At 62.3% G+C, this 114,119-nt stretch carries 103 protein-coding genes, 1 tRNA gene, 3 pseudogenes and 1 riboswitch (1 of these 108 running past the window's edge); of the genes and pseudogenes, 55 read left to right on the forward strand and 52 right to left on the reverse strand.

Features of this window, described 5'->3' with window-relative positions; genetic code table 11:
* A partial coding sequence (locus OEZ71_RS17900) for an alpha/beta fold hydrolase (RefSeq protein WP_263741448.1) occupies nt 1-273 on the forward strand: 273 nt, incomplete at its 5' end.
* A gap of 91 nt (nt 274-364) precedes the next feature.
* Here OEZ71_RS17900 and OEZ71_RS17905 read toward each other — a convergent pair.
* Nucleotides 365-541 (reverse strand): hypothetical protein, encoded by a 177-nt coding sequence (locus tag OEZ71_RS17905; RefSeq protein WP_263741449.1) that lies wholly within the window; start codon nt 539-541, stop codon nt 365-367.
* Nucleotides 542-597: 56 nt separating this feature from the next.
* Between OEZ71_RS17905 and OEZ71_RS20305 the strand changes: the two are divergent.
* Nucleotides 598-1,320: pseudogene (locus OEZ71_RS20305) on the forward strand (IS110 family RNA-guided transposase); the annotation flags it as partial.
* A gap of 630 nt (nt 1,321-1,950) precedes the next feature.
* Here the strand turns inward: OEZ71_RS20305 and OEZ71_RS17920 are convergent.
* From OEZ71_RS17920 to OEZ71_RS17940, 5 genes are all read right to left on the reverse strand, one after another.
* Entirely contained in the window at nt 1,951-3,465 is a 1,515-nt protein-coding gene (locus OEZ71_RS17920; protein ID WP_263741452.1) for a sugar ABC transporter ATP-binding protein, read from the reverse strand.
* Nucleotides 3,462-4,463: an ABC transporter permease gene (locus tag OEZ71_RS17925; RefSeq protein WP_263741453.1), complete on the reverse strand. Its 1,002-nt coding sequence runs from the start codon at nt 4,461-4,463 to the stop codon at nt 3,462-3,464. The genes OEZ71_RS17920 and OEZ71_RS17925 overlap by 4 nt, the downstream gene beginning before the upstream one ends.
* A gap of 11 nt (nt 4,464-4,474) precedes the next feature.
* The gene (locus tag OEZ71_RS17930) at nt 4,475-5,449 is read right to left on the reverse strand and encodes an ABC transporter permease (protein WP_263741454.1); all 975 of its coding nucleotides are present in this window, start codon (nt 5,447-5,449) and stop codon (nt 4,475-4,477) included.
* A 79-nt stretch (nt 5,450-5,528) separates the two neighbouring features.
* Complete coding sequence (locus OEZ71_RS17935; protein WP_263741455.1) at nt 5,529-6,326, reverse strand: SDR family NAD(P)-dependent oxidoreductase; 798 nt, start codon at nt 6,324-6,326, stop codon at nt 5,529-5,531.
* Nucleotides 6,327-6,406: 80 nt separating this feature from the next.
* Nucleotides 6,407-7,357 (reverse strand): sugar ABC transporter substrate-binding protein, encoded by a 951-nt coding sequence (locus OEZ71_RS17940; protein ID WP_263741456.1) that lies wholly within the window; start codon nt 7,355-7,357, stop codon nt 6,407-6,409.
* Between the two features lie 331 nt (nt 7,358-7,688).
* Here OEZ71_RS17940 and OEZ71_RS17945 point away from each other — a divergent pair, with 331 nt between their 5' ends.
* The 8 genes from OEZ71_RS17945 (at nt 7,689) to OEZ71_RS17980 (ending at nt 17,286) form a co-directional block, all read left to right on the forward strand.
* Nucleotides 7,689-9,410 carry an extracellular solute-binding protein gene (locus tag OEZ71_RS17945; RefSeq protein ID WP_263741457.1) on the forward strand — a complete coding sequence of 574 codons (1,722 nt, stop codon included), beginning with the start codon at nt 7,689-7,691 and terminating at the stop codon, nt 9,408-9,410.
* A gap of 13 nt (nt 9,411-9,423) precedes the next feature.
* Nucleotides 9,424-10,233, forward strand: coding sequence for an SDR family NAD(P)-dependent oxidoreductase (locus OEZ71_RS17950; RefSeq protein WP_263741458.1), 810 nt, complete (start codon nt 9,424-9,426; stop codon nt 10,231-10,233).
* A 63-nt stretch (nt 10,234-10,296) separates the two neighbouring features.
* Nucleotides 10,297-11,595 (forward strand): M24 family metallopeptidase, encoded by a 1,299-nt coding sequence (locus OEZ71_RS17955; protein ID WP_263741459.1) that lies wholly within the window; start codon nt 10,297-10,299, stop codon nt 11,593-11,595.
* Nucleotides 11,596-11,651: 56 nt separating this feature from the next.
* Nucleotides 11,652-12,653, forward strand: a complete 1,002-nt coding sequence (locus OEZ71_RS17960; RefSeq protein ID WP_263741460.1) for a thiamine pyrophosphate-dependent dehydrogenase E1 component subunit alpha — start codon at nt 11,652-11,654, stop codon at nt 12,651-12,653.
* Between the two features lie 12 nt (nt 12,654-12,665).
* Nucleotides 12,666-13,661: an alpha-ketoacid dehydrogenase subunit beta gene (locus tag OEZ71_RS17965; protein WP_263741461.1), complete on the forward strand. Its 996-nt coding sequence runs from the start codon at nt 12,666-12,668 to the stop codon at nt 13,659-13,661.
* Nucleotides 13,651-14,952: a biotin/lipoyl-containing protein gene (locus OEZ71_RS17970; RefSeq protein ID WP_263741462.1), complete on the forward strand. Its 1,302-nt coding sequence runs from the start codon at nt 13,651-13,653 to the stop codon at nt 14,950-14,952. The genes OEZ71_RS17965 and OEZ71_RS17970 overlap by 11 nt, the downstream gene beginning before the upstream one ends.
* A gap of 15 nt (nt 14,953-14,967) precedes the next feature.
* On the forward strand, nt 14,968-16,398 hold the full coding sequence (locus OEZ71_RS17975; protein ID WP_263741463.1) for an NAD-dependent succinate-semialdehyde dehydrogenase: 1,431 nt from the start codon (nt 14,968-14,970) through the stop codon (nt 16,396-16,398).
* Nucleotides 16,399-16,407: 9 nt separating this feature from the next.
* Nucleotides 16,408-17,286 carry a 2-oxo acid dehydrogenase subunit E2 gene (locus OEZ71_RS17980; protein WP_263741464.1) on the forward strand — a complete coding sequence of 293 codons (879 nt, stop codon included), beginning with the start codon at nt 16,408-16,410 and terminating at the stop codon, nt 17,284-17,286.
* Nucleotides 17,287-17,880: 594 nt separating this feature from the next.
* On the opposite strand, the gene OEZ71_RS17985 is transcribed toward OEZ71_RS17980, so the two are convergent.
* Genes OEZ71_RS17985 through OEZ71_RS17995 form a run of 3 tightly spaced genes read right to left on the reverse strand, consistent with a single transcriptional unit; the run spans nt 17,881 to nt 19,905 of the window.
* Complete coding sequence (locus OEZ71_RS17985) at nt 17,881-18,558, reverse strand: amidohydrolase family protein (RefSeq protein ID WP_263741465.1); 678 nt, start codon at nt 18,556-18,558, stop codon at nt 17,881-17,883.
* Nucleotides 18,559-18,605: 47 nt separating this feature from the next.
* Nucleotides 18,606-19,640 carry a fatty acid desaturase gene (locus tag OEZ71_RS17990; protein WP_263741826.1) on the reverse strand — a complete coding sequence of 345 codons (1,035 nt, stop codon included), beginning with the start codon at nt 19,638-19,640 and terminating at the stop codon, nt 18,606-18,608.
* Nucleotides 19,641-19,698: 58 nt separating this feature from the next.
* Nucleotides 19,699-19,905, reverse strand: coding sequence for a cold-shock protein (locus tag OEZ71_RS17995; protein WP_263741466.1), 207 nt, complete (start codon nt 19,903-19,905; stop codon nt 19,699-19,701).
* A gap of 456 nt (nt 19,906-20,361) precedes the next feature.
* Here OEZ71_RS17995 and OEZ71_RS18000 point away from each other — a divergent pair, with 456 nt between their 5' ends.
* From OEZ71_RS18000 to OEZ71_RS18040, 9 genes are all read left to right on the forward strand, one after another.
* Complete coding sequence (locus OEZ71_RS18000) at nt 20,362-21,567, forward strand: DEAD/DEAH box helicase (protein ID WP_263741827.1); 1,206 nt, start codon at nt 20,362-20,364, stop codon at nt 21,565-21,567.
* A gap of 116 nt (nt 21,568-21,683) precedes the next feature.
* Nucleotides 21,684-22,478, forward strand: a complete 795-nt coding sequence (locus OEZ71_RS18005) for a hypothetical protein (RefSeq protein WP_263741467.1) — start codon at nt 21,684-21,686, stop codon at nt 22,476-22,478.
* A 34-nt stretch (nt 22,479-22,512) separates the two neighbouring features.
* The gene (locus OEZ71_RS18010) at nt 22,513-23,355 is read left to right on the forward strand and encodes a transglutaminase-like domain-containing protein (protein ID WP_412175659.1); all 843 of its coding nucleotides are present in this window, start codon (nt 22,513-22,515) and stop codon (nt 23,353-23,355) included.
* 118 nt (nt 23,356-23,473) lie between these two features.
* On the forward strand, nt 23,474-23,965 hold the full coding sequence (locus OEZ71_RS18015) for a hypothetical protein (RefSeq protein ID WP_263741469.1): 492 nt from the start codon (nt 23,474-23,476) through the stop codon (nt 23,963-23,965).
* 208 nt (nt 23,966-24,173) lie between these two features.
* On the forward strand, nt 24,174-24,515 hold the full coding sequence (locus tag OEZ71_RS20280; protein WP_412175653.1) for a hypothetical protein: 342 nt from the start codon (nt 24,174-24,176) through the stop codon (nt 24,513-24,515).
* 212 nt (nt 24,516-24,727) lie between these two features.
* Nucleotides 24,728-25,045 (forward strand): DUF3489 domain-containing protein, encoded by a 318-nt coding sequence (locus OEZ71_RS18025; RefSeq protein WP_263741470.1) that lies wholly within the window; start codon nt 24,728-24,730, stop codon nt 25,043-25,045.
* Complete coding sequence (locus OEZ71_RS18030) at nt 25,035-25,445, forward strand: DUF2924 domain-containing protein (protein WP_263741471.1); 411 nt, start codon at nt 25,035-25,037, stop codon at nt 25,443-25,445. Before OEZ71_RS18025 ends, OEZ71_RS18030 begins: the two co-directional genes overlap by 11 nt.
* Entirely contained in the window at nt 25,442-27,079 is a 1,638-nt protein-coding gene (locus tag OEZ71_RS18035) for a recombinase family protein (RefSeq protein WP_263741472.1), read from the forward strand. The genes OEZ71_RS18030 and OEZ71_RS18035 overlap by 4 nt, the downstream gene beginning before the upstream one ends.
* Nucleotides 27,080-27,673: 594 nt before the next feature.
* Nucleotides 27,674-29,025, forward strand: a protein-coding gene (locus tag OEZ71_RS18040) for an IS3 family transposase (protein ID WP_263741473.1) whose coding sequence is annotated in 2 segments (ribosomal slippage) — nt 27,674-28,010 and nt 28,010-29,025 — 1,353 coding nt in all. Because the reading frame shifts where the segments join, the coding sequence is not laid out codon by codon here.
* A gap of 35 nt (nt 29,026-29,060) precedes the next feature.
* On the opposite strand, the gene OEZ71_RS18045 is transcribed toward OEZ71_RS18040, so the two are convergent.
* The 4 genes from OEZ71_RS18045 to bla form a co-directional block, all read right to left on the reverse strand.
* Complete coding sequence (locus OEZ71_RS18045; RefSeq protein ID WP_263741474.1) at nt 29,061-29,606, reverse strand: hypothetical protein; 546 nt, start codon at nt 29,604-29,606, stop codon at nt 29,061-29,063.
* A gap of 396 nt (nt 29,607-30,002) precedes the next feature.
* Nucleotides 30,003-31,679: an amidohydrolase family protein gene (locus OEZ71_RS18050; RefSeq protein WP_263741475.1), complete on the reverse strand. Its 1,677-nt coding sequence runs from the start codon at nt 31,677-31,679 to the stop codon at nt 30,003-30,005.
* A gap of 187 nt (nt 31,680-31,866) precedes the next feature.
* Nucleotides 31,867-33,342: a serine hydrolase domain-containing protein gene (locus OEZ71_RS18055; protein WP_263741476.1), complete on the reverse strand. Its 1,476-nt coding sequence runs from the start codon at nt 33,340-33,342 to the stop codon at nt 31,867-31,869.
* A gap of 142 nt (nt 33,343-33,484) precedes the next feature.
* Nucleotides 33,485-34,519, reverse strand: coding sequence for a class A beta-lactamase (gene bla, locus OEZ71_RS18060; protein WP_263741477.1), 1,035 nt, complete (start codon nt 34,517-34,519; stop codon nt 33,485-33,487).
* A gap of 239 nt (nt 34,520-34,758) precedes the next feature.
* Here bla and OEZ71_RS18065 point away from each other — a divergent pair, with 239 nt between their 5' ends.
* The 3 genes and pseudogenes from OEZ71_RS18065 to OEZ71_RS18075 all read left to right on the forward strand — a co-directional run bounded on the left by OEZ71_RS18065 (nt 34,759) and on the right by OEZ71_RS18075 (nt 37,194).
* Nucleotides 34,759-35,778 (forward strand): AraC family transcriptional regulator, encoded by a 1,020-nt coding sequence (locus tag OEZ71_RS18065; protein ID WP_263741478.1) that lies wholly within the window; start codon nt 34,759-34,761, stop codon nt 35,776-35,778.
* Between the two features lie 71 nt (nt 35,779-35,849).
* Nucleotides 35,850-35,988 (forward strand): annotated as a pseudogene (locus tag OEZ71_RS18070) (IS3 family transposase); the annotation flags it as partial.
* 168 nt (nt 35,989-36,156) lie between these two features.
* Nucleotides 36,157-37,194: an alpha/beta hydrolase gene (locus OEZ71_RS18075; RefSeq protein ID WP_263741479.1), complete on the forward strand. Its 1,038-nt coding sequence runs from the start codon at nt 36,157-36,159 to the stop codon at nt 37,192-37,194.
* Between the two features lie 161 nt (nt 37,195-37,355).
* On the opposite strand, the gene OEZ71_RS18080 is transcribed toward OEZ71_RS18075, so the two are convergent.
* The 3 genes and pseudogenes from OEZ71_RS18080 to OEZ71_RS18090 form a co-directional block, all read right to left on the reverse strand.
* Nucleotides 37,356-37,832 (reverse strand): hypothetical protein, encoded by a 477-nt coding sequence (locus OEZ71_RS18080; protein WP_263741480.1) that lies wholly within the window; start codon nt 37,830-37,832, stop codon nt 37,356-37,358.
* Between the two features lie 515 nt (nt 37,833-38,347).
* A pseudogene (locus OEZ71_RS18085) lies at nt 38,348-38,917 on the reverse strand (alpha/beta hydrolase); the annotation flags it as partial.
* A 12-nt stretch (nt 38,918-38,929) separates the two neighbouring features.
* Complete coding sequence (locus OEZ71_RS18090) at nt 38,930-39,370, reverse strand: hypothetical protein (protein ID WP_263741481.1); 441 nt, start codon at nt 39,368-39,370, stop codon at nt 38,930-38,932.
* A 263-nt stretch (nt 39,371-39,633) separates the two neighbouring features.
* Here OEZ71_RS18090 and OEZ71_RS18095 point away from each other — a divergent pair, with 263 nt between their 5' ends.
* Nucleotides 39,634-41,310 carry an alpha/beta hydrolase gene (locus tag OEZ71_RS18095; RefSeq protein ID WP_263741482.1) on the forward strand — a complete coding sequence of 559 codons (1,677 nt, stop codon included), beginning with the start codon at nt 39,634-39,636 and terminating at the stop codon, nt 41,308-41,310.
* Between the two features lie 59 nt (nt 41,311-41,369).
* Here OEZ71_RS18095 and OEZ71_RS18100 read toward each other — a convergent pair whose 3' ends face one another.
* Together OEZ71_RS18100 and OEZ71_RS20285 are read right to left on the reverse strand one after the other, a co-directional pair.
* Entirely contained in the window at nt 41,370-41,747 is a 378-nt protein-coding gene (locus tag OEZ71_RS18100) for an META domain-containing protein (protein ID WP_263741483.1), read from the reverse strand.
* 46 nt (nt 41,748-41,793) lie between these two features.
* Nucleotides 41,794-42,303 carry a YbaY family lipoprotein gene (locus tag OEZ71_RS20285; RefSeq protein WP_412175660.1) on the reverse strand — a complete coding sequence of 170 codons (510 nt, stop codon included), beginning with the start codon at nt 42,301-42,303 and terminating at the stop codon, nt 41,794-41,796.
* An 843-nt stretch (nt 42,304-43,146) separates the two neighbouring features.
* On the opposite strand from OEZ71_RS20285, the gene OEZ71_RS18105 reads away from it, so the two are divergent.
* From OEZ71_RS18105 to OEZ71_RS18115, 3 genes are read left to right on the forward strand one after another with little or no spacing between them, the layout of a single operon-like run.
* Nucleotides 43,147-43,473, forward strand: coding sequence for a DUF3489 domain-containing protein (locus OEZ71_RS18105; protein WP_263741484.1), 327 nt, complete (start codon nt 43,147-43,149; stop codon nt 43,471-43,473).
* The gene (locus tag OEZ71_RS18110) at nt 43,463-43,873 is read left to right on the forward strand and encodes a DUF2924 domain-containing protein (RefSeq protein ID WP_263741485.1); all 411 of its coding nucleotides are present in this window, start codon (nt 43,463-43,465) and stop codon (nt 43,871-43,873) included. The genes OEZ71_RS18105 and OEZ71_RS18110 overlap by 11 nt, the downstream gene beginning before the upstream one ends.
* A complete protein-coding gene (locus OEZ71_RS18115; RefSeq protein ID WP_263741486.1) occupies nt 43,870-45,510 on the forward strand; it encodes a recombinase family protein in 1,641 nt (546 codons plus the stop codon). The genes OEZ71_RS18110 and OEZ71_RS18115 overlap by 4 nt, the downstream gene beginning before the upstream one ends.
* 172 nt (nt 45,511-45,682) lie before the next feature.
* Here OEZ71_RS18115 and OEZ71_RS18120 read toward each other — a convergent pair.
* Nucleotides 45,683-45,757: transfer RNA gene (locus OEZ71_RS18120), tRNA-Gln, on the reverse strand.
* Between the two features lie 97 nt (nt 45,758-45,854).
* On the opposite strand from OEZ71_RS18120, the gene OEZ71_RS18125 reads away from it, so the two are divergent.
* Nucleotides 45,855-47,030, forward strand: a complete 1,176-nt coding sequence (locus OEZ71_RS18125; RefSeq protein WP_263741487.1) for a BaiN/RdsA family NAD(P)/FAD-dependent oxidoreductase — start codon at nt 45,855-45,857, stop codon at nt 47,028-47,030.
* A gap of 17 nt (nt 47,031-47,047) precedes the next feature.
* On the opposite strand, the gene kdsA is transcribed toward OEZ71_RS18125, so the two are convergent.
* The 6 genes from kdsA to OEZ71_RS18155 form a co-directional block, all read right to left on the reverse strand.
* Nucleotides 47,048-47,881, reverse strand: coding sequence for a 3-deoxy-8-phosphooctulonate synthase (gene kdsA, locus OEZ71_RS18130; RefSeq protein WP_263741828.1), 834 nt, complete (start codon nt 47,879-47,881; stop codon nt 47,048-47,050).
* Between the two features lie 19 nt (nt 47,882-47,900).
* Nucleotides 47,901-49,463: a capsule biosynthesis protein gene (locus OEZ71_RS18135; protein ID WP_263741488.1), complete on the reverse strand. Its 1,563-nt coding sequence runs from the start codon at nt 49,461-49,463 to the stop codon at nt 47,901-47,903.
* Nucleotides 49,456-50,106 (reverse strand): ABC transporter ATP-binding protein, encoded by a 651-nt coding sequence (locus OEZ71_RS18140; RefSeq protein ID WP_263741489.1) that lies wholly within the window; start codon nt 50,104-50,106, stop codon nt 49,456-49,458. The genes OEZ71_RS18135 and OEZ71_RS18140 overlap by 8 nt, the downstream gene beginning before the upstream one ends.
* 130 nt (nt 50,107-50,236) lie before the next feature.
* Nucleotides 50,237-51,490 carry a Na+/H+ antiporter NhaA gene (locus OEZ71_RS18145; RefSeq protein ID WP_263741490.1) on the reverse strand — a complete coding sequence of 418 codons (1,254 nt, stop codon included), beginning with the start codon at nt 51,488-51,490 and terminating at the stop codon, nt 50,237-50,239.
* Nucleotides 51,491-51,569: 79 nt separating this feature from the next.
* Nucleotides 51,570-52,610 carry a permease gene (locus OEZ71_RS18150; RefSeq protein ID WP_263741491.1) on the reverse strand — a complete coding sequence of 347 codons (1,041 nt, stop codon included), beginning with the start codon at nt 52,608-52,610 and terminating at the stop codon, nt 51,570-51,572.
* On the reverse strand, nt 52,603-52,941 hold the full coding sequence (locus OEZ71_RS18155; protein WP_263741492.1) for an ArsR/SmtB family transcription factor: 339 nt from the start codon (nt 52,939-52,941) through the stop codon (nt 52,603-52,605). Before OEZ71_RS18155 ends, OEZ71_RS18150 begins: the two co-directional genes overlap by 8 nt.
* A 110-nt stretch (nt 52,942-53,051) precedes the next feature.
* On the opposite strand from OEZ71_RS18155, the gene OEZ71_RS18160 reads away from it, so the two are divergent.
* Both OEZ71_RS18160 and OEZ71_RS18165 read left to right on the forward strand, forming a co-directional pair.
* Nucleotides 53,052-53,648, forward strand: a complete 597-nt coding sequence (locus OEZ71_RS18160) for a uracil-DNA glycosylase family protein (RefSeq protein ID WP_263741493.1) — start codon at nt 53,052-53,054, stop codon at nt 53,646-53,648.
* Nucleotides 53,649-53,652: 4 nt separating this feature from the next.
* Nucleotides 53,653-54,435, forward strand: coding sequence for an SseB family protein (locus OEZ71_RS18165; RefSeq protein ID WP_263741494.1), 783 nt, complete (start codon nt 53,653-53,655; stop codon nt 54,433-54,435).
* 15 nt (nt 54,436-54,450) lie between these two features.
* Here the strand turns inward: OEZ71_RS18165 and OEZ71_RS18170 are convergent, their stop codons facing one another.
* The 8 genes from OEZ71_RS18170 to OEZ71_RS18205 all read right to left on the reverse strand — a co-directional run bounded on the left by OEZ71_RS18170 (nt 54,451) and on the right by OEZ71_RS18205 (nt 64,490).
* Entirely contained in the window at nt 54,451-55,389 is a 939-nt protein-coding gene (locus tag OEZ71_RS18170) for a 2-hydroxyacid dehydrogenase (protein WP_263741495.1), read from the reverse strand.
* A 1-nt stretch (nt 55,390) separates the two neighbouring features.
* Nucleotides 55,391-56,530, reverse strand: a complete 1,140-nt coding sequence (gene rodA / locus OEZ71_RS18175; protein WP_263741496.1) for a rod shape-determining protein RodA — start codon at nt 56,528-56,530, stop codon at nt 55,391-55,393.
* Entirely contained in the window at nt 56,527-58,467 is a 1,941-nt protein-coding gene (gene mrdA / locus OEZ71_RS18180) for a penicillin-binding protein 2 (protein WP_263741497.1), read from the reverse strand. Before mrdA ends, rodA begins: the two co-directional genes overlap by 4 nt.
* Complete coding sequence (locus OEZ71_RS18185; RefSeq protein WP_263741498.1) at nt 58,464-59,003, reverse strand: rod shape-determining protein MreD; 540 nt, start codon at nt 59,001-59,003, stop codon at nt 58,464-58,466. Before OEZ71_RS18185 ends, mrdA begins: the two co-directional genes overlap by 4 nt.
* The gene (gene mreC, locus OEZ71_RS18190) at nt 58,996-59,913 is read right to left on the reverse strand and encodes a rod shape-determining protein MreC (protein ID WP_263741499.1); all 918 of its coding nucleotides are present in this window, start codon (nt 59,911-59,913) and stop codon (nt 58,996-58,998) included. Before mreC ends, OEZ71_RS18185 begins: the two co-directional genes overlap by 8 nt.
* A gap of 34 nt (nt 59,914-59,947) precedes the next feature.
* Nucleotides 59,948-60,985 carry a rod shape-determining protein gene (locus OEZ71_RS18195; RefSeq protein ID WP_263741500.1) on the reverse strand — a complete coding sequence of 346 codons (1,038 nt, stop codon included), beginning with the start codon at nt 60,983-60,985 and terminating at the stop codon, nt 59,948-59,950.
* A gap of 179 nt (nt 60,986-61,164) precedes the next feature.
* Nucleotides 61,165-62,724, reverse strand: a complete 1,560-nt coding sequence (locus tag OEZ71_RS18200; RefSeq protein WP_263741501.1) for a 2-isopropylmalate synthase — start codon at nt 62,722-62,724, stop codon at nt 61,165-61,167.
* A gap of 323 nt (nt 62,725-63,047) precedes the next feature.
* Nucleotides 63,048-64,490, reverse strand: coding sequence for an MORN repeat-containing protein (locus tag OEZ71_RS18205; RefSeq protein WP_263741502.1), 1,443 nt, complete (start codon nt 64,488-64,490; stop codon nt 63,048-63,050).
* Between the two features lie 250 nt (nt 64,491-64,740).
* Here OEZ71_RS18205 and OEZ71_RS18210 point away from each other — a divergent pair, with 250 nt between their 5' ends.
* The 3 genes from OEZ71_RS18210 to OEZ71_RS18220 all read left to right on the forward strand — a co-directional run bounded on the left by OEZ71_RS18210 (nt 64,741) and on the right by OEZ71_RS18220 (nt 67,897).
* Nucleotides 64,741-66,399 (forward strand): NAD+ synthase, encoded by a 1,659-nt coding sequence (locus OEZ71_RS18210; RefSeq protein WP_263741503.1) that lies wholly within the window; start codon nt 64,741-64,743, stop codon nt 66,397-66,399.
* Between the two features lie 48 nt (nt 66,400-66,447).
* Complete coding sequence (locus OEZ71_RS18215; protein WP_263741504.1) at nt 66,448-66,879, forward strand: DUF1801 domain-containing protein; 432 nt, start codon at nt 66,448-66,450, stop codon at nt 66,877-66,879.
* Nucleotides 66,880-66,949: 70 nt separating this feature from the next.
* Nucleotides 66,950-67,897 (forward strand): SH3 domain-containing protein, encoded by a 948-nt coding sequence (locus OEZ71_RS18220; protein WP_263741505.1) that lies wholly within the window; start codon nt 66,950-66,952, stop codon nt 67,895-67,897.
* A 78-nt stretch (nt 67,898-67,975) separates the two neighbouring features.
* On the opposite strand, the gene OEZ71_RS18225 is transcribed toward OEZ71_RS18220, so the two are convergent.
* The 6 genes from OEZ71_RS18225 to OEZ71_RS18250 form a co-directional block, all read right to left on the reverse strand.
* Complete coding sequence (locus OEZ71_RS18225; protein WP_263741506.1) at nt 67,976-68,920, reverse strand: 1-phosphofructokinase family hexose kinase; 945 nt, start codon at nt 68,918-68,920, stop codon at nt 67,976-67,978.
* A gap of 68 nt (nt 68,921-68,988) precedes the next feature.
* A complete protein-coding gene (locus OEZ71_RS18230; protein ID WP_263741507.1) occupies nt 68,989-69,912 on the reverse strand; it encodes an MBL fold metallo-hydrolase in 924 nt (307 codons plus the stop codon).
* 103 nt (nt 69,913-70,015) lie between these two features.
* Entirely contained in the window at nt 70,016-71,347 is a 1,332-nt protein-coding gene (locus OEZ71_RS18235) for a serine hydrolase domain-containing protein (protein WP_263741508.1), read from the reverse strand.
* Entirely contained in the window at nt 71,328-72,818 is a 1,491-nt protein-coding gene (locus OEZ71_RS18240; RefSeq protein ID WP_263741509.1) for an alginate export family protein, read from the reverse strand. Before OEZ71_RS18240 ends, OEZ71_RS18235 begins: the two co-directional genes overlap by 20 nt.
* Nucleotides 72,784-73,131: a hypothetical protein gene (locus OEZ71_RS18245; RefSeq protein ID WP_263741510.1), complete on the reverse strand. Its 348-nt coding sequence runs from the start codon at nt 73,129-73,131 to the stop codon at nt 72,784-72,786. Before OEZ71_RS18245 ends, OEZ71_RS18240 begins: the two co-directional genes overlap by 35 nt.
* A gap of 168 nt (nt 73,132-73,299) precedes the next feature.
* Nucleotides 73,300-73,707: a metallopeptidase family protein gene (locus OEZ71_RS18250; RefSeq protein WP_263741511.1), complete on the reverse strand. Its 408-nt coding sequence runs from the start codon at nt 73,705-73,707 to the stop codon at nt 73,300-73,302.
* Nucleotides 73,708-73,783: 76 nt separating this feature from the next.
* Here OEZ71_RS18250 and gltX point away from each other — a divergent pair, with 76 nt between their 5' ends.
* Nucleotides 73,784-75,106 carry a glutamate--tRNA ligase gene (gene gltX / locus OEZ71_RS18255; RefSeq protein WP_263741512.1) on the forward strand — a complete coding sequence of 441 codons (1,323 nt, stop codon included), beginning with the start codon at nt 73,784-73,786 and terminating at the stop codon, nt 75,104-75,106.
* A gap of 80 nt (nt 75,107-75,186) precedes the next feature.
* Here the strand turns inward: gltX and pepT are convergent, their stop codons facing one another.
* The gene (gene pepT, locus OEZ71_RS18260) at nt 75,187-76,428 is read right to left on the reverse strand and encodes a peptidase T (protein WP_263741513.1); all 1,242 of its coding nucleotides are present in this window, start codon (nt 76,426-76,428) and stop codon (nt 75,187-75,189) included.
* Nucleotides 76,429-76,442: 14 nt separating this feature from the next.
* Nucleotides 76,443-77,012: a gamma-glutamylcyclotransferase family protein gene (locus OEZ71_RS18265; protein WP_263741514.1), complete on the reverse strand. Its 570-nt coding sequence runs from the start codon at nt 77,010-77,012 to the stop codon at nt 76,443-76,445.
* 126 nt (nt 77,013-77,138) lie between these two features.
* Nucleotides 77,139-77,239, forward strand: a riboswitch (glycine riboswitch).
* A gap of 143 nt (nt 77,240-77,382) precedes the next feature.
* On the opposite strand from OEZ71_RS18265, the gene gcvT reads away from it, so the two are divergent.
* From gcvT to gcvP, 3 genes are read left to right on the forward strand one after another with little or no spacing between them, the layout of a single operon-like run.
* Nucleotides 77,383-78,510, forward strand: a complete 1,128-nt coding sequence (gene gcvT / locus OEZ71_RS18270) for a glycine cleavage system aminomethyltransferase GcvT (RefSeq protein WP_263741515.1) — start codon at nt 77,383-77,385, stop codon at nt 78,508-78,510.
* 19 nt (nt 78,511-78,529) lie between these two features.
* Nucleotides 78,530-78,889 carry a glycine cleavage system protein GcvH gene (gene gcvH, locus OEZ71_RS18275; protein ID WP_263741516.1) on the forward strand — a complete coding sequence of 120 codons (360 nt, stop codon included), beginning with the start codon at nt 78,530-78,532 and terminating at the stop codon, nt 78,887-78,889.
* 11 nt (nt 78,890-78,900) lie between these two features.
* Entirely contained in the window at nt 78,901-81,750 is a 2,850-nt protein-coding gene (gene gcvP / locus OEZ71_RS18280; protein WP_263741517.1) for an aminomethyl-transferring glycine dehydrogenase, read from the forward strand.
* Between the two features lie 45 nt (nt 81,751-81,795).
* On the opposite strand, the gene OEZ71_RS18285 is transcribed toward gcvP, so the two are convergent.
* Complete coding sequence (locus OEZ71_RS18285) at nt 81,796-82,809, reverse strand: LacI family DNA-binding transcriptional regulator (RefSeq protein ID WP_263741518.1); 1,014 nt, start codon at nt 82,807-82,809, stop codon at nt 81,796-81,798.
* Nucleotides 82,810-82,899: 90 nt separating this feature from the next.
* On the opposite strand from OEZ71_RS18285, the gene OEZ71_RS18290 reads away from it, so the two are divergent.
* On the forward strand, nt 82,900-84,087 hold the full coding sequence (locus tag OEZ71_RS18290; RefSeq protein ID WP_263741519.1) for a phytanoyl-CoA dioxygenase family protein: 1,188 nt from the start codon (nt 82,900-82,902) through the stop codon (nt 84,085-84,087).
* Nucleotides 84,088-84,160: 73 nt separating this feature from the next.
* Here OEZ71_RS18290 and OEZ71_RS18295 read toward each other — a convergent pair whose 3' ends face one another.
* Both OEZ71_RS18295 and OEZ71_RS18300 read right to left on the reverse strand, forming a co-directional pair.
* Nucleotides 84,161-85,153 (reverse strand): NAD(P)H-dependent flavin oxidoreductase, encoded by a 993-nt coding sequence (locus tag OEZ71_RS18295; protein ID WP_263741520.1) that lies wholly within the window; start codon nt 85,151-85,153, stop codon nt 84,161-84,163.
* A 334-nt stretch (nt 85,154-85,487) separates the two neighbouring features.
* Nucleotides 85,488-85,949, reverse strand: coding sequence for a hypothetical protein (locus OEZ71_RS18300; protein WP_263741521.1), 462 nt, complete (start codon nt 85,947-85,949; stop codon nt 85,488-85,490).
* Nucleotides 85,950-86,011: 62 nt separating this feature from the next.
* Between OEZ71_RS18300 and OEZ71_RS18305 the strand changes: the two genes are divergently transcribed.
* Nucleotides 86,012-87,598, forward strand: coding sequence for a winged helix-turn-helix domain-containing protein (locus tag OEZ71_RS18305; RefSeq protein ID WP_263741522.1), 1,587 nt, complete (start codon nt 86,012-86,014; stop codon nt 87,596-87,598).
* Nucleotides 87,599-87,678: 80 nt separating this feature from the next.
* Here OEZ71_RS18305 and OEZ71_RS18310 read toward each other — a convergent pair whose 3' ends face one another.
* The 3 genes from OEZ71_RS18310 to iolC are packed head-to-tail and all read right to left on the reverse strand — an operon-like array spanning nt 87,679 to nt 90,341.
* Nucleotides 87,679-88,518 carry a class II fructose-bisphosphate aldolase gene (locus tag OEZ71_RS18310; RefSeq protein ID WP_263741523.1) on the reverse strand — a complete coding sequence of 280 codons (840 nt, stop codon included), beginning with the start codon at nt 88,516-88,518 and terminating at the stop codon, nt 87,679-87,681.
* Nucleotides 88,515-89,357 carry a 5-deoxy-glucuronate isomerase gene (locus tag OEZ71_RS18315; RefSeq protein WP_263741524.1) on the reverse strand — a complete coding sequence of 281 codons (843 nt, stop codon included), beginning with the start codon at nt 89,355-89,357 and terminating at the stop codon, nt 88,515-88,517. Before OEZ71_RS18315 ends, OEZ71_RS18310 begins: the two co-directional genes overlap by 4 nt.
* A 9-nt stretch (nt 89,358-89,366) precedes the next feature.
* Nucleotides 89,367-90,341: a 5-dehydro-2-deoxygluconokinase gene (iolC, locus tag OEZ71_RS18320; RefSeq protein WP_263741525.1), complete on the reverse strand. Its 975-nt coding sequence runs from the start codon at nt 90,339-90,341 to the stop codon at nt 89,367-89,369.
* A gap of 98 nt (nt 90,342-90,439) precedes the next feature.
* Here iolC and OEZ71_RS18325 point away from each other — a divergent pair, with 98 nt between their 5' ends.
* The 3 genes from OEZ71_RS18325 to OEZ71_RS18335 are packed head-to-tail and all read left to right on the forward strand — an operon-like array spanning nt 90,440 to nt 93,609.
* Nucleotides 90,440-91,540: a Gfo/Idh/MocA family protein gene (locus OEZ71_RS18325; RefSeq protein ID WP_263741526.1), complete on the forward strand. Its 1,101-nt coding sequence runs from the start codon at nt 90,440-90,442 to the stop codon at nt 91,538-91,540.
* Between the two features lie 8 nt (nt 91,541-91,548).
* On the forward strand, nt 91,549-92,439 hold the full coding sequence (locus OEZ71_RS18330; protein WP_263741527.1) for a sugar phosphate isomerase/epimerase family protein: 891 nt from the start codon (nt 91,549-91,551) through the stop codon (nt 92,437-92,439).
* Nucleotides 92,440-92,451: 12 nt separating this feature from the next.
* Complete coding sequence (locus OEZ71_RS18335; protein ID WP_263741528.1) at nt 92,452-93,609, forward strand: Gfo/Idh/MocA family protein; 1,158 nt, start codon at nt 92,452-92,454, stop codon at nt 93,607-93,609.
* Between the two features lie 88 nt (nt 93,610-93,697).
* On the opposite strand, the gene OEZ71_RS18340 is transcribed toward OEZ71_RS18335, so the two are convergent.
* Entirely contained in the window at nt 93,698-94,705 is a 1,008-nt protein-coding gene (locus OEZ71_RS18340) for a LacI family DNA-binding transcriptional regulator (RefSeq protein WP_263741529.1), read from the reverse strand.
* A gap of 259 nt (nt 94,706-94,964) precedes the next feature.
* Here OEZ71_RS18340 and OEZ71_RS18345 point away from each other — a divergent pair, with 259 nt between their 5' ends.
* The 5 genes from OEZ71_RS18345 (at nt 94,965) to OEZ71_RS18365 (ending at nt 99,820) form a co-directional block, all read left to right on the forward strand.
* Nucleotides 94,965-96,026 carry a Hint domain-containing protein gene (locus OEZ71_RS18345; RefSeq protein WP_263741530.1) on the forward strand — a complete coding sequence of 354 codons (1,062 nt, stop codon included), beginning with the start codon at nt 94,965-94,967 and terminating at the stop codon, nt 96,024-96,026.
* Nucleotides 96,027-96,265: 239 nt separating this feature from the next.
* Entirely contained in the window at nt 96,266-96,886 is a 621-nt protein-coding gene (rpsD, locus tag OEZ71_RS18350; RefSeq protein ID WP_263741531.1) for a 30S ribosomal protein S4, read from the forward strand.
* A 131-nt stretch (nt 96,887-97,017) separates the two neighbouring features.
* Nucleotides 97,018-98,103, forward strand: a complete 1,086-nt coding sequence (hisC, locus tag OEZ71_RS18355; protein ID WP_263741532.1) for a histidinol-phosphate transaminase — start codon at nt 97,018-97,020, stop codon at nt 98,101-98,103.
* The gene (locus tag OEZ71_RS18360; protein WP_263741533.1) at nt 98,103-99,023 is read left to right on the forward strand and encodes a prephenate/arogenate dehydrogenase family protein; all 921 of its coding nucleotides are present in this window, start codon (nt 98,103-98,105) and stop codon (nt 99,021-99,023) included. Before hisC ends, OEZ71_RS18360 begins: the two co-directional genes overlap by 1 nt.
* The gene (locus tag OEZ71_RS18365) at nt 99,020-99,820 is read left to right on the forward strand and encodes an extensin-like domain-containing protein (RefSeq protein WP_263741534.1); all 801 of its coding nucleotides are present in this window, start codon (nt 99,020-99,022) and stop codon (nt 99,818-99,820) included. The genes OEZ71_RS18360 and OEZ71_RS18365 overlap by 4 nt, the downstream gene beginning before the upstream one ends.
* Before the next feature lie 96 nt (nt 99,821-99,916).
* Here the strand turns inward: OEZ71_RS18365 and OEZ71_RS18370 are convergent, their stop codons facing one another.
* Nucleotides 99,917-100,324 carry a hypothetical protein gene (locus OEZ71_RS18370; RefSeq protein WP_263741535.1) on the reverse strand — a complete coding sequence of 136 codons (408 nt, stop codon included), beginning with the start codon at nt 100,322-100,324 and terminating at the stop codon, nt 99,917-99,919.
* 202 nt (nt 100,325-100,526) lie between these two features.
* Nucleotides 100,527-101,516, reverse strand: coding sequence for a DUF2125 domain-containing protein (locus OEZ71_RS18375; RefSeq protein ID WP_263741536.1), 990 nt, complete (start codon nt 101,514-101,516; stop codon nt 100,527-100,529).
* 77 nt (nt 101,517-101,593) lie between these two features.
* Here OEZ71_RS18375 and OEZ71_RS18380 point away from each other — a divergent pair, with 77 nt between their 5' ends.
* The 4 genes from OEZ71_RS18380 to OEZ71_RS18395 all read left to right on the forward strand — a co-directional run bounded on the left by OEZ71_RS18380 (nt 101,594) and on the right by OEZ71_RS18395 (nt 105,535).
* Entirely contained in the window at nt 101,594-102,124 is a 531-nt protein-coding gene (locus tag OEZ71_RS18380) for a gamma-glutamylcyclotransferase (RefSeq protein ID WP_263741829.1), read from the forward strand.
* A gap of 79 nt (nt 102,125-102,203) precedes the next feature.
* Complete coding sequence (locus tag OEZ71_RS18385; protein ID WP_263741537.1) at nt 102,204-103,403, forward strand: biopolymer transporter ExbB; 1,200 nt, start codon at nt 102,204-102,206, stop codon at nt 103,401-103,403.
* A 3-nt stretch (nt 103,404-103,406) separates the two neighbouring features.
* A complete protein-coding gene (locus tag OEZ71_RS18390; RefSeq protein WP_263741538.1) occupies nt 103,407-105,032 on the forward strand; it encodes a peptidoglycan -binding protein in 1,626 nt (541 codons plus the stop codon).
* Between the two features lie 116 nt (nt 105,033-105,148).
* Entirely contained in the window at nt 105,149-105,535 is a 387-nt protein-coding gene (locus OEZ71_RS18395) for a RidA family protein (protein ID WP_263741539.1), read from the forward strand.
* 75 nt (nt 105,536-105,610) lie between these two features.
* Here OEZ71_RS18395 and clpA read toward each other — a convergent pair whose 3' ends face one another.
* Nucleotides 105,611-107,929: an ATP-dependent Clp protease ATP-binding subunit ClpA gene (gene clpA, locus OEZ71_RS18400; protein WP_263741540.1), complete on the reverse strand. Its 2,319-nt coding sequence runs from the start codon at nt 107,927-107,929 to the stop codon at nt 105,611-105,613.
* A 204-nt stretch (nt 107,930-108,133) separates the two neighbouring features.
* Entirely contained in the window at nt 108,134-108,901 is a 768-nt protein-coding gene (gloB, locus tag OEZ71_RS18405; RefSeq protein WP_263741541.1) for a hydroxyacylglutathione hydrolase, read from the reverse strand.
* Nucleotides 108,902-108,964: 63 nt separating this feature from the next.
* On the opposite strand from gloB, the gene OEZ71_RS18410 reads away from it, so the two are divergent.
* The 5 genes from OEZ71_RS18410 to atpD form a co-directional block, all read left to right on the forward strand.
* On the forward strand, nt 108,965-109,711 hold the full coding sequence (locus OEZ71_RS18410; protein WP_263741542.1) for a class I SAM-dependent methyltransferase: 747 nt from the start codon (nt 108,965-108,967) through the stop codon (nt 109,709-109,711).
* 274 nt (nt 109,712-109,985) lie between these two features.
* Entirely contained in the window at nt 109,986-110,546 is a 561-nt protein-coding gene (locus OEZ71_RS18415) for a F0F1 ATP synthase subunit delta (RefSeq protein WP_263741543.1), read from the forward strand.
* Nucleotides 110,546-112,084 carry a F0F1 ATP synthase subunit alpha gene (gene atpA / locus OEZ71_RS18420; protein WP_263741544.1) on the forward strand — a complete coding sequence of 513 codons (1,539 nt, stop codon included), beginning with the start codon at nt 110,546-110,548 and terminating at the stop codon, nt 112,082-112,084. The genes OEZ71_RS18415 and atpA overlap by 1 nt, the downstream gene beginning before the upstream one ends.
* 21 nt (nt 112,085-112,105) lie before the next feature.
* Complete coding sequence (locus tag OEZ71_RS18425) at nt 112,106-112,981, forward strand: F0F1 ATP synthase subunit gamma (RefSeq protein WP_263741545.1); 876 nt, start codon at nt 112,106-112,108, stop codon at nt 112,979-112,981.
* Between the two features lie 18 nt (nt 112,982-112,999).
* Nucleotides 113,000-114,119: the 5' portion of a F0F1 ATP synthase subunit beta gene (gene atpD / locus OEZ71_RS18430; protein ID WP_263741546.1), read on the forward strand. The gene runs 323 nt beyond the window's last position; 1,120 of the gene's 1,443 nt are visible here — the first part of the coding sequence; it begins with the start codon at nt 113,000-113,002; its stop codon lies beyond the right edge, outside the window.

Below are 114,119 nucleotides of genomic sequence, written 5' to 3' on the forward strand. Positions count from 1 at the left end.
GCTTTGGAAAGCTGGCGCCCTGAAAACTACGCTTTCAGTTTCAACCCGGACGAGGTCGGCGCACCATTCTCTGCCCCATCGCTGATACTCGGGGGCAAGCAAGATACTATTGCTGGATATCGTGACGCGTGGATGTCTGTTGAGCGTTTTCCCAGAGCGACGTTCGCCGTGCTCGATGGCTGTGGACACTTCATCGCTCCAGCCAAAAGAGATTTATTCCGATCGCTGATCATCGACTGGCTGGACCGCATGGAGCTTGACAGCGTCGAGTAGCGTCCGCTCCGGGCTCAAAGCCGACCTTGGAAAAAAGAGAAAGCGAAACCTCCCCGGCGAAGACCACGAAGGTCCCCGCCGAGGAAAAGTGTCATAGCCTGCCCGTGAGCAGGTAGTCGGCCAGCACCTGCCGGTAGTGGGTCGCATCCCTAAAACCCTGCACTTGAGCCGCTTGGTCTTCTGCCTGCTTCCGGCTCATGCCAGCTTCGTACTGCAAGATGGCCGCGCGCTCTTCGAAGGCGTCGATATCGGGAACCGGTGTGGCCATCAGAGCCCCTCCGGCACCGGGATCGCGTCTACGATTGCCCGTTTCTGCTCGTCGGAGATACCCGTCCGACCATGCGCTTTGTCGCGATTAAGACGGTTGAGCAACAAGCCTTGCTGTCCCTTCATCGTGCTCGCGATCTCTTGGTCAGGCAACGGACGCAGCTCGTCAACGGCCTTCGAGGACTGGTCGCCGAGTTCGGTATTTGCATTCCAAGAGGCCTGGCTCGTGTGATTGGTTTTGCTGAAGACATCACCCTCGGCGAAGTTCTCGACCTACCTGATATTGCCAACGAGGTGATCCGCAACCTGTCTGAACAGCTCATGGCCCTCCACAATAGAATCCGTTGGTATGAAGAGCGTTTGAAGTAGGTCGCCAAGGAAGACGAACGGGTGCGGTTGTTGCGAACCATCCCTGGCGTTGGGGCGGTAACAGCCTCTGCCATCATCGCCAGCATTGGAGACGGGCACCAGTTCAGAAATGGCCGGGAGTTTGCTGCTTGGCTTGGCTTGACGCCTGCGAACAAATCCAGCGGTGGAAAAGAGAAGCTGGGACGGATCACCAAGATGGGCGATCAATACTTAAGATCATTGCTTGTCGTCGGGATGACATCGCTGGTCAGGCAAACCCGATCACATCCGGAGCGCGCCAGCAAATGGCTGACGTCACTACTCGAACGCAAACCTGCCCGCCTGGCTACAGTCGCTATGGCGAACAAGACAGCTCGGATCGTCTGGGCCGTTCTAACCCGAAACGCACCCTACAACCCACATATGGCCTGAGGAGAAAGAACCACGAGTTAGCAAGACCTGCGAAATGATGGTGCATCAGTCAGCCGCCAAAACCAGGACACCCCGTCGAAGGTCCCGGGCGTTACAGCCCGCAAAGCCGTAAAGGACTTGGTTTGCGGAACCCATCAGGGCCAGCGGTCAAAACCGCGCAAACAGGCCGGACACACGACTGCTTCTGACAAATGCACGAAATCAACTCAAAAAGGGCTTGCTATGCAGGAGCCATCCACACACGACTTTCGCCGCAGGCGCGATATGATTAGGCGCCGTCGACGAAACCGGACATTCACACGAGTACCTCGCACTTCCGCCTCCGAACCGACGAGTTGGCGGCAAAGCGAAACTTCGCCGCAGTTGCGAAGGCTCCACTAGGCGCTGGCAAAAGCGGACGTCCAACGGCCCACCTGTTTTCGCTTGCGAGTCCAACATGGCGGGCAGAATGTGGCTTTCTCCGCAGGTGCAAAGTCGCCGTGAGGGATTTCGAAAGCCGAAAGCGGGCGTTCCGAAAACGGCGGGGTTCAGTCTTTTTGCCATCGCAGCAGGAAAACGCCCTTCAGTCGCCGATCGCTTAGACTGGCGAACCTTCTCCTGAAGACCGGGGTGGCAAGTCCTGCACTTGTATCAAGCGGCCCTATCGGAACCGCCTATTCCCGATATGGCTTGGATCAGGTTGTCCTCAGTCACCTCTTCTGCGGTAAAGGTCCGTGTGATCTGACCGGAATACATGGCGATGATGCGATCACTGACATGCAGCACCTCAGGCATTTCAGACGAGATGACGATCACCGCGTAGCCTTGCGCTGCGAGGTCGCGGATCAGGTTGTGGATCTCGGACTTGGAGCCTACGTCGATGCCGCGGGTCGGTTCGTCCACGATCAATACGTTGGGGTGCATCGACAGCCATTTGCCGATGACGATCTTCTGCTGATTGCCGCCCGAGAGGTTGCCCACGATCTGTTTCCAACCCGGTGTACGGATGTCGAGCTTGTCGCGATACTGGTCGAAGATGGCGATTTCCGAACCTTCGGCGACGAAGGGACCGGCCTTGAGGTCATCGACCTGGGGCAGGGTCATGTTGTCCCGGCAGTTCATGCCCAACACCAGCCCCTGGCCCTTGCGATCCTCCGGCACCAGCGAAATGCCTTTTGCGATCGCGTCGGCGGGCGAATGGATGCGAACCTCCTCGCCGTTTAAGAGGATTGTCCCGGCACTCGGGTCTCTCAGGCCGAACAGAGTTTCGGCGATCTCGGTCCGTCCGGCACCGACCAGCCCGTAGAAGCCGACAACCTCACCGCTGCGGACCTCAAAACTAACATCCCGGAAGAGCTCGCCGCAGGAGAGATCGCGCACTTCGAGTGCCACCCGGCCCAGTTCGTGGTGTCTGACATTGCGCGACAGGTCGAGCTTGCGCCCGATCATCAGCTGAGTGACCTCTTCTTCGTTGGTCTCGGCGGTCTTGAGCGTGCCACGGTACTGGCCGTCACGCAGCACGCTGATCCGGTCGGTGATCTTGAAGATCTCTTCCATCCGATGGGAGATATAGATGATCCCGACGCCCGCCTTTTGTAGATCGGCAATTACGTCGAACAGCACCACCTTTTCGGCATCTGTGAGCGAGGCGGTGGGTTCGTCGAAGATCACCGCCTTTGAATCGACGGTGAGGGCGCGGGCGATCTCAACCATCTGCTGGTTGGCGATGGACAAATCGCCGACACGCGTCTTGGCGTCAAAACCGACCTTCAGCCTGGCGAGGATCTCGTTGGTCTGTGCCTCCAGCTTCGTCCAGTCAACTAAACCGAAGCGCTTGCGTGGCAATTCGCCCAGATAGATGTTCTCCGCCACGGACAATTCCTCGGCGAGGCTGAGTTCCTGGTGGATGAAGACGATCCCCTTGGCCTTGGCTTCGAGAGGCGAGGTCATTACGGCGGGCATCTTGTTGACGATGATCCGCCCATCATCGGGCTGATAGATACCACCGAGAACCTTCATGAGGGTGGACTTGCCAGCGCCGTTTTCGCCCATGAGAGCGTGGACTTCGCCAGGCAGGACGCTGAATGACACGCCGTCAAGCGCACGAACGCCAGGGAAGGTCTTGACGATGCCTTCGAGGCGCAGGGCAGGGATCTGTTCCGTCATATCTTCAACTCCTCCTTGCCCTTGATGTTCAGTTGCCGGTCGAGGAACAGAACCGCGATCAGGATCAGGCCAATCACGAGGTTTACCGTCTCTGTATCCGCGCCGATATGGGCCAGACCCTTGCGCAGAAGTTGGATTGCCAGGACGCCGCCGAACGTAGACAGGATTGACCCTGCGCCGCCGGTCAACTTTGTGCCGCCGAGGACTACCGCAGTGATAACCCAAAGCTCATAAAGTGAGCCGTCATTCGGGTTGACGGAGCCCGACTCCGAATAAAACACGACCGCCGACAGCGCCGCCAGAAAGCCGATGATCATAAAATTGATCATCATGTGCGGTCCAACCCGGATACCGGCATTGACCGCCGCTTCACGGTTATCACCGATGGCATAGGCGTTACGGCCATGTACCGTGCGGTTCATCAGGAACGAGATCGCCGCCGTGACCACGAGCAGGAACCATGTCGCGGTGTGCAATCCAAGGAACTGCGCCTCGGCGAAATCCACGAGCGTCCAGTTGAGGTGGCTCGTCGGTTGTTCGCCGTTATACATGAAGACCAGACCGCGATAGCCGAGCATAGAGCCCAGCGTCACGATGAAGGCGTCGACCCCCGTCTTCCAGACGATGAGTCCGTTCAGTGCCCCCAGCACGACCCCGGTCAGGAGTGCGAGCGCCCAGGAGACAGGGATCACCCAATCCCCGAGACTGCCGAAGATCGGCCAGGTCAGGCTGTCGAGCAGGACGATTGCGCTGATCGCGTAAGTGGCACCGACCGAAAGGTCGATGTTGCCGTTGATCATTATGATCGTCATACCCATGGCGATGATGCCGATCGGAGCGGACTGCTTGAATAGAAGCAGCATGTTGTCGACATCCATGAAGGCCTTGTCACTCAGCGACAGGAACTCTCCCGCCACGGTGAAAAAGATCAGTTCAAGCAGGATGAAGCCCCAGATGGCACCACGCTTGAGGAAGGAGCTGAGCGTTCCCGGTTGCATGTCTTTCCTCCCTACGCGATCGGGGACCAGAGCTTGCCGCGCTTGGCTGCGATATCGAGCCACACAGCAAGGATTATTATGATCCAAGTCACCACATACTGGACATAGAATTGCAGGCCGACGAGCAGAAGGCCGTTCTGGATGAAGCCGAGGATAAGGACCCCAATCACCGTCTTGAAGATCGTCCCCGATCCGCCAAGCAGCGAGGCGCCTCCAAGGATGACCGCCGCGAGGACCTCAAGTTCAAGCCCTTGGCCCACGGTGTTCTGCGAGCCGAGACTGCGGCTGGCCTGAATAAGCCCGGCGGTCGCGACGCAGAAGGCCGAGATCAGGTAACAGGAGAATACGACCCGCGCCCGGCGGATGCCCGAAAAGGTCGCCGCTGTGCCGTTGCCGCCCACGGCGTAGACCTTGCGTCCGAAGGGGGTCTTGGACAACATCATGCCGAGGATCGCTGCCAAGAGCGCGAACAGCAGGATCGGCACCGGAATGCCGACGATATTGCCTTGGCCGAAAACCCCGAACCAGGTGTTGGCCTTGTCGGCGATGTCCATGTTCTGGCCGCCGGAGTACGTCAGCGTGAGGCCGTGGATCGCCGAAAGCATGCCCAGGGTCACGATCAGCGAATTGAGCTTTAGGTAGCCGACCAGAAAGCCAATGAACGCGCCGAGGCAGAGCGTCATGGCGAACATTGCCGGGATGGCCAGTGTCGGACCGATCTTGTCATGCAGGTCGAGCACCACAATGGTGGAAAATGACATCATCGAGCCCACCGAGAGGTCGAGATTGCCGCTGATCACCACGAAGGTCACGCCAAGCGCCATCACGCCGAGAATGGCAGAGGAGCGGATAACGCCCATGACGTTATCTGGATCGAGAAAGCGCTGGTTCGCCAGCGTGAAGCCGATCATGAACAGAGCGAAGGCCACCAATATTCCCTGACGGGCCAGAAAGCCTCCGATCCGTTGTTTCGTTGAGCCTGACATCCGATCCTCCCGCCGCTCTTGTGAGCGCCCTTCCGTGATTGCGTCTTGCGCCATCGGTTCCCCTCGGCCTGTCACCGCGTCACACCAACGTCATGCCTCCGTCGATCATGACGATCTGGCCGGTCATGTAGTCGCTGTCCTTCGATGCCAGGAACGTCGTTGTCCCGGTGATATCCGCCGGTGTGGCAACGCGTCCTTTGAGAATCTCGGCCGAAAACTCCTCCATTGCCTGACCCGGCCTCTGGGCGGCGCCGATTTCCATGAGATCGCGGTCGACCTCTTCCCACATTTCGGTCGCCACGACGCCGGGTGCGAAGCCCGTCACCGTAATATCATGCTTCGCGAGGTCCCGCGCGCCGGATTGCGTCAGTGATACGACGCCCCATTTGCTGGCGCAGTAGGGTGCCACGTTGTCGAAACCCTGGCGGCTGGCGACCGAGGCGGTGTTGACGATCTTGCCCGGGGTTTTCTGCCGGATGAACTGCTTGGCCGCCTCTTGCATGCCGATCAGGCAACCAAGGCCATTGATCCGCATGATGAAGTTCCAATTCTCCTCGGTCACGTCGAGGAAGTTCATCGGCTTGTTCACGCCGGCGTTGTTGAACTTCACGTCTAGCTTGCCGAACGCGGCCACCGTCTTGTCGATCATGGCGCGCACCTGGTCGCGGTTGGCCACATCGACGGCGGCCCAGATCACCTTGCCCCCGGCCTTGGCCGCACGTTCGGCATTGGCGGCAGCGACCTGCTCGACCAAAGGTCCGTTTATATCAGCGAAGCAGACATCAGCCCCCTCGTCCAGAAGTGCCTCGCCGATGGCGCGGCCAATGCCCCGCGCCGCGCCGGTCACGATGCAGGAACGGTCCGAAACACGGCCCATTTACGCCTCCCGGGTAATCTAAGTGATCTGGTCGGAGCCGGGCGCGGCGGTATTCCGCGCCCGGTTGCAAGCCTCGGGTCTCAGAAGACCGGCTTGGTGAAGTCGCCCATGTTGTCTTGGGTGATCTTCGGCGTGTCGAAGTAGTTCAGGAACGGCACGTCCTTGCCGTCTAGCACGTCGATCGCGGTCTGCAGCGCGGCCTCGGCGTCGTCCACCGGAGACTGGTAGATCGAACCCCAGTATTCGCCGCGTTCCATGGCCTCGTAGCCGACCGCAAAGTTCGTCGCGCCCACAAAGATGATGCCTTCGCGGCCAGCCGCTTTGGCGGCGTTGAGCGCGCCGACGCCCATGTTGTCGTCGCCGGCATAGACTCCGTCGATGTCGTCATACTTCACGAGAAAGGCTTCCATCACCTTTTGCGACTTTTCGCGGTTCCAGTCGCCCGGTTGCGTTTCCATCAGCGTGACGTTCGGACAAACTTCGGGCAGACGGTCCTCGAAGCCCTTGGCGCGCTCAATGGCGGTTGTGTAGCCCGGCTGGCCCGAAATCTGCACGATCTGGGCCTCATCCTGGATACCCATTTCCGTGAACTTCTCGCACATGATCTCAGCCGAGCGGGCGCCCTGGGTGATGTTGTCCGGACCCGAGAACGAGGCCACGAAATCGAACCCCTGTTCGGCGATGTTCGAGTTAGTGACGATAACCGGGATACCAGCCTGCTGCGCCTTGCGCACGGCCGGGATGACGGCTTCGCCATTGGTCGGCCAGATGATGATGGCATCGACTTCCTGCTGGATCAGGTCTTCCATCTGGGCGATCTGGCGAGCGACATCACCGCCGGCGTCAAGAACCACGGTTTCCACATTGGCATTGGCTTCGGCAGCCGCAATGAACGCTTTCTCGTACGTGGTCTGGTAGCTGTCGACGCCCACGTTGTTCTGTGTAATGCCGATCTTGTAGGTTTCGGCGGTCGCGGCACCGGACAGAGCAGCAGTGGCTACTGTCACGGCGAGAGCGGTACGAAGTTTCATCAGGGTCTCCTCCCGGACTGTCTTTATCAAAATCTAATCCCCTCCTCCGATCGGGGAATCATCATCCGGAGTGCCGGACGACTGTGGCGACCTTGAGCGTTTTGCTCAGCTCAAAATGCAGCTAAAATATTCATTTTGGATAAAAAGAAATCCATATTGGATTTTTTTGCGATATTGTCGACCTTTCAATCTGAACATTCTCAAGGGGAGCGAAGTGATGGGAAATCCGGATTCGTTCAATGTGAATAATCCTGCGGCGAGGCGGCCGCGCAAGGACAGGAAGGCGCAGGCCCCGGACATGAATGCCATGGATTCACATACGGAAAACCGGATGCGGTCCCGCCTGGCAGTTGGCGAGATGCTGCACATCCTGTCCTATCTAGAGGAATGCAGCAACGAGCTCGACGACGCAATCGAGCTGAACGCGCCGAGCCCGGTGTTCCGGATGGCCTTGCATGTCATCAAGGGGCATTTCGAGGCAAAGGCCGTGACGCCGACCTCGTTGATCGCTGCTAGCAACGTGCCCTATGCGACCGCCAACCGGCGGCTGAAGGAGATGATCGACGCGGGACTGATCGACCAGCGCCCCCGTACGAAGTCGGGCAAGAGCTTTTCAATGCATCCCAGCGAGAAGCTGCTGGCGCAATGGACACGGATATCGGACCGGGTGCGCCGTCTGACCGAGACCTATTTTGACACCCAGCACGGCAGGGGAGACGTTCGCGACTATTACTTTGGCGGTTCATATATGGCGGCGCAGTCAATTCCGCCGATCCAGGTCCTTCCAGAGCCGCTGAAAGTTGCCGGCGGCATCCGTGTGCTGGTGCATGGCGATCCGACCTTCATGGTCATGGAAAACCTCAAGCGTCAGTTCGAGCAGGTCGTCGGCACCCAGATCCACCAGCGCGCGTTTTCCATCGACCGGTTGCGCGAAGAGGGGCTGCGCAATGCCGAACGCAACGCAAGCCGCTACGACATCATCGCGCTTGACCTGCCCTGGGTCGGCGAATTCGCCGACAAGGGTATCCTCATGCCGCTCGACGAGATCATGGATGTCGAGCGGCTTGATCCTGCGGATTTTCACACGGCCGGCTGGAAGGCGGCGCATTGGGGCGGGCGGCCCTATGGCGTGCCGGCCCAGACCACGCCGGAACTGCTGTTCTATCGCAAGGATCTGTTTGCCGGGGCCGGGTTGGAGCCGCCCACGACGACGGATCAGTTGCTTGATGCCGCCCGTCGGATGCACGAACCACAACGGGGCAGGTACGGTATCGCCTGGAATGCGGCGCGGGGTACGGCGCTCGGGCATACCTTTCTGATGGCGCTCGCGGATTTCGGCCAGCCCGTTTTCGACCTTGGCGAAGTTGCCGGCGGCTTCGACACCGACCGCCTTCACGAACGTGGCTACCGGGTCACGATTGACACGGAGAAGGGGAAGCAGGCAGCGGAATTCCTGATGGAACTGCTGAGTTATTCGCCGCCCGACATCCTGTCGATGTCCTGGTACGAGCGCGTGCGGCCCTATGCGGCAGGCAAGATCGCCATGGCCTATGGTTACACGCTTTTGGCGCCCTATTTCGAACTCGACCCCACCTCGCCCGCCAGCGGTCAGACCGGCTATCTGCCGCACCCGCACGGGCCGGGCGCACGCAACGTGGCGCCGGTCGGTGGCTACGTGATGGGCATTCCCGCGAACCTCGCGCCCGAACGGATACCGGCGGCGGTGGAGGCCCTGCGCGTCTTCACCAGCGCCGAGGCGCAAAAGCTGTATGTCCAGAACGGCAGCCGCACCAACCCGCGCTATTCCGTCGCCGCCGACGCCGAGGTGCGTCGCGCCTCGCCGATCTTCGAGGCGGTCGACGCCATGTCCTGGCGCGACGAACTGCAGTTCTGGCCGCGCCCGCCGGTGCCGGAAATCACTGGCATAATCCAGATCTGCGGCGAAGAATTCCACGAAATGCTGCGCGGGATCGTGACACCGAGAGAGGCCTTGCGCCGCGCCCAGCAACGCGCCGAGGCGCTGATTGAAAACAACCGGGACGAAAAGACCTGAGGAGGAGAGACCCATGGACCCCAACCGCCTGAAAGGCAAGAACATCCTGATAACCGGGGCCGCCCGCGGCATGGGCGCGGCGAATGCCGAAAGCTTTGCCGCGCAGGGTGGAAATGTCTGCATCGGAGATCTCGATATCGACGAGGCGCGCAAGGTGGCCGACCGCATCAACGCGGCGGGCAACGGCAAGGCGATTGCGGTCAAGATGGACGTGACCAAGCGCGAGGACAACGCGGCGGCAGTGGCCGCCACTGTCGAGGCTTTCGGCTCGATCAATGTAGGCCTTTTCAATGCCGGCCTGAACAAGCCCCGGTTCTTCATGGATATCGATGAAGACAACTGGGACATGATCATGAACGTCAACACCAAGGCGATGTGGCTCGGCATGCAAGAGACAGCCCGTCAGATGATCGCGCAGGGACCGATGGCGGATCACCCCTACAAGATCATAAATGTCGGCTCGATCGCCTCGCGCAAGCCGCTGGTGGACGTCACCGTCTATTGCACGTCGAAATACGGCTGTCTCGCGCTGACCCATTGCGGCGCGGTGGCGCTGGCTGAACACAACATCACCGTGAACGGCTATGCGCCGGGCGTGGTGGTCACGCCGCTCTGGGAGCAGCTCGACAAGGATCTTGTCGATATCGGCTTCAAGCAGAAGGAAGGTCAGGCCTACGAGGACATCGTCCGCGATGCGCTGCAGATCAAGCGTGTGTCCTATCCCGACGACATCGTCGGCACCGCGTCATTCCTCGCCAGTGACGACAGCGACTACATGACCGGACAGATGATCCACATCGATGGCGGCTGGTGCATCCAGTAACGCACTGAACCCCACAGTTTCACCCTTTCACCGGGCCGCTATCGCGACCCGAAGGAGACACTCATGTCACGCGCACTGTTACCGAACCTGCTTACCCCCCAAGACCTCGAACCGAACTGGGAGTGGCGCGACCGCCTTCCTGCCTGGGGTCACACTTCTGTCGATTTCGAACGCCGGATCGACCATGACCGCCTGCGCCGCTACCGTCTTGCCCGGACGCGTCAGGCCCTGAAGAACTCCAATGCGGGCACGCTGCTTCTCTTCGACGTGAACAACATCCGTTATGTCAGCGCCACGAAGATTGGCGAATGGGAACGGGACAAGATGTGCCGGTTCTGCCTGCTGACCGGCGATGACAGCCCCTACGTTTGGGATTTCGGCTCTGCCGCGAAGCACCACAAGCGCTATTCCGACTGGCTGGAACCGGATCACTGCCTCGCTGGCGTCGTCGGGATGCGCGGCACCATCCCACCCGAATTCGGCCTGATGAAGAAATATGCCCACCAGATCGCGCAGTTGATCAAAGAGGCGGGCATGGCCGATATGCCGGTGGGCGTGGACTATGCCGAGACCGCGATGTTCCACGCGCTTCAGGAAGAAGGCCTGCACGTCGTCGATGGCCAGCAGATCATGCTGGCGGCGCGCGAGATCAAGAACTGGGACGAGATCCAGTTGCTGACCCAGGCGGCCAGCATGGTCGATGGTGTCTATCACATGATCTATGAAGAGCTGAAGCCGGGCATCCGCGAAAACGATATCGTCGCGCTGTCGAACAAGATGCTCTACGAGATGGGCTCGGACGACGTTGAGGCGATCAACGCCATTTCGGGCGAACGCTGCAACCCGCATCCGCACAACTTCACGGATCGATATTTCCGCCCCGGCGATCAGGCGTTCTTCGACATTCTTCAGTCTTACCAGGGCTACCGCACCTGTTACTACAGGACGTTCAACATCGGCCGCGCGACGCCTGCGCAGAACGATGCCTATGTGAAGGCACGCGAATGGATCGACGCGTCGATCCAGGCGATCAAGCCGGGTGTGACCACCGACAACGTCGCCAAGCTCTGGCCGAAGGCGGAGGAGTTCGGCTTTCCGAACGAGGATGCGGCCTTTGGCCTGCAATTCGGTCATGGCCTGGGCCTGGCGTTGCATGAGCGTCCGATCATCAGCCGCGCGGTCAGCCTCGACCATCCGATGGAGATCCAGACGGGCATGGTATTCGCGCTTGAGACCTACTGCCCTGCGGCAGATGGCTATTCGGCGGCGCGGATCGAGGAAGAGGTCGTGGTGACCGAGACGGGCTGCGAGGTGATCTCGCTCTTCCCGGCCGAGGAACTGCCGATCGCCAACCGCTACTAACCTACCTGAAACTGCCCGGTCCGTCGGGACCGGGCTCTTTTCGACGAGAGCCAGACATGAGCGCCGCCAAGAAGAAGTCCAATACCGAAGATTACCTGCGCATGTACCGCCAGATGGTCCGCATCCGCACGTTCGAGGACAACGCGAACCAGCTTTACCTCTCGGCCAAGATGCCGGGCCTTACCCATATGTATTCCGGCGAGGAGGCGGTGGCCGTCGGTATCTGCGAAGCGCTGAAGGTGACGGACAAGATCACCTCGACCCATCGCGGCCACGGCCATTGCGTGGCCAAGGGTGCGGAGTTCAAGGAAATGTTCTGCGAACTTCTGGGCAAGGAAGAGGGCTATTGCCGCGGCAAGGGCGGATCGATGCATATCGCCGATCAGTCGAACGGCAATCTAGGGGCCAATGCGATCGTCGGCGGTTCCATGGGGATCGCGACCGGCGCGGCCTTCACCGCAAAGCTGCTCGGCACCGGCGATGTCACGGTCTGCTTCTTCGGGGACGGCGCCACCGCGCAGGGGCTGATGTACGAGGTCATGAACATGGCCGCGCTCTGGAAGCTGCCGGTCATCTATGCCTGCGAGAACAATGGCTATTCCGAATATACCAAGACTGAGGAAATCGCAGCCGGTTCGATCACCGCGCGCGCCGAGGCCTTCGGGATCGAAGCCCATCAGGTGGACGGGCAGGACGTTCTGGCGGTGAACACGCTTGCGCAGAAACTCGTCGATCGCTGCCGCAAGGGCGAGGGGCCGTTCTTCGTCGAACTGATGACCTACCGCTATCACGGGCACCATGTCGGCGACATCAACCGCGAATACTACCGCTCCAAGGAAGAGGAGCAGGACTGGAAGCAGAACCGCGACCCGATCGTCCGGTTCCGGTCCTGGCTGGTGAGCGAAGGCATCGCCAACGAGGAAGAGATCGAGGCGATGAACGCCGCGATCAAGGATGACGCGGCCGCCGCCGTCGAATACGCGCTGAACGCGAAATACCCGGATGTCTCGGAAGTGGACATGCACGTTTTCACCGACGTCGAACACGCCCTGGCCTGAGGAGAAACCGCAATGCGAAATATTACCCTGTCCCAGGCCGTGAACGAAGCACTGGCCGAGGAAATGCGCCGCGACGAGCGGGTTTTCATCATCGGCGAGGATGTGGCGGAAGCAGGCACACCCTTCAAGGTGCTCTCAGGTCTGGTCGAGGAGTTCGGCACCTCGCGCGTGGTCGACACGCCGATTGCCGAGCCGGGATTCATGGGCATCGCCGTAGGGGCCGCGATGACCGGCAGCCGCCCGGTTGTCGACTTGATGTTCGGCGATTTCATCTATCTGATCATGGATCAGCTCTGCAATCAGGCGGCCAAGACCCATTACATGTCGGGCGGCAAGCTCAACGTGCCTTTGGTTCTGCGCACGAACCTCGGCGCCACCCGCCGTTCAGCCGCGCAGCACTCGCAGTCGCTGCATGCCCTTGTCGCGCATATTCCGGGGCTGAAGGTGGCGCTGCCCTCGTCGGCCTACGAGGCCAAGGGGCTGATGAAAACCGCGATCCGCGACAACAACCCGGTCGTCATTTTCGAAGACAAGCTGATGTACAACGACAAGGCCCCGGTGCCGGAGGAGGAATACCTGATCCCCTTCGGCAAGGCCAACGTGAAGCGCAGCGGCAGCGACATCACCCTCATCGGCACCTCGTCGATGGTTCAGGTCTGCGAAAAGGCCGCCGAAATACTGGCTTCCGAAGGGATCGACGCCGAAGTGATTGACCCGCGCACCATCGTTCCGCTGGACGAGGAGGCATTGCTGAAGTCTGCGAAAAAGACGTCCCGCGTGATCGTGGTCGATGAAGGCCACCAGAGCTTCGGCATTACCGGCGAGATCGCCAGCCGGATCAATGAAAAGGCCTTCTATCACCTCGACGCGCCGGTCCTGCGCATGGGGGCGATGGATGTGCCGGTGCCGTTCAGCCCGGCGCTGGAGGATATCACCGTGCCGACGCCGGAAGGCGTGGCCGAGAGTGCGCGCAGGCTGGTGGCGGGGGAGATGATCCATGCCGCATGAGGTGATCATGCCAGCCCTTGGCATGGCGCAGGATACCGGGCTGATTGTCGCGTGGCATAAAAGCCCGGGCGATGCGGTTGCCGCCGATGATGTGCTGTTCGAGGTGGAGACCGACAAGGCCACCATGGAGGTGCCCGCCGGCGCCGACGGGTTCGTCACCCAGATCCGTGCCCAAGCCGGCAGCGAGGTTCCGGTAGGGGACGTGATTGCGCTGATCGGCGAAAGCCGCGAGGCGGTGCCTGCGGACGAAAAACCCGCCGACGACGCCACGCCCGCGGCAGCCGATCTGCCTGCGGGGAACAACGTCATCCTGCCCGCGCTGGGCATGGCGCAGGACACTGGGCTGATCGTCGCCTGGCACAAGGCGCCGGGCGACGCGGTCGCTGCGGGCGACATCCTCTTCGAGGTGGAGACCGACAAGTCGACGATGGAGGTCGAGGCCGGATTTGACGGCTTCGTCGCGGCCTTGCTGGCGGAAGCAGGCGAAGAGGCCCCGGTGGGCGAAACCATCGCCGTGATTACCGCCACAAAACCCGAAAAACCGGTAAAGGCAAGCCGCGCCGGTGCGCCGGCGGTGGCGCCGGCATCCGCTCCGCAGGCCTCTGCGCCCGCCGCCAAACCGTCTGCACCCAAGCTGGCGAAAGCCGCGACATCCGCCCCTAAAGCGGCTGCGCCTGCTGCTGCGGGCGGCCGGATCCTTGCCTCGCCAAAAGCCCGGCGCATCGCGCTGCAACAGGGGCTGGACCTGAACCGGCTGGCCGAGGCCGGGCATCCGCAGCCCTATCATGTCGCCGATCTTGAGGCGCTGAAATCGCTGCCTGAAAAGGCGCCGCAAATTGCGCAGGCGGCGTCGCGACGGTTGACGGCGGATCTTCCGTCGGAGGGCTTTGCGGAATTCGCGGCTTGGGCGGCGGAAGCTGGTGGCCTGAAGGATGCGGTCGCGCTTCTGGCCGGTTTTGCCGGGGCGAGCCTTGGCCGCGATGCGATTGTCGTGGTCGAGAGCCTTGGCGTGACGCGGGCTTTTTCCGTCCCTATGGGAACCTTCGGAAACATCGCGCCGGCTGATCCTGCCAGCGCACCCGATTTGATCCTGCGCGATCTTCGGATGAGCCGGATCAACACCGTCACCCTTGGGGCCGAAGGCGCGCCTTCGCTGACGCTGACGCAGGCAGGCGAGGGACTTGCCATCACGCTGGAATGCGCCAGCCATCACCTGACCGCCACAGAGGCCGTGTCCCTTCTGTCCAATTTCGCAGGCCGGATGGAGCAACCGCTCCGCCACCTGCTCTAAGCCATGGAGCACATCATGGAATTCACTGATCTCTACATCAACGGCAAATGGGTGCCGGGTGCCGCCAAGGAAAGGTTCGACGTCATCAATCCTGCCACCGAAGAGGTGCTTGCCTCTGTCGCGTCGGCCGACATCGCCGATGCCGATGCTGCACTCGACGCAGCCGAGGCCGCGATGAAGGACTGGGCCGCTCGCACGCCCCGCACGCGTTCGGAGGTGCTGCGCAAGGCATGGGAACTGATGACGGCGCGGCTTGAGGATTTCGCCCGGCTGATCACGCTGGAAAACGGCAAGGCGCGGGCCGACGCCATGGGTGAGGCGGCTTATGCCGCCGAATTCTTCCGCTGGTTCGCCGAGGAAGCGGTGCGCGCGGACGGGATAATCACCCATGCGCCGGCCTCCGGCGCCCGCATCGTGGTGCAGCACAAGCCCGCCGGATTGGCCGTGCTGGTCACGCCCTGGAACTATCCCGCCGCCATGGGCACGCGCAAGATCGCCCCGGCGCTGGCCGCAGGCTGTGCGGTAATCATCAAACCCGCCTCGGAAACCCCGCTGACCATGCTGGCGCTGATGCCGCTGCTGGAAGAGGCCGGCGTGCCGCCCGGCCTTGTGAACGTGCTGCCGTCGCGCAAGACCGGGGCGCTGGTCGATCACATGCTGCACGATCCGCGCGTGCGGGTGGTCAGCTTCACCGGCTCTACCGGCGTCGGCCGCAAGCTTTTGAAATCCGCCGCCGATCAGGTCGTCAAACCGGCGATGGAACTCGGTGGCAACGCGCCCTGTATCGTGCTGGAAGATGCCGACATGGACACCGCCATCGAAGGCACGATGCTGGCCAAGATGCGCAATCTGGGCGAGGCCTGCACCGCCGCCAACCGCATCTATGTACATGAAACCATCGCGGGCGAATTCACGAAACGGCTGAGAGAACGCATGACCGCGCTCAAGGTGGGCGATGGCACCGATCCCTCGGTTGATGTCGGCCCGCTCGTGAATGCCGACACGCGCGACAAGGTGGCCGCCTTCGTAGCGGACGCGGTCGCGAAGGGGGCGAGGATCGAATGCGGCGGCGTCAAGCCCAACGGTCCGGGTTACTTCTATCCGCCGACTGTTCTGTCGAACGTGCCTGAGACAGCGGACTGCGTGCATGACGAAATCTTCGGCCCGGTCGCGGCTATCCAGACCTTCACCGATCAGGAGGACGTGATCTGCCGCGCCAACGACACGGAATACGGCCTTGTCGCCTATGTCTTCTCGGAAAACTTCAAACGCGCGATGCAGGTCTGCGAGCGGCTTGAATACGGCATGGTCGGGCTCAACCGGGGGCTGGTCTCCGACCCGGCGGCGCCATTCGGCGGCGTGAAGCAATCTGGTCTGGGCCGCGAGGGCGGGCACGAGGGTATGCTGGAATTCATGGAAACCCAGTATATCTCGGCCAGTTGGTAGGGGGTGGATATGACGGATGTAGTTGCAGCTCCCTCAGTCCGGGCGCTGGCACGGGAAAAGGGCGTAGACATGGAGAAGCTGGCCCGGGATACCGGACGCACCACCATAGCGCGGGAGGACCTCGACGGCGCCACGCCTGCTGCCACCAAGGCTGGCGACACCTCGTACTGGGATGTGGACCATTCAGCCTTCGGGCCGGTGACCGAGGAACCGTTGAGCCGCTTCGCACAGGTGGCCGCGGCCAATCTTTCGGCCGCCAACGCGCTGATCCCTCAGGTGACCCATCACGACCGGGCGGATATTTCAAAAATCGAGGCGTTCCGCACGGAGTTGAAAGACGAGACCCGGGCGAGGGGCGTCAAGCTCACCGCCCTGGCCTTTTACGTCAAGGCGCTGGCCAAAGCTTTGCGCGATTTTCCGCGGTTCAACGCTTCGCTGAGCCTGAATGGCAAGACCTTGATCCTTAAGGACTATGTCCATATCGGCATCGCAGTGGATACGACCCACGGGCTGATGGTGCCCGTGATCCGAGATGCCGATCGCAAGGGGCTCTGGCAAATTGCCACGGAAATCGCTGACCTCGCGAGGCGGGCTCAGGAGCGCAAGGTCAGTCCGGACGAGATGGGCGGCGCCTCCATGACCATCTCGTCGCTGGGCGGTATCGGCGGCACCGCCTTCACCCCGATCGTCAACCCTCCGGAAGTGGCGATCCTCGGCATTACGCGGACCGAGATAGCGACGTTCTGGGACGGCGACACGCCGCGCCCGGTGCCGATGCTGCCGCTTGATCTGAGCTATGACCACCGGGTTGTTAACGGCGCCGATGCAGCACGGTTCATGTCCTATCTGGCTGGCCTCTTGACGGACCCGCGCCGGATCATGATCTGAAGGAAAGGGTTGCGCCCTTGAGGCATACCCAGCTCATCGTGCAGGCGCAGTTCCCTACGGCTATTTCGTTGAATTCCGCGCCACAGAGCGGTGGCGCAGAGAGCCAGTGGTCTGTTTCCGGGCCATATTGGCAATCAAATGTCTGAGCACGGGCTAAACCGCAACATTGTCCCGCAATTTGTTCGACCATCGTCAGAACTCGCAAGGATTACGAACGGCGACTATGCGGGCTGCTATCGCAGAAGGCGCGTAGGAAATTCAGTGACCGCTATGGGCCGTCTCGTGGATCAGGGGGCTGAGCCGATCAGTGCTCTTCTGCACCGCAGCAGGTCTGGACTCAGCTCAACCCGCAAAAAGACGACGCATTCTCTGCGGGACTGGTTTGAGCATTCCCAAGCGATCAATCGGCGTTCAAGCTCCGTAGTCATGGAATTCTCCACTACACCTAGAAACTGACCACATACCCCACCAAAGGAGCTCGACTTAGTCAGGAAAGGTAATGTCGAGTCATGTATTTTCCGCTGCTAAGTCTTTTGGAGTTCAGTACTGAACGTCATGCGGCGGCGCGGTCTCGGCCCGACAACGTCGATGAGATCAGAACATCCGCTTGATTGCTTCGTTCACTTCCGTATGCAGTATCCTGTTTCCAGGATCCTCCTCTTTTTGCCGAGCACCACGGAATCCAAGAAACGAGGCCCCTTCGAGGTCAAACTCCGACACGCCCGCAGCCGTCGCCACGGAGAGGTAGTTGGCGATCAATAGCCCTGCCGCTGCGAACGATCGATTGGCTGACGCCGGTGACTTGTAGCCGGCCGCATCTGCCAACTGCATGTCTGTCAGCCCCTCATGTCCGGCACGCGATAATGCCAGCAGCATCGCGCGTTGCGGGTGCGACAAAGCGACTTGGCCGATTGCCTCGACATATTCTTTGGTGCTCGGAACGACCGAGCCTGTTTGCGCGTCGATTCTGCGGTCTTCGATCCTACGGGTTTCCCGTGCGTTGATGACATTGCGCAGAGCAGCGATAGCGGCCTCCTCGCTTGCGCCTTTTGCTTCTGCGATCAGGCCGCGAGCGTTTGTCGGTGGCTTCGGAAAGGCGCGGGCGACGTATTCCCCCGCGAGGCGGCCGGACTTGATCTGGTACCTGCCGTGCTCGCCCGTGAGGACAGTGGACGGCGTGTCTTGCGGTCCGTCCTTGGTTTTCCTTTTCGGCTTGTCCTTGAAGGTTTCACGACGCGTAGTTGTTCGACCTGCTGTACCGAAAAGTGCCATGTGGGTCCCCTTCTGGAGTATGTATGACAAGGTATTGCCTGCCGGGATCATCCCGGCAAATGGCGTGCCTCCGCGAATGAAACGAGCCGCCGTCCGGTTTCGTCCCAGAGTGCGAGGCGAGCGCAGCCAATGCTGTCGCGGAGTGTAATGCAACGTGCACTGGCGAGTTCGGGATAGTCGCTAAGTACTTCGGGCAGGCGGTAAAACGGAATCCGGCTTGCCAGATGATGGACATGGTGCACGCCGATGTTCGCCGTGAACCACTTCAGTACGGGCGGCAGGACATAGTGGGAGGACCCATGAAATGCCGCTTCCTGCACCGACCAGTCGGCCTCGCTATACCAGGCAGTATCCTCGAACTGATGCTGAACGAAAAACAGCCACATCCCGATGGAGGCGGCAAGCAACATCATCGGTAGGTAGACAAACAGCAGGACCGGCACACCGCCCAGCATGTAGAGCATCGCTAGCATGGCGAGGATCGCGGCATCGGTGCCAAGCGCGCTTGCCCAATATCGCCAGCCGGATCGGACGAGCCCCGCGGGGATCCGGTTCCGCAGAAAGAAACTGTAGAACGGAATGATCCCGAAAAGCATTATTGGGTGCCGCACAAATCTGTAAAGCACCCGTCCATGCAGCGGCTTCGCACGGTACTCAGCAACGGTCAGTGTCGGGATATCTCCGGTACCGCGGCGGGCGAGATTACCTGTCGTGGCGTGATGGATGGCATGGGTCCGCCGCCACACTTCATATGGTGTCAATGTCAACAGGCCGATCAGCCGGCCGGTCCAATCGTTCCAGTGCCTTGCTCCAAAGAAGGCACCGTGACCGCAGTCATGCTGAATCATAAAGAGACGGAGAACAAAGGCTGCGTTCGCCAGCGACAACGCGACCGAAACCCAAAGGCTGATCGATAGGGACGCCCAAGACAGTGAAAAAATCGCCGCGAATGGGATGATCGTTATGGCGAGTTCTTTGCGACTTCGCGCGGGAACTGGACTTCGGTATTTTGCAAGTTTCCGTACCAATGCAATGGGCGAATCGAGTTCGGTGACCGGATCGATTTCCGCGGAATGAGACATTGGCTCTCGTGGCGTGATGTGGGCCAGGCGCCCGTCGAGGCGCCCGGCGGAAAGTGAATCAAGCGAGCGCGAGATTGGTCGCGCTTTCGCGGCCGTCACGGCCGGATTCGACATCGAAGGTCACCTTCTGAGCATCCGAAAGGCCGGTCAGGCCGGCGCGTTCGACCGCGGAGATGTGGACGAAGACGTCCTTACCGCCCGTATCGGTTTCGATGAAGCCGAAGCCTTTTTGGGTATTGAAAAACTTCACGGTGCCATTGGCCATATCCGTGGTCTCCTGTTCAGGTGCTGCCCACAGGACGCGGCAGCCCGGCAAAGTCAGACTGAGAGATCAACTGAAGCCGGATGAACGGAAGCAGAAGGTCGCAGAGAAAAACGATCACTCGATACACATGCGCCTTCCGAGCGCAACATACAAGGGTTGCCTTGCCACGTCTCGAAATTCGTCCTTTGGCTGCAGTTGCTGACGGCGTGTCATTGACAAGTGGCCGACGGATCCCCATTTCAAGGTAGCGTTATCGATCTGCCGCGTGAGCAGGCGGGTTCACTTCCGCCCACGGTCGTGACGCACCGTTTTCCCACATCACGAAGGGGGGACGCCGCCCAAGGCGGCTCCGGTCACAATGCGGTGCCGGAGTGTTCGCCCCGGGTGCACCCCGACCGACCGTGCGCAATTGCGTTCGTCGGTTACGCCGGACGCAAGATCCGGTCAAGGATTGACATGATTTTCAAGGAACTCGGGCTCAATGCCCGCCTAGTCTCGCGGCTCGATGCCCTGGGGCTCACTCAACCGACGCCTATTCAGGAACAGGCGATCCCACAGGCGTTGCAAGGCCGCGACATTCTCGGGATCGCGCAGACCGGAACCGGCAAGACCGCCGCCTTTTGCATCCCACTGATCGTGGACCTGTCGAAGCGGCAGGACCGGCCCGCGCCGCGTTCAGCCCGCGGCCTGGTGCTGGCACCGACCCGGGAACTCGCAGGCCAGATCGTTCAGACCCTTCAGGGGTTGACAACCGATCTCCGCATCACGCTCGTCGTCGGCGGCAAGTCGATCAACACGCAATCCGAGAGGCTCGCCCGCGGCACGGACATCCTCGTAGCGACACCGGGTCGGCTGATCGATCTGATGGATCGCCGGGCCATCGGTCTGGGCCAGACACGGTTCCTCGTTCTCGACGAGGCCGATCAGATGCTCGACATCGGCTTCATTCATGCGTTGCGACGCATCGCGTCGATGCTCGGCACCGACCGCCAGACCATGATGTTCTCGGCCACGATGCCGAAGGCGATGGCAGACCTGTCCCGCCAGTATCTGGACAAGCCTATCCGCGTCGAGGTGTCGCCTCCGGGCAAGGTCGCGGATAAGGTCACCCATTCAGTGCATTTCGTAGCGAAGGACCAGAAGCAGGATCTGCTGATCGAACTTCTGGGCGGGCATCGGGACGAGCGGGCGTTGGTGTTCTCGCGGACAAAGCATGGTGCGGAGCGGCTGATGAAGCACTTGGATCGCGCCGGATTCGCGGCCACGTCGATCCACGGCAACAAGAGCCAGGGACAACGGGACCGGGCCATCGCCGCGTTCAAGGCGGGATCGGTGCGCGTGCTCGTGGCGACGGATGTCGCGGCCCGCGGGATCGACATCCCCGGCGTCGGCCATGTCTACAACTACGACCTGCCGAACGTGCCCGAGAACTACGTGCACCGGATCGGACGGACGGCCCGGGCCGGCCAAAGCGGCCGCGCGATTGCGTTCTGCGCCGCCGAGGAAGTCACCGAACTCAAGGCGATTGAAAAGGTGCTCGGCACCCGCGTCGAGATCGCCGGCGGCCGTCCCTGGGATGCTATGACCTGCGCGACGAAATCGCAGAAAAATAGATGCACGCATCGGCGTTCGACGGAACGTTCTGATCGAATGGCTGCGTGACTTAAGGTCATTCCTCCCAAACCCACAGCACCGAAACCGCGCTGAACCGGCAGCTGGCTGCGACCCGGACAAGCTTTCACAGCGAGGCGGCGCTTTCTCCGCAGGCGGATCACGAGATGAACAACATTCCCGAACGGAAGCGGCCTAGCCTGAGTAGGACGTTGATCGCAGCGGCTGGTATGATTGCGTTTCTGGCGTTTCCCGTCCTTGCGCAAGACCGCACCGAGCCGGTGCCGGAAAACGCAGAAGCAAGTAGTTACGGCGGTGGCTGGACCTGCGTTCTCGGATACCGTGTCGACGGTGCAGAGTGTGTGGCCATTGGGATCCCCTCAAACGCCTATGCAACTGGGAGATCATACGGGCAGGGCTGGGCGTGTCGGCGCGGTTACGAAGAAGTAGAAGGAACGTCTTGCAAAGCGATCCCGGTACCCGAAAATGCATTCCTTCGATCCTCCGGCTACGACTGGCAGTGCGACCGCGGATACCGGCAGGATCGCGAGACCTGTGTTCCCATCGTCCTGCCAGAAAACGCCTATCTAAGCGACGACACCTCAGGTTCCGGATGGACCTGTGAGCGCGGTTTCACGGCCAGTTCCAGCACCTGTGTGGCGATTGCGGTTCCCGATAACGGTTATCTCACCAATGCGGACTACGGCGACGAATGGGCCTGCGAGCGGGGCTTCTTCGAAATCGAAGGCCGCTGTGATCCCGTGGCACTTCCATCGAACGCCTTTCTGGACCCGGCTTCCTATGGGCCGGGTTGGCGCTGCGAGCGAGGATTTGAGCAAACGGACAACTCGTGCGTCCCGATAGACCTTCCGTCGAACGCGCATCTCGATCGGTCCGGAAACCGCTGGAGCTGCGATCGCAGCTTTCAACTCGCGGATGGGGAGTGCGTTCTTGGACGATAGAGCGCCACGATCGGACCACGACGACACGCCCGGCATCCGGATGCGGATCGGGTGCCGCCTGAAGTACCGGCTTACACAACCAACGCCACTCATCGCCATGCTGAACGTGCACTACTCGCGCTTCGGCGATCTGGAGCGCGCCGACTATCTCGTCACCGCCCCCAGCGTGCCGCTGGAAAGCTATCGCGACGGGTTTGGAAACTGGTGCACACGGATGATAGCGCCATCCGGCGACTTCACGTTGTCTACCGATGGGATATTCCGCGATTGCGGATTGCCCGATCCGATCGCGCCCGACGCCACGCAGCAGGCCGTGCAAGATCTGCCCTTCGAGACACTGGTCTACCTTCTTGGCAGTCGCTACTGCGACACGGATCTTCTGTCCAAAGAGGCGTGGCGCCTCTTCGAGAGCACGCCGCCAGGCTGGGCGCGCGTGCAGGCGATCTGCGATTTCGTACATTCCGCAGTCTCGTTCGACTACATGCAGGCCAGCGCAACGCGCACGGCGTCTGAAACACTGGCCGGACGGCACGGGGTCTACCGAGACTTTGCCCATCTCGCGATCGCCTTCTGCCGCTGCATGAACATTCCCGCCCGCTACTGCACCGGCTTTCTGAGCGAATTCGGCGAACCCGTGCCTCACGCGCCCGACGATTTCGCAGCCTGGATGGAGGTCTATCTCGACGGCCGCTGGTGGATCTTCGATCCGCGAAACAACTCAAGACGCATGGGACGTATCCTGATCGCTCGCGGCCGGGATGCAGCCGATGTGCCGCCAACCCAGACTTTCGGGCCGAGCACCCTGACGCAATTCGACGTCTGGACCTGGGACGCAAGACACGACCCAGCCGAGGCGTCGCTTGGTTCACGCAATTAGTCGGTAACGTCCCATTGCAGGACGGATGTGTTCGTTCGTCGTCGGTCCGCAGGGCCGATCGCCCTGCCGGTATTCCTTTCATGGCATCCCAAGTCACCAATTATCCTGGAGAACCGAAATGACCACTTCGATCAAGACAACTGCCGTGTTTATGCGACCGTTCCGACTTCAGAGCTTCAACGAGACCCTCCCGCCCGGCGAATATGAAATCGAGACCCAGCTGCTGGAGCCTGTGGACTGGATCGAACCGGGCACATGGACGTCGTCCGTGCTCGTCCGGCTGCATCCGCGTGCCTCGCATCCCGGGCTCAGCCGCACACTCACCGTGCCACTCGCCGAGCTGGAGCATGCGGTCGCCAGGGACAAGCTCACCGGGAAGGCTCTGACCGATTTCTTCCTCGAAGAGATGCTGGCCGACCCGATGATCCGTCTCGTCATGCAGGCGGACGGTGTGGGCGAAAAGGACCTGCGCGATCTCTATTCGCCCCAGTCGAACCTAAAGCAGACAGTGCAAAACGACCCTTCCAAGACGGACGGACCCACTCGTGGGTTGGATACAAGTGATAAGGGGCCACGATCCGGAAGTGCGCGCCCGGGCATCGGAGAATGACACCGGTGTCGGGCAAGTCGTTTCCGTCTCACCTTCACTCCTTGACGGTTCAGATGAGCCAGAAAACTTCTGTTATGCAAATCCCCTAATCAGGTCCACAAGTGCTGTTGTCGGACAGTGCCGGTTCTGCATCGCGAGAATCTCCCTGTCGTTGCGAAAGGATCGTGGCGTTGTGCTAGTTCGATCAACTTCCCAAAACTTTCAGAAAATGCTCTATGCTGGGCTGATCGAAAGCAGTCCGTGCGCCGATTTCCCACTTATTGTCCCGCCCGCCGGGGAGGCGCCATTGAGCATGATCCAAGACAGCCCATTAACCCGGAAGCTTTCCGCCTTTGTCGCCCTTTCGGAGCCAGAGCTTGCGGTGCTGGAACGTCTGCACCAAAGGCGCAGGTCTTTCGTCGCGGGGCGCGACCTCGTGCATCAGGGGCAATCCGATAAACCGTTTTTATCGCGCACGGACAAGCTGCACGAATGCTTCTTTTTAAGCAGTCCAGATGGCCAAGCACACGATCCGAGCCTTAGCTGGTCTAAAATGCTGCATCGCGCATGAATGTCCGGTCAGGGGACGCCGGAATAGCAGAACTTCGGCGCTTCGAATGGCGGCTGTGGGCCGTTCTTGTCGAATTGACTGGACTTCGCGCGGCGCCAGAGCGGTAGTGACACCAGGCCCGATCGAAAGGGTCACAGCTCCGCCCGGGTGCCCCCGGGCTCATGTCAGTAGCAGGGGCTGGGTGCTCCTGTGACCTAGGACAGGAGATGACCATGACCACCGATATCACCAATGCCAAGCCCCGGCGGCGTAAGGCGCCCGCAAAACGTGCAACCAAGAAAGATCAGCTGACCAGGATACTCCGCAGCGCTACGGGCGCCGATGTCGCTGCGATCCGCGCGAAGCTTGGCTGGCAGGCCCACACGGTGCGGGCGGCGCTGACCGGCTTGCGCAAGGCGGGCCACGAGCTAGTCGCGGAGAAGCCGGGGCAGGGGAAGCCAACCCGCTACCGGATCGTCGGAACGCCAGCCGCCACGGTGTCACCGGACCCCGCAGCCACGGATGCCCGCGAGACCACCGATGCCCGGTAAGGCCGATCCGGATCGCTCGGGTCTCCAGCAGGACTGGGAGGAGGCTTTCGGGTCTCCTCCGCCCGCCTATGCTTCGGTCGCCTTCCTGCGTAAGGCGCTCGCCTATGAGGCGCAGGTGAAACGTCATGGCGGACTGCCTGCCGCCACCCGGCGCGCGCTCAGCCAGATTGCGTCGGGCAAGCCGGTCGAAGAGGCGGCGCGGAGACGGTTGCGGCCCGGCGCGCATCTGGTGCGGGACTGGAACGGGCGGAGCTACCAGGTCGAGGTGCAGGAGAAAGGCTTCCGGCTTGATGGCAGGACCTGGCCCTCGCTCTCGGCCATCGCGCGGCACATCACCGGCACTAGCTGGTCGGGACCGCGCTTCTTCGGACTCAATGATCGAACCGGAGGCAAGGGATGAAGAAGATCCGCTGCGCCATCTATACGCGGAAGAGCTCTGAAGAGGGACTCGAGCAGGAGTTCAACTCGCTCCATGCCCAGCGGGAAGCCTGTGCTTCCTACATCGCCAGTCAGAAAGCCGAGGGCTGGGCATTGCTGCCGACGCAGTACGATGATGGCGGGATCTCGGGCGGCACGCTGGAGCGCGCGGCGATGCAGCAGCTCTTGGCCGATGTCGATGCCGGCCTTGTTGACCAGATCGTGGTCTACAAGATCGATCGGTTAACCAGGTCGCTCGCCGACTTCGCGAAGATCGTCGAGCGGCTGGATGCAGCGGGGGCCTCCTTCGTCTCGGTGACGCAGAGTTTCAACACCGCAACCAGCATGGGGCGGCTCACGCTCAACATGCTCCTCAGCTTCGCCCAGTTCGAGCGCGAAGTGACGGCCGAGCGGATCCGCGACAAGATCGCGGCTTCGAAGCGCAAGGGGCTCTGGATGGGCGGCTATGTGCCTCTGGGTTACGACGCGGATGGACGGACGCTGCGGATCAACGAGACCGAGGCGAAGACGGTCAGGACGCTTTACAATCTCTATCGCGACTACGGTACGGTTCGTGACGTCAAGGAGGCGGCAGCGGTGCATGGCCTTCGGTCGAAACGCAGGACCGTTGCGGATGGTCGCATGCGGGGCGGGATACCTTTGGATCGCGGTCACATCCATCACATCCTGACGAACCCGCTCTATGCCGGGAGGATCCGCCACAAGGGGCAGGTTCATGAGGGTCAGCACCCGTCGATTATCGCTCCGGATATCTGGGAAAGAGTGCAGGAACAACTGACCGCCGAGGCCAGAAAGCCCCGCGCCCGGAAGGCATCGTCCACCCGCTCGCTACTCTGCGGCAAGATCTATGATGAAACCGGCGACCGGCTCACGCCCTCGCATTCGAGGACCCGGGCCGGTGCACGGTTACGCTATTACATCTCGCACCGTTTGGCGGCGCGCAGCGGCGAGGCGGGTGTCTCCGGATGGCGGCTGCCAGCGGAAGAACTGGAGGCTCGGGTTGAGGCGGTCGTTCGCGGGATGTTGTCTGACGTCACGCTGGCCGGACGCTTGATGACCGCGCCGGGCGCGGATGAGATCGCGCGGCTGCGGTCCGGGTTGGAAGGTCTGGCCGATGCGGGGAGAGCCGATCTTCTGAACCTGGTCGGGCGCGTCGACATTGCGCCAGGGCACTTGATGCTCGAACTCGATGCAGCTGCGCTCGCCGGGCATCTGGCGCTGGACGTGGACCGACTGGATGCAGATGCACTCGCGAAGTCCGTGCCGTTCCAGCTGCGCAAGCGGGGAGTGGAGACAAAGCTGGTGCTGGCCGATGCCCCCGCCGGGCGCGATGACCTCCTGATCCACAACATCGCCCGTGCGCATCACTGGTTCAGTGAGATAGTGGCGGGACGCAGCTTCGACGCGATCGCCACGGCCGAAGGCATCTCGAAGCGCCGCATCCAGCAGATGATCGATCTCGCCTTCCTTGCCCCGGACATCATCCGCGATGTCCTCGACGGCAAGCAGCCGCACGGATTTACGTCCGATTGGTGCCTGCGGCACCCGCTCCCGTCGGACTGGTCAGAACAACGAACGCTGCTCGCTTCGCCCTGATCGCCCCCTCTTACACCTCGCATCGCGAAAAGGCCGGACGCAGACTTTGGCTGATTTGCTCGCTCACACTCGGCGCCCTGGCGGTCTGCGAAAGCGACCGCGCCGCGCAAGCCGCGGAGAACGCGCGACTATTAGAGGTGCACCTCGCACCGTCTCGATGTCAGGAAGTGGGTGGCTGTGCTGGCAGTCCCGGGCTAGCTGGTCTCTGCCTTCGAAATCCCTGTTTACAGGGAATTAACAGGGAAATCGGCGCGCTTTGGGGTCTTTGGGGCAAATTCCGCGTTGATTAATGGCGTCTTTTCAATAGTTTGGCAGCGATTTCCCTGCGCGTGACAACAGGGAATTCGAAATCCCTGATCAGGGAAGTTCGCAGGCAAAAACAGGAAACGGATCAGGCGGAACAGGGATCACTCGTCGCCGGTTGGGCTACGTTACGTTACCTGAGACCATTCCGGGCACAGAATTAGTTGACCGATCGCATGTTCATGATATGTTCTAACGTGATCGATTGTCTGACGTCAGCGCCAATGGGACAGTTTAGGGTGATTTGATAAGAGAGGGTTTCTGGCACATCGTAACCACCAAGGAGTGGAGATGAGACAGAAACCCGGAACCAAGCAGAGCCACGGCGAGAAAGTCGTCAAGGACATCCGTCGAGCGACCCGCAAACAGTATTCGGCCGAAGAGAAGATCAGGATCGTGCTGGACGGCCTGAAGGGCGAGGACAGCATTGCCGAGCTGTGTCGCCGCGAGGGTATTGCCCAGAGCCTGTATTACAGCTGGTCCAAGGATTTCCTCGAGGCCGGCAAGAAGCGTCTGGCGGGCGATACGGCCCGCGCGGCGACATCTACCGAAGTTAAGGATCTGCGCCGTGAGGCCCGCGATCTGAAGGAAGTCGTTGCCGAGCAGGCACTGGAGCTGCGGCTGCTCAAAAAAAGCATGATCGCGGATGGGGAAGACGACGAATGAGGTATCCCGCATCCGAGAAGCTTGAGGTCATCCGCTTGGTCGAAGGATCTCATCTGCCTACCAAGCGCACGCTGGACAAGCTCGGCATCCCCAGAACGACCTTCTACCGCTGGTATGATCGGTATCTGTCGGGCGGCCCCGAAGCCTTGGAAGATCGCAGCCCCAGGCCGTCGCGGGTCTGGAATCGTATCCCGGAACCTGTTCGCGAGAAGGTCAAGGACCTGGCCCTGCAGGAAAGTGAGCTGTCACCGCGCGAGCTGGCCGTGCGCTTCACCGACACAGAAAAGTATTTTGTGTCAGAAGCCTCCGTGTATCGTATCCTCAAATCCTACGACCTGATCACCAGCCCGGCCTACGTGGTTCTGTCAGCGGCTGACGAGTTCCGGGACAAGACCACACGGCCGAACCAGCTTTGGCAGACCGACTTCACATACCTGAAGGTCATCGGTTGGGGCTGGTTCTATCTCTCGACGATCCTCGACGACTACAGCCGCTACATCATTGCATGGAAGCTCTGCACGACGATGAGGGCTGGCGACGTGACCGACACGCTGGACCTGGCACTGCAGGCTTCAGGCTGCGATCAGGCGACGGTCCTGCACAAGCCGCGGCTGCTCTCGGACAACGGCGCCAGTTACATCTCGGGCGAACTGGCCGACTGGCTGGAAGACCGGCAGATGGGTCATGTCCGCGGTGCCCCGTATCACCCGCAGACCCAGGGCAAGATCGAACGATGGCACCAGACCCTGAAGAACCGCATCCTGCTGGAAAACTACTACCTGCCTGGCGATCTCAGCCAACAGATCGACGCCTTCGTCGAAAACTACAACCACCGACGCTATCACGAGAGCCTGCAGAACCTCACACCGGCCGACGTCTACTTCGGACGCGGTCAGACCATCCTGCAAAAACGAGAAAGGATCAAACGGAAGACCATCGAAACCCGGCGCTTGCTTCACCGCAAACCCGCCGCATAATCAAACCAACCAGATGCGCCAGACCCTCTCCTAGATCAGGCCGCTAACTGGCCCAAAAACTCTGACGACGGACACTGCTTGCACGTATCACGCGCCGAAATACCAGCTTCCGGCGAATAAAAGTCGGTAGAAACCACGGGAACGGTCTGCCTGAGTGCCTCCGCCATGCGGCAGCCAGTGCCGACATACGCCTCCTCCAACGACGCGCGGAGCAGTTTCTTGCTGTCTGCTGTCGGCGCCGAGAGACGAACGAAAAGCAGGTCGTTGTTTTCCTCATCGTGGATCGTGTCTATGCGTTGCCCGATACGATCAAGATCGGTCACGATCGCTGCATCCGCCTCTCGGATCACATGCACGTGGCGATCACGTTTATCCAACCCAAGGAGGGTAAGGATCTCGGTCTTCCTCGCTTCTGGGAAGCCTGCTTCCTCTGATAGAATGACATAGACGGGCATAAGGTCGGACGCACTGAAAATGGCGCGGTATCCGACCAAGACAATCAAAAGAACCGTCAGGATCACCAGACTCGGTCGGGTGAGGCCGCTCCACATTTCAAAGCCCTGTTTGGCGCAGAAGCGCAAATGTCCGATGTGGTTTAGTCAAACCCGATCCAACGGTTGAGAAAAGCTACCCGATCAGCATATTCGGATGCTACAGGCACTACAACGAAGACAGAGCCCGGGAATGAAACCGGGCGCAGCAATGCCGGGACGCGGCAGCAAGGGATCGAGCCGCCGATCTTCGCACTGCAGCAGACGAATACGCTCCGGGCTGTGCCTGGCCTGAGAGGCCGGCCCTGAGCCGACCTTGAGCCAATCTGCGACGAAGGTCCGGAGGGAGCCCTTCTCAGACATTGGGGTCAGGCGCAGCATTCGTCCTGCATGACGGCAACAAGACACTTGCCGCGTTTTGACCGAAGGTCCGCCCTGCGACTGGCCGGGCCTCCGATCAGCAAGAGCGCTACGCCCTCTGCAGCGTCACTGGCAGCACGGGATGACGCGCGGGTCGTAGACCGGTTGCGAGTTCGGCACGCCACCCCCGAAATCCTGCGGAACGGTGTAGAAGGCCTGTGTCCATGCATGGACGTCCAGTGGTTCGAACAAGCTTTCCTGCGGCTCGTTGCGGATCGGCTGGCCTGGGTTCACGCCGCGCAGCACCTCGCCGCCATCGACCACCACCACGCCGTTGACGATCACGAAGGGGATGCCGGAGGACGGCAGATTGCCCTGCGCGTAGGTGGCGTTGTCGGTCACTGTCTCCGGGTCGAAAATCGTGATGTCGGCGATCATGCCCTCCTGCATCCGCCCGCGCTCCTGCATCGCTTTCAGCCCCGTAAGACCGAGCGGGCGCGCCGAGTTCCAGCTGAGCTGGGCGACGCTCTGCATCAGGGGGATGCCGTTCTCGCGCCCCATGCGCAACGTCCGCGCGCAGCTGCCGGCCCCGCGTGGGTGACTGTTGGGCAGATCCTCGAAGGGCGTATCCCATGTGATGCTGTCGTCGAGGATCGGCATCCCGTCTGACGCGATCGCCACGTCAGGCAGCCGCAGCCAGTCGACAATGGCGTTCTCAGGCATCTTGTAGGCCAGCACCAGCCGCGCGGGCTCGCGCGCCATCATCTCCGTGCGGCTCTCCTGCGTGTACCATTCCCCGGTCAGCGCATCCTGGATGGTCTCCTCGTACTTGTAGCCGAGCTGATCTACCCAGATCTCCGGTTCGAGGAAGACGGCGTTCAGCGCCGTCGAGCCCGCCGCGTAGGGGTAAAGCTCGCCCCACATGTTGTGGCCTTGCGCGCGCATCCGCACCAGCAGCTCGTGCACGAGGTTGTACCCGGGGTTGTTAAAGTGACAGGCGATGGCGGGCGCGCCGAGCGCGGCGGCGTTCGCAAGCATCTCTTGGATACCGTTCGCTTCGCTCGTGTCCGTGCCGGGCGTGTAGCGGAAGTGGAAGGCGCAGGGTCTTCCATAAGCTGCGGCGATGCGCTGGATCTCGAAGACCTCGCGTGCCGATGCGCCGTCGCGCATGTAGCCGAGCGTCGAGCCGATGCCGACTGCGCCCGCGGCGAGGCCCGTATCGAGCACGCGCAGGATCTCGTTGCCCTTGTCGAGGTCCGGGCGGGTATGGGACCAGCCAGACTTGTCCGAGCCGCGATGGTTCATGGCCTCAGGCGCATCGATCGTCGTGATGCCGTCGAGCACCAAGGTACGCGCGAATTCGTGGCAGCTGGCGCAGCCGTAGTTGATCTGGTTGGTCCCGGTGCGCTCTGCGTACCAGTCATCCACCAGCGTTCCGAGCGTCCCGATCTCGAGGTCCATAACCGTCGTTCGCCCGTCGAGCAGTGCGAGCTTGTTGCCCATGGGCCGGGGCCAGTGAAAATGCGTGTCGATGAAGCCGGGCGCGACGACATGGCCGCTGGCGTCGATCTGGCGGCCGCCCTCGAGCGGTTCGACTGTGATAGCGGCTATCCGACCCGCGCGCACGCCGACATTTGCGACCTGGTCAAACCCGGTCTCGGGGTCCATCACCCGCCCGCCAATGATCACGAGGTCGAATGGCTCCCTCGTCTGCGCCAAGGCTCTACCCGCGGACCCAATGGCGGCCGCACCCGCGACAACACCAAGGTTGAACTCCCTGCGGGAGATCTCGTTCTCGCTCATGTTGTTCTCTCCTCTCCATTTCGGTTGGGCGATGCCGACGGCGACGGCACGCGCCGCAGTCAGGTTCTTTGGGTTTGGTTCCTGCATTGAGCGTCTCATGTCGTCGATGCAGGGCGTTCGGTGGAGAGTTCGATCTGCGCTGTGCAGGATCGCCTCTCCACCTGATCCGTGGCTCTTGTCGCCCCGGTTATTGGAAGACAGTACCGGAGAGGTCGAAGTCGTCGACCGCCCCGTCGCCCCGAATGAAGATCCGGTGGTTGAATCGCACGTAGTTGAGTTCGCCAGACGGATCTTCGAGCAATTCGCCAAGGGCTCCCTCGTTCGGGCCTTCGGTGATGATAAAATAGCCATCAGCCGTATTGGCCACATTGGCCGGCGCGGGATCCGATCCGCTGGTCAATGCGGAGAACTGCACAAACACATATTTGTCGCCCTCTTTGCGGATCTCGATGTTTTGGGAATTCCCCTTGAAGACGCCGACGAAGGGATCGAGCACAGCCGGATCAACGCCCGCTGCGACCGGAGAGTCGGCCTCGATGCCCGTGAAGGCTTTGACCATTGAGTTCGCAATTTTTTTATAGGCCTCGGCTCCGCGATCGCTGTGGACCAAAACCACCACGGCAAAGTCGCGATCCGGGATCAGCTGCAGAAAAGACCGCGTGCCGGGCCAGTTCCCCCCGTGGCTGGGGCTGGTGACCCCGTCGTAGTCATGGACGAACCATGTCAGCCCGGTAAAGTCGCCGGCCTCAGCCTCGACTGCCGGAGCGTGGGCATAGTCCAGTGCTTCTTCGGACAGCAGCTGGTTCCCGGCGGCGTCCTTGCCGTCCAGCTGAAAGCGGGCGTATTTCAGCATGTCGCTAACCGTAGACCGGAGCGCGCCGGAGGCTGCGGACTCTCTGATCAACGGAATGTAGTACGGCTTGAGATCATTGATGTTGCCTTCGCCGTAGATCGGCGGATGACCCCATGCGTAGTTTTCAGCCGGCGGAGTGGGGTCGTAGTTAAAGGATGACGAATCCATGCCGAGAGGAGTCAACAGGTTCTCTTCGATCAGGTTCTCGATCGGCTTTCCGCCGGCATGCGACACCACATGGGTCGCGAAGGTGATGCTGGTGTTGTTGTACATCCAGGTTTGATCGAACGGATAGAGCTGCTCGACGTAAGCCGCCTGGAGCATGACCTTCTCGCTGATCGACCCGCCCGGAGGAACACGAAGGAACCCATGGTCGCCATACCAACCAGCGCGATGGTGGAACAGGTCAACGACCCGCGCTTTCGACGTTGCGTCGGGATCCGCGACCCTCCACCACGGTAGGAGGTCGACGACACGCGCGTTCAAATCCAGCTCGCCCCGTTCGGACAGCTGCAGGGCCACTGTCGACAGGAAGGTTTTGGTCACAGAGCCAATTTGAAATTGCGTATCAGGGGTAACGGCCTCGTCGGTGCCTACCTTCGTGATGCCGAGGCCGGCGCTGTAGGTGTTGGGCCCATGGATGACCCCGACACCAAGCCCCGGGATGTTCATTTCCTTGATCAGTTCAGCAGTTTCGGCGAGGACCGCATCAAAGGTCGCCTGGCCCTCTTCCTGTGTCATGGCCTGCTGTGCGAGTGCCGGTGTGACGCACAGTAGCGACGAAACAAGCAGGGCAGGTAGTGGTTTCATTCGGTTCTTCACTGAGTTTTTCCTTTGCATTGGAGTCTTCACTGGAGTTTTCCTCGCGGGATAACGATGGCTTTTGGCGGAGAGTTCGGTCTTCGCCGGGCAGGAGCGCACTGGCAGGGTCTGCAAGGCGAAGTTTCACCGTTTACTGCTTCGCCATCTGCCCGACGTGGAAGTAGTCGAACAGCGACCGGGCGACCTCGGCAATTGCCCGATCCCTGTCCGTCTCGGATGTCTCGCTGCTCTTGGTGAACACGGCGATTGCAAACCGACGACCGTCGGGGAGCGTGATATAGCCGACGTCGTTGGCCACTCCCCCGATGGTTCCGGTCTTGTTCGCCACGGGCGTTCCCTTGGGCAGCAGCCCCTTGAGCCGACCAGCGCCGGTGCGCGTGCGCGACATGACGTCAATCAGGAAGTCGCGGCTCTCGTCGCTCGTCGCCGTGCTATTGTCGATGGCAAGCAGGAGTTGCAGCATCGCAAGGGGCGTTGCTTGGTCGCGGGGATCCGCCTCGAAGTCCAGATTGCGGTCACCCATGATCGTCAGGAGCTCCGGCCGGGTCACAAAGGCCTCCGCGGCGACTTTCATCGTGGCTGGTCCCGGCAGGCCATAGAATTCCCCGATGATCTCTCCAGTCGTCCGATCGACCCTGAAATCGGTGATCCCGAGCCTGCGCAGATATTCGGTTACTGCCGCGGGTCCGCCGGCCAGTCCCATCGAGATGTCGGTCGCCGTGTTGTCGCTCTCCGTGATCATGATCTCGATCAGGTTCGCCACCGAAAGCTGGAGCCCGGGGTGCACGAATGTGTCGCTCAGCGCCGCGTCCCCGATCATCATCATGTCGGGTGTGACCTCGACCATCTGGTCGAGGCTGAGTTCGCCTTTGTCGACGCGATCCAAGACCGCAGCGGTAATCGCAACCTTGTAGGTGCTGGCCATGACGAAGGTTTCATCGCCATTGAACGCGATGACGTCGTCGCCACCGATTTCCTGCGCCGCGAAGCCGATGCGCCCGGCAAGTTTCGTCGCGACCCGCTCGATCGCGGCTCCAACGGACTGTCCGTCCGCTGTCTGGGCGTATGCCGGGCCGAAGGTCGCCGCCGAAACTGTCATCAGCCCGGCAATAAGCATTGCTGCCAAAAGGGATTTTTTGGCTTTTACGGTGTTTTTCTTCGACATTTCCTGGCTCCAATGCTTTCCGAGATCGCCAAGGCCGTGCGGCCATCGCCCGGGTCTCATGGTCTACGGCTTGTTGATTAACATGCCAGGGGCGCACCCTGTTTGCGGCTCATGCCACCAGTGCCATATACATGTCCTAGAAGGTTAACCTGACGGCATTGAGGGAGCAGCACGCATGCCACTTGTGTCATAAACATGTCCCACAAGGTTAACCTCAGGGCGTTGAGGGAGCAGCAAGAATGAGCAAGAAATCTGGCCCGAGGTTCACGCGCGGGATGTTGATTCTGTCACCGTTCGCAAAGGCCTTCACCTCGCGGGGCGGCGATATTGAAGCGATCCTGGCCCGAAACGGCATTCCCGTCGGTGCGCTGACCGACCCTGCGATGCTAGTTGACGCGTCCGCCTGTTATTCCGCCATGGAGGATATGGCGGAAACTCTTGGCGATCCGTATTTTGGCGCAAAGGTGGCAATAGAAGTAGCGAGGAAAGGAACGCCTGCGTTCCGGGATTCGGCGACCCATGCTCTCAACTTGGGAGATTTTCTGTCCCGGCTGGTGGTGGAAGTCTCAAAGCAGGTTGATAATGTGTGGTACTCCGTTTCCATCAAACCCGGCATTGTAACCTTCGACATTCACCGCACCGTCAAGGTCATTAAGCGGTCGACACAGTTGGATGCAGTCGGCGTCGCACTTTATGTGACTTTGATAAAGAAAGGGATCGGAGAAACCTTCAACCCAAAAGACATCCTGATCACTGTACCGACCACCCAGGGGCTTCTGCCGGGTTTTCTTCCGAAACATGCGCTCGTCACATCGCAGATCGACGGAATGCGGATTTCATTTCCGACGCACTGGCTTTGGGCACCATTCTCGCTGGACTGGGAATTGGTGAAAGTGTCACGAGGGGAGTTTGCCGCAGATGGCGCCAGCGAAGCGACCCTTTCCTATCTTCGCGGCATGCTGATGGACAACATCGCTTATCAGGATCTGACACTGAACAACTTTTCCTCGATCTGCAGCATGCATCCACGCCGCATCCAGCGCATCCTGTGGGCACACGGCACCTCCTACAGTCAGATGAAGGACGACGTGCGCCAGAGCGTCACCGAAGACCTCTTGTCGAACACGACCCTGCCCGTTGCGCAAATTGCCCTTCAGGTAGGTCTCTCCGGCCCAGCCGCCCTTGACCGTGCATTCAGGCGATGGACCGGTAGGACTCCGACACAATTCAGGGCAGACTCGAAGCCGAAACAGGGATAACCCGCCCCGCGCGAAAGCCCTCACGGTGATGTAGGGTAGGTGCGTGCCGATCCTAAAGGAGCAGACGAATGCGGAAAAGCCGTTTCTGGCGTTACGACTACAACACGGTCAAACCGCAATCATCGCTGGGCAACCAGACACCGCTGCAAGTGTGCTTGCGCAAGACGGGCAACCCGAATACCCAGTCCAACCTGCAGATTCTCATTTTGACTGAGGGACCAGCGGAGGGCAGGTCACGTCGCGTGTTTACGCTCAACCTATGAAATGGCGAGATCTCTTCCGATGTTCTTTGGCGTAGATAAGGTGAGGTTCAAGGCTTGTGTTCTATTGCTTGTCACAAGTCTTGCAATTGTAGGCTGCGGTCCGGCGGAACGCGGGATGATCGGCCTGGTAGCCGAACCTCAGAATGGTGATGCGGCCAAAAATCTCAGAAAACACGAGATCTTCATCCTGACCTCGCGTGCTCCGGACAGTGATCCAACCATTTTGTTCTCGGGAAAGCGATCGTCCGAAATTGGGTTGGCGAAACTGACGGTCAGTGTGCCCCCGAACCACACCCCCGGCAAGATAGAGAGCCCCCAGTCCGGCATCCCCCGTCCAGCGGAGCATTTCACCGCAACCGATCCAGCAATCTTTTCGTCCGAAAGCGATTTCGTCTCCGACTTGCAGGCGGAATTGAACCGGCGCTCTGTCCAAAACCGGAACGTTTTGATTTTTGTGCATGGCTACAACACAACCTTTTCAGAAGCAGTTCTTCGGATGGGTCAATTCGTTGAGGATTCCGGCTATGAGGGCGTTCCAGTTTTATTCAGCTGGGCTTCCGGCGGCCATTTGTTGGACTACGTTTATGACATGAACAGCGTCCTGGTCGCGCGGGACGACCTGTTGCTCGGTGCTAATCTTATCTCGAAAACCAATGCAAAAGCCGTAGATGTCCTATCGCATTCCATGGGCAATCTGCTGACGGTCGAAGCAATGCGACAGGCAAAACTTAACGGCACCTTGAACCGGACAGGTCGGCTTCGCCATGTCATTTTGGCGGCACCCGACATTGACGCCGATCTGTTCCGGCAGCAACTGGCACCGTTTGCCGACAATGAACGGCAGTTCTACATTCTTATCTCTCACGACGACCGGGCTTTGAGTTTTTCCCGGCTTCTTGCGCGGGGAGTGCCGCGGGTCGGTAATGAGGACGTTGAAGATCTGGCAGGACTTGGCGTGACAGTCTTAGATCTGTCTGAGATCGACGTGAATGGTTCAAACCACTCAAAATTCGCAGACTCGCCCGAGATAGTGCAGTTGATTGGCAAGAGACTAAGCGTCGATGGAGTGGGGACGAGGAACGGTTCGGATCCACTCCTCTCGTCGGTGCTGATGCTGCCAATTACAGTCACCGCAGCGACGTTGGCCCGGTGACTGCCGCAACGTCTGAGCATCAACGAGCGAACTCCGGGTCATATCTTAAACGTAAACGCAATGGTTGCGTTAAAGGACCCCGCAACGAAGGCGTTTGACCTCTTGCCGGTCAAACCATCGGACATCATCACGGATCATGCAACTAAGACAACAGAGCGGTTTCAATCGCCAGCTTTCACCATCATGGCGTCGCTGATTTCGAACAAGCGCGTGTTGCCACAGATCACGATGATGGAGCGCAGGCGGGAGGCTGGCGCAACTGCTGTCATTGAAACTGTCTGGGTATCCAGCACCTGTGCAACCATTCCGTCCGGCGGTGTCGTGGAAATCACCGCGAAGACCGATGGCACTGCAGAACGATCTGCCTTTCCAATTTTCAGGCCGACAGTATATCCTGGTGTTGGCAGCGTGAGATCGCCGCTCACGAAAAGGAGGGGGGATGCCCCATCATGCGGAGCCGGGGTGAGTTTTCCGACCCAGTTGCTGCTTTCGATCACAGGGCAATCATCGGATGGCGTCGAGGAAGACATTTCGCGCTCGCTCTGGGCTTGATCCGACTGGTTTTGCGCGTTGCACGCAGTTGTAGGAAGCATCGGTAAAACCGCCAGACAGAGTACCAAGGCTTTCGATTGTGTCATGACTGGATCCTCCTGAAGTTAAACCCGTTTCAACGCCGCTTTTGCGTCGCGCGACATCAAGAGCTGCTGAATCGCAGCAGCCTAAGACGTCCTTGTAGTACGGTTTTGTTCACACCACGCCCCCCGAATGCCTTAGGCACGGCAAAGAACGTATAGATCCGAGCCACGACTAACAGCGGCTAACAGACAATAGTAGGCAGAAATTTGACGCGCTGCAGCCGGGAAATAAGATCAAATTCCGGACGAATGCAGGACCGGATGTTGAACCAGAGCCTCGACTTCCTTGGTTGCCTTCTGCCCTTTTTCTGGCCGCATGGCAGGATCAGACAGGAGCCGAAGCGGCTCTGGCGCTGTCTCAGATCTTGTGCTTGAACTTGCTGCCAGTCCCCGGTGCCAGAGCGGGTTGGGTTCTGGACCACAGTGTATTCCCGGCGATCCTCGGGACCGCTTTCGCGGGCGGGATCGACATGCTGCTGTCGATTATCAAATACGTCATACACTGACCTGCTGCGCGGCTATTCATTCATCGCAGGTCGAAGGCGCCAAAGGTTTTCACCCTGCGCGACGAGGCCTTGCCGCGCGTCGGCGCGTTCGCCCGCATGCAGCAGTCGGCGCAGATCTTCGCCGACGGCTCGACTGTAGATGTGATAAAGATGACCCGTCGGTCCTTCGCTGGGAAGGTCGCTGAGGTCGATCACCTCGACGCCCGCAAGTTGGGAGAAATCGTTTCCCGTCTCCCCAAGCCGAGGGTAGCCATGCAATTGCGCCGAAAGCGCTAGAGGTCTGTCGCCGCTCGTCACGTAGACTGTGATGCTCTTCGCGATGAGGCGGAACCGGGGAAGCATGCGCTCGAAGATCGCAAAATCCATGTCCGGCGCCAGAAGCACGACATGGCCAAGCTGGATATCCGGATGCCGATTGGCCACTTCGGCCAGCGCCAGAACGACACCCCGAGCACCAAGGCTGTGCCCGATGACATCCACGTTCCCGGCGCCGAAGCGCCGCTCCAACTCAATGATCGTGTCCGTAATGTCCGGCAGGCTCCAGTAAAGATCGGCTTCGTCATGGGTGTAGTAGGCCGGAGCACCGTCCGAGGGCTAACTGAACCACAGGAACCGCCCCACAAGGTCGGCGTTCTGCTGCAGCAACGCGGCGCGGCGGCAGCCTTTCTCGAAGCTGATATAGTATCCGTGGACATAGAGCGCCCGACCACGTGCGCCGGCCGTTCCTTCTAGCCGATCCAGGATGGCGCCCGGGTCCGCTTCCTCCACCGTCTGAACGCGGAGGAGTTCCTCGCGCAAGAAATTCGGAGCCATGTCGGCAAGGGGCGCCAGAACGCCAAGGTCGAGCTCTTCGACGCGGCATGCACCCGCTTTCAGATCGCTGCGTTCTCCTCCATAAAAGTCAGCTGGATCATCCGATCCTGTCCTGTTGCGAAGCGTGAAATAGGGGAATTCCAAGGCCTGGATCTCCGTCTGGGCCTTCGACGGCACGGGGAAGGCGCATGACAAGGCGCCGAGGCAGAGCATGACGCCCATCAGGCGGGCGAAGGATGGTGCGCACATTTTCATACCCGATATGTACCTCAGCCGCGCTTGCCGAAAAAAGGACCCTGGCGTTTGCACCATGCACTTTCACCATGAAGGCACAGGCTCTCGCACATGCGGTGCACCACATTGGCATTTTCGAATATAGCAGTGGGAAAATAAATGATTGCGTCGCTTCGCAAGTCTTTTGCGCGTCGGGCGGCCTCGTGACAAGGTCGGAACCGAGACGTCGAACCCAGGGTAAAAGAGGCAACATGAACAACGGGGAAATAGCCAGGATCATCGGCAAGGTCTCGGTGCCGTGCTTGCTTCTCGGGCTGCTCTTCTTTGCGGCCTCGCTGACCCCGTCGCTCATCCCGCGCGGACCGGCTGTGCAAGGACTCCTCGGCGGGCTTGTCATGGCGATCGGCTATTTGATCGGCCAGATCGGTGCGTTGCTCTGGCGGGCGGCCGATCTTCCGCAGTTGTCCGGGCGGCCGGCAAACGTCCTGACAACGGTGATCGCGCTTCCACTCCTGGCGGTCTTTCTTTGGGTACTTGGATCCAGTCTGCGGTGGCAGAACGACATCCGCGAAAAGGTGGGCATGGAAGACGCGGATGCGCTTCAACTCACCACAATCCTGTTGATCGCGTTTGCGACCTTTGCCATCGCTTTCGCCCTTGGACGCGCTGTCGCCTCACTGTTTCGCCTGATCCGATCAAGGTTCTATCGCATTATGCCACCGCGGCGCGCCAATGTGCTGGGGCTCATCGCGGTCGTGCTGATTTTGTTCGTGGTTACGCGCGATGGCATCGTCGATGAGGTCGTAACGGGCCTCGACGAAAGCTACGAAGCCGCCCAGGAGCTCTTCGAGAATGCCCCGCCTCCCCCCGGCGACCCACGCATGACCGGCAGCGCAGAGTCCCTGATCGATTGGGCATCCATGGGCAAGCCCGGGCGGGACTTCATCACCTCCGGCCCAACATCCGAGGATATCTCGGCCTTCACTGGTCGGCCCGCGCTTGATCCGATCCGCGTCTATGTCGGGCGCGCCAATGGCGAGACGCCCGAGGCGCGGGCCGAACTGGCGCTTGCCGAACTGATCCGGCAGGGTGCGTTCGACCGCGACGTTCTGATCGTGGCAAGCCCCACCGGAACCGGCTGGATGGACCCGGGATCCCACGATCCGGTCGAATACATGCATGGCGGCGATATCGCCACCGTCGCCGCACAGTATTCCTACCTGCAATCGCCGCTGGCTTTAATCCTGGAGACAAACACCGGGCTGGAACAGGCGACCGCGCTTCAGGATGTGGTGCATGGGTACTGGAAGACGTTGCCCGTCGATACGCGGCCCCGTCTATACGTTCACGGGCTGAGCCTGGGCGCCTGGTCGTCGATGCATGCCACGAACATGTTCCGACTGCTCGACGATCCCATCGACGGCGCCTTCTGGGCCGGTCCGCCCTTTCCCTCTGCCTTCTGGAAACACGTCCAGAACCAGCGCAATCCGGGCACACCCTGGGTCCTGCCGGAGATCGGGGACGGGTCACTGATCCGCTATGCGTCCCACACGGCGGATGCGTCCGAGGCCGCGGCGGAATGGGGGGACATGCGCATCGTCTTCCTGCAATATTCAAGCGACCCGGTCGTATTCTACGACCCCCGGTCGCTCTGGCGGGCGCCGCCCTGGATGCGGGATCCGTCGGCCGAGGACATGACGGAGCACTTCATCTTCATGCCCGTCGTGACGCAGTTCCAGCTGGCGCTCGACATGGCCCTGTCCTTTGGCGCGCCGCCCGGACACGGCCATGCCTACTTCGCGGAGGACTATATAGGGCCCTGGGTTCAGGTCACGGCACCCTCGGATTGGACACCCGAAGAAACACAACGGCTGAAGGCGCATTGCGATGTCGGCTACCAGCTCGGGTGCGCCAACCGGCAACCGTGATCTGGCGCGTCATGGCGCAGGTGCCCGGCTCTCGCGACGCCTGAAAACGGCCACGGCTGTCATTCGGGGGTTTCGACAAAATGCAAGACGGTGCGCCCGTCGAAATCCGTCATCACAAGACCCGCACCATAGCGCACGTAATCCGAAACCTGCGCGAGCGCCGCGAGGAAACGCCGCTCCTGCGCCTCTATCTCATAGGGGCAGGCCATCATGGTCCCGGCTATGTTTTCGAGAAAGGCAAGCCCGAGGCCGGATGGCTGCATCTGTCCCCGGAACCGATTGCAGCCTCCAAAGGCTGAGACATTCATCTCGTCGTCGATCATGAGCGTGGCCGGATCATCGTTGGGCCATGCTTGGCCAAAGACCTCCGTCACGGTCCAAGCCACACCCGAGATGCGGCGCGGCACCGCGACGTTCGTACCCGTGTCGGTCACCATTGTGAGCACGATATTGAACGCTGGTTGATCCGGCCCGGCCGGGAGCTCAAGCGTCTTGGTTGCACGGAACTGCTGCCGTCCATCCGGTGACAGGATACCCGGACTCACCGTCGACGCCCCGCGGGTCATAGCTCAGGGAAACGGTCATCGGGACTTCGGTCATCTCGAAACCCTGCGAAGCTATGGCACCGACGTGCCCGTCGGCGTTCACGACCTCAAGGAGCCGCACGTCGAGTTGCGCTACGGGGGAAACGCAATGCGTTCCCGAAAGGAAACCATCACCGAGAGCGTTTTCATCTGCGCCTCGGCGAATGTTGGGGCTGCCAAGAGCCACGAGAACAGTGACAGAACGCCGGAAAGCCCTCGCATGTTCTACATCCTTGCCCAAGCAACCCAGATTTTCGGAAACCGTTTCATTGTCCGCATATTCAAGTCTACGAGACTCATTTCGAGATGGGTAGCTTACTCGCGCCCGTTTTGGTTTCACGCAATACCGCATGCTGTAGCAAAAGCACAAAGGAAGGAGTTGCTCGCATGTTTGCGCCTGCGGCCGCATCACGGCGTAGTCGCTCAGTATCTCCTCGATCGCCGATCCCTCGGGCAGCAGAGCCAATTGCTGAGCCGCCCGCGCCTGGAACTCCCTGCTGTGTTCGACGACAGGCGTAAAGGCCCAGAGATTGCCAAGGTCGGAAGCGCCCGTTGCACAGTCGGTCAGCGAGATCGTCGCGAGAACGAGGACGACGCGCCGCCGCCTCGAGCATCCGTCGTCTTATGGACACCGCTCAAATCGACCTCCTTCTTTCCGACATCAATGTGTGGCCGTTCAGCGCTAAGGCGAGATCAATTCACTGGCCTGTTGACCATATGATCGTCAGGGAACTCGCATACGAAGGTTGATTGCTAAAGAGCGCGACGGGACGCGAAATCACGCGATCGAAACATGAACATATTTTGCACACGACTTTCCGCAAGCTCTTGAAATCCTGTCAAAATCGTTACCATCCATCACCGGACAAATTTTACTGCGGTCCGATAGCAGCTCTTTGGCCAAGTTCAGACCTCGTAGTTAGAGCAAAGATCGGCTGTTTCGAGAGCCGACCTGCGGCAGCGCAGAATAGAACACGGTTCTGGCTCCGCCGCGGTGTCCGCTTTTTGAACGTCGGCCCGACAGTCTCGCGACCGCAGCGAAAGTCGGCTTTCCCGAATTCCGAACGCTATTTTGCGGGCGCGGCGAACTTCCGGTTTCCGCCCTTCCGGTCGAATTGACTGGACTTCGTGCTGCGCCAGAGCGGTAGTGATACAGGCCCGATCGAAAGGGCCACGTCTCCGCCCGGGGTTGTCCGGGCTCATGTCAGTAGCAGGGGCAGGGCGCTCCTGTGACCTAAGACAGGAGATGACCATGACCACAGTGACCACCAACGCAAGACCCCGGCGCAAGGCTCTCGCGAAGCCACCCGCCGAACGTATCACCAAGAAGGGCCAATTGATCCGTATGCTCGGCAGCGCGGCGGGCGCCGATGTCGCTGCGATCAGCGCGAAGCTTGGCTGGCAGGCCCACACGGTCCGGGCGGCGCTGACCGGGCTGCGCAACGCCGGCCATGATGTCGTTGCCGAGAAGCCGGGGCAGGGGAAGCCAACCCGCTACCGGATCGTAGGAACGCCAGCCGCCACGGTGTCACCGGACCCCGCAGCCACGGATGCCCACGAGACCGCCGATGCCCGGTAAGGCCGATCCGGATCGCGCCAGGCTGCGGCAGGACTGGGAGGAGGCTTTCGGGTCTCCTCCGCCCGCCTATGCTTCGGTCGCCTTCCTGCGTAAGGCCATCGCCTATGAGGCGCAGGTGAAACGTCATGGCGGACTGCCTGCCGCCACCCGGCGCGCGCTCAGCCAGATTGCGTCGGGCAAGCCGGTCGAAGAGGCGGCGCGGAGACGGTTGCGGCCCGGCGCGCATCTGGTGCGGGACTGGAACGGGCGGAGCTACCAGGTCGAGGTGCAGGAGAAAGGCTTCCGGCTTGATGGCAGGACCTGGCCCTCGCTCTCGGCCATCGCGCGGCACATCACCGGCACTAGCTGGTCGGGACCGCGCTTCTTCGGACTCAATGATCGAACCGGAGGCAAGGGATGAAGAAGATCCGCTGCGCCATCTATACGCGGAAGAGCTCGGAAGAGGGGTTGGAGCAGGAATTCAACTCGCTCCATGCGCAGCGGGAAGCCTGTGCCGCCTATGTCGCCAGCCAGAAGGCGGAAGGCTGGGTGCTGCTGCCAACGCAATACGACGACGGCGGGATTTCGGGCGGCACGCTGGAGCGCCCGGCCATGCAGCAGCTTCTCGCCGATATCGATGGCGGGTTGGTCGATCAGATCGTGGTCTACAAGATCGACCGGCTCACCAGGTCGCTCGCCGACTTCGCGAAGATCGTCGAGCGGCTGGATGCAGCGGGGGCCTCCTTCGTCTCGGTGACGCAGAGCTTCAACACGGCAACCAGCATGGGGCGGCTGACGCTCAACATGCTCCTCAGCTTCGCGCAGTTCGAGCGCGAGGTGACGGCCGAGCGGATCAGGGACAAGATCGCGGCCTCCAAAAGGAAGGGGCTGTGGATGGGCGGCTATGTGCCTCTGGGTTACGACGCCGACGGGCGGACGCTCAAGATCAATCCCGAAGAGGCGAAGGCGGTGCGGACACTTTACGATCTCTACCGCGACTACGGCACGATCCGGGAGGTCAAAGTGGCTGCAGCGGTGCTGAGCCTTCGGTCCAAAAGCAGGACAAACGCGGGTGGCCGCATGCAGGGCGGGATCCCCTTTGATCGCGGTCACATCCATCACATCCTGACGAACCCGCTCTATGCCGGGAAGATCCGCCACAAGGGACAGGTCCATGATGGTCAGCACCCGGCCATCATCGACCCGGATGTTTGGAGGGCGGTGCAGGCGCAACTGACCGTCGAGGCAAGGAAACCCCGCGCCCGGAAGGCATCGTCCACTCGTTCGCTACTCTGCGGCAAGATTTATGATGAAACCGGCGACCGGTTCACGCCCTCGCATTCCCGGACCCGGGCCGGTGCACGGTTACGCTATTACATCTCTCACCGTTTGGCGGCGCGCAGCGGCGAGGCGGGTGTCTCCGGATGGCGGCTGCCAGCGGAAGAGCTGGAGGCTCGGGTCGAATCCATAGTCCGGGATCTGCTTGCTGATGCTTCCGTGCCTGCACGCCTCGTGACCGCGCCGGACACCGATGAGATCGCGACGCTGAGGTCCAGGCTGGTGGAGTTGAGCGGCGAGGCCGGTCGAGCGGATCTTCTGAACCTCATTGGCCGCATCGACATTGTGCCAGGGCACTTGATGCTCGAACTCGATGCAGCTGCGCTGGCCGGGCATCTGGCGCTGGACGTGGATCGGTTGGACGCAGATGCACTCGCGAAGTCAGTGCCGTTCCAGCTGCGCAAGCGGGGAGTGGAGACAAAGCTGGTGCTGGCCGATGCCCCCGCCGGGCGCGATGACACCCTGGTCCGCAACATCGCCCGCGCGCATCACTGGTTCGGGCAACTCCGGGCCGGGCGCAGCTTCGACGAGATCGCGGAGTCCGAGGGCACATCCAGGCGTCGCGTTCAGCAGATGATCGATCTCGCCTTCCTTGCCCCGGACATCATCCGCGATGTGCTCGACGGCAAGCAGCCGATCGGGTTTACCTCCGACTGGTGCCTGCGGCACGAGCTTCCGTCCGACTGGTCAGAGCAACGAACGCTGCTCGCTTCGCTCTGATTGTACCCTCTCACACCTCGTATCGCGAAAAGGCCGGACGCAGACTTTGGCCAATTTGAGCGTCCGTTCTCGCTGCCCTGGCGGTCTGTGCAAACGCCCCTGCCGCGCAAGTCGCGGAAAACGCGCGACTATCCGGGGTCAACCTCGCACCGTCTCGAATTGCGGAACTGGGTGGCTGGGGCGGTAGGATTCGAACCTACGGTGCGCGGTACCAAAAACCGGTGCCTTACCACTTGGCTACGCCCCAACGGTGCGGGTTCTTACCCAAGGCGGCTCTGCCCTGCAAGACCAAATTCGTCGAATTGTGCCGTTGTGCCTCGGGGTTTTCCGGTATACCGGCCCGCATGGAAACGACAGACGTCATAATCATCGGGGCCGGCGCTGCCGGAATGATGTGCGCGGTGGAGGCTGGGCGTCGTGGGCGGCGGGTGGTTGTTCTGGACCATGCCCGAAATCCGGGCGAGAAGATCCGGATTTCGGGCGGCGGCCGCTGCAATTTCACGAATCTGGAGGCTCCGCCTGAGCGGTTTCTTTCCGGCAATCCCCGGTTCGCGATCTCGGCCCTCAAACGCTTCACGCCTGCTGATTTCATATCCCGCGTCGATGCGGCGGGAATCGCCTGGCATGAAAAGACGCTCGGCCAGCTTTTCTGCGATGGCAGTGCGCGACAGATCGTCGATCTGCTGGTGCGCGACATGGTGGCGGCTGGCGTGGATCTGAGATTAGGGACCGGGATTTCGGCGGTTTCCCGCGATGGCGGGTTTCTGGTCGAAACCTCAGGCGGCACGATCCGGGCCGAAAGCCTTGTGCTGGCCACGGGGGGCAAGTCGATACCGAAGATGGGTGCAACGGGTTTTGCCTACAGGATCGCCGAACAGTTCGGGCTTGCCGTCACCGAAACCCGCCCGGCTTTGGTACCCTTGACGTTCGCGGAGCAAGATCTTGAGAAACTGCGCCCCCTTGCCGGGGTGTCGGTCGAGGCGCGCGTGACGCTTGGCCGGACCGCCTTCGAGGAGGGGCTTCTGTTCACCCATCGCGGTCTTTCTGGCCCGTCGATTCTTCAGATCAGTTCCTACTGGCGCGAGGGGGACAGCCTGACGGTCGATCTGGCGCGGGGCTGCGATGTTGCCGGCGCGTTGAAGGCGCAGCGGGGTGCGGGCGGGCGCATTGCGGTTCTGACAGCGCTTGGCCGGTATGTGCCTGAGAAGGTCGGCGACATGGTCCTTGAGGCGGCCGGGATTTCCGGGCGGCTTGCAGATCAGTCGAATTCCGTGCTCGATCGGATCGGCGATGCGGTGAACCGCTGGCAGGTCAAGCCGGTTGGGTCAGAGGGGTATCGCACCGCCGAGGTAACGCTGGGTGGGATCGATACGGGAGGGCTCGACGCGCGGACGATGGAGGCCCGCACCGTTCCGGGGCTCTATTTCATCGGCGAGGCGGTGGATGTGACCGGCTGGCTTGGTGGCTATAATTTTCAATGGGCCTGGTCGTCAGGATGGGCGGCGGGGCAGGCGGTGTAATCAGTCTGTCGGTGGCACTACACCCGCACTGGATCAGCCTTCGCAATCCGGTCGAGTGCCATCAGCGTGTCGATGAGTTTCGGCATCTGGTCGAGCGGGATCATGTTCGGCCCATCGGAAGGCGCGGTGTCGGGCGCTTCATGTGTCTCGATGAAAACCCCCGCGATGCCGAGGCTGACCGCGCAACGGGCCATGGCGGGGGCGTATTCGCGCTGGCCGCCGCTGGAACCGCCCTGACCGCCCGGTTGCTGCACCGAATGGGTTGCATCCATGATCACCGGGTAGCCGGTCTTGGCCATCCTCGGCAGCGAGCGCATGTCGGCGACCAGCGTATTGTAGCCGAAACTCGCGCCGCGTTCGGTCAGGAGGATGTTTTCATTGCCCGTGCTCGCGACCTTGGCCGCGACATTGTCCATGTCCCATGGTGCAAGAAACTGGCCCTTCTTGATGTTGATGACGCAGCCGGTTTCACCCGCCGCAAGCAGCAGGTCGGTCTGACGGCAGAGAAAGGCCGGGATCTGGATTACATCGACGACTTCGGCTGCGATACGCGCCTGTTCGGCATCATGGATATCGGTCAGGACCGGCATGCCGAGCGCCGTGCGCACGCCTTCGAGCACTTTAAGCCCCGCATCCATCCCGATTCCGCGCTTGCCTTTCAACGACGTGCGGTTCGCCTTGTCGTAGCTGGCCTTGAAGATGTACTGCGCCCCGGCCTTTGCGCAGGCCTCGGCCATCGTGCCGGCGATCATCTGCGCGTGATCGGCGCTTTCCAACTGGCAGGGACCCGCGATCACGGTCAGCACCCGGTCGTTGCCGACGGTCAGCCCGCCGACGGCCACTTCCTTCATCTCGGTCATCTCCGGCTCCTTACGAGGTCGCCTGTTCCCGCAGGATCGAGGCGGTCAGTGACATCACGAGGTAAATGCCACCGAAGATCAGAAAGGCCAAGACCGTGTTTTCGAAAGCGCGGGGATAGGTCGCCTCGTCCGGGGCGACCGGCCGGACGCTGGGTTCAAGATAGCGGACCTGACGATTGGCCTCGATCCGGGCGGTTTCAAGTTGTTGCAACGCCTGCGCCAGCATGAGTTGGCGGGTCTGCAGATCGGCCTCGGCGATCCTCAGCTTGCCGGTCACCTGCGCAAGTGAGACGCCGCCAGCGCCGCCTTCGGTCAATTGCGCCCGCAAGCCCGCGATCAGCTGTTCAAGCCGTTGAACATCGCCTTCCACACCCTTCACACGGGCCTGGTTGGGGCGGGCATTGTCCAAAAGCTGCTGCAGTTCCAGCCGCTTTTTTTGCAATTCAATTTCGAACCCGTTGATCTGGGTCATCACCGAACCGCTTTCGGTCGCCGGGTCGAGGATGCCCAATTCCTCCTGCAAGGCCAGCACGCGCTGCTGCGCTTCGCTTACCTTGCGTTCGGCATCGTCATAGCTGTCGCGTGCGCCCTGCATCTGATCCTCGCGCAGACGGGACGAAAGCTGGTCCACCTGCTCTTCGGCATAGCCGATCAGCGCCTCGGAGAAGGTCTGGCTGACATGGGGATCGGCGGCGATGATCTCCATCTTGATGATGCCTTCGGTCGGGTCGTAGCCGATCTTGACGTTGCGCTTGTAGAGTTTGTAAGCGGCCTCGTTCGTGGCGTCCGCGTCCAGCCGCTGCAGCGGGTCGATGGATGGCTGACTGAAATGCGCCTTGAAGCCATGGTCCTGATCGAGACGGAGCATGGCATCCCGCGATTGCAGATAGCCTTGGACGTTGATCGAATCCTGCGATGTGGCGAACTGTGTTCCCCGGAACATCGAGCCGATATTCGCAGCCTGCCCTTCGCTCTGCTGGATGATGAATTCGCTGTAGGTCGCGTAGAGGGGCGTCGCCAACTTGAAGTAGTACCAGCCGACGACGATCGTCGGTACCAGCACGAATGCGGCAAGCCGGGCAAGCAGCATCCTGAAGTTGCGGCGGCGGCGGCGGACGATATCGCGCTGAATCTGCTGGATCGCCGATGCGCGATCATCCTGCTCAAGGGGGCGGCCAGGAACGCCGGGCGGTTCGGGCAGGGTCTGCGGCAACTGAATGCGCCCTGCCTGATCCGGACCCGGCCGGTCGCCTTCGATGAGTTGCATGACCTGCGAAGGCTGGAACGGGTCGATCCCGCGTTTCCGCAACAATCGTACAGCGTCGAAATCGTCGGCCGCTTCGATGCCGTTTTTCTGGGCAACGCGCCGGGCGGTTCTGAGCTGGCGGCCGGTCAGCCCCTCGGCGCGAATTGCGGCCAGATCCTCAGCGGTACTTTTCGGTGCCGCGGGTTGTTCGGCCGTTGGAAACTTCTGATCGCCAAAACCGTCATCGGGCGGCGCGAGCGGTTCGGAAGCCGGTGTCGCCGGCGGCCGGTCACTGGGGCGAATACGAAACCTTTGGGCCTTAAGCATAGTCGTACATCCGTTTCGCTTCTTCCAGCGTGTCGAACATGTGCAGCCGACCGTGCCGCAATACAGCGGCGCTGCGGCAGAATTTTTCCAGCGTCCCGGCCTGATGCGACACGACGATCACCGTTGCGGTCTTGAGCCGGTCACGCAGTACCGTGCCCGCCTTGCGGTTAAATTCCACGTCCGTGGTGCCGGGCATGCCTTCATCGATCAGGTAGATATCAAATTCCATCGCGAGGAGAAGCGAGAACGTGAACCGCTGCTTCATCCCGGAACTGAATGTTCCGACCGGCATGTCGAAGTACTCCTCGATCCCGCAGAGCCAACGGCTGAACGCCTCCACATAGTCGGGGTCGAGCCCGTAGAGACGGGCAATGAACCGCGCGTTTTCGCGGGCGGTGTGCTTGCCGACAACGCCGCCCATGAAGCCAAGCGGGAAGGAAACGCGGCAGGATTTGCGAACGGTCCCCTCATCGGGTTTTTCCAGCCCTGCCATCATGTTGATGATCGTGGTCTTGCCCGCGCCGTTCTCGGCAAGGATGCCCAAAGAATTGCCTAGTTCAACGCGGAAGGACGCCTGATCAAGAATGACCTTGCGCTGTTTTCCGGTCCAGAAGGACTTGCTGACATTCTCGAATTCGAGCATCCGTTGGCCCTGGCGCTGCTCTGCCTGCCTGTATCGTTAGGCGATGATCGTTAACATAGCAGCTACAATCACATCTTGCCCGGATTATGGCGGCACAGGCGCATTTTAAAGGGCGCCCGTGCCGCAAATGTCAGCCGTTGACCTTCTCGACCCGGAAGGCCTTACCCGCAATGATGGACAGGACCGCCGCGCCGAAGGAGAAGAGCGCACCCATCTTGGCGGCATCCTGAACCGGTCCGGCCGGGAAGGCGACCGAGGCGACAAAGAGCGCAACGGTGAAGCCGATGGCGGCGACGAAACCGATTACGACGAGGTCGACCGACCGCATGCCCTGCGGCAGGCCGAGTTTCATCGGATAGGCGGCGAACCAGCCGAACAGGAAGATACCGACAGGCTTGCCGATGATCAGCCCCAGGAGCACCAGCCACGTCGGCTCGGCAATCGCCGAGAACTCCACGCCCGCGTTCAGAAGGCCGAAGAAGAACAGGACAAACTCCACCGGGTATTTCAGATGATGCTCGATCCAGTTCAAAAGGTCGGTGAGGTACTGTTCGGCCTCGGCGAAGATACCGAAGGCGCGATCAGCATGCGGGATCGCCGGCACGATGGGCAGAAGGCCAAGCGCGGGGTGGATGCCCGATTCCTGAAAACCGTACCAGCTCAGGCAGCCGGCGATGAGATAGGGCCAGAACGACAGCTTCTGCCGAACCCAGGTGGAGTTCGGGCGCAACTGGTTGCCCCGGTCAAGGCGACGCGGCAGCCAGTTGGCCAGCACGAAGACGGCAAAGGCCGCGCCGAAGGACAGGATCAGCCATTCCGGTGCAAGATCACCAGATGGATAGAAGATCGCCAGAATAATCAGTCCCGCCGCATCGTCGGCAATAGCCAGCAGCAGCAGGAAGCGGATCGCCGGGTGCCCGGCGCCAAAGACCATGCGGCCGACAAGGTAGGAAAACGCGATATCGGTGGCGGTGGGGATCGCCCAGCCACGGCTCACCGTCTCATAGACACCCAGAACGGCGGCAAGGCCAAGATACACGGCGATCGGGCCGAACATGCCGCCTGCGGTCGCGATCAGGGGCGTCATCGCCTTCTTGCCGCGAAGCGAGCCGTTTTCGAGGATGATCGCCTCCCACACTTCCTTCGCCGCGATGGCGAAGAAGAAGGCCATGCCGATGTCGTTGACGAGGTAGTGCAGCGTCAGCGTCCGGGTGATCTGGCCGCCTTCCTCATGCGCATGGCCGATGAAGAAGTGATCGACGATCACGAAGTCGACGAAGTGGTGGTAACTCGACGCGTCGATATTGGCCCATATGAGCGCGATCAGGGCCCCGGCGATCAACAGCAGAGAATAGTTGGTGACGTAATTCCAGACGCGATACATGCGCGTGCCCCCTCCCGCTTTGGCCCTGTTTTCCCGGACTTATCGGAAAACAGGTCTAGGAGCAACGGTTTGGAAGGCGTCAGGCGATGGCCTGCCAGACCAGCCCGGCGATGATGGAACCCACGAAGGCATAGCCGAGATAGGCGGCGAATATGCGGGGTTTCACCAGCGCCCAGACGGCGATAGCGGCGGGGATGCAGCTGACGCCGCCGGCCAGCATGAAACTCATCGCGGCCCCTTTCGACATGCCCTGTTCCAAAAGTGCGTCAACCAGTGGCACGGCGGCATAGCCGTTGAGATAGGCGGGTGCGCCGACCAGTGCGCCAAGCACGATGGGGCCGATCCCGCTGCCGCCAAGTACGCCCGCGATCCAGTCGGCGGGGATGTAGCGGATCATCACGGCCTCGACGGCATAGGCGAGCGTCAGCCATTTTAGAAGGAAAACGGCGTTTTCGGTGGCGGCCGAGCGGAATGTGTCGCGTCGGTCCGGATCACTCCAGAACCGCCAAACCGGCTTGCCCGACATGGGCTTTTCCGTGCCGCAGCAAGAGCTTCCGCAGGCCGGTGCCGGTTTCTTGCGAAGGGGATCGCGGAAGACCGGTGTTGCGGCAAAGGCCATCGTGCCGAACCCGCCCAACAGCCCAAGCCCGATCGCTGCGGCGGTTTTGGCGGCGGCGAAACCGAACCCGAGTGTGCCCGCCGTGATCGCGAACATCGCAGGATCCATCAATGGGGACGCCAGCCAGAAAGCCATAACAGCGCTCAGGGGCGCGCCGAGCGCGAGGAGGGCGGCGATGAAGGGGATGACCTCACAGGAACAGAAGGGCGCAAGCCCGCCCATCATCGCCGCCAGAACGATCATCCGCGTCTTACGGCCCTCGAAGGCGCGGGCGACAAGAGTCTCGGCCCCGGTCGCCTTCAGGTAGCCGATGGCAAGGACGGCGAAGGCGATGAATGGCGCGGTCGAAACAATCGCGCCACCAGTGAAGCGGATGGTTGGCCAAAGGGCATAAAGGTCGAAGAGCGCGACCGTGGCCAGCAGGACCGACAGTGCTATCCATGCGCCGTCGACGGGCAGGCGCGAATGGCTGTGGTCGTGCGAATGGGTGGTTTCAGCCATGGCGATGCCCCGGTTGGTTGCTGTCGGCGCAGCATTCGTTCAGAAGGAATTTCGACAGGGCCCGGACCTGTTCATAGGCCACTGCGGCGCAGATGATCGACCGTCCCTGTTTCGTCTGCGTCACCAAGCCGGCCTGAGCGAGGATCTTCATGTGATGGGTCAATGTCGATCCAGTCACACCCGCCCGTTCGCCCAGCGTGCCGATGGTCAGCCCGTCCGGCCCCGCGCGCACCAATGTACGCAGGACGGCGAGCCGTTGTTCGGAACCAAGCGCCGCGAAGGTCGAGGCGGCGATTTCGACGGAGAGGTCATCGGTGGTCACATGTTTCATGTTTCTAGAATTATCGAAATGACTGAGTCGCGCAAGGAAAATTTCGATGATTATCGAAATGATGTGATTGCGCCTTTTCCTCACCGGGTCGTCGCGGCAGAGTGCGGGCCATGGCTCTGACCGACGACATATCCGCCTGCCGCCTCTGCGCCGAGGATTTCGCGCGGACCGCAACGGCGCATGTACCGCGCCCGGTGGTCTGGTTCCGCCCTTCAGCGCGGGTCCTGATCGCCGGGCAAGCACCCGGCGCGCGGGTGCATGAGAGCGGTCGGCCTTTCACCGATCCGTCAGGCGACCGGCTGCGCGACTGGCTGGGGCTCGATCCGCAGGGCTTTTATGACCGCGAGACGGTGGCCATCGTGCCCATGGCCTTCTGCTTTCCGGGCTATGACGCCAAGGGGTCGGACCTGCCGCCGCCGAAACGCTGCGCCGCGCACTGGCATGCGCGGGTGATGGCAGGCCTGCCGAATGTCCGGATCCTCTTCCTTGTCGGGGGTTATGCCCATCGCTGGCATCTCGGCGCATCGGCCGTAAAAGGTGGCGTGACCGAGACCGTGAAACGCTGGCGCGACCATGCGCCGCGCGTCTTTCCCTTGCCTCACCCGTCCTGGCGCAATACCGGCTGGCTGAAACGCAACCCGTGGTTCGAGGCAGAGCTTCTGCCAGAGGCCCGCGCACGGCTGGCCGAGGTGCTGACCAGTGACTGAAACGATGCTTGACCGTGCCCATCGGGCGATGGAGGCCGCGCCAGGGGACGATGCGGCGCGGCTGAGATTCTATGAGCGGCTGGCCGATGCCGAGCTTTTCCTGCTGCTGGAAGCCGAACCCAAGGGCGAAACCGTCGCCCCGCAGGTCTTTCCCCTTGACGAGGGGCGGTTCGCGCTGGCCTTCGACACCGAGGAACGGCTGGCCGAATTCACCGGCGCGCCCGCGCCTTATGCCGCGCTGCCGGGCCGGGTGATCGCGCGGGCGCTGGCGGGGCAGGGTGTGGGGCTTGGCCTCAATCTCGGGGTTGCACCTTCAGCTTATCTGATGCCGACGGAGGCGCTCGGCTGGCTTGCGGGAACCCTCGATCACACACCCGATCAGGCCGAAGGTTGGATCGCCTCCGTCTCGGCCCCGCAGGGACTGCCCGAGGCGGTAGTGGCCGCACTGGATGCGAAACTCGCGGGGCTCGCCGGGCTCGCCCGCGCCGCGCATCTGGTCGCCGTCGGGTATGGCGACGCGCGGCGCGGCCATCTTCTGGCGTTCGAGGGCGCTGTGGAAGGGGCAGAGGCCGCGCTCGCCAAGGCGGTTTCGGAGGCTTTGGTCTTTTCGGGGATCGAGGCGGGCGAGATCGACGTGGCTTTCCCGGGCGCGGAAGACCCTCTCACCTTACGCATTGCCCGGGTTTCGTTACGGTTCGACTTGCCGGTGCCTGAGGCTGAGACCGTGCAGGTTGTCACTCCCGCCGCACCGGGCATGAATCCGGCACGTCCACCCAAACTCAAATAGGCCGGTCTGGCCGCTTTAATACCCGCGCGACCTGTCCACGAGGTGCAGGAATGGTTCGTCCGCCTCACCGCGCCGGATGTTCTCGGCAATGACTTGAGACGAACTCGAGGGCCGCGTGTCAGCGGCGATGTGCGGGGTCACGGTGACCTTCGGATGCGCCCAGAACGGATGGTCCGCCGGCAAGGGCTCGGTCCGGAAAACGTCGAGCGTGGCATGGCCAATCTGACCCGCATCAAGGGCAGCAAGCAGCGCGTTATCGTCGATCAGGGGCCCGCGCCCGGGATTTATGATCACCGCCCCTTTCGGCATCATCGCCAACCGCTCTGCATTTATCAGGTCGCGGGTCTCGTCCGTCAGCGGCAAAAGAAGAACAGCGATTTCGGCGCGTGAGAGGACATGTTTTAGCCCTGCCTCCTCCGAATGGCATTCGATACTGTCAATGGTCTTGGGGCTGCGGCTCCAGCCCATGACAGGGAAATTCAGAGCGGTCAGCGCCCGCGCCGAGGCCTGCCCCAGCTCACCAAGCCCCAGCATGGCAACCGGACGCTCGCGGGCCAAAGGCGGCAGTACCGAATTGCGCCAGACGCCATCCTGTCCATGGATATGGGCATCCATCCCCAGATGATGGCGCAGGACATGGCCAACCACGTATTCCACCATGCCTTCGGTCAGGCCCCAGTCGACCATGCGCGCAAGGGGCTGGGTCAGGGTCGGGTTGGTCACTAGACGCTCCACCCCCGCCCAGAGGTTCAGAACCGCCTTGCAGTTCACGTAAGGCCCGAAATCCTCGATGATCCCCCCCGGCGCGAAAACGATATAGTCGACCGAAAGAGGGTTATCGGCCCGGTCGGACATCGCGACGTCCAGCCCGGCTTCCGCAAAGGCGGTGTTCAGGGGATCTCGGTACTCTTCCCAGTTGGCGGGACCGGCGGCGAAGAAGACGGTTACGGGCATGTTACCTCGGACGGTGGATATGGGCGCTTTGCACAAGGCCGAACCCGGCCAGAAGGATGATCATCGCGGTTCCGCCATAAGAGACAAGCGGCAGGGGCACGCCGACGACCGGCATCAGCCCCGTCACCATCGACATGTTTACCATGAAGAACAGAAAGAAGGTGCTGCTGACCCCCAGTGTCAGAAGCGCCGAGAACCTGTCGCGGTTCGCCAGCGCCGACTGGATACAGAAGACAAGGATCAGCACGTAGAGCATGAGGAGCGAGAAGGCGCCGATAAAGCCGAATTCCTCTGCAAGCGTGGTGAAGATGAAGTCGGTGTGCTTTTCCGGCAGGAAGTTCAGCCGCGACTGGGTTCCCTGCATGAACCCTTTGCCCGCCCAGCCGCCAGAACCAAGCGCGATCTGCGCCTGCGTGATGTTGTAGCCCGCGCCGAGCGGATCGGCTGACGGGTCAAGGAAGGTGTCGATCCGGCGGAACTGGTAGTCCTTGATCAGTTGCCAGTCGGTGCCGCGGCTTTCGATCACGGTAAAGATCAGCGCCACGCCAAGCGCAATGACGGTGCCGAAATACCAAAGGCTGACGCCCGCGAGGAACATCACGATGCCCCCCCCGGCCAGAAGCAGGATTGCGGTGCCGAGATCGGGTTGCTTCAGGACGAGGAAGGTGGGCACAAGGATGATTGCGACGGGGATAATCACCCAAAGCGGATGCGACACCTTCTTGACGTCGAGCCAGTCGTAATACGCGGCCAGAAACATGACGAGCGCGATCTTCATTAGTTCCGAGGGTTGCAGGCGCAAGGGGCCGATTTCCAACCAGCGCTGTGCCCCCATGCCGATATCGCCGAAAAACTCCACCGCCACGAGCAGCAGTAGCGAACCGAGATAGGCGACGGCGGACACGTTGCGCCAGAACCAGATCGGTACGAATCCAATCATCAGCATGCCGACGATCCCGATCGCGAAACGCTTCATCTGCGGTTCGGCCCAGACCTCGATCCGGCCGCCAGCCACCGAATAAAGCATGAGAAAGCCGACCGAGGCGACAGCCGCCAGCAGCAGGACCAGAGGCCAGTTGACATGCAGGACCTTCCGCAGGCCCGACGGCACCGTCTTGACGTTGTACTCCAGATAACTCATGCGCGCGACCGCCCACCGCTGGGGCCTTCTGGGTCGAGAAGCTGCAGTTTCTCGCGCTCCGCCTCGATCCGGTTGCGCTGGTCGGCGGGATAGGCTGCAAGGGGGGGTGTCCCGCCATGAAGCGCCTGAAGCACGATATCGCGGGCGATGGGTGCCGCCGCCGTTGACCCGCCGCCGCCATGCTCGACCACGACCGAAACCGCGACCTTTGGCGCATCAAACGGCGCGTAGCAGACGTAAAGTGCGTGGTCGCGGCGTTCCCAGGGCAGGTCTTCATTGCGGAAAACCCCGCGCGCCCGTTCGGCAGCAGTGATGTTGCGGACCTGGCTGGTGCCGGTCTTGCCGGCCATCCGCATCGTATCGTCGACGATACGAGAGCGATAGGCGGTGCCGCTCTGCGAATTGGAGACGTCGAACAGGCCCTGGCGGACAGCGCGCAAAGCTGCATCACTGAGGCCCAGCGGCGGGGCCTCCGCCAGCGGCACGTCGACCCCATCGACGGCCCGAACCAGACGCGGTTCGATCGCGCGGCCGCTGGCCACCCTTGCCGTCATCACGGCAAGTTGCAGCGGAGAGGCCAGCACATAGCCCTGACCGATGCCGGAATTGAGCGTATCGCCGACAAGCCAGGACTTGCCATATTTCGCTAGTTTCCAGTTTTTGTCCGGTGCGAGCCCTTCGGAAATCGCCGACATCGGCAGATCGAAGCGGGTGCCGATCCCGAGTCGCCTAGCCATCTCGGCCATTTTGTCGATGCCAACGCGCTGGGCGACTTCGTAGTAATAGACGTCGCAGGACTTCTCCAGGCTCTCGGTCATGGCAACATAACCGTGGCCGCCACGTTTCCAGCAATGGAACCGGCGGTTGCCAAGCTGGGTATAGCCCGGGCAATAGACGGTTTCGCTGGGGCTGATGACACCCGCTTCCATTGCGGCCAGCGCGGTCACGATCTTGAAGGTTGAACCGGGCGGGTAGGCGCCCTGCACGGTCTTGTCAGCCAGCGGGCGGTGATCGTTTTCCGTCAGCGCCCGGTAATCGGGGCCGGAAATGCCGCGCACGAACAGGTTCGGGTCGAAGCTGGGCGAGGAGTTGATCGCGAGGATGTCGCCGTTCTGCACATCAATGACGACGGCGGCGGCACTTTCCGCGCCCAGACGGGCTTGTGCGTAGTTTTGCAGGCGGTGGTCGATCGTCATGCGGACATTTGCGCCGGGGTCGCCTTCCTGTCGCCCCAGTTCCCGCATGACCCGGCCCGAGGAGTTGACCTCAATCCGTCGCGAACCGGCCTTGCCGCGCAGGTCGGCCTCCAGCTTGGCCTCAACTCCGATCTTGCCAATCTGGAACCGCGGGATCTTCAGCAGTGGGTCCGGGTCCTCGATCTTCGACAGGTCGTAATCGCTGACCGGGCCGACATAGCCGAGGACATGGGCGAAATCGCCACCTTGCGGATAGAACCGTGAAAGTCCGACCTCGGTTGTGATCCCGGGAAGGGCAGGGGCGTTGACGGCAACGCGGGAAAACTCCTCCCAGCTCAGTCGGTCGGCGATGGTGATCGGCAGGGTGGGCGTGCGTGCGGCTTCTTTCAGCGTTCGCTCCCGGTCGTCATCAGTTAGCGGGATAAGCTGGGCCAGTTCGTCGAGAACCGCCGAGGTATCCCCCGCATCTTCCTGAATAACGGTGATGCGGTAGTTCTGCTCGTTGCCGGCGATCACCGTCCCGTTACGGTCCTGAATCAATCCCCTGGCGGGTGGCAGGAGGCGGACCTTGATCGAATTTTCCTCGGCAAGAAGCAGAAACTCGTCAGCTTGGTCGACCTGGAGGTACCGCATTCGGAAGGCCAGCGTGCCGACAAAGACCGCCTGAAGCGACCCGAGCAGCATCGCGCGTCGGCCAATGCGGCGGTGGCTTTCCTGTGCGTCGCGCGGAGAACGTCTCATATCCGGCGCCCCAAAGTATCGACCTCACCCGTTGCCGTCCTGCGGACCCCAAGGACGAAGAGAGTGGCCAGAACGATGAACGGATAGGCGACGATTGTGGTAATCACCTGAAGAATGACCGGTCCGAATTCTGCCTGCGGCACGAGGAACAGCGCAAGTATGAGCCAGTTCACGATTGCCATGGCCAGGATCAGGGCGCCGGTCACAGCCCATTCGACAACGAAGGGAAGATCACGCAACAGTGCCTCGCGGGATCGCAGGAATTCCGTGCCCAGAAGCACGATCAGCGCCCAGAGGCCCGGTGGCCGCATCGCGAGGATGTCTTCGATCAGAAAGACGATCACAATCAGCAGCGCAGGCGCATAGTCGGGGCGCCGATGAACCCAGGCCAGCGCGAGACACAAGATTAGATCGGGCCCCGGAAACCTCGCGGGCAGGGCGCTCAGCGGCAGGAGCCGCACGAAAAGGACCGCTGCGGCAAGGGCAAGGAACAGGCTGCGATAGCTGAACCTGGAGGCGGCGGCCGGATCAACCATCTCCGGCCTCCGCTGGTGCCGGGGTCTCCGCAGCCTCTGTATCCGGCGCAATAGGTGGCGGGATCAGGCGGCCCGCCTCGGTAATCTGTTCGGCCGGGTGACTGCGCAGGACCCGAAGGAAGTTCAGCCGCTCGTAGTCAGCGGCAAGCGCCACGCGAAGCCGCTGGTCGGTGCCAAGCGTGACCTGCCCGACGAGCAGCCCTGCCGGAAAGACCCCGCCATCGCCCGAGGAAATCACCCGGTCGCCGGGGCGGACCTGTTCCGGCGCTTCCAGAAACTCAACCGGCGGAGAGTGGGAATTGTCCCCCACGAGCATCGCCTTCTGGCCCGAGGGCTGGATCACGACCGGGATGCGGCTCGATGCGTCGGTCAGAAGTATCACCCGAGCGGTGGTCTGGCCGACACCCGAGATGCGACCGACGAGGCCCAGCCCGTCCATGGTCGCCCAGCCATCGACGATCCCGTCGCGCGATCCGACATTCAGAAGAACAGACTGGCGGAAGGGCGACCCGGCATCGGCCAGCACGACACCCGAAACCGAGGTCAGTTTCGGGTCGAGCCGGACCTGGTTTTGCGCCAATAGCTTGGCGTTTTGCTGCTCTAGCTGAACGGCGGCTTCTTTCCAGGCCTTCATCTGCTGCAATTCGCGGCGCAGTTCCTGGTTCTGGTCATAAAGCGCGGCGTAGGACTGGAACCCGTCGACCATATCCATGAACTTGGTCACCGGCACCAGCGCCCATTCCATGTTCGGCACGACCCGGTCGATGACGGCCGCGCGGAACCGTTCAACGCGTGGGCTGTCGATGCGCCAGATCAGGAAGATGACGGCTAGCAGGAAGATAAGCGCAGAGACCAGCACCCGGCGCAGCGGGCGCTTGAATTCGGCTTCGGTGTTGCGGTCTCGTGCCACAGTCGGCCTCGTCGTCGGGCGCTGGGGTCAGGTCTCAGCTGTCGTAATCTATCACATGCCGGAGTTGTTTTTCATATTCCAGTGCCTTGCCGGTGCCGAGGGCAACACAATTCAGGCACTGGTCGGCGATGGAGATCGAGAGGCCGGTCTGTTCGCGAAGCGCGAGGTCAAGCTCGCCCAAAAGCGCGCCGCCGCCGGTCAGCATCACGCCACGATCGACGATATCGGCGGCCAGATCGGGGGGCGTCGCTTCCAGCGCGATCATCACCGCCTCGCAGATCGCCTGCACAGGTTCGGCCAGAGCTTCGGCGATCTGGGCCTGGTTGATCTCCACTTCCTTCGGTACGCCGTTCAGCAGGTCGCGGCCGCGGATCTGCATGCTGGCGCCACGACCGTCGTCCGGCATACGTGCCGTGCCAATGGAGGTCTTGATGCGCTCGGCCGTGCTTTCGCCGATCAGAAGGTTCTGCTGGCGGCGCAGGTGGCTGATGATCGCCTCATCCATGCGGTCGCCGCCGACGCGGACCGAGCGGGCATAGACGATGTCGCCGAGCGAGAGCACCGCAACCTCGGTCGTGCCGCCACCGATATCGACGACCATGGAGCCGGTCGGATCGGTGATCGGCATCCCCGCGCCGATGGCCGCCGCGATCGGTTCGGCGATGAGCCCCGCGCGCCGCGCGCCAGCCGATAGGACCGACTGCCGGATAGCCCGCTTCTCGACCGGGGTGGCGCCGTGCGGCACACAGACGATGATCTTCGGCTTGGAGAAGGTGGTGCGGCGATGGACCTTGCGGATGAAGTGCTTGATCATCTCCTCGGCGACGTCGAAATCGGCGATGACGCCTTCACGCATCGGCCGGATCGCCTCGATGGAACCCGGGGTGCGGCCCAGCATCAGTTTCGCATCCTCGCCTACGGCCAGAACCTGTTTCTTGCCGTCCTTGACATGATAGGCCACGACCGAAGGCTCATTGAGGATGATCCCCTTGCCCTTCACATAGACGAGCGTGTTCGCCGTCCCCAGGTCGATCGCCATATCGGCCGAAAACAGCCCACCCCAACTTGCCATCGTTCTTCCCACTCCAAACAGATTGCGGCCCGCGACTCGGGGGACGCAGGCCGGTAACCCTTATAGGCGTGGGCGGTAAAATGCGAAAGGGGGCGGCGGAATGCGTATTGCAGCATTCCGCCATGCTTCACTTATCGAACATTTTTAGCTGAATTAGCGGTTATGGCCGTACAAAATTTTCACGAAACCGACTTTAACTCTTCCGGCTTGGTCTTGGCCCGTCTCACGATCAGGTTGTTCAGCGCGCTGACATAGGCCTTGGCGCTGGCCACGACCGTATCGGTATCCGACGACTGGCCGGTGACGATCTTGCCGTCTTCCTCCAGCCGGACCGACACTGTCGCCTGCGCATCCGTGCCCTCCGTCACCGCATGGACCTGATAGAGCGCGAGCCGCGCGTTGTGTGGGAAGATCCGCTTGATGGCGTTGAACGTGGCGTCGACGGGGCCGTCACCCTGCGCCGTCACTTGCTGATCCTTGCCCTCGACGGTCAGGATGAGGTCGGCCGATTGCGGTGCCTCGGTGCCGCAAATCACGCGCAGGAACTTGACCTGCATATGGTCCCCGGCACCCTCGGATGCCTGATCGCTCATCAGCGCGATGATGTCCTCATCATAGACTTCCTTCTTGCGGTCAGCGAGTGCCTTGAACCGCACGAAGACGTCGTTGAGCTGGTTGTCGGCGAGGTCATAGCCGAGATCGTTCAGTTTCGACCGCAAGGCGGCGCGGCCCGAATGCTTGCCCAGCGGCAGCGAGGTTCCGGCGAGGCCGATATCCTGCGGCCGCATGATCTCGAACGTCTCGGCGTTCTTCAGCATCCCGTCCTGATGGATGCCGCTTTCATGGGCAAAGGCGTTCTTGCCGACGATGGCCTTGTTGTACTGCACCGGAAAGCCCGAGACGGCGGCGACGCGGCGCGAGATGTTCATGATCTTCGTCGTGTCGATCTGCGTGTAAAACGGCATGATATCGTTGCGGACCTTCAGGGCCATCACGACCTCTTCCAGCGCCGTATTACCCGCGCGTTCACCCAAGCCGTTGATCGTGCATTCGATCTGCCGCGCACCCGCCTCGACCGCGGCCAGCGCATTGGCCGTCGCCATGCCGAGGTCGTTGTGGCAATGGGTGGCGAAGACGACCTCATCGGCGCCGGGCACCTTGTCGATCAGCATGCGGATCAGGTCGGCGCTTTCGCGCGGCGCGGTATAGCCGACCGTATCGGGGATGTTGATCGTCGTGGCGCCCGCCCTGATCGCGATTTCCACCACGCGGCAGAGGTAATCGTGCTCGGTCCGCGTGGCATCCATCGGCGACCACTGGACGTTGTCGCAGAGGTTGCGGGCATGGGTCACGGTGTCGTGGATGCGTTCGGCCATCTGGTCCATGTCCAGATTGGGGATGGCGCGGTGCAGGGGCGAGGTGCCGATGAAGGTGTGAATTCGGGGCCGTTTCGCGTGTTTCACCGCTTCCCAGCAGCGGTCGATATCCTTGAAGTTGGCGCGCGCGAGGCCGCAGATCACGGCCTGTTTCGCCTGTCTGGCGATCGCCGTGACGGCCTCGAAATCCCCCTCCGAGGCAATCGGGAACCCGGCCTCGATGATATCAACGCCCATCTCGTCGAGCATCTCGGCAATTTCGAGTTTTTCCTCGTGTGTCATCGTCGCGCCGGGCGATTGTTCCCCGTCGCGCAGCGTCGTGTCGAAGATCACCACACGGTCTTGCTTGGTCTTTTCGGTCATTGTCCTGATCTCACTTGTCTACCTTAGCTTTGCCTGGCGCAGGGTCACCTCTGAGCGGTCGCGCCGGGTGGCACGCTCAGAGGCGGCTAAGGAGGAGAAGGGCACGAAGTGACCGGGCGCGCGATGCACCTTGGGCGGTCGTGATATGAAAGCTCCGTGTCATGGGGCGTGACTATAGCGATGGAGGGAGAAAGGAAAAGCGGAAATTTCGGGCGGTTGGATCAAGGCTGCAAGGTGGTATTCAAACCACCCCCGCCCGGGGCAGGCATGGGTCAGCAAACCGTCGGCCAAGTGTCGGCAAAACGTATGGCAACCGCGTGCGGTCAGTTCGCGGTCCCGGTCGCCTCCGGCTCCGCCGCGGCGGGCTCATCGGGCGGCGGTTCGGTCGCGTCCGCGGGCGGTGCTTCCGGGGCGGGGCCGGTCAGCGCGCCACCGGTCCAGGTGCCCGAGGCGACCTCGCCCGTTGCGTAGCGGAGGACACCTTCGCCCTCGCGCTGACCGTCGACAAACGCGCCTTCATAGACATCGCCGTTCGAATAGGTCGCAACCCCCTGTCCATGCATGCGCCCCGCCTGCCAGTCGCCGGAATAGCGGAACCCGTCCGGCATCACGATTTCACCCGTGCCATGGCGCCGGTCATTCTCGAACTGGCCGGTATAGACCGCCCCGTCGGCATAGGTCGCGGTGCCCTGACCGCTGCGCACACCCTCAGCCCAGTCGCCAGTATAGGCCTGGCCGCTGGGATAGGTCATCGTACCCTGACCATGGTATTTGCCGTCCTTGAAGCCACCTTCATAGACCCGGCCGTCGGGCAGGCGCTTGGTGCCGCTTGCGCCGATCGCGCCATTGGCCCAGGCACCGGTAAAGCTGACGCCATCGGGGGCGGTGATCGTGCCGATCCCCTCGAAGTGATTGTCGCGGAACGCACCCTCATAGACCGTACCGTCGGGATAGGTCGCCTTGCCGTTACCCTGCTTGCGGCCTTCGACCCAGTCGCCTTCGTAGCTGTAGCCGTTCGCGTCGCGCTGCGTCCCCTTCCCGTGGAAGAGATCGTTCGCGAAACCGCCTTCGTAACTGCTGCCATTGGCATAGTTCGCCCGGCCGCTGCCGTCGCGCTTGCCGTTCACAAACCCGCCTTCATAGGATGAGCCGTCGGGACGGGTGATCTTTCCCATGCCGTTCAGCCTGCCCCCAGCCCAGTTGCCCTCATAGACGGTGCCATCCGTTCGGATAAGCTTGCCCTGTCCGGCCATCTTGCCCGCAAGCATGTCGCCCTCATAGGTCGAGCCGTCCGGGAAGGTGATCTTGCCAGTGCCTTGGTTGACGCCCTCGACCCAGTCGCCTTCATAGGTCCAGCCGCTGGGATAGCGGAGCGTGCCCTTGCCATGCGGCCGTCCCTTCGCAAATGCGCCCTCATAGATCGAACCGTCGAAGTATTCGAGCCGGCCCTGACCTTCGATCGCGCCTTCAACCCAGTCGCCTTCAAAGCTGCCGCCATTGGCGAAGGTCATCTTGCCCTTTCCATGCGGCTGGCCTTTGACGAAAGCGCCTTCGTAGACCGAGCCATTGACATATCTCAGCCTGCCCTGGCCGAGAATCTCGCCCTCGACCCAGTCGCCAGAATATTCGTACCCGTCCGGAAGGCTGTAGGTGCCGTGACCATGTTGCTTGCCGTCCTTGAACGTGCCCTCGTAGATGCCGCCGTTCTCATATTCCTTGACGATGGTTTCCTGCGCCGTGGCCGTTCCGGCCGCGCCGATGGTCATCATCACCAGAAAAGCCGGTATTCCAGAACCGCCGCGCAGCATGGTTGACCTCGCCCTGCAATCGCCGACCGGACCACCGCAACGCCGAAAGCTCGGCCGGTCGCGTCATCGGCACCCGTTCCGGAGCCTAATTGCCCGGCCCTGTTGTGACAACCCGGCGCAGATGACGTCGTGCCGCCTTGGGTTCCGCCGGTGGCTTTCCCTCGGCGGCAGGTCTGGTAAGACAGGAGGCAAAATACCGGGAAAACGCATGTCCGAAACCTTTCGCCTGACACTGGCACAGCTCAATCCGACTGTCGGCGCCCTTGCGGCCAATGCCGCCAAGGCCCGTGCCGCCTGGGAACAGGGCCGCGCCGCCGGGGCGGACATGGTCGCGCTGACCGAGATGTTCATCACCGGCTATCAGACGCAGGATCTGGTGCTGAAACCGGCCTTTGTCGATGCGGCGATGGACGAGATTGACAGGTTGGCCGGCGCCTGTGCCGACGGGCCGCTTCTGGGCATCGGCGGGCCGTACCGCGACGCGAGCGGCCTTTACAACGCCTACTATGTGCTGAAGGACGGCAAGGTCGCGGCGCGGATTCTGAAACATCATCTTCCGAACGAAAACGTCTTTGACGAAGAGCGGCTTTTTACATCCGCCCCGGTCAGCGGCCCCTATGCCGTGGGGCCGGTCCGTATCGGCACCCCCATCTGCGAGGATGCATGGTTCGACGATGTGACCGAGACGCTGGCCGAGACCGGGGCCGAGATCCTGCTGGTGCCCAACGGGTCGCCCTATTACCGCAACAAATATGACGTGCGGGTCAATGTGATGGTGGCGCGTGTCATCGAAACGCAACTGCCTATCGTCTATCTCAACATGGTCGGCGGGCAGGACGATCAGGTCTTTGACGGCGGCAGTTTCGTGCTGAATCCCAGCGCGGAACTGGCCGCGCAATTTCCGGTCTTCGACGAATGCATCCGGCATGTGGATTTCGAGAAGGGCGAGGAGGGCTGGCAGGCGGTCCGGACCGAGCTTGATGCCCGCCCCGATGAATGGGAGCAGGACTACCGCGCGATGGTGCAGGGCTTGCGCGACTATCTTGGCAAAACCGGGTTCGGCAAGGTGTTGCTCGGGCTGTCCGGCGGAGTGGATTCGGCGCTTGTGGCCACCATCGCCGCCGATGCAGTGGGGTCGGAGAATGTCCGCTGTGTCATGCTGCCTTCGGAATACACCTCCACCCATTCTCTGGAGGATGCGGGCAGCGTGGCGAAGGCGCTGGGCTGCCGGCTGGATACGATCCCGATATCCGGTCCCCGCGCGGCGGTGACAGAGGCCTTGGCACCCTTGTTCGAGGGGACGGAGCCCGGCCTGACGGAGGAGAATATCCAGTCGCGGTTGCGCGGTCTGCTGCTCATGGCATTGTCGAACAAGTTTGGCGAGATGCTGCTGACAACGGGCAACAAGTCCGAGGTCGCGGTGGGCTATGCCACGATCTACGGCGACATGGCGGGGGGCTATAACCCGCTGAAAGACCTCTACAAGATGCGGGTTTTCGAGACCTGCCGCTGGCGCAACGCCAACCACCGGGTCTGGATGATGGGTCCGGCGGGTGAGGTCATTCCGGCACGTGTCATCGACAAGCCGCCTTCGGCGGAACTCCGGCCCGACCAAAAAGACGAGGACAGCCTGCCGCCCTATGCGGTTCTGGATGCGGTTTTGGAACGGCTGGTGGACCGTGACCAGTCCGTGGCTGAGGTTGTCGCGGCGGGGTTTGACCGCGACATGGTGAAGAAGGTGGAGCGGCTGATTTATCTCAGCGAATACAAGCGTTTTCAGTCCTCACCGGGGCCCCGGCTGACGCGCAAGGCCTTTTGGCTCGACCGGCGCTATCCGATCGTGAACCGCTGGCGCGACGAGGGCTAAGAGGTCTGCTGGTACGGTCGGCTCAGCACCGCTATGCTGGGTCTCAGAATGACCCGAACGGAAAACAAGACCCGCGCGACGGGGCAGTCCGTCGCCGCGTTTCTTGCTGCGGTGGAACCCGACCGCCGCAGGTCGGATGCAAAACGCCTCGATGCGATCTTTCGCCGGGTGACGGGGTTCGGGCCGGTGATGTGGGGCCCGTCGATCATTGGCTATGGCCGTTATCACTACCGCTATGCGACGGGTCGCGAGGGGGATTATCTTGCCACCGGATTTTCGCCGCGAAAGGCGGGGCTGACGATCTATATCATGCCGGGCTATACGGATTTCAGTCCGATCCTGAAGGATCTGGGCAAGCACCGGATTGGAAAATCCTGCCTTTATATCAACAAGCTGGCGGATATTGACGAGGAGATCTTGAGGCGGCTGATCCGGGCGGGTCTGGATGATCTGGCGTCGCATTGGCCGGTTGAGCCCTAAGAGAAAATTCGACTACCATCAACAGGGTCTGGACGCGCCAATTCTTGCAACGGATCTAGGGGAGACCGGAATGAAATGCTTTTTGTCGAGGCTCGCACTGTTCTGCCTGCTGTGCATTCCGTGTACTGCTTTTGCTCAGGATATCCGCACCGAACAGGTGCATTTCGCGGCGGGGGCAAGCGGCACCACGATCCGCGACCAGATTGTTGGATATGAATCGGTCTCCTACATCGTCGGCGCCGAGGCGGGTCAGAAGATGACGGTGGCGCTCGCGCCTTCGAACCTTGCGACCTATTTCAACGTCTATGCGCCCGGCAGCGGTCCGGGAGGCCAGGCAATCGCAAACAGCGGAATGACCGGTGCCGGTGTTCCCGATCTCAATCGCTTCGAAGCGGCATTGCCGGCCTCAGGCAACTATACGATTTCGGTCTACATGATGCGGGCTGCCGCCCGGCGCGGTGAGCGGTCGGACTTCACGCTCGACATCGCGATCACCGGCGCGACCGGAGAGGTGGTTCAGGGCGACTATGCGGACGGGCTTGCGGGCGGGCCGGATTTTTACGCGGTGAAAACGTCGGGCAGCGGGCTGAATCTTCGTGCGGAACCTTCGGCGGGGGCCGCGCTTGTCACGCTTCTGGCGAACGGCACGAACCTCCGCAATCTCGGCTGCCGCATGGCCGAGGGGCGCCGGTGGTGCCGGGTGGCGACGCTGGCAGACCCCGGTTACGAGGGATGGGCGGCCGGGGAGTTTCTGATCGAGGGCAGCGGAGACGCGTCGGCCTCGGCACTGCCATTGTCGAACGCCGACATGCCGAGTGCCGCAGATCAGGCTTGTTTGCAGGCGGTAACAGCCGAGACAGGCAACCCCGATGTGGTTCTGCTCTCATCCAGCTATTCCGAGGCCGGAACCGAGGTCATCGTCGGCGTCGGGCCGCAGCAGGCGCGCTGGCAATGCATCGCCTATTCCGACGGGTCGACTACGAGACCAATGTCGCTGACGGACGAGGGGGCGCTGTGACCCGGCGGGGCATCCAGCGCCGTTCAATCGGCCAACCCTCGTAAGGTGGGTTTGAACCCACCTTAATTTCATGAGGTTTCAGACGGGCCCCACCGGACACTCCGCGATCAGACGACGGAAGTCTTGGCGGCGGCAAAGGTCCGTTGCCTCGGTCATGACCGCCGCCGATGCTGCGGCCATGCCCTCCTGTAGGGCGCGGGGCAGGGGGCGGTTATTGGCCAGTGCGAGCGTGAAGGCGGCGACAAAGCTGTCGCCCGCGCCGACCTTGCTTTTCACTGGTACCTCGGCGGCTTTGGCGAACCAGCGTTCGTCCTCGCTGGCCAGCACCGATCCGTCCGCCCCTCTCGCGATGATCACGATCCTGGCCGCGCCCCGTCGCACGAGGGCTTCGGCGAAATCGGCGCTGTCGCCTCTTGTCTTCAGATGCCCGCCCGCCAGCGCCTCGGCTTCGGCCTCATCCATGCGCAGTACATGGGCGGGCCGGGCGGGGGCGGCTGCGCGGGTCAGCGTCGTACCTGAGGTATCAAGGACAAGACGTGCGGCCTTGCGGTCCAACGACCGGGTCAGGCGGGCGGGAAGGTCGTCAGGCAGGCCCGGCGGCAGGCTGCCGGAAAGGACGACGAGCGCGCCTTCAGGTGCTGCATCGGCGATGGCTGACATGACGGCCTTGCCCTGCCGGGCGGTCCAGACCGGGCCGGGCAGGACGAAGCGATATTGACCGCCAGTGGCCCGGTCTGTGACCGAAAGGCTTTCCCTTGTCTCGCCCGGGGCGGGGTAGGGATGGGTCACGATGTTCTCGGCGGCGAGTGCTGTGGAGAGACGCTCACCCGTCGCGCCGCCGAGCGCCACGAAGGCGGTTGAGGCGCCACCCAGCCGGGCAATCACCCGGCTGACATTGATGCCGCCGCCGCCGGGGTCCACCTGCGGAATATCGCAGCGCAGCTTCGGCCCCGGACGGACCGCGTCGGCCGCAGTGGCGATATCAAGCGCGGGGTTGAGGGTTACGGTCAGGATCGGGGTCATGGGCCTACATCATTTCCCCGACCCTGACCGCAAATCCGCCACCCGGCAAGGGGCGGCGGCGTTCGGTTTCAGCCAAGCATAAGCTGATATGAGGACGGCACATAGCGGAATCCGTCGCCATCGGCCTCGACGAAGCCGGTGGCGGGGAAGGGCATGTGATAGCCGATGAAAGGCAGCCGGTCGGCGGCGATCATGCCGAGCATCTTGCGGCGGGTCTGAGCCGCGGCGACCTTATCCATGTCGAACTTCACCTCCCAGTCGGGTTTGGCGAGTGACCAGACATAGTGGTTGGCGGTATCGGCGATCAGCACCAGCCCCTTGCCGCCGCTTTCGATCATGTAACCCATATGGCCCGGCGTATGGCCATGCGCGGCAATCGCGGTGATGCCGGAGGCGACGCTGCCGCCATCGTCGAGGAAGGTGAACTTGTCATTGAGCGGCCTGACCTTGCCGTCGAAGCCCTCGTTCCCTGCCGCCGACCAGTGATTGTGCTCGGTTGATCCGGTGACGTAACGGGCGTTTGGGAAGGTGTCGCCAGCCTCCGAGTTCAGCCCGCCGATATGGTCGCCATGCATATGTGTGATGACGACTGTATCGACCTGATCGGGCGTGTATCCGGCGGCTGCCAGCGCGGCGGTGATGCCTTCGGCATTGAGCCCGGTGTCAAAGAGAACCAGTTCGGACCCTGTGTTTACGACGGTCGGCGTGATGAAGAACTGGGCGATATTGGCCGGGATATGCGCTGCGTCAGAGACGGTGGCGAAATCCTCGGCGCTCACATTCATGCCGAACATCGTCTGCGGTTCGTCCACCTTTCTGGTCCCGGCGAGGAGCGTCGTCACCTCGAAATCGCCGTGCTTGAAGCGGCTGAAAAGCGGTGTGGTCGTGCCTTTCATTTCAGCCCCGGCGCGAGCAGGTGTAGCGGCAAGGGCAACAAGCGGTGCGGCGGCCCCGGCCAGCAGAGCGTGACGACGGGTAAGATTGGTGGTCATGGCAGCCTCTCTCTTCGATTCAAAAAAACCTAAGTCAACGCAGGCGTCGCCGGCATCAGATTCTTGTGTTGTAACGGTCGCGCGGCTGCGTTTGACGCGCTGGTCATCGTGACATGAGATATTCCGCAACAGCCTGATATGCGGGCAGCGATGTCGGATCGATAAAGCCGTTCTGCGCCTGCGGGAACGAGGCGAACCGGACGAGAACCATATCGGCTGTCGGATCGACATAGATCGTCTGCCCGTGAACGCCGCGTGCTGCAAAGGCGCCGTGATCGTTGTGGAAGACCCACCACTGGCTGGTGTAGCTGCCATTCGGGATCGTGGGGAAGCCCGCGAACTTTGCCGGGTCCCCGCCGGCGCGGATATTGTCCACGACATCGGCCGGGAAAAGGCGCTCGCCGTTGATCTCGCCCGCGTTCAGCATCAGCAGACCGAGCCGGCCGAGGTCGCGCAGGCCGGCCGAAATGCCGCCGCCAGCGAAGGGCACGCCCTTGCCGTCGACCGTCTGGTAGGCGTCCTGTTCGGCACCCATGCGCCGCCAGAGCCGTTCAGAGGCAAGCTCGGTCACTGACTTGCCCGTGACGCGGCTGATCATCCAGCCGAGCATATCGGAGTTAATGGTCTTGTAGTGGAACTGATCGCCGTGATTGCCCTCGGGCTTCACCTGCTGAAGGTATTCCCAATACCCGTCCGGGCCCTCATAACCTTCGGGCTTGGGCAACGGACTTGCCGCCCTGGAATAAAGCCAGATGTCGGCATTGGGGTCGGAGTAGTTTTCCGAATACTGGACGCCGGTCGTCATATCCATGACTTCCCGTACGGTCGCGGTGGCAAAGGCGCTGTCGCCGATCTCGGGGATGATGTCGCGGACCAGTGCCGTATCGTCGAGAACACCCTCGGCCACAAGGATCTCTCCCAGAAGGCCGGTGACGGACTTGGTCATCGACATCGCCGCGTGCTTGCCGTCCTCGGCGAGGCAGCCGAAATAGCGTTCGTAGACCACGCGGTCCTTGTGCAGAATGAGGATGCCGTCGGTGTAGTTGGCGTAGAGAGATTGCTCCCACGTCATCGGCGCGTCGCCATCGATCGGGGTGAAGGTCAGTGCATCAATTTCACGCGCTGTCTCGGCGAACTCGGCGGGCGTCAGATAGTCGAGCGGTACCGGTGCGCCGAGGCCGCGGCTGACTTCTTCGGTCGGCAGGAACTCGCGCAGGTGGCAGACCGACCAGCGCAACTTGGGAAAGCTGAAAAAGTTTGAGTCCGGCTGGGTGATGAGCTTGTCCGGCGGCGGTGGGAAACCTTCCATCCAGCCCATGACCCGCGGGTCCGAGTCCTGGGCCGAAAGCGGCGCGTTCTGGGCCGTGGCCATTGACGTCACGCTCATACCGAAACTGACCGCGATCAGAGCTGCCTTAGAAATTGAAGACGACATTTACGAATCCTCCAGTCCACGGGTCAGCGTTTTGGCCGATGACGTTGTCTATCCCCGTACCTGGGAAGGAGACGGAAGCGCCGGCCGTCAGAAAAGTGTTTCGGTTGATGATGCGGCTGTATTCAAGGAAGATGTCATCAGCGAGATGCGCATCCGTCACGCCTGACACAACATTTCCGTTGATGTCCACACGGGTCGCCTGGCCGAACTGGACAGGGCTGTTCAACTCGTTCGCCCGGATGTGCGCGTACCGCAGTGTCAGGGTATCCTGCCGTGTCGGCTGGACCCTGAGTGCCAGCGTGAGCGCGTTCGCGTTCGAGTTGATAAAGGTCGAGGCCGATTTGGACCCTGTCGCCCAAGCGCTGGGGCTGCCCTGATAGTAGAGCGGATCGAACCGTTCGAGTTTCGACGTGTTCGGATCATCCCCCGAAAAGGTCTGGTAGCCCAGTGTGAGGTTTGGCGACCATGGCAAGCCTGCAAACGTATAGCCGGCCGTAAGGCGACCGGCCCAGGCCTCCATGTCGATCCGGTCATTCCATTGGTAGGCGAGGTCGCTCGTAAAGGTCCAGTTTTCCAGGCCGCCTGAGAAAGGGTTCGTCTTGGCGTAAATGTTCAGGGTCTTGGTGTCTTCCCGAGCGCCGGGCGTTACCGTGGGCGCGCCAACGCCGCCGGGTGCTGCCTGAGGGTACGGAGAGTCGGATTTGAGCACGTCCACGAATGTGGCCCCGAGATAACCGCCCCTTGGGTCATCCATGCGCAGATCGACACCTGCGAGTTGGTTGCCGCCGTCGGTGGATGGCAACTCGTTCGGGTCCAGATAGAACGCCGTCCCGGTGACGTTCCCGTAGGTCAGGCGTCCGATTGCGGCCATTTCCCAGGCCTTGCGTGGGCCGAACTTCAGCGCGCCGCGTTCGAAACCGCTGGTCCCTCCGCTTGCGATCAGCATGCCGGTCCCGAGGGTCAATTCGCGTGCACCGAGCGACACATCGTAGGAAAGGCCGCTGCCCTGATCGCCGCGGATGGCGAGATAGGCCTCTTCGAGCGTTGTAGCGCCGGTGTCGCCCGTGTCGAAGGCGTCGGTGCCCAGCGTATAGGACGATACAGCCGAGAGTTTGCCATAAACCACGGCACCTGCGTCGAGCTGATACTCGAAGCTGATACCGGGTTTGATATACACTTCCAGCCAGTTCGTGTCAGGGTCATACCCACTGCCCGGCGCGGTCGTCGCGGCGAGGTCCCAGAACAGGTTCTGTTCGCTGACGGCGTTAAAACCAAATTGCAGGTGACCGCGCACGGTCAGGCCATTCGAGTCGTGGAAGAGCATCGCGTCCCGGTCCTGGGCCTGAGCCGGCACCGCCGCCCAACACAAAATAAGAACGGCGCCCGCCCTCATCTCTGCCATAGAGTTCCGAAAACGGCTCAACGCGCGCCTCCTCTTATCTTCCCGATCCATGCGCTTTTGATCGAACACGTTTCCCCATCCCACCTCGCCTCGTGACAGGGTTACGCAACAGCTGCGGGTTTGGATCAATCAATTCAGTGAAGTAAGTCTGACCGTCCACGGGATATTCCTCCAACAGGAATTCGAATCCGACCCAACGAAGGGGCGGATGATGAGACCAATGATAATCACGGACAATCTGAGTAATGGCATCCTTGCCGAGCACGAGGCAGGTGCGAAGTGCGCAGACCTGCGTTTTAAGTGCCCCGACGGAGGCCAGTACAGCGGTCGTGCAAAGGTTGGCCGAAAGCGCGTCGCGGATTGCCCGTCTGTCTGCGATCATGCGGCCGATTACCCCCCAACGTTGCATTGATTATGCCGCATGCATTGGGCTGCCTTGTCAATTCGGGCGGCGCGTTCTTTGCGTCATTGCCGTTTGATTGATCGCGAGGCGATGCTTTTGCTCAATAATTTGGCGTTTTGCGTGGAAAAGCGGTGCCGCTGCTGCCCGTCATTCCCACCAGCGGTCAATCTCGGCAATGTCCTCGTCCGACCAGCCGAAATGGTGGGCGAGTTCGTGGACCATGATATGCGCGACGAGTTGGCCGAGCGAGACATTTCCGCGTTCGGCCCATTCGTCCAGGATCGGGCGCCGGAAAAGCCAGATCGTGTCGGGCCGGTCAACGACGTCCATCACCGACTTCTCGGTCAGCGGAATACCGTCATAAAGACCGGTCAATTCAAACGGGTTTTCAATGTTCATCTCGTCGAGGAAATCCTCGGGCGGAAAGTCCTCAATCCGGATCATCACCGCGCGCGCGGGCGTGGCGAACTGGGCCGGCAGGTCAGAGACCGTCGCCCGCGCCATCTGTTCGATCGTGTAAAGGTCGGGCGCTGTGCGCCCCAGCCAGTCGTTCATACGTCTCTCCTAACCCTCCCTCATATGGACAAAATGCGCGTCCTGTGAAAGAGGGGGCGCGACAGGAGACCTATCCATGACCGTGACCCGCTTCGCCCCGTCGCCCACCGGCTATATCCATGTGGGCAACCTGCGCACCGCGCTGATGAACTATCTGATCGCCCGCAAGACCGGCGGCACCTTCATCCTGCGTCTGGATGACACCGATCAGGAACGGTCGAAGCAGGAATATGCGGACGGGATCAAGGCGGACCTCGACTGGCTTGGCCTGCACTGGGACCGGGTCGAGAAGCAGTCGGAGCGGCTGGGCCGCTATGCCGAGGTGGCGGAAGAGTTGCGCGGCTCGGGCGATCTTTACGAAGTGTTCGAGACGCCGACTGAGCTTGATCTGAAGCGCAAGAAGCTTTTGAACATGGGCAAGCCGCCGGTCTATGACCGGGCGGGTCTGGGCCTGTCGGCGGCGGAGAAGGACAAGCTGAGGGCGGAGCGCGACGGCTATTGGCGCTTCAAGCTCGACCAGCAGCGGACGGAGTGGACCGACGGTATCCTGGGCGATGTGTCGATCGACACCGCTTCCGTGTCGGACCCGGTCTTGATCCGTGCGGATGGTCAGGTGCTTTACACTTTCGCCTCGTCGGTGGACGATATCGACATGGGCATCACCCATATCGTGCGTGGTGCCGACCATGTGACCAACACGGCGACGCAGGTGCAGATCATGCGCGCGATGGGCGGCACGCCGCCCGCATTCGCGCATCATTCGCTGCTGACCGGCCCGCAGGGTGAGGGCCTGTCAAAGCGGCTTGGCACGCTTTCCTTGCGCGATCTGCGGGCGCAAGGCGTGGCCAAGGAGGCGCTGCTGAGCCTGATGGCGCGGCTCGGCTCCTCGCAGCCGGTGGAACTGATGATGTCCCTGGACGAGATTGCCGACGGGTTCGAGCTCAGCCAGTTCGGCGCGGCGCCGACCAAGTTCGATGCCGAGGATCTGTGGCCGCTGACCCGTGCCCGCAATCAGGCGCTGCCCTTCGAGGCGGTGAAGGACCGGATCGCGAGCCTTGGCGTGCCAGCAGAGATGGCCGAACGCTTCTGGCGCGTCGCGTCGCAGAACATCACGAAGCTCGATGATCTCGGCGCGTGGTGGGTGCTTTGCCGCGACGGCGCGGAGCCGGTGATCGCGCCGGAGGATGCGGAGTTCGTGGCCGAGGCGATGTCCATGCTGCCCGAGCCGCCATATACCGAGGCGACCTGGGGCGAGTGGACCACTGCGGTGAAGGAAAAGACCGGCCGCAAGGGCAAGGGGCTGTTCATGCCCTTGCGCCATGCGCTGACCGGTCAGCCGCACGGTCCGGAAATGGCCGAGCTGATGCCGCTTCTGCAGAAGGTCCGGGCGAAGGGTTAAAGCGTTTAGGGTTGTGGTTGAAACAACGCAAACCTGAAACGCTATAATCGGTCCGGCAAGCTGGGTCGAAACCCAGTTGCTTACCTTGGCGCCGCCCGCTCCGCGATTTTCAGGAACAGTTGCGTTGCCACCGCCATGTCCTGCACGCTGATCCATTCCAGCGGTCCGTGAATCTCCTGCATGCCGGTGAAGAGGTTGGGGCAGGGCACGCCCATTTCGGTCAGCCGCGACCCGTCGGTGCCGCCCCTGACCGGTATCGAGACCGGTTCAAGCCCAAGGTCCCGGCAGGCTGCGTGGGCAAGCTCCACCGGTGCCATGTCCTTTTCCAGCCAGTAGCGCATGTTGCGGTATTGCGGCCTGATCTCGCATTTGATTTCGGCCCTCGGTTCGGTCGCCTGCACCGCAGCGCAGACCTGTCGAAGCAATTCGCCCTTGGCGGCCAGCCCGTCGCGCTCGAAGTCCCGCAGGATGATTTTCATGACCACCTCGGCGGCCGAGCCCTTCATATCGTAGATATGGATGAAGCCCTCGCGGTCCTCTGTCGTTTCGGGTGTCATCGTCACATGGGGCAGGGTCTGGACGATCTTCGCGGCGAGATGGAGCGCGTTGACGAGCTTGCCCTTGGCCCAGCCGGGATGGATCGAGACGCCTGTCACGGTCACCGTCGCGCCATCGGCCGAGAAGGTCTCGTACTCAATCTCACCCACTTCACCGCCATCGAACGTATAGGCGAAATCGACGCCGAGATCGGCGGGCAGGCGCACGTCGACGCCCGCGCCGATTTCCTCGTCCGGCGTGAAGGCGATGCGGATCGGACCATGCGGGATGTCCGGATTGGCAATGAGGTGGCGCGCGGCGGTCATGATGACCGAGACGCCTGCCTTGTCATCGGCGCCGAGAAGCGTCGTGCCGCTGGCGGTGATGATGTCATGGCCGGACTTCTGGCCGAGATAGGGCGAGACCTCGGGTGTCAGTGTCAGGGTTGGCGCGTCGGCGAAGCTGATCGCGCCGCCATTGTAGTTGCGATGCACGACCGGTTTGACCCCGGTCGCGTTGAATTGCGGCGCGGTGTCGACATGGGCGAGAAAGCCGATCGTCGGCGCGTTTTCCGCCGTGGCCGGGATCGTGGCGAGCACCGCGCCGTAGTCGGTCAGCCGCACGTCCGTGGCGCCGATCGCCGTCAGTTCGTCAATGAGAAGCCGCTGAAGGTCGAGTTGGATCGCGGTGCTGGGCTGTGTTCCCGTGCTATCGTCACTTTGCGTGTCGATGGCGGTGTAGCGCACAAGACGTTTTTCCAGTTCGCGGTCGAAATCCGTTCTCATCCTCGTTCTCCGGGTCAAACCTTTCGGCGCTTGAGGCCGAGGGCGTCGATATGATGATCGACCAGTCGCCGTTCCGCCGCGCTGGTCTCCTGATGCCGGGGATAATGCGGCGATGCACGGTCGTCGAGGAGCGATGTCCAGTTCGCGGTGGTGTTGAAGAAACGCGCAACGCCCGCCTCGCCGAATTCGCGCAGGAAACCCTGTACGACGGTATCGAGATAGCTGAGCAGGATCGGGTGGTGGTTCGCGGCCACGCCATGGACATCGTCCACCGCGTAAATCTCGATCCGGTGCGCCCAGAGGGGCGCGGTGGTGACATGGTCGTGCGCGACGGGGTGACGCCGATAGGCGGCCTCGCGCTGGTCGAGAAGCGCCCAATTGTCATCGGGCACGGCGGCGATCAGCCCGTCGATCTGTCCGTCGGCGCGTTCGGCCGAGAGATAAGGCCAGTCGCGCAGCCGCGTATGCCGCCAGACCCGGCGCCAGCCTGTCAGCGTCACTGCTTCGCCCGGCGCGTAGTCATGCGTCGCCCGGTTCACGAGCGAGCCGTAGCCGAAGAAGGCGGGGTGGAGATCGTTTGCCATGCGCTGATCCTTGGCGCGGCGGCAGTGGATGCGCAAGCATGTTTCAGCAGACATGCGCTAACACGCAAGAATGTATCCCATTGCATACAGGCTTGCCAGAACGGTGGCGAACCGGGTATTCAGGCTATGTCAGATCCGGGAGAATCCGGAGGGGCCGCACGGCCCCGTCTGGTGCCGAAGGAGCAACCGCCCCGGTAAACTCTCAGGCGCAAGGACCGGTCTGACGGCTGAAACTCTGGAGAGAGCCCGATGGGCCGCCGAAGGGATAACGATCTCAGGCGAAAGGACAGAGGGGGCATCGGAACGGGCGGTCTTGACCGCCCTTGGCGATGCCGGACACCATAGACCGGCGTGACAGAGGGAGGACGGCATGGCCGATCTGAAGCGTACGGTTCTATACGACCTGCATATCGAGCTTGGCGGCAAGATGGTGCCCTTCGCGGGTTACGAGATGCCGGTTCAATATCCGATGGGCGTGATGAAGGAGCATCTTCACACGCGCGCGGCGGCGGGGCTGTTCGACGTCAGCCATATGGGCCAGATCCTGATGAGTGCGAAGTCGGGCGCGGTCGAAGACGCGGCTTTGGCTTTGGAAAAGCTGGTACCGGTCGATATCCTCGGGCTGAAGGAAGGCCGCCAGCGTTATGCACTTTTCACCAATGACGAGGGTGGGATTCTGGATGACCTGATGGTCGCCAATCGCGGCGATCATCTGTTCCTGGTGGTCAACGCGGCCTGCAAGGATCAGGATTTCGCCCATCTGAAGGCGCATCTGGGTGATACCTGCGATCTGGGCATGGTCACCGACCGCGCGCTTCTTGCGCTTCAGGGACCGGCAGCTGAGGCGGCGCTGGCCCGGCTGGTGCCGGATGCGGTCGATCTGAAATTCATGGATGTCGCCATCCGCCAATGGGATACGGCCGAGCTGTGGATTTCGCGGTCTGGCTATACCGGCGAGGACGGGTTCGAAATCTCGGTGCCTGAGAAATTTGCGGTCAGCTTTGCCCGCGCGCTTCTGGCGATGGAAGAGGTTGCGCCCATCGGGCTCGGCGCCCGCGATTCGCTGCGGCTGGAAGCTGGCATGTGCCTTTACGGTCATGACATCGACACCACCACGAGCCCGGTTGAGGGTAATGTGACCTGGGCGATCCAGAAGGCACGGCGGGCAGGTGGTGCCCGTGAGGGTGGCTTCCCGGGCGCGGCGCGCATCCTGAAAGAACTGGCCGAAGGTCCCGCCCGCCGCCGCGTCGGGCTGCGCCCCGAGGGCCGTGCGCCGATGCGCGAGGGGACGGAAGTGTTCGCCAGTGCCGAAGGCGGTGCTGCCATCGGCGCGATCACCTCGGGCGGCTTCGGCCCCTCGATCGAAGCACCGATGGCGATGGCCTGTCTGCCCGCCGATCTGAGCGAAGGCACTGTTGTTTACGGCGAGGTCCGGGGCAAGCGTCTGCCGGCCGTCATCTCGCCCATGCCATTCCAACCCAACCAATACAAACGTTAACCAGCAGGGGAAAAGACCCATGAAATATACCGAAGATCATGAATGGCTGCGCGCCGAGGGCGATATCGTCACCGTAGGCATCACGGCGCATGCGTCTGAGCAACTCGGCGATGTCGTTTTCGTCGAACTGCCCGAGGCGGGAACGACCGTGTCGAAGGACGACGAGATCTGCGTGATCGAGAGCGTCAAGGCCGCGTCCGACATCCGTGCGCCGCTGGATGGTGAGATCGTCGAGGTCAACGACGAACTGGCCGACAATCCCGGCATGGTGAACGAAGACCCGACCGGCAAGGCCTGGTTCTTCAAGATGAAGCTTGCCGACAAGTCCGCGCTGGACGGGCTGATGGACGAAGCCGCCTATAACGCGCTTATCGGATAACGGAGCGAAAGATGCCCTTCACCCCCACTGACTACCTGCCCTACGACTTCGCCAACCGCCGCCACATCGGCCCGTCTCCGGCAGAGATGGAGGAGATGTTCAAGGTGCTGGGGGTGAAGGACCTCGATGAACTGATCGACCAGACGATCCCGAAATCCTTGCGTCAGGAAAAGCCGCTGGATTTCGGCAAGGCCAAGTCGGAACGCGAGCTTCTGTGGTTCATGCGGCAGGTCGCGAAGAAGAACCAGGTCTTCACCTCGATGATCGGGCAGGGCTTCTACGGCACCGTCTGTCCGCCCGCGATCCAGCGCAATATCCTTGAAAACCCGGCCTGGTATACGGCCTATACGCCTTATCAGCCGGAGATTTCGCAGGGCCGCCTTGAGGCGCTTTTGAACTTCCAGACCATGGTCTGCGACATGACGGGCCTTGAGATCGCCAATGCCTCGCTTCTGGATGAGGCGACGGCGGCGGCGGAAGCCATGACCATGGCCCAGCGGACGGCGAAGTCGAAGGCCACGGCCTTCTTCATCGACGAAAACTGCCATCCGCAGAATATCGAGGTGATGAAGGTCCGCGCGGCCCCCATCGGCATCGAGATCATTGTCGGCAACCCCGAAGAGATCGACCCGGCCAAGGTCTTTGGCGCGATCTTCCAGTATCCCGGCACCTACGGCCATCTGACGGATTTCACGCCCCATATCGCGAAACTGCACGAGGCGAATGCCGTGGGCATCGTCATCGCCGACATCATGGCGCTGACGCTCCTGAAGGAGCCGGGCGCGATGGGGGCGGATATCGCCGTGGGGTCCACCCAGCGCTTCGGCGTGCCGATGGGCTTTGGCGGGCCGTCGGCGGCCTATATGGCCTGCAAGGACGCGCACAAGCGGAACATGCCGGGCCGGATCGTCGGCGTCTCGATCGATGCGCAGGGCGGTCAGGCCTATCGCCTTTCGTTGCAAACGCGCGAGCAGCATATCCGCCGCGAAAAGGCCACGTCGAATGTCTGCACGGCGCAGGCGCTGCTGGCCAATATGGCGTCGTTCTACGCTGTCTATCACGGGCCGCAGGGGCTGAAGGCCATCGGCCAGCGCATCCACCGCAAGACCGTGCGTGTGGCGCATGGGCTTGAGGCTGCGGGCTACAAGGTGGAGCCCAAGCATTACTTCGACACGATCACCGTGGATGTCGGCGCGATGCAGGGCGCGGTGCTGAAAGCCGCGCGGGACGAACGCATCAACCTGCGCAAGATCGGAACGACGAAGGTCGGGATTTCCATCGACGAGACGACGCGGCGGCTGACCATCGAACGGCTCTGGCGCGCCTTCGGGATCGATCAGAAGGACGATGACCTGACGCATCACTTCAACATCCCGGACGACCTTGTCCGCACGAGCGAGTATCTCGCCCATCCGGTCTTCCACATGAACCGGGCGGAGACCGAGATGATGCGCTACATGCGCCGCCTCGCCGACCGCGACCTTGCGCTCGACCGGGCGATGATCCCCTTGGGCTCCTGCACGATGAAGCTGAATGCGGCGGCCGAGATGATGCCGATCACCTGGCCCGAATTCTCAAACCTGCACCCTTTCGCGCCGTCCGACCAGACCGAGGGGTATCGCGAGATGTTCGACGATCTCTCGGCCAAGCTCTGCGAGATCACCGGTTATGATGCGATGAGCCTTCAGCCGAATTCGGGCGCTCAGGGTGAATATGCGGGTCTTCTGACAATCGAGGCCTATCACCGGTCGCGCGGCGAAGCGCATCGGAACATCTGCCTCATCCCGGTCTCGGCCCATGGCACCAACCCGGCCTCGGCGCAGATGGCGGGGATGAAGGTCGTCGTCGTCAAATCGGCCGAGAACGGCGATATCGACGTGGAGGATTTCCGCGCCAAGGCAGAGGCGGCGGGTGAGAATCTGTCGGCCTGCATGATCACCTATCCCTCCACCCACGGCGTCTTTGAGGAAACCGTGCGCGAGGTCTGCAAAATCACCCATGACCATGGCGGGCAGGTCTATATCGACGGGGCCAACATGAACGCCATGGTGGGTCTTGTCCGGCCGGGCGACCTCGGCGGCGATGTCAGCCACCTAAACCTCCACAAGACCTTCTGCATCCCGCATGGCGGCGGCGGTCCCGGCATGGGCCCGATCGGCGTCAAGGCGCATCTGGCACCACACCTTCCAGGTCATCCGGTGACGGGGGGCGAGGAGGGGCCGGTCTCGGCGGCACCCTGGGGCTCGGCCTCCATCCTGCCGATCTCCTGGGCCTATATCCTGATGATGGGCGGCAAGGGGCTGACGCAGGCGACCAAGGTGGCGATCCTCAACGCCAACTACATCGCCAAGCGGCTGGAAGGGGCCTATGACATCCTCTTCAAGGGCGGCAAGGGCCGGGTCGCGCATGAATGCATCCTCGACACGCGTCCCTATGCCGACAGCGCCCATGTCACTGTCGACGATATCGCCAAGCGGCTGATCGACAACGGGTTCCACGCGCCAACGATGAGCTGGCCGGTGGCGGGCACGCTGATGGTGGAGCCGACCGAGTCCGAGACCAAGGCCGAGCTTGACCGCTTCATCACTGCGATGCTGTCGATCCGCGACGAGATCGCCGCGGTCGAGAAGGGCGAGATCGACGCGGAGAACAACCCGCTGAAACACGCGCCCCATACGGTGAATGCGCTGATCGGCGAGTGGGACCGGCCCTATAGCCGCGAACAGGGCTGCTTCCCGCCGGGATCGTTCCGTGTGGACAAGTACTGGCCGCCGGTCGGTCGTGTCGACAACGTCTATGGCGACCGGCATCTCGTCTGCATCTGCCCGCCGGTCGAAAGCTACATGGACGCGGCAGAGTGACCTTCGCGGCCCCGGGAAACCGGGGCCGTTTTTCTTCGCGGGTGTTCAGCTCATCATCGGCGGAAGCGCCAGAAGAAGTGCCGCCCCGTCAGGCGGTGCCGGCATCGCGCCCCGGCTGCGGGCGGAGAGGATCGCCCGGCAGGCATTGCGGATATCCCCGGCAAGATCATGGTAGAGCACGATGTCGATCAGCCCTTCGGTCAGGAGGGACCGGTTGTCGGCATCGAGATCATGCGCGATGAAATGCGGTCGCGGCCGCCCCGCCGCCTCGATCGCGCGCAGAAGCAGCCGGTTGTTGCCGCCGATGGAATAAAGCGCGTCGACCGGCGCGGAACGCGCGGCCTCGGTAATGCGCCGGGAAAACTCAACCGTATCATGGCCTTCCACGATGCTGTCGAGCCGCGCGCCCGGCATCAGAGCGGCAACCGCTTGGCGAAAGGCTGCCTCGCGCGCCTCCTCGCCGCTGAAGCGGTCGTTGCGGACGGTGATCAAGAGGCGCGGTGTTCGGGCAGCGCCCAGCCAGCGGTGAATGAGCCAGGCCGCCGTCCGGCCCGCGAGCGCGTTGTCGAGCCCGACATAGGCGGTGCGCTGTGTGTCGGGCAGGTCGGTCGCGAGTGTTACGACCGGCACACCCCTTTCGATCAGGCGTGAGATCGCGCTGCGAACCCGTGCGGTATCGGGGCCCATGAAGATTACACCGTGGCTTCCCAACCGCGCCGCGCGGTCAAGGACCCGTTCCAGACCGGGTTCGGGGAAATGGGTGCGGGTGTCGGCGCGGACACGGAACGTGGCGGGCCGCATCAGGGGCAGTTCGGATTTCAGCGCGGCATCGAGCGCGTCGCGGAAGCTTTGTGGCGCCTCGACGACCAGGTCGATGATCAGCTTGACGCCGGATGCGGCAAGCTGCCCGGCCTGCGCCTCCAGTTCGCTTATCGCATGGCGGACGCGGTCGGCGGTTTGCTGGCGCACGCCGCCGCGTCCGTTCAGAACCCGGTCCACTGTGGCGGTCCCGAGCCCGGCCTGAAGCGCGATATCCTTCACGAGAAAACGATGGGCCATTTTGATGCGTTTTTGATGGATTCCGATGCGCGGGAAGCATCCTCCAAACTGCTAGGGTGATGCAAGGAAACATGCGAGCGGGAGGAGAGCATGCTGGATCGGAAAGCTGCAGAGGCGGGCGTCTGGCTGGGCGCGGGCGATTGCGACGTTGCAGAGTTTGCGGCGCATGTGGAGCGGGACACCAAGGCGGACGACTACCCGAATGCGGCGGAGGTGGTGAAGAACATACCGGTCTATGACGGCACAGTTTTGTCGCGCGGTTTTGCGGACGAGGGCAGGGCGCGGGTGGTGATGGCCGAGTTCAATCACGCGTTCTCGTCCGGACCGGGCATCATCGCGATCCGGGGCGGGCATGCCGATACGGGCCTGCTGGATGGGGTGACGGAGGTGCTGAGCGCCATCATTGCCGAGGAAGAGGCGGCCCGACCCGGCAAGGGCGATCACTTCGCTGCCGCCGGGGCGAACAGCCGCCTTTGGAACGCCCACGAAAAGCTCGGGGTCCGCGATCCCGCACTTTTCGCGCGCTACAACGCGAACGAGACCGTGCGGCGCGTGGCCGAGGCCTGGCTTGGCCCCTGCTACCAGATCACCACGCAGGTCAATGTCGTCCGGCCCGGAGGCAAGGCACAGACACCGCACCGCGACTATCACATGGGATTCCAGACCGAGGAGGTCCTGCGCGACTACCCTGCCTCGCAGCATGCGCTGTCGGCATTGCTGACGCTTCAGGGCGCGGTGGCGCATAGCGACATGCCGCTGGAGAGCGGGCCGACGAAGCTTCTCCCTTATTCACAGAGTTACCTGCCGGGCTATATCGCCATTCATCGCCCGGACTTCCGCGCCTATTTCGAGGCGAACCATGTGCAACTGCCGCTGGAGAAAGGCGATATGGTCTTCTTCAATCCGGCGACTTTCCACGCGGCGGGCGAGAACCGGACGGCGGATGTGCAGCGTTTTGCCAATCTCATGCAGATCGGGTCTGCCTATGGCCGCTCGATCGAGATCGTCGACCGCAGCCGCTTGAGCAAAGCGGTCTATCCCCATCTGAAGGCGCTGGCCGAAGGCGGGGCATTGACGGGGCGAGAGGCGGACACTGTCGTGGCCGCGACGGCCGAGGGCTATCCTTTCCCCGCCAATCTCGACCTCGACGCGCCGGTCGGCGGCATGGCGCCGCCAAGCCAGCAGGACATTATGCGGCGGGCGCTGGCCGAGAGTTGGGACGAGGACCGGCTGAACGCCGAGATTGATGCGCAGGATGGGCGCAAGCGGTCGCATTGAGAGCGGGGTTCGGCGGCATGCCACTAGCCGCGCCAAATGTCCGAACCCGTGGCCAATTTTGGAGCCTCGGCGTTCAGGATGCGGACATTCGCACGAAGATTTCGGAAGCCTCGGCCACCATATTGTCGATGATCGCGGCAACTGGAAGTCGCGCATTTGTTAAACCGACGCCCTGACCCGCGTAGAGCACCATCGCGGCGACATTCCCGGTCATGTTTTCAAGCGGCTCCTGAAGATCATATCGCGGGATGGGTCCACCGGAATCGTCGAATGCGATCACCTCGCCTTCATTTGGCCGTTGACCGGATGCGGGCCTTCCGGCCGCAATCCACCGCTCCAACGTCTCGTTCACAAGACTCCGGTGCTTTGCGTCCGGCCATCCCCCATCGAAAGCCTCGGACATCATCGCATCGGTTTCCCGGGCCGCGATGATCCTGTCGCGATATTCCGGGTGGATGTTGCATTCCTCGGCCAGAAGGAAGCGCGTACCCACCCAAACGCCGCCCGCGCCGAGCGCCAGAGCCGCGGCAAGGCCCCGTCCGTCCGCGATGCCCCCGGCGGAAACCACATGAGCACCCGGCACCGCGTCGACGACCGCCGGAGTGAGCGCCAGCGTGCCGACCTCACCCCATACATGGCCGCCGGCCTCGAATCCCTGCGCCACGATCACGTCCACGCCAAGATCGACAACCCGCTTGGCCTCTGCCGACGAGCCGACAGTGTGACACGAGATCGCGCCAGCGTCGTGAATGCGATCGATGACCGGGGCCGGATCGGCCCAGAAGGTCGAGATGATCCCGACGCCTTCCTCCAATGCGATGTCCAAAGTCGCATGTTTTTGTTCGGCGGTCAGTGCGAGAACGAAGTTCACTCCGAAAGGACGTTCTGTTCGTTGGCGTATCGCGTTGATCGATTGTCGAAGTTCCGCGGCCGTCATCCATGTCGCCTGCAGCACCCCTAAACCACCGGCATTCGACACGGCCGCGACGAAAACCGGCGAAGCTGAAACCGGCGCAGCTATGACCGGGACGTCGATGCCAAGGTAGTGGCAAAGTGGTGTCTGCAATTGCTGCATGTGTCCGGAATCCTCTGCGACCGTGATCGGCAGGGTAGCGTGATCACCGAGACTTAAGAACGGAAATCTGGGATGGAGGCACGCGTGGAAAGCGGGCGCTTGGCGTGATCTGTTGGATTGGAAATTGTCCATCGACGCGTCCCGGTCGACGCGGGTTCCTCTTCCGGGCGCATAAGTTTGGAAACGCGGCGTCGCGCATGATCAACACGCGCGACCCTCTGAAGCCAAGCTGCGGGGCCTGTCCCGGGCACGGCATCTCGCCACAGGCCACCGGCTAAGCCTTACACGCCAGGAGCGTTGGTTCCGGAAATGTCACCGCCTGCCATCAATCGGTGCACACTTCTCCCGAATAGCGTAGGGTGACGAGCCCGGTATTCGTGTCGGCCACGCCGTCATTGATTAGGCTGCCCGTGGCGCCGGAATAGGCGCCAGTACCGCCGTCGATCTTGTAGTCGGTTGCCATGTGAAACACGCCCTGATGACCGGGCACAGGTGTCCAGACCGCTGTGTCCGAGGTTGAGAGAGAGCTTCGGCCATGCGTGACGAAATCGTGCTTTAGCGTCAGGTTCACCGTGCCGTTCTCACCTTCCGACTGCCCGGTCAGGATGGCGCGCGTCGATCCGGCGAGATCGCCATTCACGTTGCCCAGAACGTTCACCGGATCACCGCCGACAACCGTCGCATCAATGGTGCCGGCGACGGGCCGGCATTGGGCGGATGCCAATTGCGGCAGCACGGCAAGGCAGATCGCCGAAAGCATCAGCGATATCAGTCTGGTCTGTGGCATTGTCGTCTCCTTCCGAATGGGGCGGGGTAACCCCGTTGCAGTTCCAATGTCACTTTGGCGATGTGGCCGAAGAGATGCTTGGAGATTTTCTTCGGAAGTTCTTCAGATTCATGGTTCTCTTCATATCGACGATTGTGAATCTTCAACTCGGCATGAAGTATCTGTTCAACAACCATGTCTTGGACGTGGGCGCGCGCAACCTGTTGTCAGCGGGCCGTCCGATACATGTGGAACCGCAGGTCTTTGACCTGATTGTCTATCTTATCGAAAACCGTGCCCGTGTCGTGGACAGGGACGAACTGATTGCGAGGATTTGGAAAGGAAGGACAGTATCCGATGCAACGATCGCCTCGCGGATCAACGCCGCCCGACAAGCGGTGGGAGATAGCGGGCGGCGCCAGGCCGTTATCGCCACCCTTGCGCGTCAGGGTTTCCGGTTTGTGGCCGAGGTGAGACGTGAGGGCGAAACCCTGGGCAGGCCGGCGGTCGCGGTGCTGCCCTTCGCCCTTGCGTCCGATACCGATCTGGACGCACACCTCGCCAAGGGTTTGGCCGACCAGTTGGCATCGACGCTCGGTCAGGCATCGTGGTTCGACGTCAGGGATACTTCGGCGTCCTTCGCGCCGATGCTTCAGGATCTCGGGCCGGCAGAGATCGCCGATCGCCTCGATGTCGGTTATCTTGTTAGCGCGACGCTGCATGTTTCGCCGGAGCAACTGAAACTGGACGTGCGGCTGGTCGATCCCAATGACGGTCGCCGGGTATGGTCGGGTAGCCTTGCTGCCCCGCGCAGCGGGCTTTTCGCGCTTCAAGACGACCTCGGCAGCCGCATCCTGGGCGAGATCGAGCCCCGATTAAGAAAAATTGAACTGCAACGAAGCGAAGATCGCCATGGCAACCTGTCGGCCTTTCATCATTTTCTAAGAGCCAACGACATCTTGCGGGCGATGGACCTTGCCGCCATGCGTGCCGCCTGCGTCGAGCTCGACAAGGCCGTTTCCGCGTTTCCCCGATATGCGGCCGCACATGGCATGCGTGCCTGGATTGCAACGCTTTTATTGCCACAAGGTCAGCGCGTTGACATCCGTGCAGAACTAGAACGCAGCCGGATCGCGGTAACGGAAGGCGCCTTTGATTGCGATGCACTCGCTATGGGTGGCTATGCACTGGCCTTTTTCGACCGCCATCCGGCCTGCGGCATCGACTATCTGCGGCGGGCGCTGGCGATCAACCCAAGCTCTGCCCGTGCACATGACCACCTCGGATGGCTGTTGCTCTACGCCGGTCAGGCAGGCGAGGCATGGCAACGGTTCGACCGCGCGCTGTCACTCTGTCCGATCGACGACTTCGGTTTCCGAAGTCTCACGGGGCGCGCGTTCGCATCGCTCTATCAGCGTGACTTCAAGAACGCAGCAGTGGACGCCTACAGGGCCCATGCGGTCGCACCAAGCTATTCGGTGTGCCACCGCGTATTGGCGGCGTCTCTGGCGCATCTCGGGCGGGGTGACGACGCTCGGCGAATTGCTCGTGAGCTGAGCACACTCAATCCTGGTCTGACCGTTGCGCGTTATGCCCGCGAAACACGGTTTGAGGGAGTATCGGACAGGGAAATTCTGTTCTCGGGCCTCAAGCTTGCCGGTTTGAAATAGGCTACGCAGGCGCAAGAGTACCCGCCTGGTCGGAACCTGAGGCAGTCTTCCGTTTGCGCGTTCATGACGCCGTCTCTATGTTACGTGCGCCCGTTGGCAACAACGCTTCTGATCGCCGCGCGGGCGGCTTCCACAACCGGCGCATGGGTTTCCTTCAGGATTGCCACACGGTCGTAGCGGTTCGGGTCGGCATTGACCGCCTTGCGCAGCGCCGTTCCGAAGGCGAAGCGCAGATCGGTGCCGATGTTGAACTTGCAGATCGCCGAGCCCGTGGCCAGTGCGCGGCGCTGGTCGAGAGGCACGCCCGAACCGCCGTGGATCACGAGCGGCACCTTGGTGACCGCCTCAATGGCGCGGATGCGCGCCTCGTCGAGCCCCTCAGTTTTCTCAAGCTGCAGATGAGTGTTGCCGACCGAGATCGCCATCGCATCGACGCCGGTTTCCCAGGCGAAACGGGCGGCTTCGCCGGGATCGGTTCCGGCCGAGGCTGCGCCGCCGTGATAGCCGACAAAGCCGATCTCGCCCTCGCATGAAACGCCCGCTGCATGGGCCATCTCGGCGATGGTGGCGGTCTCGGCGATGTTCTCTGTGAGCGGTTTCTTCGAGCCATCGAACATGACCGAGGTGAAGCCCGAGGCGATCGCCTCGCGGCATTCCTCGACCGTGTAACCATGATCGAGATGGACGACGACCGGTACACTGGCCCCTTCGGCCAGATGCCGCATCATCGCGCCGAGTACCGGCAAAGGCGTATGGGCCCGGCAGGAGGGGCCGGCCTGCAGGATGACCGGGGCGCGTTCGGCCTCGGCAGCGGCGACATAGGCGCGCATGTCTTCCCAGCCGAGGCAGACGAGGCCCGGGACGGCATAGCCGTCACGAAAGGCAGACCGAAGGACGTCGGAAAGCGTCGCAAGCGTCATTTGAACTTTGCCACCATGTCCATGATCCCGGGGATCGTGTGCAGTTGTTCTGCATGGGTCGGCTGGAAATACTGCTTGAGGCTGCGCTGGCTGAGACCGCCGAGGATGGTGAAGTAGTACATCTCATACCCCGGCAGGACGCAGCAGGGGTGATAGCCCTTGTCGATCAGCACGGTGGAGCCGTCCATGATGTGATAGGCGTCGCCCGGTTCATTGTCTTCGCGCTGAAGCATCTGGAGGCCGGAGCCGTAGTTGGGGCGGAAGCGGAAATTGTAGGTCTCGTCGTGGCGGCTTTCGTCCGGCAGACGGTCGGTGTCGTGCTTGTGGCTCGGGAAGCCCGACCAGCCCCCGGCGCCGACGGTGAAAAGCTCGGAGACCAGCAGCCGCCCGACCCGGTCGTGGTACTTGGTGCCGAGGATATGCTTGATCTTGCGGTGGGTCTTGGTGTCGTCGGAGCCGTATTGCACCACGTCCAGTTCATCAGCGCGGACGGCGAAGGGCTCCAGCGCCTTGTCGTATTTCGCACCCGCGACGAAGATTTCCGCCGTATCCGTCAGGCACGTGAACCGCGCCTCCATTCCAGTGGGCACATAGACGCCCTCGGGCTCACCGTCCCAGACATCCCTGACACGGTTGCCGATCCCTTCATGCCGCTGACCGCCGACCTCCACCGTCACGCTGCCGGTCGCGGGGGCGATGCAGGTTTCATAGCCGGGAACGGCGTAGGTAAAGGTCTCGTCCTTCTTCAGCTTGACGATGTTGAAGTAGTTGAGCGGCACCAGCGGGTGGTCGGAATCGACGATTGGGCGGTTTTCATTGTCATGCGGGGCGATGTGCATCTTATCCTCTCAATCCGGGTCGGGGCGTTCGGCGAGGAATGCGTCAAGCTCCCCGGTCGTCGGCATGGCTGGGGCGCAGCCAACGCGGGCCACGACCATCGCCGCAGAGGCTGAACCGCGCAGGACCGCATCGCGTACCGGGCGGCCTTCTGCGAGCGCGGCGATAAAGCCGCCCATGAAGCTGTCCCCCGCGCCGGTGGGTTTCAGCGCCTGCGTTGGGTAGATGCCGGTCTGGAATTCACCATCAGGCGTGATGGTGACAGCGCCCTTTTCGCCCATCTTGTAGACGGCGATCCGCGCGCCCCCGGCGACCAGTTCCCGCGCCTTGTCGAGACCCTTGTCATAGTCCCCGGCCATGAAGCCGAATTCGACATCATTGCCGACGATGATGTCGCACATCGCGCCAGCGCGGGAATAGACCTTTGCGGCCACCTCTGCCGAGGGCCAGCTATAGGGCCGGTAGTCGATGTCAAAGATCAAGGGCAGCCCGGCGTTCCGGGCCAGATCGAAGGCGCGGAAGGCGGCGCTGCGGGACGGTTCAGCGGCAAAGACGGTGCCGGTGGAAATCAGGGCGGAATACGGGGCATAGTCGACGCCTTCGACATCCGCGACGGTCATCCCGAAATCGGCGGCGCCGTTGCGGTAGATGACAGATTGGTGATCCTCGATCCGGGTTTCGACGATGGCCAGCGAATTGCGCGCCTCGCCGCCCAATGGTGTCACATGGCTGCGGTCGATGCCGTAGCGGTCAAGCTCGTTCAGGCAGTAGCGCCCGATCGCGTCATCGGCGACACGGGTGACAAGGGCTGCGGTGCAACCCTGCTTCACCAACGCCACGCCGATATTGGCCGAGGACCCGCCAAGGCAGACCGTCATCGCCCGCGCTTCTTCCGTGCGAGAGCCGGGAGGATCGGGATAAAGGTCCATCCCGGCGCGGCCAACGATCAGAAAGGATTTGCCTGCAAGCCGTGTCAGATCGGTCATTCTCTCCCCCGGCTCGCGGATTCTTGTTGCGCTAACATCGCTGTCACGATACTGATTTTGCAACCGGTTGCAATATGCTTGTCAGGCAGGGGTTCGTAATGGCGGAGATCGGCATCGGGATTGTCGGCGGCGGCTACATGGGCAAGGCCCATTCCGTCGCGATGGCCGCTGTCGGAGCTGTCTTCAACACCGCTCTTCGTCCGCGGCTCGAGATGATCTGCGGGTCGAGCGAGGCGAGTGGCGAACGCTACCGCGCCGCCTATGGCTTCCGGCGCGGCACGGGGGACTGGCGCAGGCTGGTCGAGAATCCGGCAGTGGAGGCAGTCATCATCGCCTCGCCCCAGTCCACGCACCGCGAGATCGCCGAGGCGGCGTTGGCGCTCGGCAAGCCGGTCATGTGCGAGAAGCCGATGGGGCTCGGGGTCGAGGATGCCCGTGCAATGGTCGCGGCGGTGGAGCGGGCGGGCGTCGCGAACATGGTTGCCTACAACTATATCCGCACCCCGGCCTCGCAATTTGCCCGGCGGCTGATCGCCGAGGGGGCGCTGGGCCGGATCACGCATTTCCGGGGCGAGCATACCGAAGACTTCCACACCGATACGAGCGTGGCCGATTGGCGCAGTCAGGGTGAGGCAAACGGCTGCCTCGGCGATCTGGCGCCGCATGCGATCAATGCCGCACTCGCACTGATGGGGCCGATTGCCGAGTTGAACGCGGTGATGGAAGTGGTCCATCCCGAACGCGGTGGGGTGAAGGTCACGAACGACGATCAGGTCCAGATGATGGTGCGCTTCGAAAGCGGGGTCACGGGCCATATCGCCGCCAGCCGTGTCGCGACCGGGCGCAAGATGGGCTATGCCTATGAGGTTACCGGGACCAAGGGGGCGATCCGCTTCGATCAGGAGGACCAGAATGCGCTCTGGCTCTATCACGCCGATGGGCCTCCCGCCGAAAGGGGCTTCCGCAAGGTCCTGACCGGGCCTGATCATCCCGACTATCTGCCCTTCTGTCAGGGGCCGGGCCATGGCACAGGTTATCAGGATCAGATTATCATTGAGGCGCGGGATTTCCTGACGGCGATCGAGACCGGGCAGGCAGTCTGGCCCACCTTCCGTGACGGGCTTGCCGTGCAGCAGGTCGTCGCCGCTGTCCGCGCCTCGCACGTGGCGCGGGACTGGCGCAAACCGGCGGAGTTCTGAGGGCAGCGATGATCCAGATCGGCAATGCGCCCTGTTCCTGGGGTGTCGAGTTTCCCGATGATCCGCGCAATCCGCCCTGGCGGGCGGTTTTGCGGGACAGCGCCGAAGCGGGTTATGCGGGCATCGAACTGGGCCCGGTGGGCTATATGCCCGAGGATGCGGGAGAGTTGTCCGATGCGCTCGACGAACACGGCCTGACGCTGACTGGCGGTGTCGTGTTCCGCCCGTTCCACGATCCGGCGAAATGGCAGCAGGTGATGGATGGTGCGCTGCGCACCTGCAAGCTGCTCGTCGCCAACCGCGCCCGACATCTGGTGCTGATCGACTCGATTTCTCCGCGCCGTGCCGCGACGGCGGGGCGCCCGGATGAGGCGGAGCAGATGGGCGCGGCCGAATGGAAAGGGTTCCGCGACCGGATTGCGACCGTCGCCCGGATGGGGGCGGAGGTCTACGGGTTGACCGTCTCCATCCACGCCCATGCGGGCGGGTTCATGGATTTCGAGCCGGAGCTCGAGCGGTTGCTGGACGAGGTCGACGAAGCGTTCCTGAAGATTTGCCTCGATACCGGCCATCACCTCTATGCCGGGGCCGATCCGCTGGCTTTCCTGCGGCGGCACGGCCCGCGCGTGGCCTATCTGCATTTCAAGGATATCGACCCTGTGGTGAAGGCTGAGGTCATCGCCAAGCGCACGGATTTCTATGAGGCCTGCGGACAGGGCATTTTCTGCAATTTGGGCAAGGGCGCGATGAATTTTTCCGCGCTGCGCCGGGTTCTGGGTGAGATCGGCTATAAGGGCTGGTGTACGGTCGAGCAGGAATGCGACCCGGCCGGTGCCACCAGCCCGGTCGAGGACGCTCGCGCCAACCGGCGCTATCTTCAATCCATCGGGTTCAATTAGGGGAGCGGGCGCATGGCACGTCTGAACTGGGGCATGATCGGCGGGGGCGAGGGCAGTCAGATCGGCCCCGCGCATCGACTGGGGGCGGGCCTCGACGGTGAATTCGCGTTTGTCGCTGGCGCGCTCGACCATCGGCCGGAGGCCGGGCGGGACTATGGCCGTCGGCTGGGCCTCGACCCTGACCGGTCCTATGGCAATTGGCGCGAGATGCTGGAGGGCGAGGCGGGCAGGGCTGATCGGGTGGACCTTGTCACCGTAGCCACGCCGAATGCGACGCATTTCGAGATCACGCGGGAATTCCTGAAGGCCGGGTTCCACGTCCTTTGCGAAAAGCCGATGACGATGACGGTCGAGGAGGGCGAGGAGATCGTGGCGCTGGCGCGCGAGACGGGACGTATCTGCGCGGTGAATTACGGCTATACCGGCTATTCGCTTGTCCGCCACATGAAGGCGATGGTGGCGCGCGGTGATCTGGGGCGCATCCGGCTGGTGGTGGCCGAGTTCGCGCACGGCCATCATGCCGATGCTGCGGACGCCGACAACCCGCGCGTCCGCTGGCGCTATGACCCGGCGCAGGCGGGCGTCTCGGCCCAGTTCGCCGATTGCGGCATCCATGCGCTGCATATGGCAAGCTTCGTGACCGGGCAGGAGGTGGAACGGCTGTCGGCCGATACCGTCTCCTGTATCGAGAGCCGGGCGCTGGAAGACGACGCGATGGTGAATTTCCGCATGTCGGGCGGAACGGTCGGGCGGCTCTGGACCTCCTCGGTGGCGATCGGACGGCAGCACGGGCTGACGCTTCAGGTCTTCGGTGAAAAGGGAGGGCTACGCTGGGCGCAGGAGCAGCCGAACCAGCTTTACTGGATGCCGCTCGGTCAGCGGTTGCAGGTGATTGAGCGCGGCGAGGCGGGGCTGTCGCCCGAAGCCGACCGGACCACCCGCGTGACCATCGGCCATGCAGAGGGAATGCCTTTGGCCTTCGCCAATATCTACAAGGATCTGGCCGAGGCGATACGGGCGCGCAAGGAAGGCCGCGAGATGGATCCTGCTGCCGACCTCTACCCGAGGGCGGAGGACGGGCTCAGGTCCATGGCGGCGGTCTTTGCCGTCGCGGCCTCGGGAAAGGCGGACGGAACATGGGTCGATGCGCGGCCGCCGATGTTTCGGTAGTCGGAAACTTTCAAAGTTTCCGGCCCGATTTCTTTGAAAGAAATCGGGGCCGTGCTCGCGTCGGGGGTATCCAGTTCAGAGGGTGACGTCAGCTTGCGGCGGGGTTGCGGAGTGTTCCGCGTTCCACCGTCTGGCAGGGAAAAAGCCGTGCTCGCGGGCCCAGCCCCGGATCGTCCGCCGTGGTCACCACGAGGTCGATTGCGGCGCTGATGATCTCGGGGATCGGCTGCCGGATGGTCGTCAGGTTGATGTTCTGCCAGCCCGCCATCTCCATGTCATTGAACCCGATCAGCCCGACATCCTCCGGCACCGACAGACCTGCATCTTTCAAGGCGCTCAGCGCGCCAATCGAAAGCACGTCGTCGCCGCAGAAATACGCCTCGGCCGGGCTGCCGGCCGCCAGGAGGCGCTGCATTTCAGCCCGTCCCGCCTCGAAAGAATAGGCTGCGGCGTGGCTTTCGGTCGCCATAATGCCCGGATGGTCCGCGATTTCACTGGCAAATCCCGCGCCCCGGTCCTGGGTCGAGGTCGCGCTGGCAGGGCCGCCGAGGAAGGCCACGCGGCGGTAGCCGCGGGTGGCAAGCGCCCGCGCCGCCATGCGGCCGCATTCGGTATTGTCGATGCCGACGACATGCACCTCTGGTGTGGGCGCGGCGCGCCCGAACGCATGGACGACCGGCAGTCCGGCATCGGCAAAGGCGCGGGCGAAACTCGGGGGCAGGGTGGAGGAGGCGACGATCACCCCGTCCGCCGAATATTGCCTGAGCATCCGGACCGAATTTGCCGGGTCCGTCTCATCGCTGAGATTGACGAGAAGGGGCCGCAACCCTCGTTCCTGAAGGCCCCGGGTGAAGCGGTCGAAGACCTCGAGGAAGACGGGGTTATGGAAGTTGTTCGACACCAGCCCGATCAGTTTTGTCCGGCCGGTCGACAGCGCCGAAGCCAGCGCGCTTGGCATGTAACCAAGTTCTTCGGCGGCGCGTTCGACCTTGGCGCGGGTCCGGGCCGAGACCGAGGCGCCCTCGGTAAAGGTGCGCGACACTGCAGAGGGGGAAACCCCGGCCCGTTCGGCGACATCTTTCAGTGTGACCGGCATGCGTGAACTCTGTGCAGGAGCGGCGGACGATAGCGGCGTTCTGGCCCGTTGAACAGGTCCGGCACAGGTGTTTGTGCAACCGATTGCAGGATTTCTATCTCCGGTAGAGTGAGGCTTGGGCGTGACGGCAACAGTTCTCTGTGACCTGAGGCGAATTCGGACGACCCGCCCTGACAGGGATATCGCCTCGGCGTTAATCTTTGTTAACAAAATCTAAATAATGGCCGAAACGGCCCAATGATAACGGCGGAGTGGCGCCTTGAGCAGCGAGTGGACCCGGCGCGGGACCTACATTGTTCCTCTGGTACAGACCGATCTGGACGGTCTGCGCGTTGTTGCGCCGCAGGATCTGGCGGTCGGGTCGGTCTGGCGTTGGTTCGGCGACGCGGTCCGGCTGGACGGGACGCCGGAACATGCGATCCTTAACTTCGTCGGTGACGGGCGAGTGTTGCGAGACCGCGCGCGGGGCTCCGTTCGACGGATGTTTGGCAATGCGCTGTCCGCGGGTCGGTTGTCCGATTTCCCGGAACCCGAGAGCGGCCCCTGCCCGTTGCATGGGTTCACGGTTACGGACGGGCGGGCAAGCTACCGGGTCAGGATGGTGGGGACCGAAGCTTTCGGGACGCTGCTGGTGTTTTCCGGCGACCTGCCGCCGAAGGATGTCGACCTTTATGTCACCGATCACCTGACCCACGCCGCGCCGACCTCGACGACGGCCACCGGGGTGATCTGCTTCACGCCGGGCACGCTTGTGGCAACGCCGAACGGGCTTCGTCCGGTTGAGACGATCCGACCGGGCGACCGCGTGTCAACACGCGACGATGGCGCGCAAGAGGTGCTCTGGACCGGGGCGCGTCGGATGACGGGCGCGCGGCTTTACGCGATGCCGCATCTGCGTCCGGTCCGTATCCGGTCGGGCGCGATGGGCGAGGATCGGCCCGAGGGTGATCTGATCGTATCGCCGGGGCACAGGTTGCTGGTGCGCGGGGCGCAGGCCCGGGCGCTGTTCAATCAGCCCGAGGTTCTGGTTGCTGCGCGCGATCTGGTCGATGGCAGGGGCGTTCTGACCGAAACCGCCCTGCGGGAAGTGACCTATATCCACCTGATGACCGAACGCCACCAGATCGTCTGGGCCAATGGCGTGGAAGCGGAGAGCTTTCACCCGGCCGCGGCCGATTTCGACCTGCTCAACCCGGGCGAGCGCGACACGCTGCTGGACCTCATGCCCGGGCTTGACCGCGATCCGTTCCTTTACGGCGACTATGCGCGCCGCAACCTGACCGCGGCCGAGGCCGCGATCCTGCGCCACGCGGCGGCCTGAGGCGCTAGGCATGCCGGGCGGGTTTAAGACGCGATCCCAGAGAGTATTTCGGGCAGGATGACGGTCGGGGCGTTGACTCTGCCGCCCGTGCCGCTATAAGCCGCCCGTCCCGGGACGAAGCGCCCGGGCATTTCATTGGTGTTGGTGGCCCCCGCAAGGGGATGCCTGTCGCCCGCGAGGGAAAGGACAACGCCCTTCATAGCCGCCATCATGGCGGCGTCCAAAGAAGGAGATCAGCGGTGACCAAACGCACCTCTGCCAAGTACAAAATCGACCGCCGGATGGGTGAAAACATCTGGGGTCGTCCGAAATCCCCGGTCAACAAGCGCGAATACGGTCCCGGCCAGCACGGCCAGCGCCGCAAGGCCAAGCTTTCCGACTTCGGCACGCAGCTGCGCGCCAAGCAGAAGCTGAAGGGCTATTACGGCGACCTGACCGAAAAGCAGTTCCGCCGGATCTATGCCGAGGCCGAGCGGGTCAAGGGCGACACCGGTGAAAACCTCGTTGGCCTTCTGGAGCGCCGTCTCGACGCCGTCGTCTACCGCGCCAAGTTCGTGCCGACGATCTTTGCTGCCCGCCAGTTCGTGAACCACGGCCATGTGACCGTGAACGGCAAGCGCGTGAACATCGGTTCCTACCGCGTCAAGGAAGGCGACGTGGTCGCCGTTCGCGACAAGTCCAAGCAGCTTGCGCTGGTGCTGGAGGCTGTTGGCCTCGCCGAGCGTGATGTGCCCGACTATATCGAGGCAGATCATTCCAAGATGACCGCGACCTTCGTCCGCACCCCGGCGCTGGGCGATGTTCCTTACGCGGTACAGATGGAACCGAACCTCGTCGTCGAATATTACGCGAAGAACTGATCCGCCTTTAGCGGCAGGACCCGGTATTCTAAGGGGTCGCGGCGCCGCCGCGGCCCCTTTTTCTTTGTCAGATCGCGCTGGCCATGTGGCCAGCCGCCCGCTAGAAAACCCCGAACCAGTCAGAGGCCGACATGACCGACCCGATCCGCCCACAGCCCGGCATCATGGAGATCGCGCTTTATCAGGGCGGGGCGAGCCATGTGGCGGGCATCACTGATGCGGTGAAACTGTCCTCGAATGAAAACCCGTTCGGCGCATCGGAGAAGGCGAGAGAGGCTTATATCCGCGCGGTGCACAACCTGCACCGCTACCCCTCCACCGATCATGCCAAGCTGCGCGAGGCGATTGGCGAGGTCCATGGGCTCGATCCTGCGCGGATCATCTGCGGCACCGGCTCGGACGAAGTCTTGCTGCTGCTCTGTCAGGCCTATGCCGGGCCGGGGGATGAGGTGATCTACACCCAGCACGGCTTCCTCATGTACCCGATCGCCGCGCGGTCGGTGGGGGCGGTGCCGGTGCAGGTGCAGGAACGCGACCGTACCGTCGATGTCGACGCGATCCTTGCCGCCGCGAACGAGAAGACAAAGATCGTCTTCATCGCCAATCCCAACAATCCGACCGGTACGATGATCGGTGCGGGCGAGGTGGCACGGCTGGCCGATGGTCTGCCTGAACAGACGATTCTCGTCCTTGACGGGGCGTATGCCGAATTCGTCGAGGGCTTCGATGGCGGTGCGGCGCTCGCGACCGAGCGGCCGAATGTCTTCATGACCCGGACCTTCTCCAAGATCTACGGGCTTGGCGGGCTCCGGATCGGTTGGGGCTATGGGGCGCAGGCGATCATCGACGTGCTGAACCGCATCCGCAATCCCTTCAACCTGTCGCATGGCCAGCTTGAGGCGGGCGAGGCGGCGGTGCGCGATCAGGATTTCGTCGCGAAATGCCGCGCGGAGAATGCGCGGATGCGGGTCTGGCTGGCCGAGGCGCTGGCTGAACATGGCGTGCCCTCGGACACGTCCATGGCGAATTTCATCCTCGCCCGCTTCGCCGATGAGGCCGAGGCCACCGCCTGCGATGCCTTCTTGCAGTCCGAAGGGCTGATCGTGCGCCGTGTGGCAAGCTATGGCCTGCCGCATTGCTTGCGCATCACGATCGGGGACGAGGCCGCCTGTCGCCGGGTGGCGGCGGCGATTGCCAAGTTCAAGGGGCGCAACTGATGGCCGTGATCTATGACCGCGTTGCCCTGATCGGGCTCGGCCTTATCGCCTCGTCGATGGCCCATGCGATGAAGAAATGGGGTCTTGCGGGAAGCATCGCGGGCTATGCCAAGACCGAGGCGACGCGCGAGGCGGCGCTGGAGCTTGGCTTCTGCGACGAGGTTTTCGCCACGGCGGGTGACGCGGTGAAGAACGCCGATCTCGTCATTCTTGCGGTGCCGGTCGGTGTGATGGGCGCGGTGGCGGCCGAGATCCGCCCGCATCTGAAACCCGGCGCGACCGTCACCGATGTCGGTTCGGTCAAGCAGGCCGTCGTCGAGGCGGTGGGACCGCATGTCCCCGACGGTGTCGATTTTGTCCCCGGCCACCCTCTGGCGGGGACGGAGCATTCCGGCCCCCGATCCGGCTTTGCCACGCTCTTTCAGAACCGGTTCACCCTCTTGACCCCCGGCGATGCCCGGCCCGAAGCGGTGGCACGGCTGCGCGCTCTTTGGGAAGGAATGGGTGCGCTTGTAGAGGAGATGGAAGCCGATCACCATGATCTGGTTCTCGCTGTCACCAGCCACACGCCGCATCTTATCGCTTACACGATGGTCGGCGTTGCCGATCACCTGCGGCGCGTGACCGAAAGCGAGGTCATCAAGTATTCCGCCGCAGGTTTCCGTGACTTTACCCGGATCGCCGCGTCAGACCCGACGATGTGGCGCGATGTGTTCCTGACCAACAAGGAGGCGACGCTGGATATCCTCGGCCGCTTCACCGAGGAGCTGTTCGCACTGCAACGGGCGATCCGGATGGGCGACGGGGACGAATTGTTCAACTATTTCACCCGGACGCGGGCGATCCGCCGGGGCATCATCGAGGCGGGGCAGGATACGGCTGCGCCGGACTTTGGCCGCACGAAAGCCGACGGTCCATGAACCGTCGGGTGGCGTGTCGGCTGGCTGTTGCGCTGGCAGCGATCTTGGTATTTGCCCCGGTCGGCAACGCCAATGCGCCGGAAATCTCTCCCCGCCCCATGCCTCGGCCGGTGCTGAAAGATGCGGTTGCTGTCGCGGCCGCCAGCCCGCTCGCAGCCTTCGCACCCGAGGTTTCACTGCGCCCGGCCCGGCGCCCCGCCGGCCTGGCCGCGCCGGAGCGAGTCGAACGCGCCGTTTTCCGCACCCAGCCGCTGCCCGAAGTGACGACCGGCCGCACGGGCGCACTCTGCGGTGATCCGGCCTTGAAGGGCAAGACTATCCCGCCGATCAAGGGCCGGCTGAACGGCTGCGGGCTGGAGGATGGCGTCAGTCTGATTTCCGTCTCTGGCGTGGCCCTGACCCAGCCCGCCGCGATGGATTGCAAGACCGCCAAAGCGCTTAAGCAATGGGTCGACGGTGGCGTCAAACCCGCGATCGGCAAGACGGGTGGCGGGGTCGCCGCCCTTCAGGTTGCGGCGGGTTACGTGTGCCGGGGCCGAAACAACGCCAAAGGCGCGAAGGTGTCTGAGCACGGCAAGGGGCGAGCTATCGACATCTCTGCAATCCTGCTGGCCAACGGCACGGCCATCACCGTGGAAAAGGGCTGGGCGTCAAAGAGCTACGGAAAACCGCTGGCCCGGATGCGCAAGGCGGCTTGCGGGCCGTTCAACACGGTGTTGGGTCCCGGTTCGGACCGCCATCACCACGACCACTTTCATCTGGATACGGCACGCGGGCGTGGGGCTTATTGCCGCTAGCTTTCGCGAAACGTCCTGTGAACACTGGCCCATCACATGTCTGTGCCGTGCGTTGGTTGGCCGGATGTCGGCCAACCGATGGTTGAAGAGTCCACATCATTTCAGGATGCAGATCCCGCGAATGGAAAACTTTCCGGACCGTTCCGGGTAGTCTTCCTCCCAAGGCTGTGAGCGCAAACCTCGCGTCTTCACCAGAACTCGCCCGTTGGATTGATTAAATATGTATTTAACTTCCACGTCTCCAACGCGATCAAGGCGATCATAATAGGTGATAATCAGATCGTTTGATTTTCGCTCTAGTGTGCCCTGAGTCCCGGTCGCAACATTTGTCGCCGTTGCTTCGCTAATGCTGTGGGTGCTTTGAGGGGGAACAATGAGCATGACAGCACGCTTGTTTCCGGCACCAGTGTAGTTAGTCATTTTGCAAGTCAATTCAGCGGCGTGGACCCCTGAAGCGGCGATAGCGTTCACGAGAATCGTCGCGATGGTGATGAGCAGTTTCACGATAGCACTCCGCAAGCAGGATATAGTGTTTTATCGACGCAGTTTACATTCGCAAAGACTGTAGAGGGATTCGCGAGAGCGGCATTGAGCGAAATCAAATGCAGGGCACGGATTGAAGACAGTTTGTCGCGGCCACTCTAAAATAGGAAATGTCATCTGGAGAATTGCGATCTGAGTTGATCCACGGCGTCAACCCCTGCAATCAATTGTCCAAATAGAAAAGCGGCGCGGGTCCGAGCGGTACCGGACCGAGATTTATCCAACCCTCCTTAATGACGAGGGGCAGGGTCAGTTCCGAGTTGCCATCGAGTTGTGCGAACCCGTCCAGGGCCTTTTCTACCGTCGGCGCGATTTCCGGCTTGATCAGTCCGAGCGCGGTTGCAAGGGGCAGGGCCCCGCGCCAGTCGCGGATTGTGAGCTCAAGGCGGCCTTCGGGCTGACCTGATCCCGCGATCTCGATCCGACCGGACGCGCTGATCTGAACCGTTCCCCAGGTGAGTTCAGCCGAACGGATATCCGCAGCTGTAACGCTTAGCGGTTCTGCGGGAAGGTGCCGGTTCAGAGGATGATCGAGAGTCAGGATGGCGTCGAGCCGCACGTGACCACCCCCGGTCGGTAATCCGGCCTGAGTGAGGAGATCAGAGGGTTGCCCGGACAGCGACAGATCGAACACTTCCGCACCCACATCCTGTTCGGTTGCGGTGATGCCTTCGCGGATGGCGAGCCGAAGCTCTCGCGCAGTCGCACCCCAGCCATGATCAGAGGTCAGCGCAAGCTCGGTTCCCACCGACTGCGCCCGCTTCAGCGGAAGGTCAGGGTCGATGCCGAAAACGGCACTGGCGCGCAGGTCGCCGGACCTGATGGCAATCTCCTCGCGCCCGACCCGTAATGTCTGGTCCGGGGGTAAAGCCGCAATAATGTGGTGCGGTTTGTACGACAGCGCATAGACCTGAACCCTGGGTGCGGACCAATGCACGGCGCCGTCAGCGCTGGTCAGTTGCAGGTTCTCGATGGCCAGGTCGAAGCGTGAGGGGAACCCCTCCAGCGTTACCTCGCCGTACTCGGCGCGACCTGCTGCGCGCAGGTCGGCCAAAGCCACCTCGGTCCCCTCCATCACGGCGCGGGACCCCACGGCCCAGTAGCCGCCATAGAAGATCGCGAAGGCCGCTGTCAGCCAGATTACCGCGCGCATGGGTCTTTTCTCCCGCAGGTCGATGCTGTTTACAGGGGCGGAACGGTAAGAGCCAGTGGGGCGCGGTGATGAAATCTATGTGGGTCTTCGGCTATGGCTCGCTGATGTGGGAACCGGGTTTTGCCTATGCCGACCGGGTTCTGGGGCGGCTCGACGGCTGGCACCGGTCATTCTGCATGCGCTCGATCCACCATCGCGGCACGGTCGAGAAGCCGGGCCTGGTGCTGGCGCTGGACGCGGCCGATGGGGCGGCCTGCAACGGGGTTGCCTATTCGGTCAGGGCTGAGGACAGCGACGCCACGCTCGACTATCTGCGCGAGCGCGAACTGATTTCGTCGGCCTATCTGGAGAGGACGCTGCCGCTGGCGCTGACCGATGGCCGGACCGTCGAGGCCGTGACCTATGTGATCGACCCTGATCACGTCCAGTATTGCGGCGGGCTGGCACTGGAGGAACAGGCCGGCATCATCGCGACAGCGGTCGGTGGACGGGGCCCGAACACCGACTATCTGTGGAACACGGCCGAGCATCTGCACGAGCTTGGCATCGCCGATCCTGACCTCGACTGGCTGGCGGAGCGTGTCAGGGCGCTCACAACTGCCACGTGATCGCCCCGCTTACGGCTTGTTAGCGGCCCCATCGCCGCCTATTGTCCGAAAAAACGAAGGGACAAGGGTGGCGATCCAGATGGACAAACCCGTGCGCGAGGCCGAGTTGTTCTTTTCCCAGCCGGTGCGGCAGATCGCAATGATGCTGCTGGTCTGCGCGCTGGTCGGGGCAGGGGGCTATGTGGCCTATGGGCCGATCTTTTCCATTTTCATTGCCAATCCATGGTTGAACGGTCTGATCCTCGGGGTCTTTGTCCTTGGTGTGCTGACCTGTTTCTGGCAGGTCGCGCAGCTTGTGCGCTCAGTAAGCTGGATCGAGGGATTCGCGGCCCATCGTCCGGGTCATGAAATCACCGTCCCGCCGCGGATGCTGGCGCCTCTGGCCGCGCTTTTGCGGTCGCGGGGCAAAAGGGGTGGCCAGATTTCATCCAGCTCCGCCCGGTCGATTCAGGATTCGGTTGCGACGCGGATCGACGAGGCGCGCGACATCACGCGCTATCTGACGAGCCTTCTGATCTTCCTCGGCCTCCTTGGCACCTTCTACGGCCTCGCGATCACGGTTCCCGCCGTTGTCGATACGATCCGGGCGCTGGCCCCGCAGGAGGGCGAGACTGGGCTTGAGGTCTTCGACAAGCTGATGGGCGGGCTGGAAAAACAGCTTGGCGGCATGGGAACGGCGTTTTCCTCCTCCCTGCTCGGGCTGGCCGGGTCGCTGGTTGTCGGGCTTCTGGAACTGTTCGCCGGTCACGGCCAGAACCGCTTTTACCGCGAGTTGGAGGAGTGGCTGACCTCGTTCACGCGGCTGTCGTTTTCCGGCGGCGAGGCCGATGGCGGGATCGATCAGGAAACGGTTTCGGGTGTGCTCGACCACATGGCCGATCAGGTCGAAACCCTGCAGGAGATCCTGCGCCAGTCCGATGAGGGTCGCAGCGCGGTGAATGACCGGCTGGAGGAGCTTGCGACATCGGTCGAAGGGCTTACGCGGCAGCTGGAATCCGAGGTCGGCTCCATCGGTGTCCTGACCCATATCGCCGAAGGGCAGGAACGGCTGATCCGTATTATCGAAAAGGCGGCCGAGGACGAAAACGCCGGCGGCGTTTCCGGCGGCAGCGAGGCCGAAAGCCGGATGCGGCTGCGCTCGATCGATGTGCAGCTCCTGAAGCTGCTCGAAGAGGTTGCGGCTGGGCGGCAGGAAAGCATGGCCGATCTGCGCGGCGATCTTGCCGAACTGACCCGGGCCGTGCGGGCGCTTGGGCGGACCGACGCCCGGGGGGGCTAGGCCATGGCGCTGACCAACGGGCGCGGCGGTCAACGGTTCTCGGCCAATATCTGGCCCGGCTTCGTCGACGCGATGACTGCGCTTCTGATGGTGCTGATGTTCGTGCTGACGATCTTCATGATCGTGCAGTTCACCTTGCGCGAGACCATCGACAATCAGGATGACGAGCTTGCCGATCTGGCGCAGCAGGTGGCCGGGCTGGCCGATGCGCTCGGGCTGGAACGGGACCGGTCTACGGCGCTGGAGGGTGAGGTTGCCGGGCTGACCGCCGATCTCGACACGAGCCGGGCCGAGGCGGACCGGCAATCGGCGCTGATCGCCACGCTGACCCGGCAGGTCGAGGAGCGGGACAGCCAGCTATCCGAAGCCTCGGCCCGGATCACCTCGTTCGAAGCGCAGGTTGCGACGTTGCTTAGTGAACGTGACACTGCGCGAGGCGAGGCAGAGGTGCTGACGGCAGAGCGCGACGCCCTGTCGTCCGAACGCGATACACTGGTATCCGAACGGGACGCGCTGAACCTTGCCATCGCCAAGGCGCGGTCCGAGATCGACGCCCAGGCGGAGGCCGCGCGCCTTGCCGCCGCGCGGAGGGAAGCCCTGGACGCGCTGGTTGCCGATCTGAAAGCACAAGGCGAGGAGGCGGCGGAAAAGCTGTCCGACGCCGAGGCCGCGCGCCTGACCGAGGCTGCTGCTGCCGCCGCCTTGCGCGAAAAGCTTCAGGGCGCCGAGGATGAACTGACCGCGATGACGCTGGCGCTGGAACAACAGCGCCGTCGCGCCGAAGAGACCCTGACCCTGCTGGCGGCCGCCAATGCGCGGGCCGGGGAGGAACTGAGCGAGGCCGAGCGGCAGAAGGTGCTTCTTGATACAGCGAACGAAGAGCTGGCCAAGGAAAAGGCGGCCTCGGCTGAGGCCGCGCGCAAGGTGGCGCTCTTGAACGAGCAGATCGTGGCGTTGCGCGGCCAGCTTGGCGCATTGCAGGACCTGATGGATGCCTCCGACGCCCGAGATGCCGAAGCCAAGGTGCAGATCGAGGCTTTGGGCACGCGGCTGAACTCCGCGCTCGCTCAGGTTGCGGCGGAACAGAAACGCCGGGCAGAGCTTGAGGAGGCGGAGAGGATCAGGCTGGAAGCCGAGGCTGCGGCGCTGAAGGAGGAAACCAAGGAACTGGCGCAATACCGGTCGGAATTCTTTGCCCGCCTCAGCAAGGTTCTGGAAGGCCGCGAGGGCGTGCGCGTCGTGGGCGACCGCTTCGTGTTCTCCTCTGAGGTGCTCTTTGAACCGGCTTCGGCCGATCTTGCGCCGGAAGGGCGCAGCCAGATTGCCGGCGTCGTTGCCACGCTGCAGGACGTGGCGGCCGAGATACCGCCCGAGGTGGACTGGATCATCCGGGTCGACGGTCACACCGACAATGTCCCTTTGGCTGGGACGGGCCGTTACAGCGACAACTGGGAACTGAGTCAGGGGCGGGCCCTGTCGGTCGTGCGGTTCATGCAGGATGAGCTTGGCTTCCCGCCGAACCGGCTCGCCGCGACGGGGTTCGGTGAATATCACCCGGTGGCGGTGGGCGACAGCCCCGAGGCGCTGGCGCAGAACCGGCGGATCGAACTGAAACTGACGGAACGCTAGGCCGGACGCGGCCAAGGTTCAGATCGCCGGTCAGATCATGCTTTTCGGCACCGCGAAATCGGCGCTCGTGATACCTTCATCGAGATGCACCATAGCCGGTGTAAGTGGAGCCATGTATGTCCAGAAAATACGTGACCAATGTCGACGGCGTTCCGCCGTCGCCGTCGCCGATCAGCAATGCTGTCGTGGTGGGAAACCAGTGCTGGATCAGCGGCCAGCTTTCGGTGGGGCCCGACGGGAAATACCAACCGGGCACGGCGCGCGAGGAGGCCGAACGCGCCTTCGCGCATGTCTTTAGGATCGCGGAAGCAGCTGGTTTTGCGCCAGCGGATATCGTCTATGTCGACATCGCCTTCATCGACCTGAAGGACGTGCCCGAAGTCAATGTGCTCTACGGATCGCTCTTTGCCGAGGGCCGTCGTCCGGCCCGGACGATCTATCAGGCGGCGGCACTGCCCTTTGGGGGCCGGATCAAGGTTCAGGCGGTGGCCGCCCGGTCGTGACGCGACCGACACCACCCGCGAGCGACCGCATTGACCGGAAATGAAAAGGCCCGCCGGGGGCGGGCCTTTGATCTGTCAGTCCGCCGTCAGCAGCGGCGGCTTCGAACCCGAGAGCCGCGGCTTCTGCGGTTCCTCGACATCGAGGACGAGCGCATCGTCCTTCAGCCGTACATGCACGACACCGCCCTTGGTCAGCTTGCCGAAAAGCAGTTCTTCCGCGAGCGGCTTCTTGATGTGTTCCTGGATCACCCGGCCGAGTGGACGGGCGCCCATGCGGTCGTCGTAGCCCTTCTCGGCGATCCAGTTCGCGGCCTCGGGCGTCAGCTCGATATGAACATGGCGGTCCATGAGCTGGGCTTCGAGTTGCAGGACGAACTTGTCGACGACCTGCAGGATCACCTCGCGCGGGAGCGCCGAGAACGATATGACCGCGTCGAGCCGGTTGCGGAATTCCGGCGTGAAGGTGCGTTCGATCGCCGCCGTATCCTCGCCCTCGCGCCGGTCGCGGCCGAAGCCGATGGCCGATTTCGCGAGTTCCGCCGCGCCCGCATTCGAGGTCATGATCAGGATCACGTTGCGGAAATCGACCTGCCGCCCGTTATGGTCGGTCAGTTTGCCGTGGTCCATCACCTGCAGGAGTATGTTGTAGACATCCGGATGCGCCTTCTCGATTTCGTCGAGCAGAAGCACGCAATGCGGGTGCTGATCGACGCCATCGGTGAGCATGCCGCCCTGATCGAAGCCGACATAGCCCGGAGGCGCACCGATGAGGCGGGAAACCGCGTGTTTCTCCATGTATTCCGACATGTCGAAGCGCAGAAGTTCCACGCCCAAGCTATCGGCGAGCTGCTTGGCGACCTCGGTCTTGCCGACGCCCGTGGGCCCGGCGAAGAGGTAGTTGCCGATGGGCTTTTCGGGTTCGCGCAGACCGGCGCGGGCCAGTTTGATCGCCGAGGACAGTGCCTCGATCGCCTTGTCCTGTCCGAAAACGACACGCTTCAGGGTCTTTTCCAGATCCTTCAGCACCTCGGCATCGTCCTTGGAGACGTTCTTCGGCGGGATGCGGGCGATCTTGGCCACAACGGCCTCGATCTCTTTCGGGCTGATTGTCTTGCGGCGCTTCGATTCCGCGACCAAATGCTGCGCCGCGCCTGCCTCGTCGATTACGTCGATGGCTTTATCGGGCAGCTTGCGGTCATGGATGTAGCGCGACGACAGTTCAACCGCCGCCTTGATCGCGTCGTGGGTGTAGCGCAGATCATGGTGCTTTTCGAAATATGGCTTCAGCCCCATCAGGATCTTGATCGTGTCCTCGACCGAAGGTTCGTTCACGTCAATCTTCTGGAACCGGCGGGAAAGCGCGCGGTCCTTTTCGAAATGCTGGCGGAACTCCTTGTAGGTGGTCGAGCCCATGCAGCGCAGCTTGCCGCCCTGAAGCGCGGGCTTCAGGAGGTTGGAGGCGTCCATCGCCCCGCCCGAGGTGGCACCTGCACCGATCACGGTATGGATCTCGTCGATGAAGAGGATCGCGTCGGGGTGATCCTCCAACTCCTTCACCACTGCCTTCAGCCGCTCTTCGAAATCGCCGCGATAGCGGGTGCCCGCGAGAAGCGCGCCCATGTCGAGCGAATAGATCGTGGCGTTCGACAACACATCGGGCGTCTCGCCGCGCGTGATCTTCAGCGCCAGCCCTTCGGCGATGGCGGTCTTGCCGACGCCGGGATCACCGACCAGAAGCGGGTTGTTCTTGCGTCGACGGCAAAGCACCTGAATGCAGCGCTCGATTTCGGCCTCTCGGCCGATCAGCGGATCGACATCGCCCTTCTTCGACTTGGTGTTGAGATCGACGCAATATTTGGCCAGCGCCGATTCCTTGGCTTCGCCTTCGGTCTGCGTCGTGTGTTCGTCGTTCTCCTGCGCGCCGCTGACAGGGCGCGTTTCGCCAAAGGACGGGTCCTTGGCGACGCCATGGGCGATGAAATTCACCGCGTCATAGCGCGTCATGTCCTGTTCCTGCAGGAAATAGGCCGCGTTGCTTTCCCGCTCGGCGAAGATCGCGACCAGCACGTTGGCGCCGGTAACCTCGGTCCGGCCCGAGGACTGGACATGGATCGCGGCACGCTGGATCACGCGCTGGAAGGCAGCGGTCGGCACGGCCTCGGACCCTTCGACATCGGTGACGAGGGTGGAAAGGTCATCGTCGATAAACTCGACAAGGGTCTGCCGAAGCGCGTCGATATCGACGGAGCAGGCACGCATCACCTTCGCCGCCTCAGGCTCGTCAATCAGCGCAAGCAGCAGATGTTCGAGCGTTGCAAGTTCATGCCGGCGCGCATTGGCAAGCGCAAGCGCCGCATGGATGGCCTGTTCAAGCGTGTTCGAGAATGACGGCACCTTCGTGCTCCTTTCCTTCCAGCAGGTTGGGCATGTGGCCCATCCCTACTCTCGCCTCATACCTTTAAAGTTCGGTGGAAATCGGGCGGCTTCAAGTGTTTTCTAAGAGAAAACAGTGAATACGTCCGAAGCGATGCAATTTGTGAACGGAATACTGCTTTTTCTGACGGGAAAGTAATCGAACGGTCAAAAACCGGTGATCGATCAGAAACGATCCTTGCGCGAACGGATCTCGGCAAAGACCTCGGCATCGCTTGCCCCGGCCATTCCCAGCGCCGCCTTCACCTCGGGCAAGCCCGCACGCAGGAAGGGGTTGGTCGCCAGTTCTTCGGCCAGGGTCGACGGCACGGTCGGCTCGCCTTTCTTACGCGCTTCGGTCACCGCCTCGGATCGGGATATAAGCGCTGAATTGCCGGGTTCAATGGTCAGCGCAAAGCGGGCATTGGACGCGGTATATTCGTGGCCCGAGCAGACCAGCGTGTCGGGGGGCAGTGCCGCAAGCCGCGAAAGGCTGTCCCACATCTGCGCCGCGGTTCCCTCGAAAAGTCGCCCGCAGCCAAGCGCCATGAGGCTGTCTGCCGTGAACACGACCTTTGAGGCGGGGAAGTGAAACGCGATGTGACCGACGGTATGGCCAGACACTTCGATCACCTCGCCCTGATCCATGCCGATGCGGATCGTGTCACCATCCACCACCGTCTCATCCAGCGGCGGAAGCCGATGCGCATCCGCCGCCGCACCGATAACGCGCGCTCCGGTCGCACCGGCAAGGGCGCGCACACCGTCGATATGGTCGTTGTGGTGATGGGTGATCAGGATATGGCTCGCCCTCCAGCCCCGTTCACGCAGGGCATTCAGGATCGGCGCCGCGTCGGGTACGTCGACAACCGCCGTCGCCCCGGTCGCCGCATCATGGGCGAGATAGGCGTAGTTGTCGGCAAGACACGGAACGGTGACGATTTCGAGGGCCATGGCGTTTCGTTCCCGATTGCGTATTCTCCGGGTTAACTTTTGCCGAAGGAAGCGGCGGGCGCAATGCATCTCGACGTTCTCGACCTGAGGAATTTCTACTACCGCACCCAGCTCGGCCGTGTGGCGCAAAAGGCGATCCGGGACCAGGTCGTGTCACTCTGGCGACCCGACAAGGGGCAGACGGTGGTGGGTTTCGGCTTCGCAGCGCCTCTGCTGCGCCCCTATCTGGAACCCTCACGCCGTGTCATCGGCCTGATGCCTGCGCCGCAGGGCGTGATGCCGTGGCCCGCCGGGATGGATAATGTCTCGGTTCTCTGTGAAGAGACACAGTGGCCGATCGAAACCGGCATGGTCGACCGGCTGGTGCTGCTCCACGGGCTTGAAACCTCGGAACAGCCGACCGCGCTTTTGGAGGAATGCTGGCGCGTGCTTGGTCCGGGGGGGCGGGCGCTCTTCATCGTCCCGAACCGGTCGGGCCTTTGGTCGCGGTCCGACAAGACGCCTTTCGGTTACGGGCGACCCTATTCGATGAGCCAGCTTGACGCTCAGTTGCGGCGCCACAACTTCGTGGCCGAGCGACAGCTATCGGCGCTCTACGCGCCGCCGTCCAGTCGGCGTTTCTGGTTAAGGACCGCCCCGGCCTGGGAACGGTTCGGACACCGGGCGTCAGCGGTGATGGCGGGTGGGGTGCATATGCTGGAGGTCTCAAAGCAGGTCCATGCACCGCAGCGCCCGGGCCTTGCGGCGACCGTCAGGCGGCCCCTGAAGGTATTGGAAGGGTTGCCCAAGCCGACCGCCGAACCGGTGTGACTCGCGCACCCGAAGCGGGGATTCTGGCCGGCATACGCACTGTTAACGCCCAAACTTGCTGATCATAAATCGCAACAGTTTGTCGCGTGTCGCGGAAACCCCTGAATTTATGGGAAAACCGTGCTCCCAATTAGTTTACCAAGGCGGTTGCGAGCCACGAACGCCTCTGCTACACCCGCGCCGACTTCGGACGTATGTGCTTGCATACGCCACGGGTGGCCTCTGCCTGACCACAAGAAAGAGGCGATGGGACAAAACAATCGGAAGGGTGGACGTGTCCGAACCAGCTTCGATTTCCGCAGGGATCGCCGGGCGCTACGCAACGGCTGTGTTTGAACTCGCGAAAGACGCCAAGGGTCTGAAAGCGCTTGAGGCCGACGTGGAGGCGCTGGGCGCCGCACTCGCCGACAGTGCTGACCTTCGCAGCCTGATCGCGTCGCCGGTCTACAGCCGCGACGACCAGGCCAAGGCCGTGGCGGCGATTGCCAAGAAGATGAAGCTGTCGGCCACTTTGGCCAACACGATGGGCCTGATGGCGTCGAACCGCCGCCTCTTCGTCCTGCCGCAGCTTCTGGCCGCGCTTCGCGATCTGATCGCCGAGGAAAAAGGCGAAGTGACCGCCGACGTGACCGTCGCGGCGCCGCTGACCAAGGCGCAGGAAACCAAACTTGCCGCGTCGCTCAAAAAAACCGTCGGCAAGACCGTCAATCTCAATACCACCGTCGATGACAGCCTCATCGGTGGACTTATCGTCAAAGTGGGCTCGCAGATGATCGACACCTCGATCCGCTCGAAGCTCGCTTCCCTTCAGAATGCTATGAAAGAGGTCGGATAATGGGAATCCAGGCAGCCGAGATCTCTGCGATCCTTAGGGAGCAGATCAAGAACTTCGGTCAGGAAGCGGAAGTGGCCGAGGTTGGCCGCGTTCTGTCGGTCGGCGACGGTATCGCCCGTGTGCACGGGCTGGACAACATCCAGGCCGGTGAGATGGTCGAATTCCCCGGCGGTATCCGGGGTATGGCGCTGAACCTTGAGATCGACAACGTCGGTGTCGTTATCTTCGGTTCCGACCGCGACATCAAAGAAGGCGACACCGTCAAGCGCACCAAGGCCATCGTGGACGTGCCGGTTGGTGACGAGCTTCTGGGCCGCGTCGTTGACGCGCTTGGCAACCCGATCGACGGCAAGGGCCCGCTGAAGACCAAGAAGCGTTCGGTCGCGGATGTGAAGGCCCCCGGCATTATCCCGCGCAAATCGGTGCATGAGCCGATGGCGACCGGCCTCAAATCGGTTGACGCCATGATCCCGGTTGGTCGTGGCCAGCGTGAACTGATCATCGGCGACCGTCAGACCGGCAAGACCGCCATCGCGCTCGACACGATCCTCAACCAGAAATCCTACAACGACGCTGCCGGCGACGACGAGAGCAAGAAGCTCTACTGCGTCTATGTCGCCATCGGCCAGAAGCGTTCGACGGTTGCCCAGCTTGTGAAGAAGCTGGAAGAGACCGGCGCCATCAACTACTCCATCGTCGTGGCCGCGACCGCGTCCGACCCGGCGCCGATGCAGTTCCTGGCACCCTATTCGGCGACCGCCATCGCGGAATACTTCCGTGACAATGGCCGCCACGCGCTGATCATCTACGATGACCTGTCGAAGCAGGCCGTCGCCTATCGCCAGATGTCGCTGCTGCTGCGCCGTCCGCCCGGGCGCGAAGCCTATCCGGGCGACGTTTTCTACCTGCACAGCCGCCTTCTGGAGCGTTCGGCGAAGCTGAACGAGGACAACGGTGCCGGTTCGTTGACGGCTCTGCCGATCATCGAAACGCAAGGTGGCGACGTGTCGGCCTTTATTCCGACCAACGTGATCTCGATCACCGACGGCCAGATCTTCCTTGAAACGGAACTCTTCTATCAGGGTATCCGTCCGGCCGTGAACACCGGTCTGTCGGTTTCGCGCGTGGGCTCCTCGGCCCAGACCAACGCGATGAAATCGGTTGCGGGTTCGGTCAAGCTGGAGCTCGCTCAGTACCGCGAAATGGCGGCCTTTGCCCAGTTCGGTTCCGACCTCGACGCTGCGACCCAGCGCCTCTTGAACCGTGGTGCGCGTCTGACCGAGTTGATGAAGCAGCCGCAATACTCGCCGCTGACCAACGCGGAAATCGTCTGCGTCATCTTCGCGGGCATCAAGGGCTTCCTCGACAAGCTTTCGGTGAAGGATGTCGGCCGCTTCGAACGCGATCTGGTCAAGCATCTGCGCGCCAACCGCAAGGACATCCTCGACTGGATCACCAAGGACGATCCGAAGATCAAGGGCGAGGCCGAAGACAAGCTTCGGGCGGCTATCGACGAATTCGCCAAGACCTTCGCGTAAGCGGGGGGAGGGGACAGGGATATGCCCAGCCTTAAGGACCTGAAAAACAGGATCGAAAGCGTCAAGTCGACGCGGAAGATCACCAAGGCCATGCAGATGGTCGCGGCGGCCAAGCTCCGCCGCGCCCAGGAAGCTGCCGAATCCGCGCGTCCTTACGCCGAACGGATGAACGCGGTGATGTCGGGCCTTGCCGCCTCGGTCGGCGGATCGGACTCTGCGCCCCGGCTTTTGGCCGGGACGGGGGAAGACAAGACCCATCTTCTGGTGGTGATGACGGCAGAACGTGGCCTTTGCGGCGGCTTCAACTCTTCCATCGTGAAGCTTGCGCGGGCGAAGGCGAATGAGCTGATCAAAGCTGGCAAGACGGTGAAGATCCTGACCGTCGGCAAGAAGGGCCGTGAACAGCTGAAGCGTGATCTCGGCAACCACTTCGTCGCCCATGTCGACCTCTCCGAGGTCAAGAAGCTTGGCTATGACAATGCGCAAGGAATTGCGCGCGATCTTATCCATCGTTTCGATGCGGGTGAGTTCGATGTTGCCACGATCTTCTTCAACCGCTTCGAGTCGGTGATCAGCCAGATCCCGACCGCGCAGCAGGTGATCCCGGCGAAGTTCGACGCCGAGGAAGGCGAAGGTGCCTCGACGCTCTACGACTATGAGCCGTCCGAGGAAGAGATCCTTGCCGATCTTCTGCCGCGTGGCCTTGCCACCCAGGTCTTCACCGCGCTTCTGGAAAACGGGGCGTCGGAGCAGGGGGCGCGGATGTCCGCGATGGACAACGCGACGCGCAACGCGGGCGACATGATCGACAAGCTGACGATCCAGTTCAACCGCTCGCGTCAGGCCGCGATCACCAACGAACTTATCGAAATCATTTCGGGCGCCGAGGCGCTCTAAGGGAACCGGAGAAACTCTATGGCAAAAGCACCGAAAGCAGCTGCCGCAGTCGGCCGGGTGACGCAGGTCATCGGCGCCGTCGTGGACGTGCAGTTTGACGATCACCTTCCGGCGATTCTGAACGCGCTTGAAACCGACAACAATGGCAAGCGTCTGGTTCTGGAAGTTGCCCAGCACCTGGGCGAAAACACCGTGCGCACCGTCGCCATGGACGCGACCGAGGGTCTCGTGCGCGGCGCTGCCGTGACCGACAAGGGCGAGCCGATCTCGGTTCCCGTCGGCAACCCGACGCTGGGCCGCATCCTGAACGTCATCGGCGAGCCGGTGGACGAAAAGGGCCCGGTCAAGGCCAAGGAAACCCGCGCCATCCACCAGCCGGCGCCGGAATTCAACGAACAGGCGACCTCGTCCGAGATTCTCGTGACCGGCATCAAGGTCATCGATCTTCTGGCGCCCTATTCGAAGGGTGGTAAGATCGGCCTCTTCGGCGGTGCGGGCGTTGGCAAGACGGTTCTGATCATGGAACTGATCAACAACATCGCCAAGGTGCACTCGGGCTTCTCGGTTTTCGCCGGTGTTGGCGAACGGACGCGTGAGGGCAACGACCTTTACCACGAGATGATCGAATCCGGCGTTATCGTTCCGGACGATCTGGAGAAATCCAAAGTGGCCCTTGTCTACGGTCAGATGAACGAGCCGCCGGGGGCGCGTATGCGTGTGGCCCTCTCCGGCCTGACGCTGGCCGAGCAGTTCCGCGACCAGTCGGGCACGGACGTTCTCTTCTTCGTCGACAACATCTTCCGCTTCACGCAGGCGGGTTCGGAAGTGTCCGCACTTCTCGGCCGTATTCCTTCGGCCGTGGGCTACCAGCCTACGCTGGCGACCGACATGGGCGCGATGCAGGAACGCATCACCTCGACCAAGGCTGGCTCGATCACCTCGGTTCAGGCCATCTACGTTCCGGCCGACGACCTTACCGACCCGGCACCGGCGACCTCTTTCGCCCACCTCGACGCCACCACGGTTCTGTCGCGCGCCATCTCGGAGCTTGGCATCTACCCGGCCGTTGACCCGCTGGACTCAACCAGCCGGATCCTCGACCCGGCCGTTGTCGGTGAAGAGCATTATCAGGTGGCCC

The sequence above is a fragment of the Albidovulum litorale genome (assembly GCF_025751495.1).
In the GTDB taxonomy this organism is placed as follows: Bacteria; Pseudomonadota; Alphaproteobacteria; order Rhodobacterales; family Rhodobacteraceae; genus Albidovulum; species Albidovulum litorale.

Coding starts and splice junctions, on each gene's coding strand:
- OEZ71_RS17905 (WP_263741449.1), bottom strand. CDS start 541: ATGGCCACACCGGTTCCCGATATCGACGCCTTCGAAGAGCGCGCGGCC.
- OEZ71_RS17920 (WP_263741452.1), bottom strand. CDS start 3,465: ATGACGGAACAGATCCCTGCCCTGCGCCTCGAAGGCATCGTCAAGACC.
- OEZ71_RS17925 (WP_263741453.1), bottom strand. CDS start 4,463: ATGCAACCGGGAACGCTCAGCTCCTTCCTCAAGCGTGGTGCCATCTGG.
- OEZ71_RS17930 (WP_263741454.1), bottom strand. CDS start 5,449: ATGTCAGGCTCAACGAAACAACGGATCGGAGGCTTTCTGGCCCGTCAG.
- OEZ71_RS17935 (WP_263741455.1), bottom strand. CDS start 6,326: ATGGGCCGTGTTTCGGACCGTTCCTGCATCGTGACCGGCGCGGCGCGG.
- OEZ71_RS17940 (WP_263741456.1), bottom strand. CDS start 7,357: ATGAAACTTCGTACCGCTCTCGCCGTGACAGTAGCCACTGCTGCTCTG.
- OEZ71_RS17945 (WP_263741457.1), top strand. CDS start 7,689: ATGCGGTCCCGCCTGGCAGTTGGCGAGATGCTGCACATCCTGTCCTAT.
- OEZ71_RS17950 (WP_263741458.1), top strand. CDS start 9,424: ATGGACCCCAACCGCCTGAAAGGCAAGAACATCCTGATAACCGGGGCC.
- OEZ71_RS17955 (WP_263741459.1), top strand. CDS start 10,297: ATGTCACGCGCACTGTTACCGAACCTGCTTACCCCCCAAGACCTCGAA.
- OEZ71_RS17960 (WP_263741460.1), top strand. CDS start 11,652: ATGAGCGCCGCCAAGAAGAAGTCCAATACCGAAGATTACCTGCGCATG.
- OEZ71_RS17965 (WP_263741461.1), top strand. CDS start 12,666: ATGCGAAATATTACCCTGTCCCAGGCCGTGAACGAAGCACTGGCCGAG.
- OEZ71_RS17970 (WP_263741462.1), top strand. CDS start 13,651: ATGCCGCATGAGGTGATCATGCCAGCCCTTGGCATGGCGCAGGATACC.
- OEZ71_RS17975 (WP_263741463.1), top strand. CDS start 14,968: ATGGAATTCACTGATCTCTACATCAACGGCAAATGGGTGCCGGGTGCC.
- OEZ71_RS17980 (WP_263741464.1), top strand. CDS start 16,408: ATGACGGATGTAGTTGCAGCTCCCTCAGTCCGGGCGCTGGCACGGGAA.
- OEZ71_RS17985 (WP_263741465.1), bottom strand. CDS start 18,558: ATGGCACTTTTCGGTACAGCAGGTCGAACAACTACGCGTCGTGAAACC.
- OEZ71_RS17990 (WP_263741826.1), bottom strand. CDS start 19,640: ATGTCTCATTCCGCGGAAATCGATCCGGTCACCGAACTCGATTCGCCC.
- OEZ71_RS17995 (WP_263741466.1), bottom strand. CDS start 19,905: ATGGCCAATGGCACCGTGAAGTTTTTCAATACCCAAAAAGGCTTCGGC.
- OEZ71_RS18000 (WP_263741827.1), top strand. CDS start 20,362: ATGATTTTCAAGGAACTCGGGCTCAATGCCCGCCTAGTCTCGCGGCTC.
- OEZ71_RS18005 (WP_263741467.1), top strand. CDS start 21,684: ATGAACAACATTCCCGAACGGAAGCGGCCTAGCCTGAGTAGGACGTTG.
- OEZ71_RS18015 (WP_263741469.1), top strand. CDS start 23,474: ATGACCACTTCGATCAAGACAACTGCCGTGTTTATGCGACCGTTCCGA.
- OEZ71_RS20280 (WP_412175653.1), top strand. CDS start 24,174: ATGCTCTATGCTGGGCTGATCGAAAGCAGTCCGTGCGCCGATTTCCCA.
- OEZ71_RS18025 (WP_263741470.1), top strand. CDS start 24,728: ATGACCACCGATATCACCAATGCCAAGCCCCGGCGGCGTAAGGCGCCC.
- OEZ71_RS18030 (WP_263741471.1), top strand. CDS start 25,035: ATGCCCGGTAAGGCCGATCCGGATCGCTCGGGTCTCCAGCAGGACTGG.
- OEZ71_RS18035 (WP_263741472.1), top strand. CDS start 25,442: ATGAAGAAGATCCGCTGCGCCATCTATACGCGGAAGAGCTCTGAAGAG.
- OEZ71_RS18050 (WP_263741475.1), bottom strand. CDS start 31,679: ATGAGCGAGAACGAGATCTCCCGCAGGGAGTTCAACCTTGGTGTTGTC.
- OEZ71_RS18055 (WP_263741476.1), bottom strand. CDS start 33,342: ATGAAACCACTACCTGCCCTGCTTGTTTCGTCGCTACTGTGCGTCACA.
- bla (WP_263741477.1), bottom strand. CDS start 34,519: ATGTCGAAGAAAAACACCGTAAAAGCCAAAAAATCCCTTTTGGCAGCA.
- OEZ71_RS18065 (WP_263741478.1), top strand. CDS start 34,759: ATGAGCAAGAAATCTGGCCCGAGGTTCACGCGCGGGATGTTGATTCTG.
- OEZ71_RS18075 (WP_263741479.1), top strand. CDS start 36,157: ATGATCGGCCTGGTAGCCGAACCTCAGAATGGTGATGCGGCCAAAAAT.
- OEZ71_RS18080 (WP_263741480.1), bottom strand. CDS start 37,832: ATGACACAATCGAAAGCCTTGGTACTCTGTCTGGCGGTTTTACCGATG.
- OEZ71_RS18090 (WP_263741481.1), bottom strand. CDS start 39,370: ATGGGCGTCATGCTCTGCCTCGGCGCCTTGTCATGCGCCTTCCCCGTG.
- OEZ71_RS18095 (WP_263741482.1), top strand. CDS start 39,634: ATGAACAACGGGGAAATAGCCAGGATCATCGGCAAGGTCTCGGTGCCG.
- OEZ71_RS18100 (WP_263741483.1), bottom strand. CDS start 41,747: ATGGTGACCGACACGGGTACGAACGTCGCGGTGCCGCGCCGCATCTCG.
- OEZ71_RS20285 (WP_412175660.1), bottom strand. CDS start 42,303: ATGCGGCCGCAGGCGCAAACATGCGAGCAACTCCTTCCTTTGTGCTTT.
- OEZ71_RS18105 (WP_263741484.1), top strand. CDS start 43,147: ATGACCACAGTGACCACCAACGCAAGACCCCGGCGCAAGGCTCTCGCG.
- OEZ71_RS18110 (WP_263741485.1), top strand. CDS start 43,463: ATGCCCGGTAAGGCCGATCCGGATCGCGCCAGGCTGCGGCAGGACTGG.
- OEZ71_RS18115 (WP_263741486.1), top strand. CDS start 43,870: ATGAAGAAGATCCGCTGCGCCATCTATACGCGGAAGAGCTCGGAAGAG.
- OEZ71_RS18125 (WP_263741487.1), top strand. CDS start 45,855: ATGGAAACGACAGACGTCATAATCATCGGGGCCGGCGCTGCCGGAATG.
- kdsA (WP_263741828.1), bottom strand. CDS start 47,881: ATGAAGGAAGTGGCCGTCGGCGGGCTGACCGTCGGCAACGACCGGGTG.
- OEZ71_RS18135 (WP_263741488.1), bottom strand. CDS start 49,463: ATGCTTAAGGCCCAAAGGTTTCGTATTCGCCCCAGTGACCGGCCGCCG.
- OEZ71_RS18140 (WP_263741489.1), bottom strand. CDS start 50,106: ATGCTCGAATTCGAGAATGTCAGCAAGTCCTTCTGGACCGGAAAACAG.
- OEZ71_RS18145 (WP_263741490.1), bottom strand. CDS start 51,490: ATGTATCGCGTCTGGAATTACGTCACCAACTATTCTCTGCTGTTGATC.
- OEZ71_RS18150 (WP_263741491.1), bottom strand. CDS start 52,610: ATGGCTGAAACCACCCATTCGCACGACCACAGCCATTCGCGCCTGCCC.
- OEZ71_RS18155 (WP_263741492.1), bottom strand. CDS start 52,941: ATGAAACATGTGACCACCGATGACCTCTCCGTCGAAATCGCCGCCTCG.
- OEZ71_RS18160 (WP_263741493.1), top strand. CDS start 53,052: ATGGCTCTGACCGACGACATATCCGCCTGCCGCCTCTGCGCCGAGGAT.
- OEZ71_RS18165 (WP_263741494.1), top strand. CDS start 53,653: ATGCTTGACCGTGCCCATCGGGCGATGGAGGCCGCGCCAGGGGACGAT.
- OEZ71_RS18170 (WP_263741495.1), bottom strand. CDS start 55,389: ATGCCCGTAACCGTCTTCTTCGCCGCCGGTCCCGCCAACTGGGAAGAG.
- rodA (WP_263741496.1), bottom strand. CDS start 56,530: ATGAGTTATCTGGAGTACAACGTCAAGACGGTGCCGTCGGGCCTGCGG.
- mrdA (WP_263741497.1), bottom strand. CDS start 58,467: ATGAGACGTTCTCCGCGCGACGCACAGGAAAGCCACCGCCGCATTGGC.
- OEZ71_RS18185 (WP_263741498.1), bottom strand. CDS start 59,003: ATGGTTGATCCGGCCGCCGCCTCCAGGTTCAGCTATCGCAGCCTGTTC.
- OEZ71_RS18195 (WP_263741500.1), bottom strand. CDS start 60,985: ATGGCAAGTTGGGGTGGGCTGTTTTCGGCCGATATGGCGATCGACCTG.
- OEZ71_RS18200 (WP_263741501.1), bottom strand. CDS start 62,724: ATGACCGAAAAGACCAAGCAAGACCGTGTGGTGATCTTCGACACGACG.
- OEZ71_RS18205 (WP_263741502.1), bottom strand. CDS start 64,490: ATGACCATCGGCGCGGCCGGAACGGCCACGGCGCAGGAAACCATCGTC.
- OEZ71_RS18210 (WP_263741503.1), top strand. CDS start 64,741: ATGTCCGAAACCTTTCGCCTGACACTGGCACAGCTCAATCCGACTGTC.
- OEZ71_RS18215 (WP_263741504.1), top strand. CDS start 66,448: ATGACCCGAACGGAAAACAAGACCCGCGCGACGGGGCAGTCCGTCGCC.
- OEZ71_RS18220 (WP_263741505.1), top strand. CDS start 66,950: ATGAAATGCTTTTTGTCGAGGCTCGCACTGTTCTGCCTGCTGTGCATT.
- OEZ71_RS18225 (WP_263741506.1), bottom strand. CDS start 68,920: ATGACCCCGATCCTGACCGTAACCCTCAACCCCGCGCTTGATATCGCC.
- OEZ71_RS18230 (WP_263741507.1), bottom strand. CDS start 69,912: ATGACCACCAATCTTACCCGTCGTCACGCTCTGCTGGCCGGGGCCGCC.
- OEZ71_RS18235 (WP_263741508.1), bottom strand. CDS start 71,347: ATGTCGTCTTCAATTTCTAAGGCAGCTCTGATCGCGGTCAGTTTCGGT.
- OEZ71_RS18245 (WP_263741510.1), bottom strand. CDS start 73,131: ATGATCGCAGACAGACGGGCAATCCGCGACGCGCTTTCGGCCAACCTT.
- OEZ71_RS18250 (WP_263741511.1), bottom strand. CDS start 73,707: ATGAACGACTGGCTGGGGCGCACAGCGCCCGACCTTTACACGATCGAA.
- gltX (WP_263741512.1), top strand. CDS start 73,784: ATGACCGTGACCCGCTTCGCCCCGTCGCCCACCGGCTATATCCATGTG.
- pepT (WP_263741513.1), bottom strand. CDS start 76,428: ATGAGAACGGATTTCGACCGCGAACTGGAAAAACGTCTTGTGCGCTAC.
- OEZ71_RS18265 (WP_263741514.1), bottom strand. CDS start 77,012: ATGGCAAACGATCTCCACCCCGCCTTCTTCGGCTACGGCTCGCTCGTG.
- gcvT (WP_263741515.1), top strand. CDS start 77,383: ATGGCCGATCTGAAGCGTACGGTTCTATACGACCTGCATATCGAGCTT.
- gcvH (WP_263741516.1), top strand. CDS start 78,530: ATGAAATATACCGAAGATCATGAATGGCTGCGCGCCGAGGGCGATATC.
- gcvP (WP_263741517.1), top strand. CDS start 78,901: ATGCCCTTCACCCCCACTGACTACCTGCCCTACGACTTCGCCAACCGC.
- OEZ71_RS18285 (WP_263741518.1), bottom strand. CDS start 82,809: ATGGCCCATCGTTTTCTCGTGAAGGATATCGCGCTTCAGGCCGGGCTC.
- OEZ71_RS18290 (WP_263741519.1), top strand. CDS start 82,900: ATGCTGGATCGGAAAGCTGCAGAGGCGGGCGTCTGGCTGGGCGCGGGC.
- OEZ71_RS18300 (WP_263741521.1), bottom strand. CDS start 85,949: ATGCCACAGACCAGACTGATATCGCTGATGCTTTCGGCGATCTGCCTT.
- OEZ71_RS18310 (WP_263741523.1), bottom strand. CDS start 88,518: ATGACGCTTGCGACGCTTTCCGACGTCCTTCGGTCTGCCTTTCGTGAC.
- OEZ71_RS18315 (WP_263741524.1), bottom strand. CDS start 89,357: ATGCACATCGCCCCGCATGACAATGAAAACCGCCCAATCGTCGATTCC.
- iolC (WP_263741525.1), bottom strand. CDS start 90,341: ATGACCGATCTGACACGGCTTGCAGGCAAATCCTTTCTGATCGTTGGC.
- OEZ71_RS18325 (WP_263741526.1), top strand. CDS start 90,440: ATGGCGGAGATCGGCATCGGGATTGTCGGCGGCGGCTACATGGGCAAG.
- OEZ71_RS18330 (WP_263741527.1), top strand. CDS start 91,549: ATGATCCAGATCGGCAATGCGCCCTGTTCCTGGGGTGTCGAGTTTCCC.
- OEZ71_RS18335 (WP_263741528.1), top strand. CDS start 92,452: ATGGCACGTCTGAACTGGGGCATGATCGGCGGGGGCGAGGGCAGTCAG.
- OEZ71_RS18340 (WP_263741529.1), bottom strand. CDS start 94,705: ATGCCGGTCACACTGAAAGATGTCGCCGAACGGGCCGGGGTTTCCCCC.
- hisC (WP_263741532.1), top strand. CDS start 97,018: ATGACCGACCCGATCCGCCCACAGCCCGGCATCATGGAGATCGCGCTT.
- OEZ71_RS18360 (WP_263741533.1), top strand. CDS start 98,103: ATGGCCGTGATCTATGACCGCGTTGCCCTGATCGGGCTCGGCCTTATC.
- OEZ71_RS18365 (WP_263741534.1), top strand. CDS start 99,020: ATGAACCGTCGGGTGGCGTGTCGGCTGGCTGTTGCGCTGGCAGCGATC.
- OEZ71_RS18375 (WP_263741536.1), bottom strand. CDS start 101,516: ATGCGCGCGGTAATCTGGCTGACAGCGGCCTTCGCGATCTTCTATGGC.
- OEZ71_RS18380 (WP_263741829.1), top strand. CDS start 101,594: ATGTGGGTCTTCGGCTATGGCTCGCTGATGTGGGAACCGGGTTTTGCC.
- OEZ71_RS18385 (WP_263741537.1), top strand. CDS start 102,204: ATGGACAAACCCGTGCGCGAGGCCGAGTTGTTCTTTTCCCAGCCGGTG.
- OEZ71_RS18390 (WP_263741538.1), top strand. CDS start 103,407: ATGGCGCTGACCAACGGGCGCGGCGGTCAACGGTTCTCGGCCAATATC.
- OEZ71_RS18395 (WP_263741539.1), top strand. CDS start 105,149: ATGTCCAGAAAATACGTGACCAATGTCGACGGCGTTCCGCCGTCGCCG.
- gloB (WP_263741541.1), bottom strand. CDS start 108,901: ATGGCCCTCGAAATCGTCACCGTTCCGTGTCTTGCCGACAACTACGCC.
- OEZ71_RS18410 (WP_263741542.1), top strand. CDS start 108,965: ATGCATCTCGACGTTCTCGACCTGAGGAATTTCTACTACCGCACCCAG.
- atpA (WP_263741544.1), top strand. CDS start 110,546: ATGGGAATCCAGGCAGCCGAGATCTCTGCGATCCTTAGGGAGCAGATC.
- OEZ71_RS18425 (WP_263741545.1), top strand. CDS start 112,106: ATGCCCAGCCTTAAGGACCTGAAAAACAGGATCGAAAGCGTCAAGTCG.